At 43.2% G+C, this 106,160-nt stretch carries 90 protein-coding genes; 48 read left to right on the forward strand and 42 right to left on the reverse strand.

The features are described from left to right. Positions 1–40 precede the first annotated feature (40 nt). Positions 41–2,299: an ATP-dependent Clp protease ATP-binding subunit ClpA gene (clpA, locus tag ABUE20_RS14975; RefSeq protein WP_408620758.1), complete on the reverse strand. Its 2,259-nt coding sequence runs from the start codon at positions 2,297–2,299 to the stop codon at positions 41–43. Between the two features lie 61 nt (positions 2,300–2,360). Further along, on the reverse strand, positions 2,361–2,681 hold the full coding sequence (clpS, locus tag ABUE20_RS14980; protein ID WP_408620759.1) for an ATP-dependent Clp protease adapter ClpS: 321 nt from the start codon (positions 2,679–2,681) through the stop codon (positions 2,361–2,363). Between the two features lie 203 nt (positions 2,682–2,884). Here clpS and cspD point away from each other — a divergent pair, with 203 nt between their 5' ends. The 7 genes from cspD to ABUE20_RS15015 all read left to right on the forward strand — a co-directional run bounded on the left by cspD (position 2,885) and on the right by ABUE20_RS15015 (position 9,282). Then, a complete protein-coding gene (gene cspD, locus ABUE20_RS14985; protein WP_408620760.1) occupies positions 2,885–3,100 on the forward strand; it encodes a cold shock domain-containing protein CspD in 216 nt (71 codons plus the stop codon). Positions 3,101–3,273: 173 nt separating this feature from the next. Further along, entirely contained in the window at positions 3,274–3,918 is a 645-nt protein-coding gene (locus ABUE20_RS14990; protein ID WP_408620761.1) for a pseudouridine synthase, read from the forward strand. A gap of 169 nt (positions 3,919–4,087) precedes the next feature. Beyond that, on the forward strand, positions 4,088–5,197 hold the full coding sequence (mnmA, locus tag ABUE20_RS14995; protein WP_408620762.1) for a tRNA 2-thiouridine(34) synthase MnmA: 1,110 nt from the start codon (positions 4,088–4,090) through the stop codon (positions 5,195–5,197). Beyond that, complete coding sequence (gene hflD, locus ABUE20_RS15000; RefSeq protein ID WP_408620763.1) at positions 5,197–5,820, forward strand: high frequency lysogenization protein HflD; 624 nt, start codon at positions 5,197–5,199, stop codon at positions 5,818–5,820. Before mnmA ends, hflD begins: the two co-directional genes overlap by 1 nt. Before the next feature lie 26 nt (positions 5,821–5,846). Continuing rightward, the gene (purB, locus tag ABUE20_RS15005) at positions 5,847–7,214 is read left to right on the forward strand and encodes an adenylosuccinate lyase (RefSeq protein WP_408620764.1); all 1,368 of its coding nucleotides are present in this window, start codon (positions 5,847–5,849) and stop codon (positions 7,212–7,214) included. Between the two features lie 54 nt (positions 7,215–7,268). Beyond that, entirely contained in the window at positions 7,269–8,417 is a 1,149-nt protein-coding gene (locus ABUE20_RS15010; protein ID WP_408620765.1) for a JmjC domain-containing protein, read from the forward strand. 166 nt (positions 8,418–8,583) lie between these two features. Continuing rightward, positions 8,584–9,282, forward strand: a complete 699-nt coding sequence (locus ABUE20_RS15015; RefSeq protein WP_408620766.1) for a DUF2982 domain-containing protein — start codon at positions 8,584–8,586, stop codon at positions 9,280–9,282. Positions 9,283–9,401: 119 nt separating this feature from the next. On the opposite strand, the gene ABUE20_RS15020 is transcribed toward ABUE20_RS15015, so the two are convergent. Next, positions 9,402–12,767, reverse strand: a complete 3,366-nt coding sequence (locus ABUE20_RS15020) for a glycosyl hydrolase (RefSeq protein ID WP_408620767.1) — start codon at positions 12,765–12,767, stop codon at positions 9,402–9,404. An 816-nt stretch (positions 12,768–13,583) separates the two neighbouring features. Between ABUE20_RS15020 and ABUE20_RS15025 the strand changes: the two genes are divergently transcribed. After that, positions 13,584–15,038: a hypothetical protein gene (locus tag ABUE20_RS15025; RefSeq protein WP_408620768.1), complete on the forward strand. Its 1,455-nt coding sequence runs from the start codon at positions 13,584–13,586 to the stop codon at positions 15,036–15,038. A gap of 147 nt (positions 15,039–15,185) precedes the next feature. Here ABUE20_RS15025 and ABUE20_RS15030 read toward each other — a convergent pair whose 3' ends face one another. Further along, the gene (locus ABUE20_RS15030) at positions 15,186–16,328 is read right to left on the reverse strand and encodes an amidohydrolase (RefSeq protein WP_408620769.1); all 1,143 of its coding nucleotides are present in this window, start codon (positions 16,326–16,328) and stop codon (positions 15,186–15,188) included. A gap of 238 nt (positions 16,329–16,566) precedes the next feature. Here ABUE20_RS15030 and otsB point away from each other — a divergent pair, with 238 nt between their 5' ends. The 12 genes from otsB (at position 16,567) to ABUE20_RS15090 (ending at position 32,156) form a co-directional block, all read left to right on the forward strand. After that, the gene (gene otsB, locus ABUE20_RS15035; protein WP_408620770.1) at positions 16,567–17,304 is read left to right on the forward strand and encodes a trehalose-phosphatase; all 738 of its coding nucleotides are present in this window, start codon (positions 16,567–16,569) and stop codon (positions 17,302–17,304) included. Continuing rightward, positions 17,304–19,100, forward strand: a complete 1,797-nt coding sequence (locus tag ABUE20_RS15040) for a glycoside hydrolase family 15 protein (protein ID WP_408620771.1) — start codon at positions 17,304–17,306, stop codon at positions 19,098–19,100. Before otsB ends, ABUE20_RS15040 begins: the two co-directional genes overlap by 1 nt. Further along, on the forward strand, positions 19,097–20,482 hold the full coding sequence (locus ABUE20_RS15045) for an alpha,alpha-trehalose-phosphate synthase (UDP-forming) (RefSeq protein ID WP_408620772.1): 1,386 nt from the start codon (positions 19,097–19,099) through the stop codon (positions 20,480–20,482). Before ABUE20_RS15040 ends, ABUE20_RS15045 begins: the two co-directional genes overlap by 4 nt. Positions 20,483–20,789: 307 nt before the next feature. Then, positions 20,790–22,124: an ethanolamine permease gene (gene eat / locus ABUE20_RS15050; protein ID WP_408620773.1), complete on the forward strand. Its 1,335-nt coding sequence runs from the start codon at positions 20,790–20,792 to the stop codon at positions 22,122–22,124. Positions 22,125–22,174: 50 nt separating this feature from the next. Next, on the forward strand, positions 22,175–23,569 hold the full coding sequence (locus ABUE20_RS15055) for an ethanolamine ammonia-lyase subunit EutB (RefSeq protein WP_408620774.1): 1,395 nt from the start codon (positions 22,175–22,177) through the stop codon (positions 23,567–23,569). After that, entirely contained in the window at positions 23,566–24,375 is an 810-nt protein-coding gene (gene eutC / locus ABUE20_RS15060) for an ethanolamine ammonia-lyase subunit EutC (RefSeq protein ID WP_408620775.1), read from the forward strand. The genes ABUE20_RS15055 and eutC overlap by 4 nt, the downstream gene beginning before the upstream one ends. 321 nt (positions 24,376–24,696) lie before the next feature. After that, entirely contained in the window at positions 24,697–25,458 is a 762-nt protein-coding gene (locus ABUE20_RS15065; RefSeq protein WP_408620776.1) for a methyltransferase domain-containing protein, read from the forward strand. 494 nt (positions 25,459–25,952) lie between these two features. After that, a complete protein-coding gene (locus tag ABUE20_RS15070) occupies positions 25,953–27,533 on the forward strand; it encodes a cytochrome ubiquinol oxidase subunit I (protein WP_408620777.1) in 1,581 nt (526 codons plus the stop codon). Continuing rightward, entirely contained in the window at positions 27,534–28,673 is a 1,140-nt protein-coding gene (gene cydB / locus ABUE20_RS15075; protein WP_408620843.1) for a cytochrome d ubiquinol oxidase subunit II, read from the forward strand. Between the two features lie 12 nt (positions 28,674–28,685). Next, positions 28,686–28,814, forward strand: a complete 129-nt coding sequence (gene cydX / locus ABUE20_RS15080; protein ID WP_408620778.1) for a cytochrome bd-I oxidase subunit CydX — start codon at positions 28,686–28,688, stop codon at positions 28,812–28,814. Further along, the gene (cydD, locus tag ABUE20_RS15085; protein ID WP_408620779.1) at positions 28,777–30,507 is read left to right on the forward strand and encodes a thiol reductant ABC exporter subunit CydD; all 1,731 of its coding nucleotides are present in this window, start codon (positions 28,777–28,779) and stop codon (positions 30,505–30,507) included. Before cydX ends, cydD begins: the two co-directional genes overlap by 38 nt. Next, entirely contained in the window at positions 30,504–32,156 is a 1,653-nt protein-coding gene (locus ABUE20_RS15090) for an amino acid ABC transporter ATP-binding/permease protein (RefSeq protein ID WP_408620780.1), read from the forward strand. The genes cydD and ABUE20_RS15090 overlap by 4 nt, the downstream gene beginning before the upstream one ends. Before the next feature lie 81 nt (positions 32,157–32,237). Here ABUE20_RS15090 and ABUE20_RS15095 read toward each other — a convergent pair whose 3' ends face one another. Then, positions 32,238–34,085 carry a beta-ketoacyl synthase gene (locus ABUE20_RS15095; RefSeq protein WP_408620781.1) on the reverse strand — a complete coding sequence of 616 codons (1,848 nt, stop codon included), beginning with the start codon at positions 34,083–34,085 and terminating at the stop codon, positions 32,238–32,240. A 109-nt stretch (positions 34,086–34,194) separates the two neighbouring features. Between ABUE20_RS15095 and ABUE20_RS15100 the strand changes: the two genes are divergently transcribed. Continuing rightward, positions 34,195–35,172 (forward strand): GlxA family transcriptional regulator, encoded by a 978-nt coding sequence (locus tag ABUE20_RS15100; RefSeq protein WP_408620782.1) that lies wholly within the window; start codon positions 34,195–34,197, stop codon positions 35,170–35,172. A gap of 101 nt (positions 35,173–35,273) precedes the next feature. On the opposite strand, the gene ABUE20_RS15105 is transcribed toward ABUE20_RS15100, so the two are convergent. Next, complete coding sequence (locus ABUE20_RS15105) at positions 35,274–36,701, reverse strand: glycoside hydrolase family 1 protein (RefSeq protein WP_408620783.1); 1,428 nt, start codon at positions 36,699–36,701, stop codon at positions 35,274–35,276. Positions 36,702–36,978: 277 nt separating this feature from the next. On the opposite strand from ABUE20_RS15105, the gene ABUE20_RS15110 reads away from it, so the two are divergent. Further along, a complete protein-coding gene (locus ABUE20_RS15110) occupies positions 36,979–37,344 on the forward strand; it encodes a DnaJ family domain-containing protein (RefSeq protein ID WP_408620784.1) in 366 nt (121 codons plus the stop codon). Here the strand turns inward: ABUE20_RS15110 and ABUE20_RS15115 are convergent. Continuing rightward, positions 37,336–37,887, reverse strand: a complete 552-nt coding sequence (locus ABUE20_RS15115; protein ID WP_408620785.1) for an RBBP9/YdeN family alpha/beta hydrolase — start codon at positions 37,885–37,887, stop codon at positions 37,336–37,338. The two genes, ABUE20_RS15110 and ABUE20_RS15115, sit on opposite strands and share 9 nt — an antisense overlap. 246 nt (positions 37,888–38,133) lie before the next feature. On the opposite strand from ABUE20_RS15115, the gene ABUE20_RS15120 reads away from it, so the two are divergent. After that, entirely contained in the window at positions 38,134–39,006 is an 873-nt protein-coding gene (locus tag ABUE20_RS15120; protein WP_408620786.1) for an EamA family transporter, read from the forward strand. On the opposite strand, the gene ABUE20_RS15125 is transcribed toward ABUE20_RS15120, so the two are convergent. Together ABUE20_RS15125 and ABUE20_RS15130 are read right to left on the reverse strand one after the other, a co-directional pair. Next, the gene (locus ABUE20_RS15125; protein ID WP_408620787.1) at positions 39,003–39,956 is read right to left on the reverse strand and encodes a lactate/malate family dehydrogenase; all 954 of its coding nucleotides are present in this window, start codon (positions 39,954–39,956) and stop codon (positions 39,003–39,005) included. The genes ABUE20_RS15120 and ABUE20_RS15125 overlap by 4 nt on opposite strands. A gap of 202 nt (positions 39,957–40,158) precedes the next feature. Then, on the reverse strand, positions 40,159–40,728 hold the full coding sequence (locus tag ABUE20_RS15130; protein ID WP_408620788.1) for an FKBP-type peptidyl-prolyl cis-trans isomerase: 570 nt from the start codon (positions 40,726–40,728) through the stop codon (positions 40,159–40,161). A 94-nt stretch (positions 40,729–40,822) separates the two neighbouring features. On the opposite strand from ABUE20_RS15130, the gene radD reads away from it, so the two are divergent. Then, a complete protein-coding gene (gene radD, locus ABUE20_RS15135) occupies positions 40,823–42,553 on the forward strand; it encodes a DNA repair helicase RadD (protein WP_408620789.1) in 1,731 nt (576 codons plus the stop codon). 33 nt (positions 42,554–42,586) lie between these two features. Next, entirely contained in the window at positions 42,587–43,162 is a 576-nt protein-coding gene (locus tag ABUE20_RS15140; RefSeq protein WP_408620790.1) for a DNA-J related domain-containing protein, read from the forward strand. On the opposite strand, the gene trpS is transcribed toward ABUE20_RS15140, so the two are convergent. Continuing rightward, the gene (gene trpS, locus ABUE20_RS15145) at positions 43,151–44,146 is read right to left on the reverse strand and encodes a tryptophan--tRNA ligase (RefSeq protein WP_408620791.1); all 996 of its coding nucleotides are present in this window, start codon (positions 44,144–44,146) and stop codon (positions 43,151–43,153) included. The genes ABUE20_RS15140 and trpS overlap by 12 nt on opposite strands. 202 nt (positions 44,147–44,348) lie before the next feature. Then, positions 44,349–45,377 (reverse strand): porin, encoded by a 1,029-nt coding sequence (locus ABUE20_RS15150; RefSeq protein WP_408620792.1) that lies wholly within the window; start codon positions 45,375–45,377, stop codon positions 44,349–44,351. A gap of 375 nt (positions 45,378–45,752) precedes the next feature. Here ABUE20_RS15150 and dinG point away from each other — a divergent pair, with 375 nt between their 5' ends. From dinG to ABUE20_RS15180, 6 genes are all read left to right on the forward strand, one after another. Further along, on the forward strand, positions 45,753–47,777 hold the full coding sequence (dinG, locus tag ABUE20_RS15155) for an ATP-dependent DNA helicase DinG (protein WP_408620844.1): 2,025 nt from the start codon (positions 45,753–45,755) through the stop codon (positions 47,775–47,777). Next, the gene (locus ABUE20_RS15160; RefSeq protein ID WP_408620793.1) at positions 47,770–48,543 is read left to right on the forward strand and encodes a TSUP family transporter; all 774 of its coding nucleotides are present in this window, start codon (positions 47,770–47,772) and stop codon (positions 48,541–48,543) included. The genes dinG and ABUE20_RS15160 overlap by 8 nt, the downstream gene beginning before the upstream one ends. Then, complete coding sequence (gene priC / locus ABUE20_RS15165; protein WP_408620794.1) at positions 48,525–49,121, forward strand: primosomal replication protein PriC; 597 nt, start codon at positions 48,525–48,527, stop codon at positions 49,119–49,121. Before ABUE20_RS15160 ends, priC begins: the two co-directional genes overlap by 19 nt. Before the next feature lie 8 nt (positions 49,122–49,129). Beyond that, positions 49,130–49,855, forward strand: a complete 726-nt coding sequence (locus ABUE20_RS15170) for a YccT family protein (RefSeq protein ID WP_408620795.1) — start codon at positions 49,130–49,132, stop codon at positions 49,853–49,855. A 110-nt stretch (positions 49,856–49,965) separates the two neighbouring features. Then, entirely contained in the window at positions 49,966–50,130 is a 165-nt protein-coding gene (gene rsmS / locus ABUE20_RS15175; RefSeq protein ID WP_408620796.1) for a pleiotropic regulatory protein RsmS, read from the forward strand. Between the two features lie 79 nt (positions 50,131–50,209). Further along, positions 50,210–50,398, forward strand: a complete 189-nt coding sequence (locus ABUE20_RS15180) for a hypothetical protein (RefSeq protein WP_408620797.1) — start codon at positions 50,210–50,212, stop codon at positions 50,396–50,398. A gap of 76 nt (positions 50,399–50,474) precedes the next feature. Here ABUE20_RS15180 and sucD read toward each other — a convergent pair whose 3' ends face one another. The 8 genes from sucD to sdhC form a co-directional block, all read right to left on the reverse strand. After that, the gene (gene sucD / locus ABUE20_RS15185; protein WP_408620798.1) at positions 50,475–51,344 is read right to left on the reverse strand and encodes a succinate--CoA ligase subunit alpha; all 870 of its coding nucleotides are present in this window, start codon (positions 51,342–51,344) and stop codon (positions 50,475–50,477) included. A gap of 4 nt (positions 51,345–51,348) precedes the next feature. Further along, positions 51,349–52,512, reverse strand: a complete 1,164-nt coding sequence (gene sucC, locus ABUE20_RS15190; RefSeq protein WP_408620799.1) for an ADP-forming succinate--CoA ligase subunit beta — start codon at positions 52,510–52,512, stop codon at positions 51,349–51,351. 64 nt (positions 52,513–52,576) lie between these two features. Further along, a complete protein-coding gene (odhB, locus tag ABUE20_RS15195) occupies positions 52,577–53,794 on the reverse strand; it encodes a 2-oxoglutarate dehydrogenase complex dihydrolipoyllysine-residue succinyltransferase (protein ID WP_408620800.1) in 1,218 nt (405 codons plus the stop codon). 28 nt (positions 53,795–53,822) lie between these two features. After that, positions 53,823–56,621 carry a 2-oxoglutarate dehydrogenase E1 component gene (gene sucA / locus ABUE20_RS15200; protein ID WP_408620801.1) on the reverse strand — a complete coding sequence of 933 codons (2,799 nt, stop codon included), beginning with the start codon at positions 56,619–56,621 and terminating at the stop codon, positions 53,823–53,825. 106 nt (positions 56,622–56,727) lie between these two features. Further along, the gene (locus tag ABUE20_RS15205) at positions 56,728–57,447 is read right to left on the reverse strand and encodes a succinate dehydrogenase iron-sulfur subunit (protein WP_408620802.1); all 720 of its coding nucleotides are present in this window, start codon (positions 57,445–57,447) and stop codon (positions 56,728–56,730) included. A gap of 9 nt (positions 57,448–57,456) precedes the next feature. Next, on the reverse strand, positions 57,457–59,169 hold the full coding sequence (gene sdhA / locus ABUE20_RS15210) for a succinate dehydrogenase flavoprotein subunit (protein ID WP_408620845.1): 1,713 nt from the start codon (positions 59,167–59,169) through the stop codon (positions 57,457–57,459). Between the two features lie 59 nt (positions 59,170–59,228). Beyond that, positions 59,229–59,573 carry a succinate dehydrogenase, hydrophobic membrane anchor protein gene (sdhD, locus tag ABUE20_RS15215; RefSeq protein WP_408620803.1) on the reverse strand — a complete coding sequence of 115 codons (345 nt, stop codon included), beginning with the start codon at positions 59,571–59,573 and terminating at the stop codon, positions 59,229–59,231. After that, the gene (gene sdhC / locus ABUE20_RS15220) at positions 59,567–59,962 is read right to left on the reverse strand and encodes a succinate dehydrogenase, cytochrome b556 subunit (protein ID WP_408620804.1); all 396 of its coding nucleotides are present in this window, start codon (positions 59,960–59,962) and stop codon (positions 59,567–59,569) included. The genes sdhD and sdhC overlap by 7 nt, the downstream gene beginning before the upstream one ends. 836 nt (positions 59,963–60,798) lie before the next feature. Between sdhC and ABUE20_RS15225 the strand changes: the two genes are divergently transcribed. Then, complete coding sequence (locus tag ABUE20_RS15225) at positions 60,799–62,085, forward strand: citrate synthase (RefSeq protein ID WP_408620805.1); 1,287 nt, start codon at positions 60,799–60,801, stop codon at positions 62,083–62,085. A 115-nt stretch (positions 62,086–62,200) separates the two neighbouring features. Here the strand turns inward: ABUE20_RS15225 and ABUE20_RS15230 are convergent, their stop codons facing one another. Further along, positions 62,201–63,289, reverse strand: coding sequence for an alpha/beta hydrolase (locus ABUE20_RS15230; protein WP_408620806.1), 1,089 nt, complete (start codon positions 63,287–63,289; stop codon positions 62,201–62,203). Between the two features lie 294 nt (positions 63,290–63,583). Beyond that, positions 63,584–65,704, reverse strand: a complete 2,121-nt coding sequence (locus tag ABUE20_RS15235; protein ID WP_408620807.1) for a TonB-dependent siderophore receptor — start codon at positions 65,702–65,704, stop codon at positions 63,584–63,586. Positions 65,705–65,869: 165 nt separating this feature from the next. Here ABUE20_RS15235 and ABUE20_RS15240 point away from each other — a divergent pair, with 165 nt between their 5' ends. The 6 genes from ABUE20_RS15240 (at position 65,870) to ABUE20_RS15265 (ending at position 71,214) form a co-directional block, all read left to right on the forward strand. Beyond that, entirely contained in the window at positions 65,870–66,724 is an 855-nt protein-coding gene (locus ABUE20_RS15240; RefSeq protein WP_408620808.1) for an ABC transporter substrate-binding protein, read from the forward strand. Continuing rightward, positions 66,721–67,710: a FecCD family ABC transporter permease gene (locus ABUE20_RS15245; protein WP_408620809.1), complete on the forward strand. Its 990-nt coding sequence runs from the start codon at positions 66,721–66,723 to the stop codon at positions 67,708–67,710. Before ABUE20_RS15240 ends, ABUE20_RS15245 begins: the two co-directional genes overlap by 4 nt. Next, complete coding sequence (locus ABUE20_RS15250; RefSeq protein WP_408620810.1) at positions 67,707–68,654, forward strand: iron chelate uptake ABC transporter family permease subunit; 948 nt, start codon at positions 67,707–67,709, stop codon at positions 68,652–68,654. The genes ABUE20_RS15245 and ABUE20_RS15250 overlap by 4 nt, the downstream gene beginning before the upstream one ends. Next, positions 68,647–69,426 carry an ATP-binding cassette domain-containing protein gene (locus tag ABUE20_RS15255; RefSeq protein ID WP_408620811.1) on the forward strand — a complete coding sequence of 260 codons (780 nt, stop codon included), beginning with the start codon at positions 68,647–68,649 and terminating at the stop codon, positions 69,424–69,426. The genes ABUE20_RS15250 and ABUE20_RS15255 overlap by 8 nt, the downstream gene beginning before the upstream one ends. 336 nt (positions 69,427–69,762) lie before the next feature. Then, a complete protein-coding gene (gene focA, locus ABUE20_RS15260) occupies positions 69,763–70,656 on the forward strand; it encodes a formate transporter FocA (protein ID WP_408620812.1) in 894 nt (297 codons plus the stop codon). Between the two features lie 24 nt (positions 70,657–70,680). Then, positions 70,681–71,214 carry a CBS domain-containing protein gene (locus ABUE20_RS15265; RefSeq protein WP_408620813.1) on the forward strand — a complete coding sequence of 178 codons (534 nt, stop codon included), beginning with the start codon at positions 70,681–70,683 and terminating at the stop codon, positions 71,212–71,214. Positions 71,215–71,270: 56 nt separating this feature from the next. Here ABUE20_RS15265 and ruvC read toward each other — a convergent pair whose 3' ends face one another. The 3 genes from ruvC to aspS form a co-directional block, all read right to left on the reverse strand. Then, positions 71,271–71,792, reverse strand: coding sequence for a crossover junction endodeoxyribonuclease RuvC (gene ruvC / locus ABUE20_RS15270; protein WP_408620814.1), 522 nt, complete (start codon positions 71,790–71,792; stop codon positions 71,271–71,273). Then, entirely contained in the window at positions 71,792–72,538 is a 747-nt protein-coding gene (locus tag ABUE20_RS15275) for a YebC/PmpR family DNA-binding transcriptional regulator (protein WP_408620815.1), read from the reverse strand. The genes ruvC and ABUE20_RS15275 overlap by 1 nt, the downstream gene beginning before the upstream one ends. A 162-nt stretch (positions 72,539–72,700) precedes the next feature. Further along, on the reverse strand, positions 72,701–74,467 hold the full coding sequence (gene aspS / locus ABUE20_RS15280; protein WP_408620816.1) for an aspartate--tRNA ligase: 1,767 nt from the start codon (positions 74,465–74,467) through the stop codon (positions 72,701–72,703). A 283-nt stretch (positions 74,468–74,750) separates the two neighbouring features. On the opposite strand from aspS, the gene cmoA reads away from it, so the two are divergent. Continuing rightward, complete coding sequence (gene cmoA / locus ABUE20_RS15285; protein ID WP_408620817.1) at positions 74,751–75,494, forward strand: carboxy-S-adenosyl-L-methionine synthase CmoA; 744 nt, start codon at positions 74,751–74,753, stop codon at positions 75,492–75,494. After that, a complete protein-coding gene (cmoB, locus tag ABUE20_RS15290) occupies positions 75,487–76,473 on the forward strand; it encodes a tRNA 5-methoxyuridine(34)/uridine 5-oxyacetic acid(34) synthase CmoB (RefSeq protein ID WP_408620818.1) in 987 nt (328 codons plus the stop codon). Before cmoA ends, cmoB begins: the two co-directional genes overlap by 8 nt. An 88-nt stretch (positions 76,474–76,561) precedes the next feature. Here the strand turns inward: cmoB and ABUE20_RS15295 are convergent, their stop codons facing one another. From ABUE20_RS15295 to fabB, 11 genes are all read right to left on the reverse strand, one after another. Then, a complete protein-coding gene (locus ABUE20_RS15295; protein WP_408620819.1) occupies positions 76,562–76,771 on the reverse strand; it encodes a cold-shock protein in 210 nt (69 codons plus the stop codon). A 251-nt stretch (positions 76,772–77,022) separates the two neighbouring features. Continuing rightward, on the reverse strand, positions 77,023–77,574 hold the full coding sequence (locus ABUE20_RS15300) for a GNAT family N-acetyltransferase (protein WP_408620820.1): 552 nt from the start codon (positions 77,572–77,574) through the stop codon (positions 77,023–77,025). Between the two features lie 548 nt (positions 77,575–78,122). Further along, positions 78,123–79,646: an amidophosphoribosyltransferase gene (gene purF / locus ABUE20_RS15305; RefSeq protein ID WP_408620821.1), complete on the reverse strand. Its 1,524-nt coding sequence runs from the start codon at positions 79,644–79,646 to the stop codon at positions 78,123–78,125. 28 nt (positions 79,647–79,674) lie between these two features. Then, positions 79,675–80,160 (reverse strand): CvpA family protein, encoded by a 486-nt coding sequence (locus ABUE20_RS15310; protein ID WP_408620822.1) that lies wholly within the window; start codon positions 80,158–80,160, stop codon positions 79,675–79,677. A 226-nt stretch (positions 80,161–80,386) separates the two neighbouring features. Next, positions 80,387–80,917 carry an SPOR domain-containing protein gene (locus tag ABUE20_RS15315; RefSeq protein ID WP_408620823.1) on the reverse strand — a complete coding sequence of 177 codons (531 nt, stop codon included), beginning with the start codon at positions 80,915–80,917 and terminating at the stop codon, positions 80,387–80,389. Positions 80,918–80,921: 4 nt separating this feature from the next. After that, positions 80,922–82,181: a bifunctional tetrahydrofolate synthase/dihydrofolate synthase gene (gene folC, locus ABUE20_RS15320; RefSeq protein WP_408620824.1), complete on the reverse strand. Its 1,260-nt coding sequence runs from the start codon at positions 82,179–82,181 to the stop codon at positions 80,922–80,924. A 3-nt stretch (positions 82,182–82,184) separates the two neighbouring features. Then, on the reverse strand, positions 82,185–83,114 hold the full coding sequence (gene accD, locus ABUE20_RS15325; protein ID WP_408620825.1) for an acetyl-CoA carboxylase, carboxyltransferase subunit beta: 930 nt from the start codon (positions 83,112–83,114) through the stop codon (positions 82,185–82,187). A gap of 88 nt (positions 83,115–83,202) precedes the next feature. Next, positions 83,203–83,988, reverse strand: coding sequence for a tRNA pseudouridine(38-40) synthase TruA (gene truA, locus ABUE20_RS15330; RefSeq protein WP_408620826.1), 786 nt, complete (start codon positions 83,986–83,988; stop codon positions 83,203–83,205). Between the two features lie 96 nt (positions 83,989–84,084). Continuing rightward, positions 84,085–86,709, reverse strand: a complete 2,625-nt coding sequence (locus ABUE20_RS15335; protein ID WP_408620827.1) for a FimV/HubP family polar landmark protein — start codon at positions 86,707–86,709, stop codon at positions 84,085–84,087. A 194-nt stretch (positions 86,710–86,903) separates the two neighbouring features. Beyond that, positions 86,904–87,866, reverse strand: coding sequence for an Asd/ArgC dimerization domain-containing protein (locus tag ABUE20_RS15340; protein WP_408620828.1), 963 nt, complete (start codon positions 87,864–87,866; stop codon positions 86,904–86,906). 257 nt (positions 87,867–88,123) lie between these two features. Beyond that, a complete protein-coding gene (gene fabB, locus ABUE20_RS15345) occupies positions 88,124–89,344 on the reverse strand; it encodes a beta-ketoacyl-ACP synthase I (RefSeq protein WP_408620829.1) in 1,221 nt (406 codons plus the stop codon). A gap of 140 nt (positions 89,345–89,484) precedes the next feature. On the opposite strand from fabB, the gene mnmC reads away from it, so the two are divergent. The 3 genes from mnmC to ABUE20_RS15360 all read left to right on the forward strand — a co-directional run bounded on the left by mnmC (position 89,485) and on the right by ABUE20_RS15360 (position 93,970). Then, on the forward strand, positions 89,485–91,491 hold the full coding sequence (gene mnmC / locus ABUE20_RS15350; RefSeq protein ID WP_408620830.1) for a bifunctional tRNA (5-methylaminomethyl-2-thiouridine)(34)-methyltransferase MnmC2/FAD-dependent 5-carboxymethylaminomethyl-2-thiouridine(34) oxidoreductase MnmC1: 2,007 nt from the start codon (positions 89,485–89,487) through the stop codon (positions 91,489–91,491). 413 nt (positions 91,492–91,904) lie between these two features. Next, on the forward strand, positions 91,905–92,993 hold the full coding sequence (locus ABUE20_RS15355; RefSeq protein ID WP_408620831.1) for a response regulator: 1,089 nt from the start codon (positions 91,905–91,907) through the stop codon (positions 92,991–92,993). Further along, positions 92,990–93,970, forward strand: a complete 981-nt coding sequence (locus ABUE20_RS15360) for a sensor domain-containing diguanylate cyclase (protein ID WP_408620832.1) — start codon at positions 92,990–92,992, stop codon at positions 93,968–93,970. Before ABUE20_RS15355 ends, ABUE20_RS15360 begins: the two co-directional genes overlap by 4 nt. Positions 93,971–94,068: 98 nt before the next feature. Here ABUE20_RS15360 and hpxK read toward each other — a convergent pair whose 3' ends face one another. From hpxK to hpxZ, 6 genes are all read right to left on the reverse strand, one after another. Further along, positions 94,069–95,316, reverse strand: coding sequence for an allantoate amidohydrolase (hpxK, locus tag ABUE20_RS15365; protein WP_408620833.1), 1,248 nt, complete (start codon positions 95,314–95,316; stop codon positions 94,069–94,071). Next, positions 95,306–96,538, reverse strand: coding sequence for a pyridoxal-phosphate-dependent aminotransferase family protein (locus ABUE20_RS15370; protein WP_408620834.1), 1,233 nt, complete (start codon positions 96,536–96,538; stop codon positions 95,306–95,308). Before ABUE20_RS15370 ends, hpxK begins: the two co-directional genes overlap by 11 nt. Before the next feature lie 15 nt (positions 96,539–96,553). Beyond that, complete coding sequence (locus ABUE20_RS15375; protein WP_408620835.1) at positions 96,554–98,149, reverse strand: gamma-glutamyltransferase family protein; 1,596 nt, start codon at positions 98,147–98,149, stop codon at positions 96,554–96,556. Continuing rightward, positions 98,142–99,323 (reverse strand): amidase, encoded by a 1,182-nt coding sequence (locus ABUE20_RS15380; RefSeq protein WP_408620836.1) that lies wholly within the window; start codon positions 99,321–99,323, stop codon positions 98,142–98,144. Before ABUE20_RS15380 ends, ABUE20_RS15375 begins: the two co-directional genes overlap by 8 nt. An 87-nt stretch (positions 99,324–99,410) precedes the next feature. Continuing rightward, entirely contained in the window at positions 99,411–100,256 is an 846-nt protein-coding gene (locus ABUE20_RS15385; RefSeq protein ID WP_408620837.1) for a MurR/RpiR family transcriptional regulator, read from the reverse strand. Between the two features lie 67 nt (positions 100,257–100,323). Then, a complete protein-coding gene (gene hpxZ, locus ABUE20_RS15390) occupies positions 100,324–100,695 on the reverse strand; it encodes an oxalurate catabolism protein HpxZ (RefSeq protein ID WP_408620846.1) in 372 nt (123 codons plus the stop codon). A gap of 232 nt (positions 100,696–100,927) precedes the next feature. Between hpxZ and ABUE20_RS15395 the strand changes: the two genes are divergently transcribed. Genes ABUE20_RS15395 through ABUE20_RS15410 form a run of 4 tightly spaced genes read left to right on the forward strand, consistent with a single transcriptional unit; the run spans position 100,928 to position 103,758 of the window. Further along, positions 100,928–101,713, forward strand: a complete 786-nt coding sequence (locus ABUE20_RS15395) for a transporter substrate-binding domain-containing protein (protein WP_408620847.1) — start codon at positions 100,928–100,930, stop codon at positions 101,711–101,713. Positions 101,714–101,727: 14 nt separating this feature from the next. Continuing rightward, positions 101,728–102,396, forward strand: a complete 669-nt coding sequence (locus ABUE20_RS15400) for an amino acid ABC transporter permease (RefSeq protein WP_408620838.1) — start codon at positions 101,728–101,730, stop codon at positions 102,394–102,396. Further along, positions 102,393–103,043: an amino acid ABC transporter permease gene (locus tag ABUE20_RS15405; RefSeq protein WP_408620839.1), complete on the forward strand. Its 651-nt coding sequence runs from the start codon at positions 102,393–102,395 to the stop codon at positions 103,041–103,043. The genes ABUE20_RS15400 and ABUE20_RS15405 overlap by 4 nt, the downstream gene beginning before the upstream one ends. Beyond that, on the forward strand, positions 103,030–103,758 hold the full coding sequence (locus ABUE20_RS15410; protein ID WP_408620840.1) for an amino acid ABC transporter ATP-binding protein: 729 nt from the start codon (positions 103,030–103,032) through the stop codon (positions 103,756–103,758). Before ABUE20_RS15405 ends, ABUE20_RS15410 begins: the two co-directional genes overlap by 14 nt. Positions 103,759–103,790: 32 nt before the next feature. On the opposite strand, the gene ABUE20_RS15415 is transcribed toward ABUE20_RS15410, so the two are convergent. After that, entirely contained in the window at positions 103,791–104,555 is a 765-nt protein-coding gene (locus ABUE20_RS15415) for a dimethylarginine dimethylaminohydrolase family protein (RefSeq protein ID WP_408620841.1), read from the reverse strand. A 284-nt stretch (positions 104,556–104,839) separates the two neighbouring features. Between ABUE20_RS15415 and ABUE20_RS15420 the strand changes: the two genes are divergently transcribed. Then, complete coding sequence (locus ABUE20_RS15420; RefSeq protein ID WP_408620842.1) at positions 104,840–106,120, forward strand: putative acyl-CoA thioester hydrolase; 1,281 nt, start codon at positions 104,840–104,842, stop codon at positions 106,118–106,120. Positions 106,121–106,160: the final 40 nt, after the last annotated feature.

Raw genomic sequence — 106,160 nt, forward strand, 5'->3', positions numbered from 1 at the left:
CTCAGGCTGGTTTTTTGCTTTATAAGAATGAGTACAACGACTAAAGCTGCTCTTCAGCAACCTTGTTATAAGCAAAAATCAGTTCGTCACCCTCAACACTGACATCAACATGTCCCCCGTGATTTAACTGACCAAACAAAATTTCATTTGCCAGAGGTTTGCGCAGCTGTTCTCGGATCATTCGAGCCATTGGCCGTGCGCCCATCAGCGGATCGTAACCTTTTTTGGCTAACCATTCCCGAGCCTGATTATCGACTTCGAGAGATACACCATTCGCATCCAACTGAGCTTGGAGTTCAACAATAAACTTATCAACAACCCGATCAATGACGTTTTCATCCAATGAATTAAACCAAATGATACTGTCAAGGCGGTTACGGAACTCTGGAGAGAAAATCCGATTAATTTCTTCCATCGCATCATAACTATGATCTTGTTGTTTAAAGCCAATAGTACTGCGCTGGGTCTCTTTCACTCCGGCATTACTGGTCATAACCAAGACCACGTTTCTAAAATCAGCCTGCCGACCGTTATTATCGGTTAAGGTGCCATGATCCATCACCTGCAATAACAGGTTAAAGACATCTTCGTGCGCTTTCTCGATTTCATCCAAAAGAACCACACAATGAGGGTGTTTTAATACGGCATCCGTCAACAATCCCCCTTGATCGTAACCCACATAACCTGGAGGCGCACCGATCAAACGGGATACCGTATGCCGTTCCATATATTCGGACATATCAAAGCGAATCAGCTCGATTCCCATAGCTTTAGCCAATTGCTGAGTTACTTCAGTTTTTCCGACCCCAGTAGGCCCCGCAAATAAAAACGACCCAACTGGTTTTTCCTCAGCCCCTAATCCAGAACGATTTAACCGAATCGCATCCACTAAAGCATCAATGGCTGGATCTTGCCCGAAGACCATCATTTTTAAAGTATCACCTAGTGTTTTAAGGACTTCACGATCAGTAGAAGACACTTTCTGTTCTGGAATGCGCGCTATTTTAGAAACAATAACTTCAATGTCAGTCACACCAATCGTTTTTTTACGCCGGCTAGCAGGAAGCATCCGCATGTTAGCACCAGCCTCATCAATCACATCAATCGCTTTATCAGGTAGATGCCGTTCATTGATATATTTGGCAGCTAATTCAGCAGCAGCTCGAATCGCTTTATTGGTATACCGAACATCATGATGTGCTTCATAGCGGCTTTTCAAGCCCATCAAAATTTTAGTGGTATCATCAACACTCGGTTCAACGATATCGATTTTCTGAAAACGACGCGCTAAAGCCCGATCTTTTTCAAAAATCTGATTGTATTCCTGATAAGTCGTTGATCCCATGCACCGCAACACACCATTACTCAACAATGGTTTGATAAGGTTGGCTGCATCTAACTGGCCACCAGATGCGGCACCGGCTCCGACAATCGTATGGATTTCATCAATAAACAAAATCGCATTATCAGCCTGTTCCAATTGTTTCAGTAATGTTTTAAACCGTTTTTCAAAATCACCTCGATACTTAGTTCCCGCTAGCAAGGAGCCAATATCCAGAGAATAAATGGTAGCCCCTTTAATCACATCAGGCACTTCATCGTGAACAATGCGATAAGCCAATCCTTCAGCAATCGCTGTCTTGCCGACCCCAGCCTCGCCCACTAGCAATGGATTATTTTTTCGGCGACGACACAATACTTGAATGGTTCTAGAAAGTTCACTGTCTCGACCAATCAATGGGTCAATTTTACCATTCAGTACCTGCTGATTTAGATTGGTCGCAAAATTATCCAGTTGTTTTTGATCTTCAGATGCAGTGACTTCACTCTCTTCAGCGCCCATACTATTCGGCAGCTCATCATCCGCTTTACGAACACCATGAGAAATATAATTGACGACATCCAGCCGACTGACATCCGCACGTTTGAGGAAATAAACAGCCTGACTTTCTTGTTCACTAAAAATGGCAACCAATACATTAGCGCCGGTTACTTCATGATTTCCCGATGACTGGACATGAAAAACAGCACGTTGCAAAACACGTTGAAACCCCAATGTGGGTTGGGTTTCACGTTCGCTGTCGTTAGGTGGAATAACAGGTGTAGTTTGCTCAATAAAATTATTAAGCTCTTCTTTTAGCTGGGACAAATTCACTCCACAAGCTTCCAGAGCTTCCCGAGCCGACGCATTGTCGATGAGGGCGCACAATAAATGTTCAACCGTCATGAATTCATGGTTTCTTTGGCGAGCTTCTTTGAACGCCTGATTCAGAGTAACCTCTAGTTCTTTGTTCAACATAGCTGACTCCTGCTAAACGACTCAACATCATTAACATTGACGATGTTGGTAAAAAATATTCTCAGGCCTTTTCCATAGTACAAAGCAATGGCTGCTCATTCTCCTTCGCGTATTGATTCACTTGTACCATTTTTGTTTCTGCCACTTCAGCAGTAAATACACCACAAACACCCTTACCATTATAATGAACAGTTAGCATGACCTGTGTGGCTTTTTCAAGGTCCATATTAAAGAAAAGTTGTAACACCTCAACGACAAATTCCATAGGGGTATAGTCATCATTATTCAGTATGACCCTGTACATTGAAGGCGGTACGACTTCTGTTCCAAGATTTGTTTTGGTTAACTCTTCAAAGTCTAGCCAACCTGATGATTTACTCATAACTCAAATATAGTATTAAAGACTCTCAGCTACCACATTAACCAGTTTATGTCGACAACGCCAGCAGATTTGAAAATTGTCACTTGACTGCTGGAACATTTTTACTAGATTGTAATTTGTCGCCGAAAATCATTACTTAAATGACACAATTTACATAATGATGGTGGCAAATTGGTAAGAACACAAGTATAGGGATATGTCGTATGCCAACCGGAACAGTTAAATGGTTTAATAACGCTAAAGGATTTGGGTTCATTTGCCCAGATCAAGGCGGTGAAGATATTTTTGCACATTACTCAACCATTCAAATGGAAGGGTACCGTACTTTAAAAGCCGGTCAGCACGTTCAATTTGAAATGCAGCAAGGCCCCAAAGGCAATCATGCCGTCAGCATCGTTTTCGATGAAGAGTCTAAATAAGCTGCGCTCAATGTAAGCAAATAGCCAAAGCAGGTCATTGACCTGCTTTTCTTCATTATTATTCGGTGATCTAAAAAATAATCAACGATCGCCCTAATTACCTGTATATCCTTCATCTTCTTTATTGTTAAGGCTTTGCTACAATAAGGACAAATACTTTTACTCTATTTCATATGCCGATTTCGCATCAAAAAGCACTCCCATCGCCCATTCGAGTCGTATTACTCAATAAACCATTTCAGGTTTTATGTCAGTTTAATGATGAACAAGGACGTCAAACGCTGGCTGATTTTATCCATGAGCCAGACATCTATGCCGCAGGAAGATTAGATCGAGATAGTGAAGGACTTCTGTTATTAACCAATCATGGCCCCTTACAACACCGTTTGGCCGAGCCTTCACAAAAAATGCCCAAGACTTACTGGGCTCAAGTCGAAGGCGATATTACGGAGCAAGCGTTACAGCAATTGCAACATGGCGTTCAACTTAAGGATGGCCTAACTCGCCCGGCTAAATCTCAAAAGATAGCGCCTCCCAAACTCTGGGAGCGAAACCCTCCGGTTCGGTTCCGGCAAAATATTCCAACCAGTTGGTTGTCACTCACCATTACCGAAGGTCGTAATCGTCAAGTCCGTCGCATGACGGCTGCCGTAGGATTTCCGACTTTACGCTTAATTCGAGTTCAAATCGGTCCCTGGAAACTGACGTCATTACAACCCGGGGAATCTCGAGACATAAGTGGGGACCCACAAATTGCGACGCTTTTAAAATCACCTAAAAGAAAGTCGTATCGTTCTCCTCGTTCCCCACAACGTTAAAGCTATATAATAAGGGCCGTATTCAGCTTATATCCTCCAGATGAAATTGACATGGCATTCAGAGGGGATTGGATTTACACCCAACTTAGCCATTTAAGCTCAACCGCCCATAGTGATCAGGGGATCAGATTCTGCTAGAATTGCCTCAAATTACAGGTAATGAATAATCATGAACGAAAACAGCAACAAAAAAGTAATCGTCGGCATGTCTGGTGGGGTTGATTCATCAGTCTCAGCTTATCTTCTTCAACAACAAGGCTATCAAGTTGAAGGACTATTCATGAAGAACTGGGAAGAAGATGACGGAACAGAATATTGTTCTGCAGCTGCCGATTTAGCCGATGCTCAAGCTGTTTGCGACAAACTGGGGATTGAATTACATACAGTTAATTTCGCAGCTGAGTATTGGGATAATGTATTCGAACATTTTCTGGAAGAATACAAAGCTGGACGAACTCCCAATCCAGATATCATGTGTAATAAAGAGATTAAATTTAAGGCGTTTCTTGAATTTGCAGCAGAAGAATTAGGGGCCGATTTAATCGCTACCGGACACTATGTCCGCAATACTTTCCAGGATGGACACTGGAAAATGCTGCGAGGTCTAGATCCCAACAAAGATCAAAGCTATTTCCTATACACACTGAGTGAAAAACACATGGCTCAGACGCTGTTTCCAGTAGGCGAACTCGAAAAACCCGATGTTCGAAGAATTGCCGAAGAACAAGGGTTAGTGACAGCGGATAAAAAAGATTCGACCGGGATCTGTTTTATCGGTGAACGTAAATTTACTGAATTTTTACAACAGTATCTTCCAGCACATCCTGGGCCTATCGAAACTTGTGAAGGTGAAATTATCGGAGAACATCAAGGGTTGATGTACCATACGCTGGGTCAACGTAAGGGATTACACATTGGCGGAATGAAAGACGCCAATGAAGAGCCTTGGTATGTCGTTGATAAAGATGTTGAACGTAATGCGCTCATTGTCGGTCAAGGTCATGATCATCCTCGGCTTCGCTCTGAAGCTATGTTAGTGAAGCAGCTTCACTGGGTGGATCGCCAAATAAAGGCCGAGTCATTTCGATGTGTCGTTAAAACCCGATATCGCCAAGCCGATATTCCATGTAGGGTTGTTCCTCAAGATAGCGATACTTTGATCGTTAATTTCGATGAATATCAAATCGCGGTCACCCCGGGACAATCAGCTGTCTTTTATCAAGGAGAAACTTGCTTGGGCGGTGGGATTATTGAAGCTCGCTATAAGGAACAACAGTAATGCCTCATACCATGCAAGAACAAGTTATTGCTTTTGCCGGATTGTGTCAGGCTGCACATCTTGTTCAACAATTTGCCCGGGATGGACAATGCGATAATAATGTATTTATAGTTTCCCTAAAAAGCTTATTACAAACGGATCCTCCAACAACCGAATCGGTATATGGTTCAATAGCTTCATTACGAGTTGGCCTTCAGACCATGCGTCAACAGCTCGGGAACCAAAATGAGCAACGTGATCCTGAAATCACTCGTTATTTAATCGGTTTGATAGCGCTCTCCCGACGACTACTCAAACGAAATGATATGCAATCGATGCTCGGAGAACGATTATCTCAGGTCAAACGGCAACTTACACATTTTGAAATCACTGATGAACAGGTGCAAGCTAACCTGGCATCCATTTATAGTGATATTATTAGTCCTCTTGGAAGCCGTATTCAGGTCACCGGAGAGGCTCGTTTGCTGCAGCAAACCTCTGTCCAGAATAAAGTCAGAGCGACACTCCTTTGTGGGATTCGTGCTGGTGTATTGTGGCAACAGGTAGGAGGCAAACGGTTGCAGCTTATTTTTGCAAGAAATAAGCTACTTTCACATGTTGAAACATGTCTATCACAGCTCTAAGCACTAACAAAAAGCAGGAGAACGCTATGGAACTGTCAGCTCTGACAGCCATTTCCCCCATTGATGGCCGTTATGGTGACAAAACAATTGAGCTTCGTTCGCTATGTAGCGAATTTGGCTTAATAAAATACCGAGTCACTGTAGAGGTCCGCTGGCTACAAAAACTAAGTACGCATCCGAACATCGTTGAAGTTCCAGTATTTAGTGATCATGCAAATCAATTTTTAGAAGATATCATCAGTTCATTTAGTGAACAGGATGCCGCTCGAGTCAAAATGATTGAGCGAACAACCAATCATGATGTAAAAGCGATTGAATATTTTCTTAAAGAAAAAGTGGCTGATCAGCCTGAAATTGCAGCTGTCAGTGAATTTATTCATTTTGCTTGTACTTCTGAAGATATTAATAATCTATCTTATGGGCTCATGCTCAAAGAAGCACGGGATCACGTACTGCTTCCTTATCTGAATCAACTGCATGATGCTATCGTTGAACTGGCACATAAAAATGCAGATATTCCTTTACTCTCCAGAACCCACGGCCAACCCGCATCACCGTCAACCGTCGGGAAAGAAATGGCCAACGTAGCCGCTCGGCTGCGTCGCCAAATCCGTCAGGTGACCCAAGTTGAATTATTAGGGAAAATCAATGGTGCCGTAGGGAACTACAACGCACATTTAAGCGCTTATCCTGACATCGACTGGCATCAATTTTCAGAAGAATTCGTAACAAGCTTGGGGTTGATCTGGAACCCTTATACCACTCAAATTGAACCACACGATTATATTGCTGAACTATATGATGCCGTGGCTCGTTTTAATACCATCATTCTAGATTTCGATCGTGATATTTGGGGCTACATTTGTCTGGGGCACTTTAAGCAAAAAACTATTGCTGGTGAAATTGGCTCGTCAACCATGCCGCATAAAGTCAACCCAATCGATTTCGAGAATTCGGAAGGTAATTTGGGGATTGCCAATGCAATCTTTGGCCATCTCGCTCGCAAACTTCCTCTTTCCCGTTGGCAACGAGACTTAACTGACTCAACGGTATTACGTAATCTAGGGGTTGCATTAGGGTATTCGCTAATCGCCTATCAATCGACTCTCAAAGGGATCCGTAAGTTAGAAGTCAATGTTGCTAATTTGCAGAATGATTTGGATCACAACTGGGAAGTTTTAGCTGAACCTATTCAAACCGTAATGCGGCGTTATGGGATTGAAAAACCCTATGAAAAATTAAAAGAGCTAACTCGGGGTAAACGAGTTGATGCACAGATTATGCAAAACTTTATTGATAGTTTGGAGCTACCGACCGAAGTTAAGGAAGAACTGAAAAAGCTCACGCCTGCAAATTATATTGGACAGGCAACAAAGCTTGCTCAAGATATTTAATCTTATAAGATAGGTAGCTTGAGCTACCTATCTTTTCTAATGATAAATTCATCCATGAAACTTAATTTTGATATTAACCATTTTATGGTCGATCACTGGCAACGTGAACCGATCTTGATCCGCAATGCTATTGATTCATTTGTGGATCCTTTAACCATCGATGAACTAGCTGGGCTTGCAATGGAAGCAGAAGTCCAATCCCGAATGGTCACTATTCGCCAGGGGAATTGGCAATCCCAGGAAGGACCTTTTAGTGATTTTACTGAATTAGAACAGCCACAAAGTACATTACTTGTTCAAGCGACCAATCACTGGAATCCCCAATGTAGCCAATTGGCCGCATTATTTTATTTTATCCCTAACTGGCGTTTTGACGATGTTATGGTGAGCTATGCGACCCCAAATGGGGGTGTAGGGCCTCATATTGATCAATATGGTGTATTTATCATTCAAGGCAATGGTGAACGACACTGGCAAGTTGGAGCAAGACAGCTTCTCCCTGAATGTTCTAATGGCGGGGGACTTCGTCAGTGTGCTCCTTTTACACCTATCATCGATGAAACACTAAAATCAGGTGATATGCTGTATATTCCTCCAGGATGCCCTCATCATGGTACTGCGTTAACCAACTCGATGAGTTTTTCTGTTGGCTTCAGAGCCCCTGATCAATGTGAATTATTCAGCGCTTTCGCCGATTACCTGCTCGATCAGGAACAATCTTATACTCGTTATACTGATCCTGAGCTCAGTGCAGGTCATGCCTGGGGAGAAATTACCCGTCACCAGCAGCAAAAACTAGCCAGTCTTTTTCAAAGCATGGTGAATGATAGTCGCCAAATGCGAGATTTCTTCGGTCGCTATTTTTCTGAAACCCGGCGAGATATTGATATTGTTCCATTAACTGATGATGAACAATTTACATCGATTCAACAATTACAAACCCAATTGGAGCAAGGTTACCAACTTCGACGAGTTGAAGGCTTGAAAGTATTATATCTACAAGGACTCAACGAACTCTTCATTGATGGCGAATCCTATCCTTTTGAAGGGATCCCCAATTTATATCAATGGCTTGCTAATCAGATGGAGCCGGAATCAACCACATTGCAAAAGGCACTTTTAGATACAGCATTTGCAACGCTGCTATTAAATTGGATTAATCAAGGCTATTGGTTCTGGGAAAAACCAAGCTCAGACCAATAATATCAATCCACTCAGTGGTATTTTTCTATCAGTGAGTGGCATTTCATCACCCGCTTATTCTCCGGTCCATTATAGATCCGCTAAATCAGATCTTGCAGCATCGATACTTGAATTTATAATAATTGGGTAACATACTGCTTACATATATTTTTATCGGACCGCTGTCATGGAAACGATCAAATTCCCTTTGGCACATCGTCAGAATGGATCTTTTTTTATTCTGTCCGGTATTATTACAGCCTTAGTAAGCCTTCTATTGCTCTATATATTTGGCACGAAGCTGTTCAGTATCGCCGCTTCGTTCATGATCATTCTGGCCTACATTGGACTGCGCATTGGTTTTTCTAAAATAGTTCAACCTTACTACGGTGTTGTAGTTTGCCACGACCATCTTCAGTTTCACCATAGTTATGGCGGGTGGTCGCTGCAATGGTCCCAAATTCAGCGGATTGGTATTCCATATGTCGGCCGAGGATTTGAACGTCGGGAACTCGGATATATTGGGTTGCGTATCGTCGATTATCAATCCATCCTAGAGACCATCTCTCCTCGATTGTGTGCCCATTTATTAACCGAACAGCGTTCCGCTTTACTCGCAGCCTTGCGAGCTGATTGCTCGAACATAAACAGCGTTAGTGACCAGCTATTAGAAGATGACTATTTTGTCACTCAGGGAAAAACCTATCATGGGTTACTGGCGATGTTCGGTCAGCGAATGGAAAAATTACGCCAACTGACAGGCTATGATTTATTCATTGATCAAGGGGTCATCGACGAACCATGTGAGCAATTTCTTCCACTCATTCGCCAATACTTAGTCACCGGGAAAGCGGCTCTTTTACGTGCCCCAGAGTCAATTGAATGATTATAGGATGTCCCTAATCACACTTGCACAATCAAAATATTGATGCGGATGAAAAACAAAACACCCGATCAATTTTATCGGGCGTTTTTATTTTAACTCACTCTATACTAATAAATTGCCTACATACCTTTGAGGAGCAACTGCACCGGTCCAATCAGCCCTGAAGCACGCAGCGGTGCATCCGCTTTAAAGGTTGGAGCAGAAGTCCACGCTAAAGGTTTTGCCCCTTTTTGTTTATCACCTATCAGACGGTTCACCCAAAGGTTAGCCACTTTCACTTCCAGCTTATTCGCGCCTTGATGAACGAAACGGCTTACATCAACCATTTTTGGTGCATACCAAAGTGTGGCCACTTTTTTACCATTGACAAAGACTTGAGCTACATCCCCTACTTTGCCCAGATCCAACCACAGCGATTTTCCTTTATCTGGTACATTTGCAACATTTAACGTGGTTTGATATGACGTCGTTCCTGAAAAATATTTTACATCCGGGTTCGAGCTCTGCTGCAATGGCTGAAGCTGTTGCATAACTAACGGTTCCGGCAATTTCAAACCCTTCTCAAACGTAACCTGCCAGGGTCCTGTCACTTCTGAATGATGAAGTACTTTGGGAACCGCAACATTCCGATGAGTTACCTGAGTCGGCTGTTTAAATACCACATACAGCGATTGTTCTGGTTTTAGCTGCAGATCAACCTTAGTTTGGCCTGCTTTTTCACTATAACTAACCGCATGAGTCGAACCATCGACCGGATTCCACAGCATCGGCTGATAGCCGGAAACCCGAAAGGTTACCTGCTCTTGCATCGGGGAGCCCGTGCGATTATTCAGATAGTAGATATCACCTTTATCCAGACGACGATGAACGAACAATAACTTGTTCTGCTCAAAAGCATGATTATTCGTATTCACATCATGCGCAATCCCCAGTTTTATCAGTGAATCATCTAAATTATGGGTACTTTGATCAATCACATTGGAAAGCGACCAAATCTCATCCACCAATTGTCCAAATTGTTGGTGATCACCACTCATACTTGGGTTCGCTATAGGTTTCTGCCCTACGATGAGCCCACCTTGATGAGCTAATTTAGCGAGCTGTTTTAAAGTATCCAAGGTCATATATTGACTGGTGCCATAAAGGGCTATCACCCGATAATGCGCCCCTCCGGGGCTGACAAATTCAACACGGTCACCATTTTTGACCGCACTCAACTGTGCCAGCATATCTTTATTCAAAAAGTCATATGCATAATGTTTAGGGAGATCCGTTGGCTCACCCGATGCAAACATCGTGGTCACCGGTGTTTCCTCGCCATAGAATAGCCCGATATCCGCATTATAGTGACCTTGCTGCAGCAGATAGGCATTTCGAGAAATATAATCCACCCACGGACGCGCCATCTCAGCCCAAGTATCATGGCGGTTAAAATATTGTCCAAAAATAAACAGCGATAACCCTGGGAGTTTCGTATCTTCAGGCTGATGCACTGAAGTATGGATGACCGGTCGGTTAACCCCATATGCAAATTCTAAATCAATCACATGCTTCAGATCAGAAGGTGCAAAAGCCCAAGGCGAAAAAGCAGACGTCATTGATTCAGCGGCAACCAGATTCTGTCCATAGAAATGAGCCGTTGAGGCCGCCCCTCGAATATCCCCCAGTAGCCCCGGACGCGGTGCTTTTTTCTGATCATAAGCCCACATCGCCGCCATCGGCACATCGGTATAGTGACGCATGGCAATATCATCCCCTAATACGGGGCGTTGATCTTCGAGAGATTCACCGTAAACTTTAAGGTTAAACTGATGGGCCACTTTGGCAATTGTGCCGTAGTGATTTTCTGCCATCATTTCACCTAATGTCGTTCTAAAATCATAGAGGAACTGATCACTGGCTTTCGCTGAACCAATCAGGACACCGGTCAACGCAGGGAGCCATGGTTTCGCATCATAACCTCGGCGCTTTTTGAATTCCTGCAACATTTTCGGAGTCCAGTTGGAAGCACCAATTTCAACACTGTCAGTCACTAATGTCGTAATACCGTGTTTTCCCATCAACTTATCACCGACGACCGCTTTGTACTTATTCAAATAAGTCGTGATGTATTGCCGCACCGCATTAGCATCATATTTATCCACTTCCAGCCCTGTCGCTTCAGGTGTTGCCGGATGATTGGTTTTCCCAGTCAGTGACCACCCCATATGGATGATCTCCCAGTCGTGCCCTTTAGGGGGAACCCAACGAATAGTTCCATCCGCAGCAACCTTATCGGACAAGTCAACTACCTTCGTCAGTTGAACGCCTTTTTCATGAAACTGATTATTTAAATCGTAATAGTTATGAACGGTCGTAAACCCAGCTTTAGCTTGGAATTCTGAAATTTGTGGCTCCGGAGATAACTCAAATGCTTCAACCGATACACTGCCGGTCATCGCCGGTGGAAATAAATCTAATATTTCAGCGCCTTTAGCCCCACCCAGCAGATCAGCGGAAGAAGCCGGAGATTTAGGGGTGATAATCACCCGAAACTGCTTGGCAGAAACGGCATTAAAGCCAATGGTTGTCGGTGTTGCCATAATTGGGAACATACCCACACGCTGCCATTTACCATCAATTTTCGCCTGCAATTCAGCTGGGTTCAGTCGCTCTGGAGAAAACGGCATCAAGCCATCTTTGATCATCAATCGAGCTGAACGCAACGTTGTGGGTTGCTTGTAAGAAAGATAAAAAATAGCCTGATTATTATCATTAATTGGCACTGACAAAGTGCTCTGTGAAGAATGATCCGTTAGCGCTTTGCTATCCACCACATGGCCTGCAATAAGCACATCGGGTGTGTCGGTAACCGCTGCATATTGAAGTGGAACGGCATAAACGCCAATATCACCCGACACACTAAGAGCCTTGGCTTTTAGCTCATCTTTAGAATAAAGTGCGGCTGCATGAACATTCTGAAAAGGACCGGTAACCGTTGGATAATTCGGTAGTTTTTTAGCGATAGGCGCGCCACCTTTGACCACCATTTTGGACCAGGTGACTTTTTTCATCCCATCTTTGGGTTTAACCCACGGTCCACCGGTTTCACTCCAGCCTGCAGATGAAGCGATCCCGAATTCCATCCCGTAGTGATCGGCCTTTTCAACCGCGTGACGGAATGCTTTTTGCCATCCGGGAGTCATATAAATTAAACGATTAGGTACAATTTGTGGTGTCGGCATACTCGCATCAAAGTTATGCAACCCACCGATCCCCATTCGATGCATCCAAGCTAAATCTTTATCGATGCCATCAATGGTGATGTTGCCATTCATCCAATGCCACCATACTCGAGGTCGGGCTGAATTAGGAGGAGATATAAAATTTCTTTCCAGTACAGTTGTTTCAGCACTCGCATAAGTCGGTTGATAAATTCCGAGCGATACCGAAACAGCCAGCATACAGAATAAAAAGGGGGTTCTTTCTTGCTTGTTATGATTCATTTGCTCTTCCTAATCAATATAGTGACATTCTGAAGCTAACACGATAATCGAGGGCATCCCTTTCATGACTCTGAGTCATTCAAAACTCAGAGATAAAAAAACCCGAAATAATCCAACACGGATTCGTTTTGGATTATTTCGGGTTTTGCCCAATCTAATGGTTACAAGCCCGTTTTATATAATTATTAATATAAATTTAATAAATTTTTAACTTTATAAATTGCAATTAATTATCAGCATCAAATACAACCGAAATACTAAAATTTAATTTATAAAATTAAAATTAAAGATATATCCATATGTGATTTGGATCACAATGAACGTATGTAATCGGGTTCATTTGTGATGTGTATCACAAAAATATAATGTAAATTGTTAATTAACTATATAATTCTGATTTATCAAGGTACTAAGATATATTTAAATTAATGCCCTGAGATTACTATCACACTTTGATTCATTGCTGATTGTAAGAATCATAAAATTTGGTAACACTTAATACAAATCAGCATTAAATACAGTTTGTAAACGCAGGATTGTAACCGTTAATCGGGCAAAACCTGGATTTCCAATAGTTTTTATAACTAGTGGTGATCCAGGTTTTTTTATGCTCAAAATTCGTTGTAATTACATATCAATGCTTACTAACTCAAATAACCAAGTAATCAGGATGATAATACTACGTATATATCAATCTCTATAATCTGGTTCATTTGATAAAGGTAGTAAATTTTGAGCATTATAAATCTAAGTTTTTGAATGGCTTCATTAAATTAATGATGACTCGATAGAGGAATTTTAAAAGGGATATAAAATATGAAAAATATACGACGTAATCATTTAGCAGCATTACTAGGGATATATTTTTGCAGTATAGGGAACTCAGTCGCATCTGATTTTATTACACCTTTTGATCATGTTCCTCGGGATAACTGGTCATATACTGCCATCAATAAACTATCTGAAGATGGGCTGATTGACAAAAGTGAAGTTGAAACGAAAAAGCCCATGGAACGCTATCAAATTGCGGTCTTGGTCGCGAAAGCACTCTCTAAATATGATAATGCTTCAGCGGATGACCAAGCGCAAATCAACAAACTTCTCCGAGAATACAGTGATGATCTAAAAGCCATTGGTGTTCGACGTAAATCTCCGACACCCCAAGATACGGATACTTCTGAGAGCAAAACTCAAATTGCCAGTACAAATAAAGAACAACAGCCAGATAATACCTTGGAAGATACAAATCAGGATATTATTGTCGCATCTACAGATACGTCCAGTAATTTGGCCGATAAACCTAAAGTCTCCCACATTCAAACGGTGGCTTTTACTCAGCAAGATAAAAATAAACTGGAACATCTGCCAAATCTACGCGGTATCATTAAAAACTATTATTACAATCAAAGACGAGGAAATAAAAAAGTTAGCAATTTATATCAAGATGTGCGTTTAAGTCTTTATGGTAATATTAATAAACAGTGGTCATATGATTTCGACTTCCTGTATAAACCTAATGAAAATGAACGACTTGGTGGAGCAACCAACGATTTTAGATCAGTATTAGATACAGCTCCGGGGATGGCCAGTAATGGGGCTTCACTGACAGGAACCAATCTATTTAATACGAATACGACGGCAGTTATTGGTTATCAATGGATTGGTGTTCGCAATGATAACTGGGTTTATAACAATGGCCTCAAAGGGATCAGCTTATTTACCAAAGTTAAAGATGTAAATCTAGGTGCGCAATATGGACCTCTTGACTTAGTTTATAACCATGGATTTAGCCATAAAAATACGGCGGTTGTTCTCTCCGCATTCGGTAATATCAAAAATACCTATGTCGGGGGTATTCATTGGTATATCGATGATAAAACCAATAACTGGATCTATCGGATTAATGAGCTTCAAATTAAACAGCCGCTATGGAGAAACTGGATGCTCAACTTAACTGGGGCCAAATCTAATGATGATACTGAAAATAAACTTTATAGCTTGAAATTAAGTTATGGGGAAATGAATAGTCAAATTCCTGGCTCTTACTATCTCTATACGGATTATCACTACGTTGGAACTTATGCCACGCTCGAACCCGATGGTGATCGCGGGATCTCCAATGGAGTCGGTCTAAAAGGTTTCCGATTCGGTGTACGTTACGCACCATTTAAAGGTGTTCAGGTCCGTAGTTCGATTATGCCTTGGGATAAAGTTATCGCGACAGGTGACAGTGCACGAGTATTTAACATGGCAGTCTATGTTGAACTGTAATTCAGACATTGATATTACAGTTTTATACTCACGTTAAACTACCATCAGCTTTCCACCAAAACCGAGTACTGACAATATTCGGTTTCGGTGAAACATCAAATAATCAATAAGTTATTTGTTTTTCCACATTCCCAATAGCTATCTATTTTATCCACAATAATGGCGCGCAATATGCTCAAACATTTTCGCTGCGGGGACCAAAAGCTCATCTGGATAATCGAAGTCAATATGGTGTAACGGGGGTTGTTGTTCCCCTGAGCCCAATCCAAACATAGCACCGTTAAAATGTTCCGTAAAACATCCAAAATCTTCGCCCCATTTAAATGGCTGGGGACGATGATAAACTTCCTGCCCAAATTGATGACATATTTGTTCTAGTACATCAACCGCTTCAGTATGATTTTCACAGCTACGAAATATGTCAAGCCAGTCATAATGAACCGCTAATTGCTGGTCATGAGCAATCTGTTCAATTTGTTGCTGGAATTTTTTAGCCAACAGATCCATTCGTTCATTGCCCCAACAGCGCAATGTAAAATGCACTTCTCCATCACCAGGCATCGTGCCATAAGCAGTTTCCCCCATATGAACACAAATCGGTGTAATTAATTGAAAATCTGCTTTTTCAGGCTGATTCAAGCTCCATCGTTCAGCCAGCTGCAACAATTGTGCAATAGCATAAGCCGGACAAATTCCCTGTTCGGGCTCAGCGGCATGCGCAATTCGGCCTTTGAATTGAATCGCAATACTTTGAACTGCTGCGGTAAAATGTTGATGCCGTAAAACCACTTGTCCCAGTGGATATCCCGGCAAATTGTGATAAGCGAATGCGGCATCATACTGAACTCCCAGTTGTTTAAGAGCCCGAACCATCATCGGCCCCCCTTGGCCAGTCTCTTCTGCAGGCTGAAACAAGAGATCAACCTGCCCCCGAACCAAGGGAGTTTCGCTTAATTGAATGGCACAACCTAACAACGAGCTACAGTGCCCGTCATGGCCACAGAGATGCGCCACGCCAGCCGTAACACTAGCGTATGACTTTTCAGATGATTCCTGAATCGGTAAAGCATCAATGTCAGCCCTCAGTAAAATATTAGGCCCTTCATGGGAGCCTGAGAAACGGGCCAAAAGACCATTTTGATCTAAAGGGAATAATTGTGGCGGATGACGGAGCTTATTCAGTTTTTCAGTTAATAGTAAAATGGTATTTTTTTCACAGCCGGACAACTCAGCATGATGATGAATTTGATGCCTTATATTAGTTAATTCTAGTTTTAGCGATTGATTCATTATTATTAATGATATTTAATGATTGATATCCTATTATCATATCAATAAGTACAAATTTTTAAACTAATTATTTATCCATTATAGCTATATAAATGATTCATCTACTTAATTGCTCGATGTGAATATCTTACCAGATTAATATATGGATTTCATTAGCATAAACCATAGAAACTTGTTTTATGCTCCTATTCGCGTTATGTTTATAATAATAAAATTAGCGATAGAAGTGATAAAGTAGATGAAATTACCTTCATTAAATTTAGATCAAGCCGCTATATTTTTTGATTTTGACGGGACCTTGGTCGATTTACAACAAACACCGGATATGGTTGTGGTTAACTCTCGTCTTAAGCTAATGCTGACTCAGTTAAATATACAAACTAATCAATCCATTGCTATTATCAGTGGTCGAAGTATTGCATCGCTTGATCAACTATTGGACCTTTCTCAAATAACCCTAAGTGGTAGTCATGGCATGCAATATCGCTATGCCAATCAAACCCAGATCCTACATCACCCTGATGTTATTCCTATACAAGAATCCATTTATAAAGAAGCTAAACTCTTTTGTGAAACTCATAATTTATTATGGGAAGTCAAACCATTATCAATTGCCATTCACTACCGAAACAGACCAGAATTAGAAAACGTTATAGAAAAATTTTTACATAAATTTATTAAGCAAAATAATAAATTTGAAATTCAGGGAGGTAAATATATTCGAGAATTAAAACCAAGAGGAATTTCAAAAGCATCTGCACTAGAATTATTTATGCAGCACCCCCCTTTTAAGTCACTTACCCCTTGGTATTTGGGTGATGATATTACTGATGAAGATGCATTTAATTGGGTGAATCAACATCAAGGCATTTCAATTAAAATTGGAGAAGGAAAGACCCAGGCAAAATATCATATCGACACTCCAGATGATGTTTTGAAATTTTTTCAAACTAACCTAATCAAAGAGGAGTCATAATGATCGGAAATAGTCTCGAATTAGCATTAATAGGTAATTGTACCATTAGTGCTTTAATTAATAAGATGGGGGAAATAGTCTGGTGTTGTATGCCCAGATTTGATAGTGATCCGGTATTTGCTTCACTGCTAAAAACAGGAGATCCCAATACATTAAACGGTACTTATGGTATTGATCTAGATGAGTTTTCTTACAGTGAGCAATACTATCAAAAAAATACAGCCATACTAAATACAACCCTTTATGATCAACATGGTAACGGTGTATTAATCATCGATTTTGCTCCCCGATTCTGGCAATTTGGCCGAACTCACCGCCCAATTACTATTATGCGCAAATTGATCCCTATCGGCTCACCTAAAATTAGGATCCGACTGCGTCCTGCCGATAACGACACCAATGAACCCTATCGCTGCATTGAAGGAAGCAATCATATTAGTTATGTGGGTGCGACTCAGTCGTTACGATTAACCACAGACCTTTCAGTGATCAGCATTCACGATGAAAAATGGTTCATCTTAGATCAGGAACGTTCTCTTATTTTTGGCTCGGATGAAAGTATTGAAGAACCGATTGCTCATCTTACCAACCGCTTTCTTCAGGAAACTGAAACCAACTGGCAAAACTGGGTCCGCAACCTAGCCATTCCTTTTGAGTGGCAGGATGCCGTGATCCGCTCGGCCATCACACTGAAACTCAGCGCATTTGAAGATACCGGGGCCATTGTTGCTGCGATGACCACATCCATTCCCGAAGCACAGGGAACACAACGTAACTGGGATTATCGATTTTGCTGGTTACGTGATAGCTATTTCACCGTACATGCACTCAACCGGCTTGGGATTACTGCCACGATGGAACAATATCTCCAGTATCTGGTGAATCTGGCTGCCAGCTTGGATGATGAATATCTGCAACCCGTGTTTTGTATTAATGGCGATAAACAGATGGATGAACGAATCATTCATAAACTGGACGGTTATCGGGGTATGGGGCCGGTCCGCTTTGGAAATCAGGCTGCCGACCAGATCCAACATGATGTCTATGGCGCAACGGTTTTATCCGCGACTCAGATGTTTTTTGATGAACGCATTCGCCAACCTGGAAACCAGCGGTTATTTCAGCTTTTGGAAGCCGTTGGTGAAAAAGCCGTTCTTTATTATAACCAACCCGATGCAGGGCTCTGGGAGCTCAGAGGCAGCCAACATATTCATACCTTCTCCAGCATCATGTGCTGGGCGGCCGCAGATCGCCTTGCCAAAATTGCTAAAGTCATCCAATTACCCCAACGAGAACAATACTGGCAAAAGCATGCGACAACGATTCGTCAGGCGATCGATGAACATGCCTTTAACTCTGAATTAAATAGTTACACAGCGACTTGGGGCGGAAATACCATGGATGCCAGCCTGTTGCTCGCCTGCTCACTCGGTTATCTCAAAGGAGACGATCCTCGTTTTAAAGGAACGGTCGAAGCGATCGAATACCAGCTGCGTCCTCAGGGTAGTAAATATATCTTCCGTTATATTGTCGAAGATGATTTTGGTGCTCCGGAAAATGCATTCACCATCTGCTCATTTTGGTATATCGAGGCTTTAGCCGCTATTGGTCGAGTTAAAGATGCCCGAGCTCTATTTGAAGATCTACTGGAACGACGGAATCATGTAGGTCTACTCTCGGAAGATATCAACCCGATATCCGGAGAGCTATGGGGGAATTTCCCGCAGACTTACAGCATGGTGGGCATTATCAATTGTGCTCGCATTTTAAGCCAACGCTGGGAGGATGAACTATGAGCCGATTGATTATTGTTTCGAATCGAGTGGCCCGACCCGATGCACTCAATAAAGGATCACAAGGCGGATTGGCGGTTGGTGTTCTGGCCGCTATGGCCGATTCAGGCGGACTATGGTTTGGCTGGAATGGCCGGATTGAAAACCGCCCTGTTTCTGAAATTCGAGAAGAAAGTCGAGGTAATATCAATTTTGTAACCATCGGATTAAGACAAAACGAATACAATAATTTTTATCGGGGTTACGCCAATAGTGTGCTCTGGCCCCTGTTCCATCAACGGCCCGACTTAATGACCTATCGCCATCACTATCGAATGGGTTATCTGGGAGTCAATCGAAAATATGTGGATCATCTGCTTCCTTATTTAAAACCTGACGATACGATCTGGATCCATGATTACCAGCTGATCCCAATGGCTAAAATGTTAAGAGAAGCCGGTGTTTCATCGCCTATCGGATTCTTTTTGCATACTCCGTTCCCTCCCCTTGATTTGCTGCGGGCGCTTCCTGATCACAAAGATGTTCTAACCGAATTACTCAATTATGATCTGGTCGGATTTCATACGCTCACCGATGAAAGAGGATTTCATGAGGCCATTCGCTATAGTATGAAGGGCGATATCTCACCTTCTGGATTAATTGACTGTCAGGGCCATCAATTACAGACCGGTGTTTACCCGATCGGGATCGAAACTGACGATATTCCCGATCTGGTTAAAACTGGGAAACATTCCAAAGAATATCAACAATTAAAACTTGAATTAGGTGATCGTAAACTTCTCATCGGCGTTGATCGGCTCGATTACAGTAAAGGTTTGTTTCATCGGTTTAAATCGTATGAGCAGCTCTTAAAAAACTATTCTGATTTTCACCGTCGAGTGGTCTATATGCAAGTTGCCCCTACATCTCGAGGCGACGTGAAAGCTTACGGGCAACTAGCGCAACAGATTGATCAGGCCGCGGGCCATGTGAATGGAACCTATGCCGATTTTGACTGGACACCGCTGCGTTATCTCAATCGTGGATTTCGCCGCAATACCATTTTAGCTTTATATAACTTAGCCCATATTGGCTTTGTTACCCCACTACGGGATGGGATGAATCTGGTCGCCAAGGAATTTGTGGCAGCTCAAGATCCCGATAATCCAGGAGTGCTCATCTTATCTAAAATGGCAGGGGCTTCAGCAGAACTGAAAAGTGCAATTATCGTCAATCCCTATGATACTGAGGCTGTTGCCAATCATTTAGCCACAGCGATTCAAATGCCGCTGGATGAGCGAAAAGACCGATGGGAACAAATGATGGAAACGCTCAGACGTAATGATATTCAGGCTTGGCAGAGAAACTTTCGTCGGGATTTAGTACCCCGTCCCCATGCCATTTAAGCAGTCCATTCCTAAATTGAATCTCCCAACCTGAGTTTTATGTCAGTGACCCAACGATATTTACAATAACTTACGATAAAACTCAGGTTCATCCTTTGAGTTTATGTATAAAGCATACATTATTATGTCTATATGATTAACCACAGTGCATTTGCACTAAAAAGAGACAAGTATTTTAACATCAATCACTTTTGATGCAGCACCGTCCCCGATAAAACACTATGAAATTCATTCCTTTCCCGTAATTTCCATTTGGCCTGATAAATGCTCTGCTCCTGTCTACAACATGTAAAAAAGGAGTCAACACATGTCAGGTCAACAACTCAAACGATCTTTAGGTCCTTTCATTTTATGGGGACTTGGGGTCGGCTATGTGATTTCAGGGATGTATTTTGGTTGGAACTTGGGTCTTCCGGAAGGGGGTACCTTAGGGCTTGCCATTGCAACACTATTTATTATTGTCATGTATATCTGTTTTACTTTTTGCTATACCGAAATGGCTTGTGCGATCCCTCGCGCTGGAGGTGCATTTACCTATGCCGACCGAGCCTTAGGTCGCAAATGGGGATTCATCGCGGGGATGGCACAAAATATCGAATTCGTTTTTGCTCCGCCGTCAATTGCATTTGCAATCGCAGCCTACCTTAACCACTTTGTTCCCGGAGAACACACCGTGAGCATTGCCATTGTGGCTTATTTACTGTTTACTTTGGTCAATATTGTCGGGGTTCGTTTCGCGGCGATCTTTGAACTTGTCATCACCATTCTGGCAGTTTGTGAACTGCTACTTTTCACAGGTTTAACAATGCCTCATGTGGAATGGCATAATTTAGCCATCAACGCATTTCCACATGGTGTTTCCGGTATCTTCGCGGCGATTCCTTTCGCTATTTGGTTTTTCCTCGCTATTGAAGGGGTGGCCAATGTCGCAGAAGAAACGATTAATCCGCAACGAAACATCCTCATCGGCTTTGGCGCTGCACTTGCAACACTGATCGTTTTATGTCTGCTCGTCTTTGTTTGTGCCATCGGGGTGAACGGTTGGTCAACCGCAGTTTATGCACCAGGTAGTACCGATCCTCAAGATACTCCTTTAGTTTTGGTCTTATCTACCGTACTCGGTGAAGGTTCACCTTTTGTCCATCTACTGGTCGGTATTGGTTTGTTTGGTCTGATTGCTTCATTCCACGGCATTTTATTGGCCGGGGGACGAGCTACTTTTGAATTCGGACGTGTTGGTTATTTTCCAAAAGCCCTTAGCTATGTTCATCCTAAATTAAATACCCCGGTGAATGCATTGGTGGCGAATACCGTAGTTGGGATCTTGGCATTATTGACCAGTCGAACTGGCGAAATTATTACGATGGCCTGTTTTGGTGCGATTACGATGTATGCGCTATCAATGATCGCATTTTTGAAATTACGCCAAAATGAACCTGATTTGGAACGACCCTTTCATATGCCCAAAGGGGTCGCTGCAGCCTGGATCGCATTTGTCATTGCAATAGTGGCACTCGTTGCCATGACTGTATTCAACCTAATAATTGCCGCTATCTACTTTGTTATTTTAATCGGAACATTTTTGATTTTTGCTTGGTCATCTCGATCTCAAAACTCTGAACTGTCTCCTAAACTCGATTAATACTTAAAATGGGAGGTACATGTCCGTACCTCCCTAATGGAATTTCTCATATGGCTTACCATATTGATCTAGGTGCAAGCCGGTATCATTTTTCAGATTTAGCCACGTTAATGGCCAAAGCGACACCACTTCGCAGTGGTGATGTTTTAGCGGGTGTGGCTGCAACCAGTGCCGAAGAGCGTGTCGCGGCTCAGCTATGTCTTGCCGACCTACCTTTAACAACGTTCTTAAATCAGGTACTCATTCCCTATGAAGAAGACGAGATCACCCGCCTCATCATTGATAGCCACGATGCCCAAGCGTTTGCGCCTATCGCCCACCTAACCGTCGGTGATTTTCGAAACTGGCTCTTAAACTATGATACCGATGCCACACGGTTAGCCGCCATTGCACCAGGATTAACCCCTGAAATGGTCGCCGCAGTCAGTAAAATCATGCGGATGCAAGATTTAACATTAGTGGCTAGTAAATGTCAGGTTGTCACTCAATTTAGAAATACCATTGGCCTTAAAGGCCGATTATCGACCCGTTTACAACCTAACCATCCAACCGATGATCCAGCCGGGATCGCCGCCAGCGTACTTGATGGATTACTATATGGAAATGGCGATGCGGTGATCGGAATTAACCCGGCTACCGACAATTATCAAGCTGTAACCGACCTCATGAAAATGCTGGATGAAGTCATTCAACATTATCAAATACCCACGCAATCATGTGTACTCACCCATGTCACCACACATCTGCAAGCCATAGAACGGGGAGCTCCGGTTGATCTCGTCTTCCAATCTATTGCCGGAACAGAAAAAACCAATCAGTCTTTTGGTGTTTCAATGGCAATTTTAGATGAAGCATACGAAGCCGCATTATCATTGCACCGAGGAACCGTCGGCAATAACTGCATGTACTTTGAAACCGGCCAAGGGAGTGCGCTGAGCGCTAACGGGCATCACGGTCTTGATCAACAAACTTGTGAAGTTCGCGCTTATGCACTGGCTCGGCGCTATCATCCTTTGTTGGTGAATACCGTCGTTGGATTTATTGGTCCTGAATATCTGTATAACGGAAAACAAATTATTCGAGCCGGACTAGAAGATCATTTTTGCGGTAAATTACTCGGACTCCCCATGGGAGTTGATATTTGCTATACCAACCATGCTGAAGCGGATCAGGATGATATGGATGTCTTATTAACCCAATTAGGATGTGCTGGCGTCAATTATATTATGGGGATCCCCGGCTCAGATGACATCATGCTCAACTATCAAACAACCTCATTTCACGATGCACTTTATGCCAGATCGTTACTAAATCTTCGCCCTGCGCCTGAATTTGAACAATGGTTAATAGATAATCAAATCATGAATTCAAATAATCAGCTTACAGTACAAGGCCAACTCCCTGAATTATTTGCGCAATTATCTCTGCCTGGAGAGCAACGATGAGTCAAACCAAAGAAATTCTAATTCATGATCGCTGGCAATCCCTGCGTCAGTTAACCGATGCTCGAATCGCATTAGGACATGCTGGATCAAGCTTGCCTACTTCAGCTCTCCTTAATTTTCAACTATGCCATGCTCAGGCTAGGGATGCGGTCCTTCAACCATTGGATTATCAATCACTGCAACAGCAACTAGAAGCGTTACATTCCCCAGTATTTATCTTACACAGTCAAGCTCAGGATCGCAGACAATATTTACAACGACCCGATTTAGGTCGCCGACTGGATTCTCATTCACAACAACAACTTCGTGACTATTTAGCCGGAGCGGATCAGGGTGCTGATTTAGCCATTGTCATCAGTGAAGGTCTATCATCTGCCGCCATCAGTCATCATGCACAGCCTTTTCTAGACTTACTTTTGCCTCAAATCCAACAGCTACAACTCACTCTCGCTCCATTGACAATCGTCCAGCAAGGCCGGGTTGCCGTCGGTGATGATGTGTGCTTTACACTTAAAAGCAAAATGGTTGTCATGCTGATCGGAGAACGCCCCGGGCTCAGTTCTCCCGACAGTATGGGGATCTATTTCACCTACAATGCATATCCGGGAATTACAGATGAAAAACGCAACTGTCTTTCCAATGTTCGGTTAGCCGGTATGAGTTATCAACAAGCCTGTCATCGACTCAGCTATTTAATTCAAGGCGCTTTAAAATTGGGAGAAACCGGAGTACAGCTCAAAGATGAAAGCGAAGCCAGTGATCCCAAAGGGAGTAACTTTCTTCTGCCGACTCAATCGGCTCAATAGCACTATCATTAATAACTTAGGGTTAATCTTCGTAGTTTTGGATAGTGATCTGGAGCTAATATAAACAAGGGCGAAGTATGCCCCATGGGCATTCTCCACCAATAACATCTCTTGCCGCATAAATCAGGTTCAAAAGCTGGCTTATAGGTTCATTACCTATTTTAAGCCGATGATATTCGTTTAATTTTTGTATGGCATTCCCCCAGAACAACTCATTCCACCGCAATCCAATCTGAACAAAATACCACCATAAAAAACCGACTATTCTTAAAGCTCTTGCACCTTCATTTATCCAAGCATATAGTTTTGATTTTATTCATTATGACTGACCAGAATTTCGACCAACTAAGCCATAAATTCAATCGTAATATTTATGGAACAATCAAAGGGAAAATCAGAGCCGCAGTCCTGATGAATGATCTGCGTCAATATACCCCCATCACCACCCAACGGCTTCGCATACTGGATGCTGGTGGTGGATTCGGTTTTATTAGTCAACAGTTGGCAGCTCAGGGACATGAAGTCGTTTTGTGTGATGTATCCAAAACTTTATTGGATCAGGCTCAACATGCTATTGATCATCATCCCTCTCCCCTTCCCATCCAATTACTGCATTGTGCTATTCAGGATCTCCCCAAAGCACTCGGTCAATTTGATCTAATTTTATGTCATGCGGTTTTGGAATGGCTAGAGGACGGATTTGACACGCTTACCCATCTTAAAAGCTTTTTACGACAGAATGGCCGATTATCACTCATGTTCTATAATCAAGAAGCCCAACGATTTCATGCGTTAGTTTGTGGAAATTTCAGCTATATCCGCAATGGCCTCAAGGCTAAAAAGACCGTTCGACTCACACCAAGCCACTCATATTTACTTAAAGAGATACAACAATGGTTTCAACATTGGCAGTTAAACGTCTTACATACCAGCGGTGTCAGAGTGATTAATGATTACTTAAAAGCCGGAGCCCGGGAGCAATTTGATGATAATCAACTCATCGAAATGGAACTGAAGTATGCCGATCACCCTGCTTATATTGAATTAGGTCGCTATATACATATTATCGGCCAGTATAAATAGTTCAAAAATGAAAACAAAATGTTAAATTTTTGAAAAATAAATTAAATAAAAACTTCGCTATTAAAATGTATATCGAAAAGACACTGAATATATAAAAAAGTAATTATTGATATTTTTTAATGAACAGATTAATGAACTTGATCTAAATCAATATAATTTCGTTAAATATCGATTTGAAAATGTTCCTGATATTGGTCTATAAAGTAAAATATAGATACAAAAAAGTAACATTTTAGACCAATGAAATAACTCAATTAAAACAACTATAGTTAACCAGATAACATAATCAAATAATTACTGTAAAATGCGTCTTTAGACTCTTAATCTACATCAAGTAATGGCATAATATTAACGTGAAGTTGGGAAGGTTACGTTAAGGAAGTTAATACTTCTCAAAAACAATCAATGAGTGGCGACCAATGAGGCCAACTGCTCATTAAGGCCCATATTTAGAACTACTTTTACAATTATAATTCGTTATTAAGGAGCAGATAATGATTAACGAAACGGTGATCGAGCTTTCTCGATGGCAGTTCGCCCTCACCGCGCTATATCACTTCCTGTTCGTGCCGTTGACATTGGGGTTAACCTTTTTGTTGGCGATCATGGAAACCACATATGTAATCACAGGTCGTCAGATATACCGCGATATGACGAAATTCTGGGGAAAACTTTTCGGGATTAACTTCGCATTAGGGGTTTCTACCGGGTTAACCATGGAATTTCAGTTTGGTACTAACTGGTCGTATTATTCTCACTACGTTGGCGATATCTTCGGTGCCCCTCTCGCTATCGAAGGTTTAATGGCATTCTTCCTAGAATCGACACTCGTCGGCTTATTCTTCTTCGGTTGGGAACGAATGAGCAAAGTGAAACATTTGGTTGTCACTTGGCTCGTCGCTCTGGGTTCAAACCTTTCTGCACTGTGGATCCTTATCGCAAACGGCTGGATGCAAAACCCAGTAGGTGCTGAATTTAACTACCAAACCATGCGAATGGAATTGACCAGTTTCACCGATCTGTTCCTTAATCCTGTCGCGCAAGTTAAATTTGTTCACACCGTTTCTGCCGGTTATTGTACCGGCGCGATGTTCATTCTGGCTATTTCAGCCTATTACCTGTTAAAACACCGGGATTTAGCTTTTGCTCGCCGATCATTTGCCATCGCGGCTGCCTTTGGTCTGGCTGCAAGCCTAAGTGTCATCGTGCTGGGTGACGAATCCGGGTATGAAATGGGTGACGTACAAAAAACTAAACTAGCGGCTATTGAAGGCGAATGGGAAACATCTCCCGCTCCGGCAGCATGGACTCTCATTGGTTTTCCAAATCAGGAACTTCATGAAACCCAATACTCTATTAAAATTCCGGGTGTATTAGGCCTGATTGCAACTCGTTCAATCGATGAACAAGTGAGTGGTCTACGGGATCTAATGAAATATCATCGTCAGCGGATTATCAATGGTATTTATGCTTACCAGCTTTTAGCTAAATTAAAAGCCGGGACTGCCACTGATGAAGAAAAAGCTAACTTTGATAAAGTCAAAAACGATCTGGGTTATGGCCTACTGGTGAAACCTTTCTCTGAAGATATGTATCATGTAACGCCAGAGGCTATCGATAGAGCGGTTCAAAATAGTATTCCTCAAGTGGCTCCTTTATTCTGGGCATTCCGAATTATGGTCGCTTGTGGTGGGTTGATGTTGCTGATTTTCTTGGCTTCTTTTTATCAAAATGCTCGACGTAAAATTGGTCAGAACCGCCTGTTTCTGAAAATCTGTATGTTCGGACTTCCACTTCCTTGGCTCGCATGTGAAGCTGGCTGGTTTGTCGCCGAATTTGGTCGTCAACCTTGGGCGATTGGTGAAATTCTTCCGACTAGTCTTGCAGCTTCCAGCTTATCTGAAGCGGATATTCTGACAACACTAATTGGTATGATTGCTCTTTACACTATCTTCTTAGTCGCTGAGGCATACCTGATGATCCGTTTTGCCAAACAAGGACCCTCAAGTCTGCATACAGGTCGTTATGCCTTAGAGCAAGAAGTTAAATCAGCAACAGCTAATAAGGAGATTTAACTGATGGATTATCAAGTTCTTAAATTCATCTGGTGGATTTTAATCGGTGTGCTGCTTGTCGGTTTCACAATCACAGATGGTTTCGATATGGGTGTCGGTACGTTACTGCGAGTTTTAGGTAAATCGGATACCGAACGTCGAGTTATGATCAACAGTATTGCCCCCCATTGGGATGGCAACCAAGTATGGCTTGTGACTGCCGGTGGTGCTATTTTCGCAGCATGGCCTATCGTGTATGCGACATCATTCTCTGGCTTCTATCTCGCCATCGTATTAGCGTTGGCTGCATTATGGTTTCGTCCGGTCGGTTTTGACTACCGTTCCAAACTAGAAAACAGCAAATGGCGCAATGCATGGGATTGGGGTATTACATTCGGTTCATTTGTGCCACCTTTAATTTTTGGTGTTGCATTCGGGAACCTACTTCAAGGTGTACCATTCCATTTTGACGAATATATGCGCTCGTTCTATACCGGCTCATTCTTTGCCCTGCTAAATCCTTTCGGGATTTTGGCTGGACTAGTCAGTGTCATGATGGTTGTGACTCAAGGCGCAGCTTGGTTACAGATGAAAACGGATTCAGACTTATTGATCCGGGCCCGTAAATGTACAGTGATTACTGGGATTTTAAGTGCAATACTGTTTGCACTGGCTGGTGTTTGGCTGGCTTATGGCATTGATGGATATACCTTAACCAGTGCCGTTAATGCGAATCAAGATCTCACACCGCTGATGAAGCAGGCCACTGTAACTCCAGGGGCATGGCTAGTTAACTATAGCAAATATCCAATTCTGATTGTGGCGCCAGTACTGGGGATCGGTGGGATGTTAATCGCGGCTCTTGCCTCACTAAAACAAAAAGGCGGACTAGCTTTCCTGTTCTCCTCATTAGGGATTGCCGGTATTATTTTCACAGCGGGTGGTTCGATGTTCCCATTCCTTATGCCTTCAAGCACAAATCCAGCCATGAGCTTGACTGTTTGGGATGCAACTTCAAGTCAACATACGCTACTGATTATGTTTTTTGTGGCTTGTGTCATGGTGCCTATCGTACTGCTCTACACCCTGTGGAATTACTGGGTTATGCGGGGACGGTTAAGTTCGAAACACATTGAAGATAACAGTCATTCACTCTACTAAGGGAGTACAGTTATGTGGTATTTTGCTTGGGTTTTAGGTGTACTTCTAGCATGTGCTTTTGGCGTTATCAATGCAACATGGCTAGAATTCCAAGGTTATGAAGGTGAAGAGGTTGAGCAAGACCAAGGATCAAACCAATAAGTCCAGTAACCTGCTCAAAAACCTGCAAGCGCAGCAACGGCAACAGTTCGTTGCTGCTCTTATTGCAGGGGCGATAATCACGCTTTCGATTATTGCTCAAGCAGCATTATTGGCAACTCTCATTAGCCAGCTTATTCTGGCCCATCAATTTTCATTAAATCTCGTTTATTGGCTCACAGCGACATTACTCATCCGGGCCGCAGCCGGTTATATGAAAGATCGATGCTGTGCGAAAGCTAGTACTGAAATTCGTTCCTCTTTGAGGGCCCGGTTAATCGAGCATTTAGCGAAGCTTGGCCCGGCCAGACAAGTCATCGATATGGATGGCGGACTTTCAACAACTGTTTATGAGCAAGTTGATGCTCTAGATGATTATTTCAGCCGATATCAAATCCAGGCCATGCTCTGTGTATTTATTCCATTGGCAATTTTAATCACTGCCGCCTGTGTCTCTTGGTTTGCGTTTGCTGTCTTTATTCTCACAGCCCCCATGGTCATCTACTTTATGATCTTGGTCGGCCAAAAAGCAGCGGATGCCAATCGTCGCCAATTTGCCGTACTCGCGGTTCTATCGAATCAATTTGTGGATTTAACGCGGGGATTATTTCAGTTACGTCTCTTAAGCCGTGAAAAATCAGCGGAACAACGACTTCGCTATAGTGCAGAAGCCTATCAATCCACGACGATGAAGGTATTGCGGCTCGCTTTTTTATCGACCGCTACGCTCGAATTATTTGCTTCTGTATCCATTGCTATTGTAGCGCTGATACTGGGTTTGGGTCTCATCCAACAGGTCCCCGGATATAAAGGTGAAATCTTTTTAAATCTACATGATGCACTGTTTATGTTACTGCTCGCTCCAGAGTTCTATCTCCCATTGCGGCAACTGGGCGCTGATTATCATGCCAAACAAAAAGCAATCGCTGCGGCAGATAGTATTTTGAATATACTATCGGTTGAACTCGTCGAACCCAATGCACAGACGGAACAGACTGTCGACGCAGCAACACAACCTATTTGTTTTAAAGAAATCGACTGGCAAATTGATCAGCGCTATTTATTACAAGGCATCAATCTGACTATTCAACCCGGAGAACGCGTGTGGCTCAGCGGCGAATCAGGGGCTGGTAAATCAAGTTTATTGAATTTACTCCTCGGTTTTACTCAAGATTATCAGGGGGAACTGTTCATTGGCTCGGTCTCACTGCGTCACGTTAATTTAGATCATTGGCGTAAACAGTTAGCCTGGCTACCTCAAACGCCTGAATGGGTCAGTGGAACACTAGCTCAAAATCTAATCCTTGGTTTGGGATCCGTCACCGATATTCAGGTTGCCCACGCACTAGTTCAAGCTGAAGCCAAAGCCTTCGTTCAGGCTTTGCCATTGGGTCTGGATACACCTATTTCTGAATTAGGTAGCGGCTTATCCGGTGGACAATTGCAGCGTCTCTCAATTGCTCGGGCCATTCTCACCGATGCCCCGGTCTGGCTATTAGATGAACCCTGTGCACACCTTGATCCGGAAACGACTGCGGCAATTTATGCCACATTAGAGAAAGTAACTCGAGGGAAAACGACCTTGCTTATCAGCCATGATACTCATCCAATCAGTTGGTGTGACCGTTCATTGCAAATGCAACTGGGACAACTTCACCGAGCAAACATGGTAACGGAACAAGAGATCAGTGCATGAAGTATAATCATAAACTAACCATTCGCACTTTAACGCATACCGAAAGCGGCATGTTATGGCTTGCTTTATTGCTTGGACTCATCGCGAGCCTGTCGGCAGTCTTTTTATTGGCTGTATCAGGCTGGTTTATCACTGCGGCAGGCTTAGCTGGAGTCGCAGGCGCTATCCTTAGTTTTAACTATTTTACCCCCGGAGCTATTATCCGGCTGATGGCTATTTTAAGAACCAGTGGACGTTATTTTGAACAGCTGACTGCACATCATCATCTTCTCAGTTTGCTCAAAGAATTACGGCTCTGGGTTTGGAATCAGCTATCTCGTCACGCCCTTCCCCAATCCTTAAAAATTGGGGATCTCCTGCAACGAATCGTTAGTGATGTTGATCTCTTAAATCGATGGCCGCTTCAAGTTTGGATGCCCCGAATCTATGCCTGGGTTGCCTGTATTGTTTATCTCATTGTGATCCAAATATTTGTTCCGGTCGCCTTATTGCCCATGGCATCTGGATTAATCGTCAATTGTGTCGTCCTTCCCTGGCTAAGTTATCGATTAGGGAAAAAACTGATTTGGCAGTTGCAACTAATTGGGATCTACCGGCGTTCGCGTTTCATTAATTTATTTGGCGCACTTATTACGCTATCTATTCGGGGGCGTTGGCAAAACTACGCACAGCGATTGTTTCATTTTGATAAGCGGCAATTTAGCATTGAATATCGAATGCAGGTCATCGCAGCGGCCACTCGTCACATGATGTTGGCCATTACAGCCATGACTATTGCCAGTAGTTGTATCTTGGCTGCACCTCAATTAGAGGCGGGAACAGTCAACGGCTCCGTATTTGCCGGATTATTATTTGCTCTATTGGGCTTAAACGAAGTATTGAGCCCGTTAGCTATGAGTTTTATCGGCACAGCTCAAGCACAGGTTGGCGTGAAACGTTTAAATCAAATGCGTCCCAAGCATCCCATCGAAACCCCCGAACCCAACCGTGAACTTGCGCCCATTCAATCGATCACGCTAGATCAGATAGATGTTCGCAAAACAGGTGCCGTAAATGGGATTACCGATCTCACGGTTGTCTTTGAAAGCGCGAAGCCAGTTTGGCTCAAAGGACCCAGTGGCATTGGGAAAAGTACACTCCTCGATACATTGGCCAATCAATTACAGCCACAGCAGGGACATATCCACTACAATGGAGAGCCCCTCTCACTTGAACAACGATTGCATTATCAATCTAAAATTGGCTATCTTCCCCAACGCCCATATATTTTTAATCAAACTATTGCCGCTAACCTACGGTTGGCGAATGAACAAGCTTCAGAGCAGCAATTACAAGATGTTCTAACAGCGGTAGGTCTTTGGAATTGGGTACAACATCTTCCTCAACAACTAGATACATTGCTAGGAGCACAAGGGAATAATATCTCCGGAGGTCAGGCCAGACGACTGGGTTTAGCTCGAGTTTTACTTCAGGATACAGATGTATTATTGCTGGATGAACCCTTTGAGGGCCTGGATCAACAATCCATTAGCACCGTAAGTACAGCACTCGCAACACACTATACCGCACCAATTTTAGTGATTGCGAGCCATCTTGAAGTCCCATTGTTTAGCGATTATACCGTATTGGAACTTCAAGCTAAGCCCTAAGCCATCATGGTTTGGACCATTGCCAATGCATCGCATCATCAAAAATGCCAGCGATATTTGCTGGCATTTTGATTTAAAACTTTAAATATAATCTTTAAACGGATTTTCTTGCGGCAATGGAATCGCATGTTCAAAACCGCTTAATTTTAGCTGTGTCGGCTCAATAGAAACATCCTTTTCATCCATCACCGCTTCGCCAAATGAATAAAGCATCGTCTCATCACCTTGGGTCGCCTTATCATCAGCAGCGATTACCCGCTGCGCAACGGTCTCATTACGTGCAACATACTCATCTATCGCCTGTTTACCATAACGCTTAGAGAGCATTGCCAGCGTTTTTTGAGGAGACAAAACCAATCCAGAGGCATTATTTCCACCAAATCCTTTGGCATTTAAAATAACCCCCTGACATTTTTCACCCTGAGGCCCGACAAAATGATGATCGGTCAGAATATTCAGATTAGAACAATGAACATCATCCGCAATATGATCGATAGTTTTAATACCCGGAATATATCCATATTTCCAGACGCCTAATGCCGCTATCAATTGATCACCTGCTGCAACTCCCATTGAGTGGCCAACATAAGATTTAATCGCTGTAACAGGCCAACTTTTAATTCCAAAAGTTTTGGCGACTTCATTCAATATATGACTTTCTGTTACACGGTTTTGCGGGGTTCCGGTTCCGTGCGCATGGACATAGGTAGATTGCAACGCCTCATCACCTAAAATAGCTTTTGCTAATGCGGTCGCTTTTGCCATGGTCACATAATTTCCGACACCCGGCGCAGAAATAGATTTTTTATTAGCATCGGCATTTACAAAGACATCAGCAACTGAGCCATAGATATTAGCGCCTAGCTGTAATGCTAATTGATCATCCATTAAAATAACAAACTGTGCAGATTCTCCCATAATGAAACCGGCATTATCCGAAAAGGGTCGACATGCCCGACGGTTATCCGGTTGATCCGTACCGTCAAGATTACACAGCTTATGATCTTCGGCTAAAGCGCCCATGACCCGGTAACCTTCCATCAACTCCGCGACAATTGGAGCCTCAGCATTACCCACAATCACAACCCGTGCCAGGCCCTGTTGGATATCATTAATTCCTTGCCGCAAGTTATATAGAAACGTTGCGCAAGCCCCCATATTGGTCCCGGTATTACCAATAGAGCTTAATACATAGCTATTAATAAAATCAGCAGGCATTTGAGCAAATGACATAGCCATCATTTTTGAACTCACCCGACCACTAGTCAGCGGCGCCGCCATCATCCCGGCCATGGAGGATTCATCTATCTGCCCCATTGAACTCCCGGCATAAACACTCACTTGATCGGGTGTAATGGCACTTAAGACATGACTCCATTCCAGACCTAACGAATTCATCATATCGGAAGCCCCATAAACACTCAGTTTCAATCCCCGGGGGTGAAAGCGAGCGTTGTAGAGTTTACCGGGATCAAATCCATGTGGAATATTGGCACCACTGCTAACCGGGAAGGAAACCGACTGAGGTAATAACGCATCCAGAGCACCATGAACCGTCACAATAACCTTGCTACCCTTCTCTTCAAGATGCCAATTATCCGGGATCTGATTAGGTAATTTACTCTTACGCAAGGTAAAACTGATCCGATCATTTTCAGAACTTAATGAGGCTTGAGATTGATATAGCAAATGATCAGGGTCAAAACTATCGATCCGACGAACTAAAGTTCCTTGACGGATAGACTCGATAACCTCAGCATCAATAGACTCGGCTTCAAGCCCCATTCGATGGGCGAGATCCTGCCAAGTGGATTGCATCTCATGTTCACTTAAAACATCTGCAATCATCCGTTTATAACTGTGGAATCCCGAACTACGACCTGCCGCATTCACTCCACCAAATCCAACGATAACCGGTAACTTTGTCATTCTACTACCTAAACCAATCTGTTATGACACTATGATTACCAATTTATGATAGTCTGTAATCTGGTATTTATGCCAAAATATATTAAAAATAGGCCAATATGGATTTTTTATGAATGTTTCATTCGCCATTTACCCTCGCGCACTAGTCACCGGGATCTCATTAGCAACAGAAATGCTTTCAAGTGCGGCTAGCTTACGGGAACGTTCGCTACAAAAATCAGATCCACTAACCATCCAGCTCGTCGCTGTATCACTGCAACCCCAAAGACTGACTGGCGGACTCGTTCTCCAACCCAATACCACTTTTGAAGATCATTCCTCCACTCAGGTCATTATACTGCCTCCCATGTGGGGAAATCCTATCGCCACCTTAAACAAGACCCCCATGCTCATACCATGGATCCTTGAACATTATCGCAACGGTTGTCAGATTATTGCGACGGGTACCGGGGCCATCTGGTTAGCTGAAGCCGGATTATTAGATGGTCAGGTAGCCACAACTCACTGGTACTATTATGAGAAATTTGCTGAGCGCTATCCTCGAGTAAAACTCAACCGCAAAGCCTCCATCACATCTGCAGATGGCATATACTGTACCCGGAGTATTAACTCTCAAGCGGAGATGATCCTCTATCTAATTACTGAATTCTTTGGTCAACGCATTGCAAGTATTATTGAAACTCAATATGGGCACGAGGTTTCTAAAACATCGTCTCAACCTTTTTATGAAATTGGAGGACAACTCCAGTTTGATGAGTCGATTGCTCTAGCACAAGATTGGATGAAACGGCATTTATCCGATGCCATTACGGCACAAATCATTGCGGATCAGTGCTCTCTCCCCTTAAGAACCTTTAATCGAAAATTTAAAGAGCAGGTTGGCCAAACGCCGCATCAATATCTACAGCAAATACGGATTAATGCCGCACAGCAGCTGTTACGAGATTTCAGCATGTCCATTCAGGATGTTGCGGAACAGGTGGGATATAAAGATAGCTATCATTTTGCGACTCGTTTTAAACAAATCTGCCATTTTACACCTAGTGAATACCGGAAAATGGTGCAGGCTAAAATCTATAATGCTTAATCCCTCAAAGTTATGCTCAGGATCCCATCTATTCATTTAGATAAAAAAAGAGTGAACCACAGGGTTCACTCTTTAAATTTATTGCTACACATTGAGGACACTTAATCGCCTGATTCAACCAAATCCGCACCGTTGGTACGAATCAAATTTTGATACCAGAAAAAGCTTTGCTTACGAATACGCCGAAGATCTTTTAAATCCGATTCATCACGATTCACGTAAATGAAACCATATCGTTTAGCACATCCCTGATGAGTACTCACCAGATCAATGGCTGACCAAGGGCAATATCCAAAAACTTCCACTCCATCAGTAATAGCTAACTGCATCTGCTCGATATGGGCTTTCAAATATGCAATTCGATAAGGATCCTGCACGGTATCGTCAGCTTCTAATTTATCAAATGCCCCAAGGCCATTTTCGGTGACAATTAATGGCAACTGATAGCGATCATAGATTTGACGCAAAGTACTGCGAAAACCAACCGGATCAATTTCCCAACCAAACTCATTTTTTTCAAGATTAGGATTTGATGTTCCCCGGTACACTCCTGATTCACCCACCACAATCTGTTGATCTCCGGTGGAGTTACGTGCATCTTCACCAGAAACACTCGCCTGAACCGTTGCTGAAGAATAATAGTTAAACGCGACAAAATCCGGATTCGCATGTTTCAGAATCGTCATATCACCCGGTTCAATCACTGGCGTACAATCCAGCTCTTGCATAAAATTCCAGGCAATTGTGTTGTAACGTCCATAAACAGCCATATCTAAATAAAGCCAATTTCGAATGGCCGCAAAGTTATCTGCTGCAATAATATCCTCTGGTTTACTCGTTGCCGGATAAACAGACACAATATTTGGCGCTGGACCTATTTTCGCATTGGGTAATAATTCATGACACAGGATCATTGCTTTTGCCTGAGCCACCAACATATGATGATTTTGTTGATAAATTGATTTGTAGGGATTGTGGGTATCAACACTATTGGTTGTTCCTAGTGCATCTCCATGCAAAATCATCATATTCTGTTCATTGATCGTCAGCCAATAACGAACTCTGTCACCAAATGCCTGAAAAATAACGCGTGCATAACGCTCAAAGGCATCAATAGTGTCCCGGTTATACCATCCCCCCTTCAGCGCTAAAGCATGGGGGAGATCAAAGTGATACATCGTGACAATAGGTTCTATATTATGGGCAATTAATGCATCAATTAAACGATTATAAAAAGCAATCCCTTTTTCGTTTATCTCTCCATCACCATCCGGAATAATTCGTGTCCAGGCAATCGAAAAACGATAAGCTTTTAGGCCCAGCTCGGCAAACAGAGCAACATCCTCGTCAACATGATGATAGTGATCACTGGTTACTTTAAAGTCGGCCGTATTCGGAACTCGGGTCCCCATATCAATTACGGAAGGGCCTTTACCATCCTCATTCCATGCGCCTTCAACTTGGTAAGCCGAAGTGGATCCTCCCCAAAAAAAACCGGGTGGAAAATGTTTCAGTGAACGATGATGCATATATACTCCTATGAATAATTGGAATGCTTGTAACCGGTTTCATTTTACATGGATACTATCGATTATAAAATACGTTCATTGTGATTTAGATCACATTATATTGCCCCATGATCCATGGCTATTTTCACACACGTTACTGAATCAATAAGTTAGAGGCTTACTCATTTCATTGAATATCCATTCGGGGCTGAATTAAAACAGGATTTTCTAGCATAACTTGCAAGCCCCAAAAGAAAGACGTAACTTAACAATAAAGAGCCTAAACCAACAAACAACGATGTCCCTAATCGATCAATTAGCTGAAAAAGCCATCACCCAAGCGATCCAAAAAGGTCAGCTCGATGCACTTCCCGGGCATGGAAAACCTTTAAAACTAGATGATGACTCGCAGGTCCCGGAATCACTTAGAATCGCTTATCGTATTCTTAAAAACGCGGGATATCTTCCTCCGGAACTAGAAGATCGTCAGTTGGCCCTTCAGTTTTGTGATCTACTTCAGGCAGCCACCAGCCAGCCACAATCAGCACAGCAGACCCTAGAAGTAGAACAAACATATCAAAAATTAAAAACCTTAGAGCTTCGCATGCGCATTCAAGGCATCGATACCCGATTTATTCACCACTATCTAAATCAATTAAAGTAACAATGGCCGAAGCAACTGCCACAGGATAGGTAATTGAGTTATGCCATGACGAGCAACAAAATGCCCTGCGTGGGGAATTTCTACTCTTTTCATATCGAGTTGCTGAGCTAAATTTAAGCTCAAAGAAGGAGGAACCACCGGATCATTATCTGAATAAATCATCACTCTGGTTTCAGCTTGCTGCAGCAATTGAGCACACGGTAATAACGTATTTACAAATTCATCCAATTCAGGAAATTGTTTTAATGGTTCGCAAAATCCTGCCACTAAGAATAGTCCTCTAATCCGCTGCTGAGTATGAGCTAAATACCGCAACAATGTGATGCATCCTAAACTATGACCAATCAAAATAGTTGATGGTTTTATCTGAATAGTAGCTTCCAGAGTCTTAAGCCACGGCTCCAAGCTAGGCGTATCGGGAGCTGGCATCTGAATTCGATGAAATACAACGGATGGGAGCATTTGGCACTGTTGTTCCAACCAAGGGAACCAATGCGAATCCGGGGTTGCTGTATAACCATGTACGACATAGATATGCTGCAAAATAGCCTCTACGATGAAGAATCATTACATATTATAGAAATAGTTAATCCATTGAATTTTATTACTTTTGTAGCCAAATTAACAAGGCAAACCTAGAGTCTTATTCAAAATATGTTTAATTTGGGCAAAATCCAACCCTGAAAGATCAACCAGCCTTGAGCGTTAATCTCATAAATAAGTTTCTCACTGAATAGAGATAGCGTACGCTGTACCCCATCGTATTTTTACTCAATCCTGATCTATTCTATGCTTTTACTGATTATCGTTACGATCCTCTGGGCTTTCTCATTTAGTTTAATTGGCGTTTATCTGGCAGGCCAAGTTGATGCGTGGTTCTCAGTCTTAATCCGTTTGCTCCTCGCCGCCCTGGTTTTTGCACCATTTATTCGGTTAAAAATGATAAATATTAAACTAGCAATCCAGCTCATATTTGTCGGCATGGTTCAACTTGGGTTAATGTATGGATTTTATTACCGCTCGTTTTTATACATCACGGTTCCTGAAATACTATTATTTACCGTCTTAACGCCCGTCTATATTACTTTGATCAATGATCTGCTAGAGCGAAATTTTAATGCCCGATTTCTCACGAGTGCCCTGTTGGCTACCGCGGGAGCCGTTACCATGCGCTACCAGCAGATTAATGAACAATTTATCATTGGCTTCTTACTCGTTCAGGCATCCAACCTCTGTTTTGCTATTGGCCAAGTGAGTTATAAACGGATCATTGCTCGACAAACCCAAGATATTTCTCAACTAGCTATTTTCGGTTGGTTCTATATCGGTGCCGCCTTAGTCGCCATTGTGGGTTACACTATCTGGGGCAATCATGCCATGCGCCCCCAAACATCAACTCAATGGCTGATCCTCATTTATCTTGGAATGATTGCATCAGGGTTAGGGTATTTTCTCTGGAACAAAGGAGCGACCCAAGTCAATATTGGAACGTTAGCTATCGCCAACAATTTGCTGGTTCCGGCAGGAATTGCCGTGAATCTAATCATCTGGAATCATAACGCACCAATACTACGTTTAGCCTCGGGAGCTATCATTATGATTGCGGCACTGTACATCAATGAAAAATGGCCTCATCAAGCCACTTTATCAAGAAATCCTTAACAATTTAAATTTAACTTAATTGCTACCGATTCAATGATAATTCGCATTTTATTCGCAATGGATTGTAATGTTGCCAAATCATCTGCCACTAATGGTTGTTCTAAGATTTTCTCAACACCATAGCGACTCACAACCGTGGGAAGACTCAACACAACCCCGTGTAATCCATAATAGCCATCGACCATCACACCAACCGGTAAAACCGAGCGTTCATTGACAGTAATAGCCTGAATAATTCGAAAAACACTAGCAGCAACACCATGAGTGGTATTATGTTTACGACGAAAAATTTCATATCCAGCCTGACGCACATCATTCAATAACATATCGGGTTGAATGCTCGCTAACTGGTTTTGTTGGCAATAAGAATCGATACTTTGGCCTGCAACGCTTACCAGATTCCACGGCATCAAACAATGACTCCCATGTTCACCCAAGATGTAGCCAAATATATTCTTAGGGTCAATCCCCACCCGGTCACCAATTAATTTCATCAACCGTGCGGTATCCACAACACAACCACTACTGATCACCTGATGAGACTCAAACGAAGTATTCTTAATAATGGCATACGCAACTAAATCACACGGATTAGATACCACGATCAAAATAGTATGAGGTGCAAATGTTTCCACCTGTCGAGCAATGTCAACACCAATCTGACTATTCACTTCAGCCAAATCCAGACGAGACTGACCTTCTTTTATTTGTGCCCCGGCGGTAATCACAACGATATCCGCATTCACTAATAGCTGATAATCACTCCCAGCTGTTAAATGAGTATTTTTAGTAAATGTTAACGCACTGGTATGTCCGAAATCTAAAAGTTCACCTTCGGCTCGCTCCTGATTCGTATCCAGTAACACTAATTCACTACAGTTTCCCAGTGCCAATATATAGTTGCAAATACTGACACCGACCGCGCCAGCTCCGATAATTCCGATCTTCATCGTCGATCTCTCAAAAATATATCACTGATGATTATAGATAGGTCATTCCCTGTTTTTATTCAAATAAAGTACAGGCCATTTAAGTTAACAAAATCACGGTCCTTCATTGGGAACAATTCAAAAAACGGATCTCTGCCATGATCAAACAACTATAAAAAATCCAGGACCGAGCCTGGATTCTTATCACATCAGGGCTGAAGACTTAGTGACCACAACCACAGCCATCGTGGTCACAATCATCGTGTCCACCACCGCCACAACATTCACCACCATGACCACCACAGCACTCACCATCATGATGATGATGTCCACCTTGACCATGAACATGCCCATGAGCCAATTCTTCTTCGGTTGCATCCCGAACATCTTCAACACTCACGCTGAAAAACAGATCCATACCGGCCAAAGGATGATTCCCATCAACCACGACTTCTTCATCATTCACTTCTAAAACCATAACTGTTTGTTCACCGGCATCTGTAGAAGCCCGGAACTGCATACCCGGTTGAACCTCGATCCCTTCAAACATGGATTTAGGCACCGCTTGGGTTAAATTATCATCGCGCTGGCCATAGGCTTCATCAGCCACAACTTCTAATTCAAACTGATCGCCAGCGGCTTTTCCCATTAACGCATTTTCCAAACCAGGGACCAAAAAGCCATGTCCAGCGATATATGACAGCGGTTCTTTCCCAATCGAGCTGTCTAGTTCAGTACCCTGAGATGATACCGTATAATGAATCGAAGCCACTTTATTCTGTTCAATTTTCATAATTAATCCATGTCCGGAACATAAAGTGTCGAGTGTAGCGTTATCTGCTGGTTATCGCTAGAATGATACGCAAATTCTTGGATCAATTTTTAATTTGTTTCAATTAAGAGATTATCAACAACAAGCTGTCCATGCTGTGATTCAGCATTTTAGACATTCAGATGAATCTGCCCTTATTGTTTTACCAACAGGAGCTGGGAAAAGTCTGGTGATTGCTGAACTAGCGCGATTAGCCCACTACCCCGTCTTGGTCCTAGCCCATGTGAGTGAACTCGTCGAACAAAACGCCAGCAAATATCAGGCATTAGGGCAATCATGCTCAATCTACGCTGCGGGACTAAAAAGCAAAAATACTGATTTTCCCATCTGTTTTGGCAGTATTCAATCCGTTGCCAATAATCTGAACGATTTTAGCCAATATTTTTCATTGGTTATTATTGATGAGTGTCACCGAGTCAATGCCCAAAAAGATACTCAATATCAGCGTCTCCTAACTCATCTGAAACAATTTAATCCCCACCTAAAAGTACTGGGTTTAACCGCGACACCCTATCGTTTAAATCAAGGATGGTGTTATGAATATGATTACCGAGGTTTTGTACGCCCTGTCAAAGAGGCTGCTTTTAAGCACTGTATCTATGAATTACCGCTCAGAGTGTTAATTACCCGGCATTATTTAACACCCCCACGTCTCATTGATGCAGCTATTGCTGAATATAAATTTGATGATTGCCAAAATAATCGCGGGATCTTTGAGCCTGAAAGGATGAATCATCTATTACAAGCATCACAGCGAGTAACACAATCCATCATTCAGCAAATCGTGGATTTATCACTGCAGCGACAGGGAATTATGATTTTTGCCGCAACCGTTGAACATGCTCAGGAGATTATGGGGTATCTTGCCAACGAATCTGCAGGTCTGGTGATTGCCGAAACACCATCACCAGAAAGAGCCCGTATTATTCAGCAATTTAAAAACAGAACCATTAAATTTCTGGTTAACGTATCCGTACTCACAACCGGATTTGATGCCCCTCATGTCGATTTTATCGCCATTCTTCGCCCCACCGAATCCGTCAGTCTCTTTCAACAGATTATTGGTCGAGGGCTCCGTCTATCCGAAGGGAAACAAGAATGTCTAGTTATCGACTACGCGGGAAATGGTTTCGACATCTATCAACCCGAAATAGGTAGCCCAAAGCCAGACTCGGATAGTGTTCTGGTTCAAATCAAATGTCCTGAATGTGGCTTTGAAAACAACTTTTGGGGACATATATCTGCTGAAGGTGAAGTACTAGAACATTTTGGACGACGCTGCCAGGGAATTATCGAAATACAGCATCAGATCCAACAATGTCATTATCGTTTTCGTTATAAACAATGTCCGCAATGTTTGACCGAAAATGATATTGCTGCTCGGATCTGCCAACATTGTAAATACCGGTTAATCGATCCGGATGATTTGCTAAAAAAAGCATTAAATTTAAAAGATGCCAAGATTATTCGCTGTAGTGGTATGTCTTTTTCAAAACAAAATAATATATTAATCATCTGCTACTACGATGAAGATGGCATGGAGCTTAAAGAAAAATTCAATTTTTCTAAATCAGATTCCATGCAAAAATTTATAGCTCTTTTTGGTAAACGACAATGGCAAACACCCATCGAAATAACCCATATCGATCAGGTTTTAAATTACCAACATCAATTTAGACATCCCGATTTTGTGATTGCCCGAAAAAGTAAAAATCATTATTGGAATATTCAAGAACGGATCTTTGATTATCAAGGACGATATCGACTCGCAAATCAGCTACACTAAGTACACCATTCACTAATAAGATTGATAAGTCATATGGCCTATGATTTCAGTAATCCACTCAATAGCGATATTCTATTTATGCTGGTGGATACAACTATTTCACTTCGGGAATATGACCTCATTACACACCTGAATAAACATCTTTTTTTTAACTCAATAGATGTACCATCTAACGAGCTTCGGTTATTTAGACGACACTTTGCGGTAATGAATAGTTTATATCAACTTAGAGCACTACTTTATCCTTATGGGTTTAATCTCTTTATTTCATCTTTAGCAATCAAATTAGAGCCTATAAAGCCGAATCAATCCATCAGCCAAGCGTTAGACATTCATGATCCTCTAGCCGATTATTATCTGGATTGGCAACACTTCAACCAAACGAATGAAGATGATGTTCTTCAATTACTTACTCAATTTTGGCGAAGTTTTAACCGCCATGAATACGCAATGAAAGCACTTCAAACACTCTCACTATCTGAAGGCGCAACTCAAGATGAAATTACCAGGCAATATCGAAAACTTGCGCTTCAATATCACCCGGATCGAGGTGGCGATAAGGAACAATTTCAACAAATATGCGATGCCTATCAGAAATTAAAGGCGTAACCCATAAGCATCTTTTACCGCATTCACGACTTCATTAGTTTCAATACGGGCGCGTTCAGTACCCGCTTTCAAAATATTAAGCATATACTGACGATCAGCCATCAATTTTTCACGTCGTTCCCGAATAGGTCGGATCAACTCCTGAAGGACTTCTTCCAGAATCGATTTAATTTTGGTATCGCCTAAACCACCGGCACGATACTGAGCTTTTAAATCACCGACGAATGCTTCATCAGGATGAAACGCATCAAGATAAGTAAAGACAACATTTCCTTCTACCTGACCTGGATCGGCTACTCGGAGATGATTAGGGTCGGTATACATGGCGCGCACAGCTTTACGAATATCATCTTCACCACTACCTAACATAATGGTATTGCCTAAAGATTTAGACATTTTAGATTTGCCATCAACAGATGGTAAACGAGAAACTTTAGATAAAATGGGCTTACATTCAACCAGTAGTTCTTTGCCAGCCAGACGATTTAATTTACGTACGATTTCATTTGTCTGTTCCAACATCGGTAACTGATCATCCCCGACAGGGACCAAATCTGCACGAAAAGCTGTAATATCCGCTGCCTGGCTAATCGGATAGGTAAAGAAACCAGCCGGAATGGAATCACCAAATTCTTTTGATGCAATCTCAGATTTAACCGTAGGATTACGTTCTAGACGGGCTACCGTGACTAAATTAGCATAAAACATGGTTAATTCAGCTAAGGCAGGTAAAGCAGATTGCTGACAAATAGTCGTTTTCTCAGGATCAATCCCTACGGCGAGATAATCAGCTAAAACCTCAATAATATTTTTTGAAACTTTCTCTAAATGAGTTCCGTTATCAGTGAGAGCCTGCATGTCTGCAATCAAAATCGTCTGCGGATACTGTTCCTGCAAACGAATACGCTGTTGCAGCGAACCGACAAAATGCCCTAAATGTAGTGCACCTGTAGGGCGATCACCGGTTAAAATTTTTGAACTCATCATTACTCCTGACAGATCAATGTCTTTCAGGACGGAAGACAAGGATTGCCCGTCCTTAAAGACGGTAAAGATTCTTTAATACATATTGTTACATATTAAAATTGACGAACCTAACTGAAACGAAAGGTATCGGCGTTATCATCACAAAAAAGGGCTGGAAAATCCAGCCCTAGCAAATCATATAAAATGACGACAACAATAATTAGAAGTCGTATTCCATACCAACAGAGAAGGCGTTTTCTGCAACGTCACCGCTGTATGCAGCAGTTTGGTTATGGGTATTCTGGCCTTCGGAATTTTGCCATTCGAACCAACCAAATGCAGCTGGGTTGAAGTGATATTCAACACCGGCCAAGAATGCACGGCTAGCGTAACCATCAACAGAACTATCGTGCTGCATGCTATAACCAGTATACAAACGAGTTGCATCTAAAGTATAAGCAGCTACAACATCATAAGTTTTCAGTGTGATGTTACCTTGTTCAGCTTGGTCATAGAAACCAGCTAAGTACAAATCGTTCCAAGTCCAATCCAGACCAAGACCCCAATCGTTTTTGTTACCTGCTTGAGCTTTACTATAGGCTGTAGTATCTACACCATTCAAGTTCTGATGAGAGTAGACAGCATGTACGTTCAGACCTGCTCCGGCATCGACACTTACACCAGCACTATAAGCGCCTGATGTATCAGTACCACCGATAGTTGCTTTATTATTTTGGTCATTGAACTGATAGTTCAATTCCATAGAAACTGGACCGAAAGTATTCGCATAGCTCACCTGGCTTGATTCACGATCAACACCATATAAACCGTTATCAGAGTTCATACCGAACTCGTTGAAAATATCGGTCAATACCAACAAATGAGTATAGTTTGCTGGATAGAACTGACCTAAAGTCACGCTACCGGCTTCGTTAAAATCAAAACCAAGATAAACATAACGGCTATGGAAATGGTCATCAGGATCGGTGTCACCGCCAGTCTGACCAGAAACTTCCCATTCAGCTTTAAAGAATGCTGACATATCATCGTTTACTTTGCTGGTACCTTTAAAACCAAAACGAGGTTTACCAATCATGGTAGTATTGGAATTATTATCAGCATCAACAGTCATGTAAACACGACCATACATATCCAGACTTTTAGAGTCAGTTTTATAGATATTCGCAGCATTCGCAGCAGAAGCGGCCAGCAAAGCTGGAACAGCTAGAGCTAAAAGAGTTTTTTTCATTGTCCTGTGCCTTTATAAGTAATTAAACACATAATCCTTAGTATTCGCAGTCTGACAGTTAAATTAACTATCGCAATTGAGCGTACCACTGGATTTTTAATTTCGCAATAAAAAATTGAACTTTTTACAAAAGCTGTAACCATTCGATTTTTCAAGTTTTTTTGTATTAATATCAAAGGATTCAAAAAGAAGTACGATCTAAAAAACCGCTCTCTTCCTATTAGAAAAACAGAAGAAAACTTCATTATATTGGATATAACGAGGAGATTGGGTATGTCCCAAAGAATGACAACAAAATATTCCAGTTTATAAAGTTGTACTAATCAGACATAATTAAGATGTTTGAGAAACAGTATGAGTATTTATAGCGGAATAATGTTAACTTCGCAACACAAAGAACTAATAAAAAAAGGATATCAATGTTTAAAGTCTCAGAATCCTTCTTTTAAACCACGAAAATCCCAAAATGAACTAGTGGCTAGTATCGCTAAATGTATTGCGGGTGATATTGATGACAACAACCGAATTTTGTTAGTTGAATCTGGTACTGGAACCGGAAAGTCACTGGCTTATCTCTTATCAGGAATTCCATTGGCGTTGCGATTAAAAAAGAAATTAATTATTTCAACCGCAACGATTGCTCTGCAGCAACAATTATTAAAGCAGGAACTTCCTAAAATACATCGTGCGTATGAAGGCAACTTCAAATTCACCTTGGCTAAAGGGCGGCAAAGATACTGCTGCCAACATAAACTTAAGCGATTAACGCTCCATCCAGATCAACACCAAGATAGCCTACAAATTGCCAGCCTGTGGCAGGCGCTCAAGCATAATCAATGGGAAGGTGATCGAGAAAGCTGGCCGGAGGATATTCCCGATCGAATCTGGACGCAAATTCAAAGTGATGGATTTTCCTGTAATCCTCAACAAACACGCCATCGCCATTGCCCTTTTGCCAAAGCCCGGCAAGTAATGCAAAAATCTCAGGTTATTATCGTCAATCACAGTCTATTGTTAGCCGATTTAGATCATGGTGGAGGTGTCATTCTCCCCGAACCAGAAGAATGCATTTATATTATCGATGAGGCGCATCTATTACCGGAAATCACTCGCAATGCGAGCTTATGCAAAATCGAGTTGAAATATCTGCAAGCTCAACTTCAAGAACTTAAGCACTTTATTGCCACCGTTAATCAAAAAATAACAACCGGTGGATTCATCAGTACCCGATTGCAGTGTCTGGATAGCATCGCTGATTTAGACCATCTTTCTCGGCGACTACATGATTACGCAGCTCAACAATCCGAGCATTTTATTGATGGCATCCTGCGTTTTGCATTTAAACAAGTTCCCAAATATATCACCGATTTAGCAGCTAACTATCAGCCATCAACACAAAAATTGTATAATGCATTAGAACAACTCGCCGGTCAGATACAAGAAACGGCCGATGAGGGAAAACTAGCCGCCGCCATTGCTGAAACTTGGCTAACCCAAACAGGACAGTTTCAGCACATCGTTGAACAGCTATTAAATACCTTATACTTTTACACCCAGGCCATTGAAGGCTCATCCAATGCTTACTGGATAGAAGGATCAGAAAAACAGCCCTCCCTTTGTGCCTCACCTATTTTTGTCGGACCTAAATTAAAAGCTATTTTCTGGGAACGTGCGTTTTCAGCTATTTTGGTCTCAGCCACTTTATCAGCTCTGGGGAAATTTGATTATTTTATTCATGAAGCTGGATTATTTAATCTACTCAGCCGCTCACAACAATTAAAAAATGCCTCCCCATTTAACTATCATCAAGTCTCTTTGCGACTCACCCGACAACTCGTTCCTCCGGAAGATCCGGATTTTAGCGCTCAAGTCGCTCGCTATATTATTCAAAACCGCTCTGCGTCAATGGCGATGATGGTACTGTGTACTTCTTACCGTCTGGTCGATGAGTTATGTCAACAACTTGAAAAACAAAAGGACATATCTTTGTTTGTGCAAGGCCATCAGCCAACGGCGGCCTTACTTGCCAGTTATCGAGAATCTATCGATAAACAATGCCCTTCAGTTCTTATTGCAACGACAGGATTTGGGGAAGGAATTGACCTCCCGGGCCACTATCTAACTCACTTAGTCATTCCTAGACTTCCATTTGCAGTCCCCTCAGATCCGGTGATTCAAACCCATAACGAATTATTGGAGCAAAAAGGATTAAATGGTTTTACACAACTAACGCTTCCTTATGCCAGTCGTAAACTAATTCAATATTGTGGTCGTCTAATGAGAAAAGATACAGACTCAGGTATTATCGCTATTCTTGATCAACGAATGCTAACGCGCCGCTATGGGCAGCAGTTATTGAATTCTTTACCCGATTATAAAATAGAATATATAGATGATTGAATTTTCACCCCATATTCTGGCACTCATTGTTGTCGTCGGAGTCGCCGCAGGTTTTATTGATGCCATTGTAGGCGGTGGAGGATTACTAACCATTCCGGCCCTACTCGGTATTGGACTCCCCCCCCATTTAGCACTAGGGACAAATAAACTCGCGGCCAGTTTCGGCTCGCTTACCGCTGCATTTACATTTTATAAAAAGAATTTACTAAACCCTAAGTTATGGTGGGTTTGTTTCCTAATGACAGGAATTGGCGCTGTTCTAGGCAGTGTAACTGTACATCTCATCGATAAACAATGGCTTGAAAAAGTATTACCGGTGATCATTCTCATGATTGCTATCTATTCAATTTGTCAGCCTTATCTACATAAACATACGCATTCGACCCTTTCCCTCTCAACGCGAACATTTTCAATTAAACAACTCTGCCAGGGATTAATACTGGGTTTTTACGACGGGTTCGCGGGCCCGGGAACTGGAGCATTCTGGATGGCGTCATCGATGTTTTTATATCGATTAAAAATTATGTTTTGTGCAGCTCTATCCAAGGCTATGAATTTCACCAGTAATTTTATTTCACTTATCATGTTTATCTATCTGGGGCATGTAAACTGGATTATAGGATTAACCTTAGGCATCAGTATTACCATTGGTGCGATTATCGGAGTGTATTCAGCCATTCATTTTGGCGAACACTTTATACGGCCGATGTTTATTACTATTGTGATCGTTATTGCAGGGAAATTAGCATGGCAAGCTTGGATTTAAATCAGTTTCAAACATTGCAAGAGCAATTCAAGCGCCTCAGTGTCATCGCAGAACAACGAGATCATGACGGTGAATACAATGCTTATCAGCTTCTGGGAAAAGATGATGAACGATTTCGTTGCCTCAGTGCTCACTTTACCGATTATGTAAAAGAGTTACTGACCGATTTGGAACATCTGAAACGTTTAGCAACCAAAACTGACGACCATGATTTACTCCGACTTTATGCAGACCGACTATGCGGTAAATATATGATGCTGCAAAAATGTCTGGAACGACTCAGACCAACCGAAACCAAAAAGCAACATGTTATTTTTTGGCAAAAACAGTTAAAAAAAGTTATTAATAATGGGGATCTGGGCGAACTTTATGATAAATTAGCCCAACAAAAACAGTTTGAACAACGGTTGTCCGAGCAGATCGATCAATTAATTATCGATTTAAAACGCTCTGAACATATAGCGGCAAGTGCGGCGCTACAAGAGCAGATTCTCGAATTAAAACAACGTCAGGGACGCTGCCAAAAAGCAACTTGGCAGTTAGAACAAAAAATTAATCACTTAAGATCGCGCTTCTAGGAGTTTTTATGCGCTTAAATAATAAAGCTATCTTGCTTGGCTCTTTGCTCATGGGGGCAACAACGGCTTTACCGGCTATGGCCGCTTCATTTAAGGTTCCATCAAACTATGAAATTATGTATGTCGACCTTGAGGATACTTCAGCCATAGGCGGGAGCTATAAAGCCGATGTAAATAAAGGACATCATCAGTTTGTCGTAAGATTCAACCAGTTTATTCATCATAAAGATGACGGTGTCCGTTATACATCAGAGCCCATCATCATTGATCTTAAAGTTGCAAGCGATGATGAACAAATACAACTTAAAGCGCCTATCTTTTATAATGCATCGCAAGCCAAACAATATGCTCAGGCTCCAGAGTTTTCAATTGTTGACCAGAACAACAATAAAGTTGAATTCCACCAACGCACACTTCCATTCAAAAAAGGATTCCAGTTAACTCGTGATATTCCAAAAGAAATCCGACTCCTTGAAGGGAAAGTTGCCGACGGATATGACGCACCACTGCCACCACCAAAATCAATCGATACATCGAACGAATACCAAATGTTGAAGTTCTGGTATAACAAATCAGATGATGCCACTCGTAAAGCAACTCGGATTTGGATGATTGATTCGACTCAAGAACCTGCAGATGCTGATAAAAATCAAGCGTTTACTATGATTAAATTCTGGTTCAAAAAAGCTGATGCCGCTCAGCGTAAAGCGTTTCAGGTCTGGTTATTGCAGTAATCTTTGTGATAATCCCCCTAGCTTCAATCTTAAGGTAACCGGATTTGTTCTGGTTACCTTGTCATTACTTGTGTTATTATTATCTAGCAAGTTTTTTGAACAAAAAAATCATGTCTCTCAATAACGCATCTCCTGAAATTCAGCTGGCAGTTGATCTCATTCAATTACTGGAAGAGAATAAAATCGATCCAGAGCTGGTTCTGAAAGCATTAGAAATCGTTAAGACCGACTATCAAAAGAAGCTTGCAAATCGGCCAAAATTTGACCAGTCTTAATGTAATGCAAAAACTATTTCATTATGATTAATGAAATTCGTCTTTTGAACCACCTTCCTATTTTATGAGGTCAGAAACAATGGATAACCAGATCAAGAGTGAGGAGAATTCTGCAAAAGCAACGGTAGTACTGCAGGTTATTAATACAGATGCCCCTTATGCAACAATTAGCGAACTCGCAGAAATTTACGACATTGAGGCCAATGTTGTAGAACAGCGCCTAAAAGCTCACTGGTCTTTAGAAGCCGCCTTAACGACTCATAGCTAGTTTGTTCATTGTATGAATACAGCAAAAAGCCCTCTAACGAGGGCTTTTTGCAACTCATGAGACTCAATGAATCAGATTAATCCATCACTTCGTGTAAAGCCTGCCCTATCTGAGCTAGACTCCGAACTGTTTTCACGCCAGCATTCTCTAATGCAGCATATTTTTCAGCAGCCGTACCTTTTCCGCCCGCAATAATGGCACCAGCATGTCCCATTCGTTTCCCTGCTGGAGCGGTAACCCCTGCAATATAAGAAACAACAGGCTTAGTGACGTATTCTTTGATAAATGCAGCCGCTTCTTCTTCGGCAGAGCCCCCAATCTCACCAATCATCACAATGGCTTCTGTCTGAGGATCATCTTCAAAAAGTTTCAACATATCAATAAAATTAGAACCAGGGATAGGATCCCCTCCAATGCCAACACACCCGGACTGACCAAATCCTTCATCGGTCGTTTGTTTGACCGCTTCATAAGTCAAGGTTCCTGAACGGGAAATAATACCGACTTTCCCGGGTAAATGAATATGGCCGGGCATAATCCCGATTTTACATTCTCCGGGAGTGATGATGCCTGGGCAATTCGGGCCAATCATCCGTACGCCAGTCTGCTCTAATTTAACCTTAATCTGCAGCATATCTAAGGTAGGGATACCTTCGGTAATGCAAACAATCAATTCTAGATCTGCATCAATCGCTTCTAAAATGGCATCCTTACAGAACGGTGCTGGAACATAAATGACGGTAGCCGTAGCCCCAGTAGCTTGAACCGCTTCTTTAACCGTATTAAATACAGGAAGCCCTAAATGAGTTGAACCACCTTTTCCCGGAGATACCCCCCCTACTAATTGCGTCCCATACTCAAGAGCCTGCTCCGAATGAAAAGTCCCCTGTCCTCCGGTAAATCCCTGGCAGATTACTTTCGTGTCTTTATTGATTAAAATGCTCATTGATTTACGCCTCTGCCGCTTTTACTACTTGCTCTGCTGCATCAACCAGACTCGTTGCAGCAATGATATTCAGATTTGATTGGGCTAGCTTTTGCGCACCGATATCTGCATTATTTCCTTCGAGTCGAACCACAACAGGAACATGAACACCAACCTCAGCCACCGCACCAATAATGCCATCGGCAATCAAATCACAGCGAACAATGCCACCAAAAATATTAACCAAAACTGCTTTTACATTTTCATCGGACAAAATGATTTTAAAAGCTTCCATCACCCGTTCTTTGGTAGCTCCGCCTCCCACATCAAGAAAGTTTGCCGGCGAACCGCCATATAATTTCACAATATCCATGGTTCCCATCGCCAATCCGGCACCATTGACCATACAACCGATATTGCCATCCAATGCGACATAATTCAGTTCAAACTGTGCGGCCTGAGCTTCCCGCTCATCTTCTTGGGTCATATCCTGCATCGCCTTGAGTTTAGGTTGGCGATAAAGCGCATTACTATCAATATTTACTTTGCCATCGAGGCATAACAATGTGTTCTGATTAGTGATAACCAGCGGATTAATTTCCAGTAATGAAAAATCATAGGCCGTAAACATCGTCGCCAATCCCATAAACAGCTTCACAAACTGTTTCTGTTGCTGACTATCTAAAGCTAATTTAAAAGCAAGCTCTCTAGCCTGAAATGGTTGGGGACCAACTAATGGGTCAATTGCAACGGTATGGATCAACTCGGGTGACTGCTCTGCCACTTTTTCAATTTCCATCCCGCCCTCGGTCGAAGCCATAAAAACAACCCGCCGAGATGAACGATCAATAACCGCACCTAAATACAGTTCTGATTGAATATCACTCGCTTCTTCAATTAAAATCTGATTAACAGGTTGTCCCTGCGCATCCGTTTGATAAGTAACCAATCGGCTTCCCAGCCACTGCTTGGCAAAACTTTCAATCTCAGCTTTAGATTGTGTCAGTTTTACGCCACCCGCCTTACCTCGTCCACCCGCATGAACCTGGCATTTTACCACCCAGCGGGAACCCCCTAATTTATCTGCACACTCGACCGCTTCCTGAGGAGTCTGTGCTACATACCCATTTGGAACGGGTAAACCATACTCTCGAAAAATTTGCTTCGCCTGATATTCATGAAGATTCATGCGTAAATTCCATCATCTAATTAAAATTTCGATCCTTTTGTCGCTCACCGATAGTCACACATCTTTATACATCTAGCAGTAAGCGTGCAGGATCTTCTAATAATTCTTTTACTGTTACTAAAAATCGCACGGATTCTTGGCCATCCACCTGCCGGTGGTCATAGGATAATGCCAAATACATCATCGGTAATATTTCAACCTTCCCATCGACAGCCATTGGGCGATCCTGAATTTTGTGCATCCCTAAAATAGCGCTTTGAGGGGGATTAATGATAGGTGTCGACATTAAAGAACCAAAAACACCACCATTAGTAATCGTAAAATTTCCCCCCATCATTTCATCGACTGTTAATTTTCCATCACGCCCTTTAATAGCCAGTTCTTTAATCTGTTTTTCAATGTCCGCCAGACTCATGCAATCACAGTCTCTCAATACTGGCGTCACTAACCCTCTCGGGGTTGATACGGCAATACTGACATCAAAATAGTTATGATACACGATGTCATCGCCATCAATGGAAGCATTGACATCAGGGAACCGTTTTAAAGCTTCCACAACGGCTTTGACATAAAACGACATAAACCCCAAACGGATCCCATGACGTTCTTCAAAAGAGTCTTTATATTTCTTACGTAACGACATAATAGGCTGCATGTTGACTTCATTAAATGTCGTTAACATCGCCGTCGTATTTTTAGCTTCCAATAACCGTTCGGCGACACGTTTGCGCAACCGAGTCATTGGAACCCTTTTTTCAGAGCGAGCCGATGCCGCCACCGGAAAATCTTGCTCGATTACAGCCGCAGTCGGTTGAGATGGTGCTGTTTTTTCAGCTTGTTTTGCTCGGAGCAGCAGATAAGCTTCAATATCTTCTTTGATAATTCGACCGTTCTTACCTGATCCCGAAATCTGCTCGGCGACTAAATCATTCTCAGCCAGCAATCGTCTGACCGCCGGACTCAAACCATCAGAGACCCCGGCAGATTCATCCGAAGTGGCAGCTGGAGAAGGCTGAGTCGTTTTGGTTTCTTCTCCAACTTCGACATCAGTCAACAATATACCAATCACCTGTTGTCCCAGAACCGTGCTTCCTTCTTCTTCAAGAATATCCTTCAAAATACCACTTTCTAATGCCGGAACTTCCAGAACTACTTTATCGGTTTCAATATCAACAATGACCTCATCCCTTTCTACTTTATCGCCAGGACTCTTATGCCATGTGGCAACGGTTGCATCGGCAACTGACTCAGGAAGATCAGGTACTTTAATTTCAATGGTCATTTAACAAATTCCTTTATAATCAATTTAGTTATTTAACTGTTAAAGCATCATCAACCAAAGCGCGCTGCTGCTTAAGATGCAAGGACATATAGCCTACAGCAGGCGAAGCCGACGCATCACGCCCGGCATAGCGTAATTGAGCCCCTTGAGGTATGACTGCATTAAAATGATGCTGATTACAATACCATGCCCCTTGGTTTTGAGGTTCTTCCTGACACCAAACAAAATTCTTAACATGTTGATATTTATTAAATAAATTCGTTATATCATCAAATGGGAACGGATATAACTGTTCAATACGAATAATTGCAACATTGTTTCTTTCTGTTTTACGCCGCTCTTCCAACAGATCAAAATAAACTTTACCAGCACACATCACGACCTGTTCAACTTGTTCCGGCACAATCTCATCAATTTCATCCAGAACATTATAAAAATGACCACCTGCAAGCTCTTCCAATGAGGAGATCGCTAAAGGATGGCGCAGTAACGACTTAGGCGACATCACCACTAATGGTCTTCGAATTTTGCGAATATGCTGCCGACGCAACATATGATAAACCTGAGCAGGCGTCGATGGGACACAGACCTGCATATTTTGTTCAGCACACAACTGTAAGAATCGCTCTAAACGAGCCGAAGAATGTTCAGGTCCCTGACCTTCATAACCATGGGGCAGTAATAAAACTAAACCACACATTCTTCCCCATTTCTGCTCACCAGAAGACAAAAATTGATCAATAACAACCTGAGCTCCATTCGCGAAATCGCCAAACTGAGCTTCCCATAACACCAATGTTTCAGGTTCTGCGGTCGAATAACCATATTCAAATGCGAGCACTGCGGCTTCAGATAATACCGAGTCATACAGATACAAAGGCCCTTGCCCATCCCGAATATTTTTTAAAGGGAAATAGGTTGAACCATCATCTTGATTATGTAATACGGCATGCCGATGGAAAAATGTCCCTCGTCCGGAATCTTGTCCAGTTAACCGTACGCCGTATCCCATATCGAGTAAACTGGCATACGCTAAATTTTCGGCAAATCCCCAATCAACCGGTTTATCGCCCTTCGCCATCAATTTACGATCATCATAAATTTTCCGGACCCTTGGATGAAGGCGATGCGATTCAGGATATACCGTCATGGCCTGAGCGAGTTGCTTCACTTTATCCAGCTCTAGACGAGTGTCGTATTCAATGTCCCAAGAATGATTTAAATAAGGCTGCCAATTGACATAATGGCCGGTCATGGGGCGCCATTCGTCAACGACACACTCACCTTTATCCAATTGATCTCGATATTCATTCGTTAATGCAATCACATCTTCATCATTGATCACATGTTCCTGCACTAATTGATCCGCATAAACTTTTCGAGGCGTAGGATGACGTTTGATCTTCTGATACATCAAAGGCTGTGTGGCATTAGGTTCATCGGCTTCATTATGACCATGCCGACGATAACAAACGAGTTCAATGACAACATCCCGATTGAAGGTATTTCGAAAATCTAACGCGACTTGAGTGACAAATGTAACGGCTTGGGGATCATCTCCATTCACATGGAAAATAGGTGCCTGAACCATTTTGGCGATATCGGTACAATACTGGGTCGAACGTGAATCTCTGGGGTTAGAAGTGGTAAATCCAATCTGATTATTAATGACAATACGAACCGTTCCCCCAACCGAATATCCCCGAGTCTGAGACATATTAAACGTCTCTTGAACGACCCCTTGTCCGGCAATCGCAGAATCACCATGAATCGTCACGGGCAGACAATTTCCACCCCGACGATCCTGCCGAGCTCGAACCGACCCCATAATCACCGGATTCACAATTTCCAGATGAGAAGGATTAAATGCCAGAGAGAGATGGACATTTCCTCCAGGAGTCGCAAAATCAGAGCTAAATCCCTGATGATATTTCACGTCTCCGGTTCCCCAAGAGCCATCGTGCTTTCCGGCGAATTCATCAAATAATTCTGCAGACGTTTTCCCCAGAACGTTCACTAAAACATTTAAACGTCCGCGATGCGCCATCCCGATCACGACTTCTTTAATATCTGCAAGACCGCTGGCCCGAATCAATTCCTTCAACATAACGATGAGGCTATCCCCACCTTCTAAAGAAAATCGTTTCGCTCCGGGGAATTTTGCACCAAGATACTTTTCCAAACCTTCAGCCGCAGTCAGACTTTTAAGTAATCTTATTTTATCCTCGGCGCTATAAGTACCATGACCTTCAACGGATTCTAAATGCGCCTGGATCCAGCGCTTCTCCTCCGTGTCGGTAATATGCATATATTCGGCCCCAATCGAGCCACAATAGGTTTTCTGCAATGAATGATACAGCTCATCCAATGGCATCGTTTCCCGACCAATCGCATAGGAACCAACATTGAAGGACTGTTCGAAATCAGAACTTTCAAGTTGATGAAACGCAGGATCCAGATCGGGAACCCGAGGCTGTTTCCACAATTCCAGCGGATCGAGCTGAGCATGTTGATGCCCTCGGAAACGAAATGCATTAATAAGCTGAAGTACTTTGACTTGTTTGGAGCCACTGAGAGGATCTTGTGCAGGAGAACTAAACCGGGAGGAATCTTTAGCCAGACGCTTGAAATATTCTTTTAATGGCGACAGCGGAACTTCATCAGGTTCCCCCAAAGACCGGGGGAGTCCGTTAAAAACTGCGACCCAATCTTCGGGGACAGACTCCGGATCATCAAGAAAAGCTTCGTAAAGATCTTCCACATAGGAGATATTGGCACCGTACAAATGGGAAGAATCAAGCCAATCCTTCATTATGCCGTTTTGCATTAATCATTTCCCTTACGTTTTATCTTATGAGCGTATTGTACTGAATCATCTAAAAATAATCTTTCCCTGATTGAAAGACTATTCGGGTTTTTGGATATAAAAACCTTTAAATTGCTTGTTTAAGCAACATCGATTTAATTTTACCAATCGCACGAGTTGGATTGAGTCCTTTAGGACAGACGCTGACACAATTCATAATACTATGACAACGGAACACACTAAACGCATCATCCAAATTACTTAACCGAGTTTGGGTCGCCGTGTCTCGGCTATCAATTAACCATCGATACGAAGCGAGTAACCCCGCAGGCCCAATAAATTTATCGGGATTCCACCAAAATGAAGGACACGATGTCGAGCAACAGGCACAGAGAATGCACTCATATAATCCATCTAACGCTGCACGTTGCTCAGGTGATTGCAAATGCTCCCGGGCTGGAGGCACCGTATCATGCTCACCATGCTGTAAGAAAGGCTGGATCCGCTGATAATTTTCATAAAATTGAGAAAGATCAACAATCAGATCCCGAACAACGGGAAGACCGGGTAAAGGCCGAATGATAATCTGACCTTTACTGAGAAGATCCGATAATGGAGTAATACAAGCTAGTCCATTTTTACCGTTGATATTCATCCCATCAGAACCACAAACCCCTTCTCGGCATGAACGTCGAAAAACTAATGTCGGATCTTGTTCTTTTAACAGCAATAATGCATCCAAGACCATCATGTCGGAGCCTTCAGCAATATCTAACAAGTAGTCCTGCATGTGCGGCTTATGATCAACCTCAGGATTATAGCGATAAATTGAAAATTTAACGTTCATCGTAACACCTTAATAACTCCGGATTTTAGGCGGAAATGCTTCACGTAAATGGGGTGCCATATTGACAGCCCTCCGACTCATCTGCTCCGTTTCCGGATTAAAAATAGAGTGACATAACCAATTCTGATCATCCCGGTCCGGATAATCAAAACGACTGTGAGCCCCTCTACTTTCTGTTCGATAATTCGCAGCACTTGCAGTGGCATAGGCGGTTGCCATTAAATTATCCAACTCCAAGCACTCAACCCTTTGTGTATTAAATTCTCTAGATTTATCATCTAACCGAGCATAAGACAGACGTTCTCTTAGCTCTTTCAACTCAGCTAATCCTTCCGCCATTGCGGCACCTTCACGGAATACCGAAAAATGCATTTGCATACAATGCTGGAGTGCTTTTCGAAGCTCAAACGGGCTCTCACCATTGGCTGATGAGTTTTCCCAACGATTATATCGGGCCATTGCTTGATCAATATCATCGGCGGCAGCTGGAGATACAGAGGAGGTTTCCGCCAAATAAGTGCCAAGGAATTTCCCAGCAGAACGACCAAAAACGACCAAATCCAGCAACGAATTGCCCCCTAATCGATTGGCGCCATGCACAGATACACAGGCAATTTCCCCAACAGCAAACAACCCATTCACTATCTGATCCTGACCTTGAGCATCTTGACGAAGTGCCTGGCCATGAATATTGGTTGGAATTCCCCCCATTTGATAATGACAGGTAGGAATAACTGGGATCGGTTCCTTCACAGGGTCGATATGGGCAAAGGTTCGCGATAACTCACAAATGCCAGGTAATCTTGATTCAAGGACATCCTGACCTAAATGATCTAGTTTAAGCTTCAGATGAACGCCCCACGGGCCTTCGCATCCTCGTCCTTCTCGGATCTCTGTCATCATTGAGCGAGCCACTACATCTCGACTGGCTAAATCTTTCGCATTCGGAGCATATCGCTCCATAAACCGTTCACCGTCTTTATTTAGAAGATAACCCCCTTCGCCACGACAACCTTCGGTGACCAGTACACCCGCACCCGCAATTCCGGTGGGATGAAACTGCCACATTTCCATATCTTGTACCGGAACATTGGCCCGAATGGCCATACCGATCCCATCCCCCGTGTTAATATGGGCATTGGTTGTGGATGCAAAAATACGCCCAGCACCACCAGTTGCGAGCACCGTAGCTCTCGCTTTAAAATAGACCAACTCACCCGTTTCAATGCAAATTGCAGTAACACCGACGACATCTCCGGATTGATTTTTCACTAAATCCAAAGCGTACCATTCGGAAAAGATCATGGTCTTATTTTTCACGTTTTGCTGATAAAGAGTATGTAACAATGCGTGGCCTGTCCGGTCAGCCGCTGCGGCTGTCCTTGCGGCTTGCTCACCACCAAATTCTTTAGACTGTCCACCAAATGGCCGCTGGTAAATTTTCCCGTCATCCAACCGCGAGAAAGGTAGTCCCATATGTTCTAATTCAATAACAGCATCAGGGCCCGTATGGCACATATACTCGATGGCATCTTGGTCACCGATATAATCAGACCCCTTGACTGTGTCATACATATGCCACTGCCAGTTATCCGGATGAACATTTCCCAAAGCAACGGTAATCCCCCCCTGAGCAGAAACAGTATGAGAACGGGTTGGAAAAACTTTGGAAATTAACGCACAACTATTACCTTGACTGGAAATCTGCAGTGCAGCTCTCATACCGGCTCCGCCGGCACCTACAACGACTGCATCGAATTCTCGAATTGCAATACTCAACTCTACTCTCCCCACAAAATAGCAATACCGGCAGCGACATAAAAAATAGCGATAAAGTTCACAACCCATAAGCAGGTTAAACGCAGTAGCGTATGATGGACATAATCACTCAACACCTGCCATAACCCAATCCATGCATGGATTAATACAGCCACTAAAGCCATTAACGTGAATGCTTTAGTCGTCACAGTTGCAAAGAAATCTCGCCAGACCAAATAGGTCACATCATGACTCATAAAAAAGATGAGCAAGTACAGCACATATAAAAAAATAACCGCCGCCGAAAACCGGACTAATAAAAAATCATGGATCCCGCTTCGTCCCAGAGTTGCCGCATTTTTTACCATACCAATCCCCCAACCATAATGGCGCATACAATCACGATGACAAATCCAATCCGGCTGGAAATTGCAGCTGGGATCAGCTCTTCCCAATATCCCAAATCCATAATCATATGGCGAATACCAAACACAACATGGTAAATAAATACGGATAGAATCAACCACAGGCAAAATTTAACTACAAATGAATCAAGCCATTGCTGTACGGCCATAAAACCATCAGCAGAACTCAATGACCGAGCCAAAAGGCTCAATAAAACGGCCAAAGCAAAAAACGTAATCACACCAGAAACTCGGTGTAATATTGACGCTATTGCGGTAACCGGGAATCGCATGGTTTGTAAATCAAGATTAACGGGTCTGTTTGTCTTATTCACGATATTACCTACTTTCATCCCTGGACTGGAAGAAACGATGATTCGTTCTTAACGACATCATTATTCAGGAAAATAATTTGTTTTAAAAATGTTAAATTTCAATGGAGTTAACTAGCTCACATTATCTATTTTGATACTAGTTTAATTCGCTTATATTGCAATAAGAGGCTGTTTAAAACGAATTTTAGTATAGATAGTGGGGCTATTAATTACAATTAACATATATGTAATATTTTGTTTTTTTAAAATATGTGCTCCGCTTCACAGGAATCATTGATTCTCAACAAATAGCATGCGATAACTGCTTATCTCTTGCTATTGTGATCTTCTGAAATTTCAAATTAATGTCAGATTGACGATCTCTACGCGGGTAATGAGCGATGAGATTTGTTGCACATAAATAAAATTCTCGCTCGAGACTAACGTGCGTTCATGATGAAATTTTGCGCAAGTTAATACACCTTGTGATACCGGGCCAACGAAGCAGATAGAGAACCAAACACATTTAATTCCTTTCTGGATCATATCTGCGCTCATTTATTATAGTGATGAAGTATTCATAACGCTGACGCCCGTATAAAACAAAGCAGATATTAACGCTTATAGGTGCTATTTTTAGCCTTAAACATTATTAAGACCATTAAACAATATAGAGAGGGAGAACAAGAGGAATATTTATAAAGGCGCCGATTTAAAGGATTCATATTTTAAAGTCGGCTATCAATTAGCAAAAATATAATTAGTTATCTAATCATTTTAATGCGGTTGGTTTGACAACCTTGACTATCAGGGTAATACTAACTTTGCTTGTTACAATATTAATAACTATTTATGTAAAGCAAGGGAGACACGTCATGGCTGATAAAGTGGCCATTTTACAATTGCCTGGCCAGGAGCCTATTGAACTTCCTATCATTTCAGGAACAGCAGGTAATGACGTCATTGACGTCCGTGAATTAGGATCGAAAGGATATTTTACCTTTGATCCTGGTTTTTTGTCGACAGCATCATGTGAGTCGCAGATCACCTATATCGACGGTGAAAAAGGTATTCTGCTTCACCGAGGTTACCCTATTGATCAGCTTGCCGAACAGGCTGAATATCTGGAAGTATGCTATCTATTACTATTTGGGGAACGTCCAACTGAACAACAATTTGTTCAGTTTAAACAAACCGTGACTCGCCACACGATGGTCCATGAACAACTTATTCACTTCTTTCAGGGATTTCGTCGTGATTCACATCCTATGGCGATTATGGTTGGTGTCGTCGGTGCTTTATCCGCGTTCTATCACGATTCTCTCGATGTCACCAATGAACGACACCGGGAAATCGCTGCCTATCGATTACTATCAAAAATGCCAACCTTAGCAGCTATGAGCTATAAGTATTCGATTGGCCAACCATTTGTATACCCACGCAATGACTTAAGCTATGCGGGTAATTTTCTAAACATGATGTTTTCAGTTCCAACTGAAGAGTACGTGATCAACCCCGTAGTTGAAAAAGCGATGGATCGGATCCTAACCTTACATGCCGATCACGAACAAAATGCATCCACCTCAACCGTACGCTTAGCGGGCTCCTCAACATCCAACCCATTTGCCTGCATCGCTGCAGGGATTGCTTGTCTATGGGGGCCAGCTCATGGCGGAGCCAATGAGGCCTGCCTCACCATGTTAGAAGAAATCGGAACTGTTGACCGCATTCCTGAATTCATTGCCAAAGCCAAAGATAAAAATGATCCGTTCCGGCTCATGGGATTTGGCCATCGCGTCTATAAACATTATGATCCGAGAGCGAAGGTCATGCGTCAGACTTGTCATGACGTATTAGAAGAGCTACAAATCGATGATCCGCTTCTGGATGTTGCAATGGAGCTAGAACGGATCGCAGCGACTGACGAATACTTTATCAGTAAAAAACTCTACCCTAATGTCGACTTCTATTCAGGGATCGTCATGAGAGCTATGGGCATTCCCGTCAGTATGTTCACTGTTATTTTTGCAATGTCTAGAACGGTCGGTTGGATTGCCCACTGGATTGAGATGTTACAAGCTCCAGGACAGCGTATCGGTCGCCCCCGTCAGCTATATACGGGAGAAGAGATGCGGGATTACCCGAAAACACCTCGAGAATAATCTTTAGTCTTATATAATAGACATTCCTAAGCCGAGTCATTTGATACTCGGCTTTTTAAACTATTTCGATTAAATATTGCTCTGAGCTTGCTGGATTCTGCCTATCCACTGCATTTTATTTCAAATGATTATCAAAAAATTTAGCTTGACGGCTCAATGCCGTTTTCCCTTCTTTTGAGGTATAGGTGTAAGTATAAAATATATGCGGCATCCCTTCATAAAGATCTAAAATCGCTTCATGCCCTCCTTGACGAATAGCTTGATACAAACGCACCGAATCGCTTAAAAATAGTTCCCGAGTTCCCCCCTGAATTAAAGTGGGGGGAAATGGTTTATTAAAATCACCATACACTGGAGAGGCATAAGGATTCTTTTTCGCATCATGCGCATAAATATCGGCTGCGGCATTTAATATTCCAACCTTTAACACTGGATCGAAATATTTGAGCGTTAGATAAGAATCACCCACATCGGAGAGATCGGCCCAAGGAGAACCTACAAATAGTGCCCCCGGGATAGGGATTCTCTGATCACGCATTTTAAGAATTGATCCAGCAGCTAAACCACCGCCTGCCGAATCACCAAACATTCCCATCGATTCTGGCTGGCGCCCCAATTTTATCAAGGCATTCCATACTGAAATAACTTGATCCGTTGCCGTCTGGTAGGTTCCATGGGGTGCCAATGTATAATCAATAGCAACAACTTGAAGACCACTCTCCCGGGCTAATAAAGATGAGATTCCCACAGTTGAATGGGCTGACTGCACAACATATCCGCCCCCATGTACATAAACCAATAAACGAGTACTAGATTTATAATTCTTCGGATAAATACGTAATACGGGGACACCACCTAACATGTCTTCTTTGAACGTCACCCCAAATGAGCGGGCCATCGCTTCCTGATGAGCCGTCTGGGATTGTTCAAAAAACTTTGCCAGAGCATCCCACTCAGCCGTATTCTTCGGAATTTGGCCTTTAGGTCGATGAAGTGCCGCATAAAACACGGGAAGCAAATCAGCTTTCGCTTGTCGGGACAAGGTATTAGACATCACGCCACACATCGGGTTAACAGCGGCGGATACCGAAACAGCGGGACACCAGCCCAATCCCAGCACCAATAAATGAACAACAAGCCAAATTGAATATTGTGTCATCCCGTTACGATAGAAATAACGAATACACCCTGACACAGAGCTCATTATAAATTCCTTTCTTCCATTGAATACAACAATCCATTAAAACAAAACAGCCACCACATGAAATCGATGACCCAAATATGATATATGTTTTTACATCTCAAAAAGAAAGCTATGGATCATGCTACCCACAATATCAATAAAAAAACATAGGATGCCCCATCCAACTTGATATAAAAATACTCTAAAAGAAAGCCAGTCCGCTAAGCAGACTGGCTTGAACCTTTATCAAAGATACTTTGCTCGCTATTTATTCATGAGCTCATGTTAAAAATAGGTCTATCGACATCTGAAAGATTAAAAATCATATGTGAATCGAGCCTGTAAATAACGAGGCTCACCGATATAAATAGCATTGGCATTTTTCGCCGCCCGATAATAATACTGATCCAACACATTTTTGATACTGACATCAAATGCCGCATGATCCGTTAATCGATAACGCGAGGTCAAATCCACAGTCGTGTAACCGGGAAGCACTAAGTCATTATCGGTCGAACCATACGAATGAGTTTGAGCTGTGACGATCGACCCTACCTGCCAGTTAGAATTGAGCTGATAATAGCCTTGCAGTGTAAGTCGCTGACGCGGTGCATTAATAAATTCATTCCCTTCATCACTTGACGCAGGATTATCCTGATCACCTTCCACGACTTTGGTTTTCAGCCAAGTATAGCTCACGATTAATGTCGAATTTAATGAAGGCTGCGCGTGAACAGAAAGTTCGGCCCCCTGACTTCGAATTTTACCAAGAGCCGCATTATCTCCCCGACTATTAGCCACAACTACATTCTGTTTTTCGATATGGAACAGCGTCAAATCACCGCTCCAAGCTGCATGAGGCGTATAATGAATGCCGGTTTCATACTGAGTTCCTTGTTCTGGATCGAATGGTTTTCCGTTTGCATCCAGACTATCTACTCCGCTGGTTTCATAAGAGCGAGAATACCCTCCATGCCAACGCCACTGTGGCGTCAGTAAATAGCTAACACCTAATGTAGGGGTCCAATACTGCTCGGTTGCTTTTTCATGACTTCCCGGTACATAGGTGCCATTCGAACGAGTATAGGAAACATAAGTCGCATCCCGTTGTTGCCAGTCAAAGCGCCCCCCTAACTGCACATACAATTTTGAGGTTAACCCAATGATATCTTGAGCATAAGCGCTGTATGTATCATAGGTATAAATACGATGGGTTCCCGGGCCGTTAGAAATCGTGCTCGTATCAATATGCGTAAATACGGGGTTATGAACACTGACGGTTAATGCGCTATCATTTCCGCCCCAATTAATCCGGTTAAAATCATTGCGTGTATGCGCATAGCCACCACCCACGGTTAAATCATGAGAAATAGAGCCCGTAAAAAACTCACCGGTCACATAGGTATCTAACTGATGATTTAGCTGATGATTGGCAATATGTTGATAACGACGAAAGACCGAATCGGAGGTAACTCTTCCAACCGAAAAACTCGCACGTTCATCCCGATGCCAAACACTTCGCCAGCGAGAGGTGAGTTCCCACCCCTCAGATAGATGCCTTAAATACGTCAATGTGGTCGAAACGCCTTGATCCGTCGCGTCGTTTTGTCCGCCGTAATAGTTAGTCGTAGCAGAATCGACTTGTCCGATATCGCTACCAGGAGCGACCAATCCGGATAAGTCATTGTACTTGTATCGGGTCATCTCCATCTGTAAAGTCAAAGATTGTTGGTTATCAGGAAGCCAAGTCAGCATGGGCGCTAAATAATAGCCATGCTTATCCCTGTCATCTTCAAAACCACTTTGTCCCCGATAATCGGCGATAAAGCGATAGAGCCAATTTTGCTGTTCATCCACAGCTCCGGTACTATCAACTGCAAAACTACGTGTTCCAAAATTCTGATCAGTTTGCGGCGTTAAATAACTTCCGCCTTCAATCTGAACTTCAGTATGGCGGATTTTCTGGGGTTTTTTAGTCACCAAATTAATGGTGCCCCCCACTTCCTGACTTCCAAATAACATGGATCCCACGCCTTTAAGCACATCAACACGCTCGACGGCAATCATTGGGATCTGATTATCTTTTAATGCCCAGGCATTAAGCCCGTCCATTTTTACGTTATCCCGGGTCAATGCGAATCCACGGGAAACATAGCTATAACTATTATTTCCGGAAGACTGGATCCCCGGAAGTAGTGAAATGGCATCAGATAATTCCTGAGGCTGACTCAATTGGATCTGCTCAGGTGTAACCTGATCCACCGTTATACTTTGTTCATCACTCGCCGCAGCGGTTTTAGTGGTACTTTGAGTTGACTGCCCTGTCACCTCGACTGTTTGATATTCAACTTTGGAATTATCAGCAGCATACACGATCGGACTCACTGAGGCAGACGTTAAGAGCGCTAGGAGTGAAAACCGAAATGGCGGGGTCATAAATATCATCCTTTTTATTGAAAATGATTCGCATTCTAATAATCACTCATAAAATGGCAAGCTTTTACAATTAAAAACAATTATGTAAATATTAATGATATTTATTTTTATTTACTTAGATCTGAATACAGGTAAAATGACGCGTTTTAGATAAATCAAGTCATAATGCAAAAAACTTGTTTTTTATTGTGGGCAACTCTGTTTTTTTTGCTCCCTATTCATAGTTATGGAAGCTCACCACGTGTTGTGGCTCTGGAATTCTCATTCGCTGAAGATTTACTCGCTATCGGAATCGTTCCGGTTGGAATCGCTGATGATGGTCGGCCTTCGCAGCTATATCCTGCGTTACAAACTTTAAAATGGACTTCGGTTGGTAGTCGAGCCCAACCCGACCTAGAGCAGATTGCTGCATTACATCCAACACTTATCATTGCTGATCCCAGCCGACATCAATTGATTGAAGATCAATTAAAGCATATCGCGCCGGTATTAATGCTCCCTTCACGGCGTGCAAGTTATTCTGAAAATATGCAAGCGGCTCAATCAATAGCCGATGCTCTTGGCTTGACTTTGGCGATGAAACGCCGCCTTCAGCAACACCAAAACTATCTCGCGCATCTGGCGATACAACTCAACAAGAATCAGCATGCCTCCGTCTTATTTCTTATCTCTCGAGGACCCCACCTCTTCGCTCATGCCCGAGACTCGTATATAGGAGGGTTGTTAAAGGCTCTCACTCTGGAGCCGGCAGACACTGGCTTTAGTGATAGCCAACCCAGTCGGCAAATAAATATCGAGCAACTGCTCGCCATTGACCCTAAATTCATTTTACTGGGTCAGTATGGACATCATGTCCTATCAAAACAATGGCGACATGACCCTCTATGGAACATACTTTCTGCCGTCCAACAGCATCATGTGTATCCCGTTAACGGTCATATATGGGTGAAAGGCCGCGGAATATTAAGCGCCGAATGGATCGCACAACAAATCGCTAATCAAATCGGGGCGGCATCATGACAACCCGCTTTATAGTGCTACTCACGATATTAATGGGGTTTATTCTCTGTGCCGGATGGTTATCCCTCACGCAGTTATCTACTTTAGCACTAAATACCCATACAGCCCTTAAAGTGCTTTCAGGAAATACGCCGCATACAGCAATCGGATTAGTGATGACTGAGTTAAGATTACCCCGTTTTATCGGAGCTCTATTATGTGGTGCCGCGTTAGCTGGTGCAGGCCTGATTATGCAGGCCATCACGGCCAATCCGATCGCATCCCCCAGTATTTTTGGCATTACATCCGGCGCTAATTTAGGATTCGTACTTGCAGTACTGAACCCACTCTGGCCAGCCTGGCTCCCCGAACAAATCGCAGCGATTATTCTAGCTGCTTTATGCTGGTTCATTGTTATGCGCCTTGGAAACGTTCACAAAAATACGGGCAGCATGATCCAACTGGTCTTGGTTGGAGCCGCTATTTCTACTTTTTGTGCGGCTATCACGAAAACGCTATTAATTTTTTTTGAGTCAACCAGCCATAGTCTACTCAGTCAGATGGCGGGTAATCTGGCAGGTTTACGCTGGCCTGATATTATTCCGCTCATGGCAATCCTTGTTCCGCTGCTTATTCTCACTCAATGCATCTGTAACAAGCTCAATTTAATCCGATTAGGCCATCAACAAGCCCAAAATATTGGGTTAAATACGAACCGTTGGTTACTCATTTTTAGCAGCATTGTCTTAGTCTCAGTGTCCACGGTGATTAGTTATTGCGGACAATTTGCATTTGTCGGACTCGTCGTTCCCCATATCAGCCGACTATTTATCGGCCATGATCACCGAGTTTCATTCCCTATAACATGCCTACTGGGAGCAACGTTAATTGCTTGGTCTGATGTACTAGGTCGGGCCAGCAATTTCCCGGCAGAAACCCCTGCAGGAGCTGTGATTGCACTCATTGGAGCACCAATTTTTCTCTATCTGGTCCGCCGCAAATCATGAAATTTACCACTCAACTTTTTGTACTTATTTTAGCGCTATTATTTTTTATCTATTTGAGTACTCAACTTGGAATCGCACCTTCAGGTGGCCTATGGGACTGGAACTATGTCATTAGTCATCGACTGGTCCGAGCATTAATCGCCGCGTTCATCGGGGCGATGCTCGCTTGTGCCGGGGCACTCACTCAAAGTGTGATCCGCAATCCGCTAGCCTCTCCAGATATTCTGGGGATCAGTCACGGGGCATCACTAGCTGCGGTCATGACTTTGTCATTGTTTCCGAATTTAGCGATGCATTATCTTCCCTTTATTTGCTTTGGTGGCGCAATGATGGCCTCCGTCATCTTAAAACTAACGATAGGCAAACGCTTTTCATCACCGATGCTGATTGCCGTCACGGGGATTGCATTATCGGCCTGGTTTGCCTCTATTAATGATTACCTTCTGGTCAGCCATTCTCAAACGACCTCAACGGTACTCCTTTGGCTCGCAGGAAGTCTCTGGGGGAAAAACTGGCTCCAATTCAGCTGGCTATTTCCTTGGATCAGCATTCTGATTGTCAGTTTACTACTTGCCCAACCGCTCAATTTACTCTTATTAGGATCACAGCAAGCTCAATTAATCGGAACCCGTCCCCAGCGCATTCAAGTCATTGCGCTTATTTTGGCTATGTTACTCACCGCCGTAAGTGTTGCACTCTGTGGTCCTATTGGATTCGTAGGTTTAATCGCGCCACATCTAGCTCGGTTACTCACCGGAAGCCGTCATCAACAATTATTACCTATCGCCATGAGCTATGGCGCATTAATACTGGTGCTTGCGGATCTTATCGGGCGAACACTACTTCGCCCCGTTGAAATTCCGGTCGGGCTAGTAATCGCCCTACTAGGAGCCCCATATTTTATTTTTTTACTCCTCAGACAAAAGGCCTCTCTTCATGCTTGAAACACATCAGCTCAGTGCTGGGTATCTTCCAACATCCCCTATTGTTCGTGACATAAATCTGACTTTCCAACCCGGAAAAATCTATGCGCTTGTTGGGCCCAATGGATGCGGAAAATCCACATTATTAAAAACAATCGCATTACTCAACTCACCATTAACCGGTAACATTTTTTATAAAACCAAGCCCTTATCGCAATTACCCTCGAAGCAAAAAGCCCAAATTATAGCCATGCTTTGTCAACGGAACCCTCAACCAGAAGGAATGACGATTCAACAATTAGTCGAATTCGGACGCCATGCTTATACCGGTTTTTGGGGGCGTTTATCGCAACAAGATTATCAATACATTGATCGGATGATAGAGCTATGCCAGTTGCATGACATTCGTCATCACTACTTAACCGATTTGTCCGGTGGGCAAAATCAACGTGGATGGCTAGCCATGACGCTCGCACAAGATAGTCGTTATATACTGCTGGATGAACCAACTACTTATCTGGATTTACATCATCAGGTTGAACTCATGGAATTGCTGCAATATTTAAAAGCATCCGGAAAAACTCCCATTTGCGTCTTACATGATTTAAATCAAGCCTGTCGTTATTGCGATGAAATTATCGTGTTATCTCAGGGACAAATTTATGCTCAAGGAACCCCCTCACACATCATGACCGCCAACATGCTCAGCGATGTCTTTTGGGTTAACGCTCATATCAGTCCAGCCCCAATCTCTCAAACTCCCATGATGACGGTACTCAATAACCAGACCTAATCTCCCACGATAGCTTGCGCCAATAATTCACCGAGTCATTCTTGTCACGGTGAATCAAAGCAACAACATTTACTCTATTTTTGACGCTGTATCCTTTAAATAGGTACGACTAATCGTCCTCATAAACACTTTTCTATTCCTTCATATCCATTTGTTTTCGTCAAAAATGACTGTTTACATCAACAAAAAAGACGATTTTCGTCATTTATTGATTCCCATTTACCCTTTATTAGCGCAGAATACCTGCGCCTCGGGTTCTCCGAGAGTTCAAAAAAGTAATCATTAAGCTGTTCGCTCATCGAATTAGCTCGTATTTAAAAGAAGGAATACTGAGTTATGAGTTCAATCTCTGAGGCTCAATCGGTCATTTCACCTGCCGAAATGACTAACCGTGCCAAAAATTATGGATATAAGAAAGTTATAAAATCATCTAGCCAATCATTCATGCTAGCCATTGCTGCAGGAATGTTTATCGCTTTAGCTTTCGTATTTTATGTCACTGTTACGACAGGAAGTACAGGCCCTTGGGGACTGGTTCATTTAGTCGGTGGACTGGTCTTTAGTATGGGATTAATTCTAGTTGTTCTTTGTGGAACGGAGCTTTTTACAAGCACAGTATTATCACTGATCTCCCGAGCCAATAACGAAGTATCAACCGGAGCGATGCTTCGCTGTTGGATCCGGGTTTATTTCGGAAATATGGTTGGTTCTTTATTTATTGTATTATTGATCATGGGTGCGGGTGTTTATGCAGCCGATCATGGCTTATGGGGTTTAAATGTTCTACATTTAGCGGAACATAAAATTCATCATACATTTTTACAAGCATTTACGCTGGGCATTATGTGTAACATGATGGTCTGCTTAGGCGTTTGGTTAACATTTTGCAGTGATAATCCCCTCACAAAAGCGATTCTGATGATACTTCCTGTTGCGATGTTCGTTGCTTCCGGATTCGAACACTGCGTAGCCAATATGTTTATGATCCCTATGGGCATTGCGATTCATTATTTCGCGGATGCCAGTTTCTGGAACGCGATCGGGATGGCTCCATCTGATTTTTCAGACCTCACTATCCATAACTTCATTATTAATAACTTGATCCCCGTGACATTAGGCAATATCGTTGGTGGCGCAGTCATCATCGGTCTGGGATTTTGGAGTATTTTTCGTCCAAGTATACAAGCTCATAGCTCTCAGGGATCTAAAGTTGTAGAATCAGGCCACTAAGGACACTACTTGTGGAGGAATGTTATGCTACGTACCATTCAGACATTATCTGTTCGAGATCTGATGAACGATACCCCATTGTTGCTTCAGCCCTCAATGGGACTTCACCGAGCACTAGGATTGTTGCTTGATCATCAGGTCATTGCCGCTCCGGTCGTCTCAGAAGGAAATATCTTAGTCGGCTTTGTATCGGAACAGGATATTTTAAGAGAATTATGGGCAAATGATTTTGATTTTGATATCGAACGCTGTATTGGTGACATTATGCGCGATGATATCGTTTCGGTCACACCCCAAGATACAATTGATAGCTTAGCGGCTTATATGGTTTTTGATCCGAATAAATTATTTGAAGAAAAAACTAAAGCACCTGAGCGTATTCCAGGCAATTTCAGTGATGATCTAGCACGAGCTCAAGTATGTCGCCCTAAATTATACCCGGTTGTGGATAACGGTATCGTTTTAGGTACGATTGATCGACACCAGCTCTTAAAAGCGTTGCACCATCTGGCCAAACGCAGTCGGATGGAACAATCTTTTGAAAGTCACAACGAATAATATTTTCCACCCTATGTGTCGTACGTTAAATGCCGCTATTCAAGCGGCATTTTATTTTAACGAAGCCGGCGCCTCACCGTTTTACGAGCCATACCGGACATATTGATTAGACTCTGACGAGTATGTGCATGACATAACGATACAGCTAAGGCATCCGCGGCATCTGCCTGAGGGGTCGCATTCAATTTCAACATATTCACAACCATTTGTTGGACCTGTGTTTTTTCAGCGCCACCAGTTCCCACAACAGCTTGTTTAATTTGTCTTGCCGAATATTCAAAAACCGGCAATCCCATATTTACCGCAGCAACAATCGCGGCTCCTCTGGCTTGCCCTAGTTTTAATGCAGAATCTGCATTTCGAGCCATAAAAACCTGCTCAATTGCAAATTCTTCCGGAGAGTACTGGGTAATCACTTCACTAATTCCCTGATAAATTGTCTTTAAGCGCGCGGGCAACGCCTCATCCTGCATGCGGATACAACCACTCCCCAGATATTCGGCTTTACCGTGCTGAAAACGAATCACACCAAATCCGGTTAACCGAGAGCCAGGATCAATTCCCAAAAAGACTGACATTAATCCAGTGTTTCCATAATTTCATCACTAATATCCGCGTTGTGATAAACTTCCTGAACATCATCATCGTCCTCAAGCATATCGATTAAACGCATGAGTTTGGGGGCAGTGGCCGCATCAAGCTCTGCGGATGTCGATGGAACCATCGTTACCTCGGCATTTACAGCTTCAAATCCAGCGCGATCTAATGCATCTTTAACATGCCCAAACTCATCGGGAGTGGTATACACGTCAATACTCCCATCATCATTAACGATAATATCTTCAGCACCCGCTTCTAACGCGGCTTCCATCACCACATCTTCATCAAGACCCGGTTCATAATTAATCACACCTTTTTTATCAAAAAGATACGCCACTGAACCATCGGTTCCCAAATTACCACCACTTTTTGAAAAGGCATGTCGAACACTCCCGGCTGTTCGATTACGATTATCGGTCATACATTCAACCATCACCGCCGTTCCGCCCGGTCCATACCCTTCATAGGTAATCGTTTCTAACTCTTGACCATCCAGTTCTCCAGCACCTCGTTTTATGGCACGATCCACTGTGTCTCGCGTCATATTATTCGACAGCGCCTTATCAATAGCCGCGCGAAGTCTCGGGTTACTATCGGCATCCGAACCCCCTTCCCGAGCTGAAACAGTCAATTCCCGAATCAACTTAGTAAAAATCTTCCCACGTTTGGCATCTTGTGCAGCTTTACGGTGTTTAATATTGGCCCATTTACTGTGACCTGCCATAACGGATCTCCATTTTTGTTTAATTGACTTACTTTATTTATGCAATGCATTAAGCATAAGCCTAATCACAGACGATGGGCGTGATTCACGCCCATCTTTAAGATAACGTCGAAATAGCGATTGCTCTAATCCAACATTAGCAAGGAAAGCGAATAATAAGATTTATTCGTCATTTTTGACTTTAATAGCTAACCCTAACTCTTCAAGAGCTTCAGGATTCGCTGGACTCGGAGCATCGGTCAACGGGCATCCAGCCGTTGTGGTTTTAGGAAATGCCATAACATCACGAATCGATGATGCACCTGTCATCAACATCACTAACCGATCCAAACCGAAAGCCAAACCGGCATGTGGTGGCGCACCAAATTCTAATGCCCGTAACAGGAATCCAAATTTATCTTGCGCTTCTTCTTGGCTAATTCCTAATGCGTCAAAAGCCGCGGACTGCATAGGTTGCTCATGAATACGAACAGACCCTCCCCCGACTTCAACACCATTAAGCACCATATCATAAGCATTCGACAAAACGTCTTCTGGAGCTGCTCGCAATTGTTCCGGAGTAACACCTGGAACTGGTGCGGTAAATGGATGATGCATAGCGTATAAACGACCATCAGCTTCTTCAAACATGGGGAAATCAACAACCCACAGCGGTTTCCAGCCCGATTCGACTAATCCTAAATCTTCCCCGACTTTCAACCGCAAAGCACCGATCGCATCACTGACCACTCCGTATGAATCAGCACCAAATAACAGAATATCACCGTCTTTAGCTTGGGCTCGTTCCAATAATGCATCAATAATGTCTGCATTCAGGAATTTAGCAATCGGAGACTGAATACCTTCTAAACCGGCATCCGCGTGATTGACCTTCATCCATGCCAGCCCTTTGGCACCATAAGCACCAATGTATTTACCATATTCGTCAATCTGTTTGCGTGACAATGAAGCCCCACCAGGGACACATAACATAGCGACTCGCCCTTTCGGATCATGAGCAGGACCAGAAAACACTTTAAATTCTACATCTTTCACCAGATCAGCAACATCAATCAACTGCATTGGATTACGTAAATCAGGTTTATCACTGCCGTATAACCGCATGGCTTCATGCCAGGTCATCACTGGAAATGCGCCTAAATCAACCGCTAACAGTTCTTTAAACAGGTTAGTAATCAACGCTTCAGTAATTTGACGCACTTCATCACTGCTCAAAAATGAAGTTTCAATATCGATCTGCGTAAATTCTGGCTGGCGATCAGCTCGCAGATCTTCATCACGAAAACATTTCACAATCTGATAGTAGCGATCCATACCAGCAACCATCAATAATTGCTTAAAGATCTGAGGTGATTGAGGCAGAGCAAAAAATTTACCACGGTTGGTCCGGCTCGGAACCAAATAATCACGAGCACCTTCCGGCGTGGCTTTAGTCAACATGGGCGTTTCAATATCCAGAAAACCGTGACTATCCATAAACCGCCGAATAAAACTGGTTACTTTCGAACGGAACACCAGACGCTGAGTCATTTCAGGGCGACGTAAATCCAAATAACGATATTTTAAACGCAGCTCTTCACTGTTTTCCTGATTACTATCCAATGGCAATGGTGCAGAACGATTTAAAATCGAAAGTTCGATCCCCAAAACTTCAATCGCCCCAGTGACCATATCTGCATTGACTTGCCCTTCAGGACGTGGCCGTACTTTCCCTTTGATCTGGACGCAGTATTCGTTACGCAATGCATTTGCGGTTGCAAATGTATCTTCGCGGTCGGGATCAAACACTACCTGAACGATGCCTTCTCGATCTCGTAAATCAATGAAGATAACGCCGCCTAAATCGCGTCGTCGATTAACCCAACCGACCAGAGTAATTTCCTGGCCTTCGTATTCAGATGTGACTTGTCCACAGTACACAGTGCGCATAACGCCTTCCCGTTGCAGATATAAAACAGTAAATGTGAGATCCTATAACCTATACAATGCTCTATTCAAAAATGATCTCACAAGCCGAAAGGGGCATTATAAAGGATTTTACTCAAAAAACAGCATCGCCAAAGGTGAAAACTAGTAATCCTCCCAAGCAATACTCCTGATATCACCATACCTCGTGGCTCTCCTGACTTAACAGGACAAGACATCTTTCATAAAGCGCGTTAAAATGCGCCGGCAAAAATAATGCAAATCAGCCGTAAATTGGATCCTTTCAATGCACCATCCAGATAACATCTATGCCCAGCCGATTGATGAGATCGGAGAGTTTCGTTTTGATGAACAAGTTGCTGAAGTATTTCCTGATATGATCCAGCGCTCAGTTCCAGGTTATACAACAATCCTGAACGTCATTGGGAAACTCACGCAACGCTACCATCAAGCCAATTCTCGTTTATATGATTTAGGCTGTTCATTAGGGGCGGCCACATTAGCGATGCGCCGGAATATACAACTCAGCGGTTGTGAAATCATCGGGATCGATAACTCTCAGGCAATGATTGAACGCTGCCAGAATCATCTGAATGCATTCCGCTCAGATACTCCGGTGCACCTGCAATGTGGCGATATTCAAGATATTGCAATTGAACGGGCCAGTATCGTCGTACTCAACTTTACACTGCAATTCATCGCGCCTACATTGCGAGCTGCGCTAATTCAACGGATCTACGATGGTTTATTACCGGGGGGAATCCTGATCTTAAGTGAAAAAATTCATTTTGAAGATGCGCCGATTAATCAGTTAATGATTGACCTACATCTCGACTTTAAGCGTTCCAATGGTTATAGCGAACTTGAAATTAGCCAGAAACGAACCGCGATTGAAAACGTACTACGTACAGATTCAGAAGCATTACATCTAGAACGCTTTAAAAACGCGGGTTTTAGTCACGCTCAAAAATGGTATCAATGCTTTAACTTCACCTCATTTGTGGCCATAAAAGGAGATAGCCATGATTGAGTTCGGTCAGTTCTATGCACAAATCGCACAAAGTTCACTTTCACGTTGGCTCAATGTACTACCCGCTCAGCTCGAAATTTGGCGAAGCCAGGAAGCTCACGGTCTTTTACCAAGCTGGGAACGGGTTCTGGATAAACTCACGATCCCCGAATCGGTGACGCCTGCCTTGACGGATAGCGTGACCATTCCAGCTCCTGAAACACTCAGTCAGGGTGAAAAGCGAAAAGTCGAAAATCTATTGCGCAGTTATCATCCGTGGCGTAAAGGTCCTTATAATATCTATGATTTTCAAATTGATACTGAATGGCGTAGCGATTGGAAATGGGAACGATTAATCTCCCATATTAGCCCGCTAAAACACCGGAAAGTTCTGGATGTTGGCTGTGGGAATGGCTACCACATGTGGCGAATGCTGGGAGCAGACGCAGAATTTGTCGTCGGTATTGATCCTTCATCCCTATTTTTGGTTCAGTTTGAAGCTATTCGCAAACTTGCCGGTAATCCTCGTAATATCAATTTACTGCCTTTGGGCATAGAACAACTGCCTGCATTAGAAGCTTTCGACAGTGTTTTCTCTATGGGCGTTTTATACCATCGCCGCTCCCCTATCGATCATCTATTTCAGCTTAAAGATCAATTAGTGGAAGGTGGTGAGTTGATTCTTGAGACCTTAATTGTTGAAGGAAATGTGGATACTGTGTTGGTTCCACCAGAACGGTACGCCAAGATGAATAATGTTTGGTCTTTACCGAGTGTCCCGGCTCTTTGCCGCTGGCTTGAAAAATGTGGGTTTGTAAACGTACGTTGTGTGGATGTCAGTACAACTTCAGTTGCAGAACAGCGTAAAACCGAATGGATGACGAATGAATCGTTAGCTGAATTTCTGGATCCCAATGATCCTACTCAAACCATTGAAGGACATCCAGCACCTTGCAGAGCGGTTATCATCGCCAATAAACCATTTACCAATCCCATTTGAAATATTGAGTCATTAATATTTTAATGACTCATAAAAAAGGCCGCACAGTGACTGTGCGGCCTTTCAAAATCTGGGTTGCTAATCTGAATTACAGAGCAACGATGTTTTCAGCCTGTGGGCCTTTTTTACCCTGGGTGATAACGAACTCAACACGCTGACCTTCAGCTAATGTTTTGAAACCATCACCAACGATAGCGCTGAAATGAGCGAATACATCTGGACCGTTAGCTTGTTCGATGAAACCGAAACCTTTTGCTTCGTTAAACCATTTAACAGTACCAGTAACTGTATTAGACATAATAAATCCTACTTAAAAAATATTTCCAGGTGTTTGGAGACATTCCAAACACACTCTTAGCATGAATCAGTGAACCAAATTACTTACAACTACAGGACGAGGTCTTTTGAGGTACTTCGAAATGGTGGGTATAAATAACTTAACTTTCAAGCTAAGAAAAGTGTAGCGGATTAGCGTTGAGAAAGCAATAACTATTCGGCTAAGAATACACCTAAAAAACGTCGAATGAATCACAAAACAAATACTGATCATCACCATTTTTTTTCATATGCCAATAACCGCTCTTCCCGACCATCCCCTAAGATATCCCATCCACAAAATCCATCCAATATCTGATATCCACAGCGCTGAGCCACCCGACGACTCGGCCCATTACTGGCTGCAACTCGAATTTGAATCTGGTCGATACTCAACAAATGATGTGCATATTCACTCAGTAGATTCACCGCTTCCGTGATATAGCCACATCCTAGCGCATCATGGCTCAGCCAATATCCTAAACTAAATGGAACATTTTCACCTTTAATGAGCGAAATAGTCCCCAAAAACTGAGATGAATCTTGCGGAAACAGAATATAGCGCAATTCGTCATGAAAGTGTTCAAACTGGGATGCCGCCTCTCGCTGACTATGAATAACTTCTGACAGAGAGTAAAGATTCGTAATCCACGGCAAATAATACGTTAATCTTGCACCATCACGACAAACTGCTTCATGAATAAGCGGGGCAAATTGTTCTGACGTAGCGCGTAATTCAATGCGCCCATGAGATAAACGCCGTGCAATCAGCGTTTGATTTAGCATAACCACGTTCTTCTCTTCTTTTCCTTATGTTTTTGTGAATCATTCACCTCTATAAAACCGACCCATTGCACACATAATAGGATCGGAATATCAATCTTTGATGAACAGATGATATTCTTAATAGTGGTTCAAAAAATATTTCCCCACAAATACCAATAACAAAAACGTTAAGTAAAGCTTATCAAATTTATCTCAGCGGTATATAGCATTCGCACAGGGTCTTTTCCACGATTCTATTGTGCAATGAAGGGTTCCCCAAATAATGCCCATTTCAATAATAGGCCCATCACACATCAAAAACTCAATGAATAACCATACCGTTCAACCGATCCCCCACTCCGCATAAAAGAAGATTCAGGGATACCATTGCTCATCTTATACCCAACTTAGATTATTTAATCCACATGGCATTACACACTACCATAACTAACTTTAAACAATAAACCCCGAATAAAATCGGGGTTTATGTTTGCATCCAGTGACACGCAATACCAGCAATGACACTTCAATGGAGTCCAGTTCACAATATTAAAGAACAGCAGTCACAACTAACGTTCTTCATTATAGATTTCCAGACTGGCCACTTCTTCTTGTGCAGCAACTGCCTTACTATCGTTATTACGCAACTGTTCCAAATAATCTAAATACCGCTGATCGATATCATGGGTGACATATTGCCCTGTAAACACCGAGGTCTCAAATTCACGGATATCCGGATTACTTTCACGGCAAGCATCAACCAGATCATCAATTGACTGATAAATTAATCCATCAGCTCCAATTAATTTACAAATCTCATCAACTTCTCGACCATGCCCGATTAACTCATTAGCAGATGGCATATCAATACCATAGACATTCGGGAAGCGAATCTCAGGAGATGCTGAAGCAAAGTATACTTTTTTAGCGCCAGCTTCGCGGGCCATTTCAATGATCTGTTCAGAAGTGGTTCCCCGTACGATAGAATCATCGACCAGTAACACATTTTTCCCGCGGAACTCTACATCAATCGCATTAAGTTTCCGACGCACCGATTTACGCCGCTGAGTTTGCCCGGGCATAATGAAGGTCCGACCGATATAACGGTTTTTGACAAATCCCTGCCGATAAGGCAATCCTAGCTTCAACGCAATTTGCAGTGCAATATCACAAGAAGTTTCAGGGATTGGAATTACAACATCGATATCCAAATCATCCCATTCTCTCTGGATCTTTTCACCCAGTTTGGTTCCCATATTAACGCGGGCACCATAAACAGAGATCTTATCGATAGTCGAATCAGGCCGAGCAAAATAAACATATTCAAAAATACATGGGTGATATCCTGGATTTTCTGCACATTGAGCCGTAAATAACTGGCCGTCATCTGTGACAAAAATAGCTTCTCCGGGAGCAACATCACGAACAAACTCAAAGCCAATAGCATCTAATGCTACACTTTCTGATGCAACCATATACTCAGATTGGCCGTTATCCGCGATTCTTTTACCTAAAACTAATGGACGAATACCGTTTGGATCACGAAAAGCCAGCATGCCATGTCCAATCACCAAAGCGACAACGGCATAAGCCCCCCGGGTTTGTTGGTTCACTCGGCGAATGGCCGCAAAAAAATGTTCGGCCTGCAATTCATCGGCATGATCTAACTCATTATCAATTTCATAAGCCAATAAATTTAATAACACTTCTGAATCAGAAGTTGTATTAACATGTCGACGCGCTTTACTAAGCATTTTATCATTTAACTCTTGGGCATTAGTTAAATTACCATTGTGAGCTAACGTAATGCCATAAGGCGAGTTGACATAAAAAGGTTGTGCTTCCGCAGCACTGGAACTTCCTGCGGTTGGATAACGAACATGACCAATCCCGATGTTACCTTGCAAACGCTGCATATGACGTAACTCAAATACATCACGTACAAGCCCATTGGCTTTGCGTTGTTTAAATTTTCCATCAGTGATAGTCACAATCCCTGCTGCATCTTGACCTCGATGTTGCAAAACGGTCAGAGCGTCATAAATACTCTGGTTAACCGGGGTTGTTCCAACGATTCCGACAATACCACACATGAGCGGGCTTCCTTCTTTCTTTCGAGAATTAATGGGGGGTTAAAAAACTCGAAGAGTCTTTTAGAAACTCAAAAAACCATTGAACTATCGCCGTAAATTCGGGAACTAACTTTGAATGCTGCCACCAAGTTGTATCGACAAAAGCCGTAAAAGACAACACAAAAAGCATTGCCGCTACGACAAATACACCTCGAACACCACCGAAGCAAATACCTAACACCCGATCCGTACCCGATAGTCCAGTACTTGTTACTAAACGTGACAGAATATAGTTGCAGAGAGCTCCAATAATCAATGTCACAATAAACAGACAAAATATAGCCGCACCACTACGATAATAGGGATTTTCAATGAGAGTAAAATAGGCAGCAAGATCACTATAAAAATGACTGGCGACAAAAAACGCCGCAATCCAACTGAGTAAAGAAATAGCTTCTTTGACAAAACCTCGCACTAAACTAATCAGTGCCGATAGTGCGATAATGCCAATAATGGCGTAATCCATCCAGTTCATAGGGGTGCTTATGAAGAAAAATGCAACGCATATTAACAGAAAATTACGGCCAATGCGCTGCGTTTTTGGCCGTAATTCCAATTGAGTATGGGCTCAAATCAAGCCTTCTGAACTTGGCAGTACTTTTTGCTTAAATCGTTAGGCAACACAAACTACTCTGCGTTCAAAATGCATTAAATTTGAACAAAATTCACCCCTGAAAGAGCAATAGTTCAAATAACAATGTTTATTGATCTAACGGCTCAAATCGCCGAATTAGCCCTTTTAAGCCGGTTAATTTTTGTAATTGATTTAACTGTTTTTCCAGAGAATCCTTTGAAACTTCGGGCCCGATAAAAATACGATTCAATTCCCCATCGACAGGAATTCGGGGATAACTATGGGCCTGAAACCCAGCTTTTTGTAATTTATCAATTAACTGATTCGTTCCTTCTGAACTTTTTAGGGTAGCCAATTGAATAATCCAAGCTGAATCACTAAATGAACTAACGGGAGAAGATGGCTTCACATCTGGCTGAGTCACCGCTGTCGAATTAGTCGAAGCAACTGGAGCAGCAGGTGCAGCAGGTGCAGCAGAAGATTGACTCAAATCGATCATTAACGGTTTTTCATCTGCCGGCTCCGGAGCAAAAGGGATAGAATTGAACTGCTCTTTAACCGGCTCTTTTTTGCCATCAAATAAATCTGGTAAAATAATGACTAATAAAGCCACCACAACAATCGTACCAATAATCCGGTGTTTAAGCGGTGATAACAACTGATTACCCCCCTCGATAGGCTAAAATTGCCGCTACAGTGACAAAAGATCCAAAAACAACCACGCGATCCGCGGCTTGTGCCGTAGCCATCGCCTGCTCGTAAGCCTGCTGAATGGACTGACACCGTGTCATTGCAGCATTTTCCAGAGCTGTGGCTAATTTATCACCATTATCGCCTCGTTCACCACCCAAACCAGCGATAAACCAGTGATCAAAGCAAGGAATCAGTGAATTTACCGAATGTTGATTGTCCTTATCAGCCAACATGCCACACACTGCGATGGTGTGCGCTACTTTTGGCAAACGCGTCAATTGCTTAGCCAGATACTCTGCCGACTGAGGATTATGAGCCACATCAATAAAAACTTCCGGAGAATGTTGCAAAAGCTGCATCCGTCCTGCTAGTTGCCACTGACCGATCACCTGCTGAACCAATGTTTCTGGCAAAGAGATATCCAAATGCTCTAGTGCAGCTAACGCAGCAACGGCATTATCCACTGGAAGATGTGGGATTGGTAACTGTCGGTAAGTCACATGCGCCCCTTGATAACTCCAGCATTGATTCATTTCATCAAATAATGCGTGAACCTGATGTCCATTCGCCAATAGTTGACAACTTAATTGGTTAGCCGCTTCAATCACACTGCTGACAATTTCAGGATCGCCGGTGACCGCTCGTCCATGACGCCGAAAAATACCGGCTTTTTCTCGCCCAATCTGCATCACATCAGAACCAAGATAACTCTCATGATCCAAGGCTATAGTTGTAACAACGGCGACATCCGCATCAATGATATTCGTGGCATCAAGACGTCCCCCTAAACCCACCTCTAAAACGACATAATCCGGTGAGCTTTGACGAAACAACCAAAGCGCAACTAACGTCCCAACTTCAAAATAAGTCAGGCTAATATCCCCACGAGCTTCTTCAATAGCAGCAAAGGCATCACAAAAAGCCTGTTTTGGAGGAAGTTGATCATTGATCCGAACTCTCTCCCGATAATCAGAAATATGGGGGGAACTATAGACGCCAACCTGATATCCCTTCGCCAACAACAACTGTTCAATCAAACGACATGTCGAACCTTTACCATTGGTACCCGCGACCGTAATCACCGGCATCACCAACGAAGTTAACCCCATTTTTCGAGCAACAGCCCCCACTCGTTCTAAACCCAGATCGATGGTTGTCTGATGCTGATGTTCGAAATAACAAAGCCAGTCTTCCAGAGACCGGCTTTTAGTCATCATTGAATCTGTCATGAATTAATCAGCTTTATAATCACTATCAAATTCCATAGAAACAGCGGAAGCCGCTATCTCAACATTTTCATTGATTTCATTGACCGGAAACTGATTTAGAAGTTTTCCAATAATTGATGCCAGTCGATCTCGCATCTCTCGCCGATCAACAATCATGTCTATAGCACCGTGTTCAAGCAAAAATTCGCTACGCTGGAAACCTTCAGGTAATTTTTCCCGAACCGTTTGTTCGATAACCCGAGGACCGGCAAAACCAATTAATGCTTTAGGCTCTCCGATGTTAATATCACCCAACATAGCTAAAGAGGCTGATACACCGCCCATTGTGGGATCCGTTAAAACAGAAATATATGGCAATCCAGCTTCGCGCAATTTAGCCAAAGCGGCACTTGTTTTAGCCATTTGCATCAATGAAAACAGCGCTTCCTGCATTCGTGCGCCACCACTGGCAGAGAAACAAATCAGCGCTCGTTTTTCTGCAATGCAAGTTTCCACCGCTTTCACAAATCGGGCCCCGACCACAGAAGCCATAGAACCGCCCATAAATGAAAACTCAAAAGCACAAGAAACAACAGGCAGACCTTTTAGATGTCCTTTAAGTACAATCAAGGCATCTTTTTCACCGGTACTTTTTTGCGCAGCTAATAACCGATCTTTATATTTTTTAGAGTCTCTAAATCGTAAAATATCTTTCGGCTCTAAATTTTGTCCTAGTTCTTCGAAACCTTTATCGAGTAAACGTTCCAGCCGTTGTCTACCACCAATTCGATTATGATGATCGCATTTTGGGCAAACAAACAAATTACGCTCTAGTTCAGCTCGATATAGAATCTGATCACATGCTGAACATTTGGTCCAAACCCCTTCGGGAATATTCCGACGTCGTGAGGAGACGCTTTTACTTTTAGGAAGAATTTTCTCTAGCCAGCTCATCGGAATCCTTTAATTTTCAGTATTAATACTTTTTAAAATACACGTTTCGTTAACAAAAGTGAATTGCCATACTCTGGTACAATTCATCTTAAACCTGATAGAACAATGGTCCCGGCTCTACAACTGGGATCTCATAACGCTGCGGATAATCCACCGACACCAGATATAATCCTTGCGCTTTTGCTGTTGCAGCCGCTTTAGTTCTATCTTTAAGCGCTAATAATTCCGAAATCCATGTCGGAGGGCGATCCCCTTGCCCTACTTCAATCAACGACCCAGCAATATTACGGACCATATGATGTAAAAAAGCATTAGCTTTAATATCAATGACCACAAAATCACCTTGTCGAGTCACCATAACATGATGCACATTTCGAAATGGACTACGACTCTGACACTGTACTGCTCTAAACGATGAAAAATCCTGTTCACCCAACAAGTACTGCGCAGCCTCATGCATCCGTTTTTCATCTAAGTGCTGATGATAATGACTCACACCGTGATTTAATATAGCGCCACGATAGGGTGCATTATAAATGATATATCGGTAACGCCTCGCCTTTGCCGAAAACCGGGCATGAAAATCATCGGCTACAGATTTGGCCCACCTAACAGCAATATCCTTTGGCAAATTGGCATTCATTCCAAGTGTCCAAGCCGACATACTCCGCCCAGAATGAGTATCAAAATGAATGACCTGTCCCGTCGCATGAACACCTGCGTCTGTTCGCCCAGCACAAAAAACATCAACCGGATGATCAGCAATTTTACTTAAGGCTTGTTCAACACATTCCTGAACAGAATTAACTTCGCGCTGCCGTTGCCAACCATAATACGCGGCACCATCGTACTCTATACCTAATGCAATGCGCATACTACTCCTACCCTTTAAACCGCGGGCAATGATAAAAAAAGCGATGAGCTTTGTCACCGCCTTTTTGCTATATATTGAGATTTATTGATAAAAATATTAATTTAATTGTTCTAATAATTTTTCTGCCTCTTGCCGAATTTTATCCGGTTGAGAACCCGATAGTAATTCCCTAAGTATATCCCGAGCCCCTTCAGAATCATCAATTTCAATATAGGCTCTAGCTAAATCTAATTTTGAGGCCCCTTCTCCATCGGCATCAACGTCAACCATTTCATCGGGACTTTGATTTAATACATTGCTATATTCACCGAGTCCAACATCTAACTGAGGTTCCTGATACGGGTTAACCTCCGAAGCATCCTGATCAGCATCATTCATCAATTTTTCAATATCAACAAATTCCCGCTCATTTAACGCTTCTCGATCAGGGAGTTCCGGAAGCTCGCCATCATGACTTTCATTAAATGCCGCATCCGAAAACCCTGAGAAAATATCTTCAACGATATCATTTTCAGGATCGGTAGAGATAGACGCTGTATCCAACGATGGTTCTACATCCCTAAGTTGTTCAGCCAGACGATCAATCTCTGATTCAGGATCATCGCTAGCCTCTTCAATACCCGGGCCAACTTCCGATTCCTCAGCGAGGACTTCTTCAATACGGTCATCAGATGCAACAGTAGAAGATTCATCTTCCTGAGCTGACAGATATTCCTGCTCAAACTTAGCCAAAGAGATAGGTTCTTCAATCTCAGGTAATGGCGGCTCTTCAGGTTCATCCTCAATAGCAACATCTACAGAATTTTCTACAACATCAGATACGTCAGTTTCATCCAGCTCTTGCTGCTCAATGATGTCATCAATATCATCCAGTAATTCTTCTTCAGATAACCCTAGTGGCGCATCATCTTCCGTTGTTACATCAAATTGAGGTTCACCTAAATCAAATGTTGGTTCTCTTCGAAAAACATCCGGATTCTCTAAATCAAGATCGATATCAGATTCAGTGGAGCGAAGGGACTCCATCTCCTGATCCATCTGCTCTGCTAATTGCTCTTGTAGCACATCGGGATCATCAGATGGTTCACTCTCTACACGATTAGCATCAACCGCTCCATCAGCCTCTTCAAGCTGTGCATCTAAACGTAAATCATCATCCGGAACAGTACGGTCCGTCGCCGAAGGCTCTGCATCCGCGATACCTTCAATATCCGCAACCAGATCATCAGTAGATAAATCTTCTGGTTCTGGTTCTGGTTCTGGTTCTGGTTCTGGTTCTGGTTCTGGTTCTGGTTCTGGTTCTGGTTCTGGTTCTGAAAGATGCTGCGGTTGTTCCTCAAAATCAGGCAATGGTTCATCTAAATTAATTGATAATTCCGGCTCAAGTGGCGGAACTTCGGCCATTGGTTCTTCTGGCAACAATTCTTCATCCGTGTCAAATTCAGTACCCATTTCAGGTTCTTCATCATCTTCCTGACTGATCAACAAATCATCATCGGCATCCAGCCCATAATCATTGTCAGGGATCTCGGAAAAATCATCATCGGCCGCAGTCTCAGATGATTTAGTTAATTCAGAATTTTCCGGATCTTCAAATTCGGCCAAAGCGCTGACAGCTTCATCATCAAATGTAACTTCGCTATCGTCACCAAAAGCCGCTTCTGAAGCATCGACGGCTACAGATACTTCGGGTTCTTCAGCTCCTGAAGAATCATGCTCAATTGGATTTAGCGTTTTAAAATCTTCATCTAAACTGGATTGATTAATATCATCCGTGAAAAGGTGCGAAAATTGATCATCATCGTCATCATCTAATGCTAAAGGATCATCATCCAACTCTGCATCATGCTCGGTCTTTTTTGAACGAATTCGAAGCAACCAGACCAACACCAATAATATCAATAATACCGGGATAGATGCCGCTAAGGCGATATTCAAAGGCGAGGACAGCAGTTGATCTAACCATGAATTCTGTTGGGGCTGAGTGGTCGCCGGATTAATAATATCCAGAATTTGCTGCTGTGTTTGTCGAGTCTGACTCAGTTCATCCCGAATACTTTCCAGCTGATTGGTCAAGTCGGCAATTCGCAATTTCAAACGATGATTGACTTCTGACATTCCAATCATCTGTTCCCCGGTTTGATCCAACTGCTTGCGAAGCACATCCAACTCTTTATTTTTCATCGCTTGCAGTTCATCAATACGTTTTTCTAATGCGGCGATCCTGGCATTGTTATCTGATGAATTAGATGATGTGGCAACCGTCACATGGCTGCTTGTCGCCGGGGCGGCACTCGTTGATGTAGGATTTTGACTATTGCTCCCATTTCGAATTTCACCTAACACTAACTGCTGAGCCCGAAGAACTGGAATGGCTTGGATCTGTTCAAGGGTTGGCAGCGTCAGATAAGCACCGTTAACCAGATTATTCATATCTTTATCAACGAATGCTTGAGGGTTTGCCTGAAAAATAGCGACCATCGTCTGATAAACAGTAACGGAAGTGTTCGGACGGTGACGATTAGCGATACGCCATAGCGTATCGCTTCTGGAAATGGGTCCATATTGCCGGGATACAATTTCCCCCTGATTATTCACGACATCCTCAGGCCCGACCATTTGAATATACTCCGGATCAGCCGGAGCCGCATACAGACAGTTCGAAAAACTAATTAGTCCCCAGAAAATAAGATAAGTTAGCCGCGAACAAAATCGCTTCATAATAATTCCTTGTTCTCACCAAGCTTTGACAACAGACAACTTCCCTGCCCCTTGTATTCATCGAAAAAACGAGCCATAGGGATCATCTCATTCCAGTTTATAGAACTTCCTATCGTCCCCATATTAGTCGATACCTACTTGTCTTAATAATATTCGGCCATAAATATAAAAACTTAAACTATCTCCGCTATTGATTAAAAACTACTAATTAATTGAATAAGTTGGAGCAAATAAGGTACCTTACAAGCTCTTAGAACATCCGCTTGTATACAGCATTTTAATTCGGTATCGCGATTCGGGCTTTGTCTGATTTGACTCACAGAAATCCGAGGATGCTGATTCAAATCAGTCACCAGCGTAACGGGGTGTTCCAATTCCACATCGACTGATTCCATCTCACCGGCAATATCAATAAAATCAGCTATCGATAAATAACCAGTGCTTTCAATAGAGACTAATGCCATTTCACCATAAAATACCGGCACGGAAACACTGTGCGCACTAATCAGTGGCGTGCTTTCAGCAAAAATCAAAGGTAATTGTTGTTCCACCTGTTCAGCAACTGATGTTGCGGCGGGCGATTGAGCTAACAAATTAAAAGCGATCTGTCTGGAATAGACTTCCGGCTCTACAGGTAATCCATTTAACAAACGAGCCGTTTGCCCTGCCAGCTCATCAATCCCTAACTGCCCCTCTGTTGAAACCGACAATAAGGCACTGACATGAACCGCAGAGATTCCTATCTCGGCATCAATTCGTTTCAGCAAATCCCGAAGCATTAAGACTGTTGCACAAGGTAATTGATAAACGCCCTGAGCCCCCATCCATTCGCTATCACTTAACGAAAGGGAAGAAACAGCGCCAATGACTTCAGAATCAGTCGCATTTAAAAGCACCCCCCCTGCGGCTATAATATCGTCCGCATAAGTGGCCACTAATTCCGCTGAACACCCAACAATGACCTGACAGTCAGACCAACTCACACCCTCTGGAGATTCGATATCAAAGGAGCGCTCTGCAATAGTTAACTGATTTTCCGCATCATCCTGAAGCGTATCGAGAGCTAACACCAAATCAGCTAATGTTGAATTTTTCACTAATTGTTCAATCAATGATTTGCCCAATAACGATGATGCACCTAATACTGCTATTGCCATTGCTTTCTCTCTTATCTAATCCTGACTGTTATTGCTAATATGCATGCCAGAGTAGCTGCATTCGAAATGCTTAAGTATCACCAATATCGCACACTCTGGGCATTGAAGATAATATTTCAGTCAATCAAATTTTTGTATCATAAAACTACCCGAATATTCCGGATAGGTAATCTGTAACAGATTCATAAATAAAGCAAATAATAAAAAGGCTACTCGTTACTGAGTAGCCTATCCATCAAGAATGCCTCATACACGACCTAGTCAGTGTAACGACGAAATACCAACGTTGCATTCGTGCCACCAAAACCAAAACTGTTCGACATAACCTGATTCAGTTCCGCACTTTGTGCTTTATTCGCCACGATGTTTAGCCCTTGAGCCTGTTCATCAAGTTCATCGATATTAATCGAGGGAGATACAAAACCATTCTCGAGCATCAGTAGCGAATAAATGGCTTCATGAACACCGGCAGCCCCTAATGCATGGCCTGTTTGGGATTTAGTCGCACTAATTCTAGGCATATTTTCATCGGTAAACACCTCACGAATCGCCTGCAATTCCTTAACATCACCAACCAGAGTCGAGGTCCCATGCGTATTCAGATAATCAATTGGAGCCGTGAGTCCCGCCATAGCCTGCTTCATACAACGGACAGCGCCTTCACCGGATGGAGCAACCATATCGTAGCCATCTGATGTCGCACCATAACCGACAATCTCTGCATAGATTTTCGCACCACGAGCTAAGGCATGTTCTAATTCTTCAACGACAACAATTCCACCGCCGCCCGAGATAACGAACCCATCTCGATTCGCATCATAGGTTCGGGATGCTTTCTCAGGACAGTCATTATACTTCGTCGATAGAGCTCCCATTGCGTCGAATTCCATCGCTAGAGTCCAGTGCAACTCTTCACCGCCACCAGCAAACACGATATCTTGTTTACCGAGCTGGATTTGCTCTAGGGCATTTCCGATACAATGTGATGAGGTTGCACAAGCTGAACTCATCGAATAATTCACACCACGAATTTTAAATGGGGTTGCTAGGCAGGCTGAAGTCGTACTAGACATGGTCCGGGTAACCATATAAGGTCCCACCCGCTTCACACCTTTATTGCGAAGAATATCTGCAGCTTCTACCTGGTTTTTAGAAGAAGCCCCCCCCGATCCGACTATCAATCCGGTACGATCAGATGAGACTAACGATTCCGGCAATCCAGCATCCTCAATCGCCTGCTGCATCGCTAAATAAGAGTATGCCGCAGCATCTCCCATAAACCGAAATACTTTACGATTTATGTGCTCTGCCGGATCAATATCCAGGCTTCCCCAGACGTTACTACGTAAATTCATCTCTTCGAATTGCTCAGAATGAGTAATTCCTGACCGACCAGTTTTTAATGACTCGAGTACTTCTTCTTTATTGTTACCGATACTGGATATAATACCCACTCCGGTGATTACGGCTCTTTTCATCAGACGATCTCAATCGTTTATTACAAATATAGACACCAACAGTAATAGAATTAACTATTACCCTCGTGTTTTGTTTGGAAGATTACAGGTGAATACCGATAATTTCCAGTCAAAAGCTAGCATGAACTAAGAGGTGTTCCTTGGTAAATTCTATTCACCCAGCAGAAATCTCGTGGAACGAGCAAGGTCTGCCAGTCGCTAATCAATTTGATGACGTTTATTTTTCCAATGATGATGGCCTGGCTGAAACGCGTTACGTATTTCTTAATAAAAATGGTCTTCCTCAGCGTTGGGCGTCTGAGTCATTCACTGACTTCGTCATCGCTGAATCCGGCTTTGGCAGTGGTCTCAACTTTCTGGCTACTTGGCAAATGTTCAACCACATGCCACAAGATCAACGTCCGCAACATCTCCATTTTATCAGCTTTGAAAAATACCCTTTACATAAACAGGACCTGATCAGAACACTTGATCACTGGCCTGAACTTCACACATACGCCAAACAACTTCACCAAAAATATCCTGACATAATAACACAAGGATGTCAGCGAATAATTTTCGAAGAAGGTGAGCTAACTCTCGATTTATGGTTTGGAGACATCCATGAATCACTACAAAATATGGCTCAAACGGAAACCGGATTAGTAGATTGCTGGTTTTTAGACGGATTTGCCCCCAGTAAAAACCCGGAGATGTGGACTCAAGAACTCTTCGATCTCATGGCGAAGTTCAGTAAAAACAATGCAACATTAGCGACCTTTACCGCGGCAGGTTTTGTCAGACGAGGCTTAATTCAGGCTGGTTTTAATATTCAAAAAGCCCCAGGCTTTGGTCACAAACGAGAAATGTTACAAGGCCGAATTGAAATACCGTCCATCCAATCCACTGCAGCCCCTTGGTTTTACCGGCCCACCCCAAAATCTGATTCAGATGTTGTAATCATCGGCGCCGGATTAGCCGGAGCCAGTCTTAGCTATGCACTGAGCCTAAGAAAAATCAAACATACCATTTACGAACAAGCGGAACAATCAGCAAGCGCAGCATCGGGCAATCGCCAGGGCGCTATCTATCCGTTATTACAATCAACTCAATCACCTATCAACGACTTTTTTTGCAATGCTTTTAACTTTAATCGACGAACACTGGCCCATCTGCTCGATCAAGGTTACGCCATTCGCCATCAATGGTGTGGGGTATTACAGCTGGGGTATGATGAAAAATCAGCTCACAAGCTCAATAAACTTGAGCAAGTTCATTGGCCAGAAGCACTACTTCAACACGTAGACAGTCAGCAAGCCAGTGATATTTTAGGACAACCGGTTGAACATTCAGGTATTTTTTACCCCAATGCCGGCTGGGCCAATCCGCAAGATTTAGTCAATGCCTTGTTAACCCAATCACTTAACAGTGGCTATGCCACGGTTCATTATCAAAGCCAATTGCAGGATTGGCTCTCCGAAGATGGACAGGTAAAATTGACGATTAACGGACAACCACATGACTGCCAACAGTTAATACTGGCCAATGGTCATCAAGTGATAGATTTTTCACTCACGAGCGTTTATCCGATCACGCCAGTTCGAGGACAAGTCACCCATATACAAACAACCGCACAGACCGCCGCATTAAAAACGGTGCTCTGCTATGATGGTTACCTCACACCAGCCTGTCAACAAACCCATTGTATCGGCGCTACATACCAACGAAATCAGTTGTCTAGAGAGCTATCAGCTCAAGATACTCGGCAAAATCTTGAAGCCTTAGCGCATTGCATTCAACAGCCCTGGACCCACGATCTTCAGGTGGATCCATCCATTGGGCGAGCCGCTATCCGAGCAACCCTCAGAGATCACCTTCCCATGATGGGACCTCTGGTCCATATTCCATCATTGATACACCAATTTGCTCATATTCCACAGCCTGAATTAAAAGCGAACCTCCATCAAGTTCCTTTGGTTAAAGGGGTTTATCTATTAGCTGGATTAGGCGCGAGAGGTGTCTGTAGCGCCCCATTATTGGGCGAAATCATGGCGAGTGAAATTGCTGGAACTCCCTACCCGATCTCACAATCAACACTAGATGCCCTGCACCCAGGACGTTTCTGGATCCGACGGCTATGCCGCAATCAACCGATCACCCCGTTCTGAGCGGTCGCCGCGCCGAAACTCGTCCCGGCGACACCAACAATACTGCTTATGAAAACATGTAATCTATCAATAAAAACAGGCTATCACGCATCGCGTGGCCTGTTTTTCCCTAACCGTTAACCATTATTCTATGGCAAGGGCCTATATCGCCGTCTATGATTGAGTTTAGGAAACAACTTTATGACATAATTTACGGTATAACTTAGGCTGTTTATTTTTCATCGTTGAGTTTTGCTCAAACCAGACACACGTTGAACACAGTGTGACTTATAGAGCTTAATGAGCAACGCGAACAGAGCACCACAAAGTTTGGAATGCGTTTAAATGATGTCACCTACTTTATCAGCAATTTAGCCAGAGTCTGACGGTAGGATATATGGCAAAGTACGGTCATAACCAGAAAACGGAGTATCATGACTTTACCAATCTTAATATGTGATGATTCGAAATTTGCCCAAAAGCAGATAGTCCGGGCACTTCCTGAGCATTGGGATGTCTCGATTAGTTTTGCAAATGATGGTATTGAAGGACTTGAAAAAATCCGAGCGCAACAGGGCGAATTGGTTTTTCTTGACCTTAATATGCCTAATCTGGATGGTTATGGCGTACTAGAAGCCGTCCAAAAAGAAGATCTGCCCGCTTTAATCATTGTTGTATCCGGTGATATTCAACCCCAAGCCCATGCCAGAGTCACCCAATTAGGGGCATTGGATTTCATCAAAAAACCAACCAATAAAACCATTATTTTTGATATTCTTCGCCGCTATGGGATCTTAACGGATGAAGAATATACGGCCGTCAAGCCCACAGACACAGAGCAAACTAAAACGGCGAAAACAACAACTGCCGCTCCAGAAACATCGACGAACATTACCCCATCGAGACCGAATGATGATGTCATTGATTACCGCGATCAGTATCAAGAAATTGCCAACGTTGCGATGGGACGAGCCGCAGATCTCCTTGCTCGAATGTTAGGCGCTTTCGTGGTGCTACCTATTCCTAATGTAAATATTTTGGCTGTCAGTGAACTTAATATGGCCTTAACGGCTGTGGCTGATGATGAATCGCTTTCTGCCGTATGTCAGGGCTATATCGGTGCCGGTATTTGTGGCGAAGCGCTGCTCCTGTTCCATGACTCAAGTTTTGAAGATTTAGCTCAGCTCATGCGCTATGAAGGCGATCTAGATGATGCCGGACAACTGGAAGTTTTAATGGATGTCGCCAATATTCTCATCGGCGCTTGCCTGAAAGGAATTGCCGATCAATTAGACATGAATTTTTCTCAGGGTCACCCCGTCGTTCTCGGCCAACATACTAATATCACAGAACTGATCGAGAGTAGTACCAAACGTTGGCGTAAAAAAACTTTGGCGATTGAAATTAATTACACCATTGAAAAACGAAATATTCAGTGTGACTTGCTACTGCTATTTACGGAAGATTCGCTACCCACCATGAACAATAAACTGATCTACCTCATGGAGGAAAGCGAGCTATGAGCCAAATTCAAGTCGATTTAAACGATTTTCACTGGATGTTAGAAATGATCCAGAATATTGATGTCGGATTGGTCGTTTTAGATAAACAATACCGCATTCAAACCTGGAATACCTTCATGGAAGCTCATAGTAATTTACGACCAGATCAAACTCAGGGCAAAAACATCTTTGAATTATTTCCAATGCTGCCGGAAACCTGGCTAAGAAACAAAGTTGATTCAGTATTCATGTTGAATAACCGGTCATTTACTACCTGGGAACAACGTCCTCAGGTTTTCAAATTCCGGAATTACCGCCCAATTACGGGCATGGTTGAATACATGTATCAGAATATGACCATCATTCCCTTAAAATCCCTGACCGGTGAAGTCACCCATGTCAGTTTGATCATCTATGATGTCACCGATGTTGCAGTAAACAAACTCCAGCTGGAACGAGCCAACAAACAACTTTCTGAAATTAGTCGAACCGATGGACTGACGCAACTCAATAACCGTCGTTACTGGGAAGAACGGGCTGAGCAAGAATATAACCGGAATATTCGCACCAAACATCCCTGCTCTATGGTGATGTTCGACATTGACCACTTTAAACGCATTAATGACAACTATGGACATTTGGCGGGGGATGATGTCATCCGTCAAACGGCCGCCACATTAAAATCGACCATGCGTAACACCGATATATCAGGGCGTTATGGGGGCGAAGAATTTGTGGTGATCTTAGTCGATACAGCTCCGGAGAACGCATTTGTATTTTGTGAACGGCTTCGTAAAAACATTGAGTCACTCAATATCAAATGGGAGAGCGAAACCATAAAATACACGATTAGTCTGGGTGTTTGCGAGTTATATGATTGCTTCCCAAATTATCAATCATGGTTAGAACAAGCCGATCAAGCACTTTATCAAAGTAAAGAAACCGGACGCAACAAAACAACCATTATGCAGTATGACAATATCAAAATCGTTGATTAACAATTGGTTACAAAAATAGCCGTATAAATTTATACGGCTATTTTTTTAATCATGTACAACAGACAAGGAACCGTTGTTATCGTTATCCTTCAGATAACCTAAACGTACTGTGAGCGAAGTTGTATAATCGTTTCAACAAGAACCTCAAACGCCACACCTAAATCACTACTTTGAACCGCTTCATCCGGATGATGACTAATGCCTCTATCACAACGCACAAATAGCATCCCAACCGGACACAGATCAGCAATGGCCATCGCATCATGACCGGCACCACTGGGCAAACTCACAACCTGCCCCTGTATTTTTTCACTTGCTAAACGAAGAAACTGTTGCAATTGCTCATCACAAGGCGTTGCTGCACTTTCATAGAAACAATCAGTTTTCAATTGGATCTGGCGCCGAGTGGCAATTTGGCTGGTCTGATGAATAATGAGATCCAAACTGTGATCCCGAACTTCATCATCACTCGCCCGAATATCCACGCTAAACAAAACATCCCCAGGAATGACATTAATCGCTCCGGGATGGCACTCAATCTGACCAACTGTCGCCACAACATTTTGCTCAGTGGCAATCCGCTCAATGGCAAGGATCATTTCACTGGCCGCCACTAATGCATCCTGTCGCAACGACATCGGCACGGTACCCGCATGCCCGGCCATGCCCTGCAACGAAAAGTGTAGTCGCTTGGCCCCATTAATCGCCGTCACCACACCAACGGCTAATTCATTCGCTTCCAGTATCGGCCCTTGCTCAATATGAACTTCGAGGTAACCAATAAAATCATCTCGATTTCGTTGAGCACGCTCAATGTGTTCCGGATCTAAACCAAACTGCCGCAATGCCTGTTCAATTGAGATACCATCAGCATCGGTAGTTGCAAGCCATTTTGAGGGCCACCCTTGGGCCAGCCCTCGGCTTCCCAATAGCGTACTTCCAAATCGAGTACCTTCCTCATCGGCAAATCCGACGACTTCAATCGCAAATGGGAATCGAAGCCCCTGCTCATGAAAATAGCCCACTAATTCAATCGCGGTTACCACACCCAAGATCCCATCATAACGGCCCGCATTACGGACCGTATCTAAATGAGATCCCAGCAATAATGCAGGGGCATTTTCATGAAGGCCTTCATAACGACCACAGATATTTCCCACAGCATCCTGCCACACGACCATTCCAGCCGCCTGCATCCATTCACCCGCTTGCCGATTGGCAAGCTTATGCTCCTTTGACAGGTAGACTCGAGTCACCGCCGGCTGATCTTGTGAAATAGCCGCCAGCTCCTGACAACGTTGATACAATCGCTGGCCTACAGCTTCACGCGTCCAGCTATTTTTCATAGCTATCCCAGGCAGCCTGCAATGCAGCGCCCTGAACCGTTGCAAACCCTAATCGATTTAGCACAGCTTCCAACGCGGTCAAGGTTGTTAACACGGTATCTTTACGGGCATTGTACCCCATAACCCCAACCCGCCAGATTTTACCTTGCAAGGGGCCAAAAGAGGTTCCAATCTCAATACCGAAGTCATTCAGTAATAATTTGCGAACCTGTTCGCCTTCAACACCCTGCGGGATCACAACCCCAGTCACATTACTCATCTTATGTTCAAGATCACCGAACAGTTCCAGTCCCATCGCCTGCAATCCGTTCACCATCGCCTGACCATGTAGCTGATGTCGAGCAATACACGCTTCAACGCCTTCCTGAACAATGATCCGAGCACATTCTCGGGCCCCAAATAACATGCTGGTTGCTTCAGTATGATGATTCAGCCGTTCGGGCCCCCAGTAATCCATAATCATACCCAAGTCAAAATAGTTTGAATAAATCAGCTCTTCTTCACCATCTTGATGCTGAGCATTTTTAATCCCCAGTTCTACATGTCGACGTTGCCGGATATGGTCTGCAAATGCAGGACTGATGGTCACTGGAGAACTACCAGATGGGCCACCCAGGCATTTTTGTAACCCGGCAGTCACTGCATCTAGATGCCACTGATCCGCTAACATGGGATTTCCCCCGAATGAAGCGGTTGCATCGGTATAAAACAACACACCATAACGCTGACAAATTTCGCCCAACTCGGCTAAGGGCTGTAACATCGTGGTTGATGTGTCACCTTGTACCGTGAGTAGTGCCCGAGGCCGAATCCGTTTAATCGCATCTTCGACAACGTTTGGATCGAATACTTCACCCCAAGGCACTTCAATGGTATGCACTTTCGCCCGGCAGCGTTGGGCAATTTCACATAACAGATGCCCAAATCGGCCAAAAACAGGAACTAATACGTCATCGCCCGGGCGGATCATAGACACTAACGCCGCTTCGATTCCAGCTCGTGAGGTTCCATCCACTAGCATGGTCCACTGGTTTTCGGTAACAAATAACTGGCGATATAACGCCATTGTCTGGTTCATATACTCAGTCATCACCGGATCATACTGACCCACGAGCTGACTTGACATAGCCCGTAATACGCGCGGATCAGCATTAATTGGCCCCGGCCCCATCAATAGTCGAGTCGGAGGATTAATCTGATCATAATCATTGATATCAAACATAATAATTCCTTACATCTAAATGAAATCGGAGAACACGCAAGCCTTACCATCACTACGTGGATCGCTGGCTGCGGCTAAAATTTTCTGTTGTTTCAAGACGATGGCACCGGCATGTCCCATTAATTCATTACAGGCGGGAACGTGCCTGATCACATGTCCGAGAGACTGTAACTGCTGACAAGTGGTATCAGCGATATCCTGTTCTAATTTCAGGTCATGGGCACTTTCGCCCCAGGTCCGCCCCAGGAGCCAACGCGGAGCTGCAATCGCTTTATCCAAAGGTTGCTGTTGATAGAGATAGCGCCATAAAATAGCCGCCTGAGTTTGAGGCTGACCTTCGCCACCCATCGTCCCGTAAACCATGTTGCGCCCGTCATTAAGGCTGGCAAATGCCGGATTCAGCGTGTGAAAAGGCTGACAGTTAGGACGCAGCTGATTTTTAGCGCCGGGTTCAAGTGAAAAGCTAACGCCCCGGTTGTTCCAAATCACGCCCAATTCAGGGAGTACAACCCCAGAGCCAAATTCCCAATACAGGCTTTGGATATAACTCACCATCCGCCCTTCAGAATCACAACATCCCATCCAGACCGTATCACCTTTGTGAGCCAACTGAGGCCAAGCGAGTGCCTGCCGGGGATCAATACGAGAGGACAACTGATGGATCATTGATGCCGACAGATAGGGATCAATCGCCTCATCATTGTAACGTGGATCGCAAACCAATCGATCCCGGATCATAAAGGCTTGCTTCGTGGCTTCAATAATACAGTGGAGCTGCTCGGCTTCGCTCATCTTAGCGATTGACCGACCTTGGAACTGCTCATCCATAATCGCCGCGATTAATAATGAGGCAATCCCCTGTGTCGGCAGCGGTAAATTATAAAAAGTCCCTTGAGAGGTCTGTACTGACAGTGGTTCGACCCACTCCGCATGGTAACCGGCCAGATCATCGGTATTGAGCAAAGCATCCGCTCGCTTAAATCCATCAGCGATTACTTGCGCGGTTTGACCCCGATAAAAATCATCGAGCCCTACTTTCGCCAAATGTAAAAACAGATCCGATAACGCCGGATTATAAAGACGCTGCCCGGTTTTCAATGTTGTACCATCCGGCAGAAAATACTCGGCGAATCCCGGTTGTTCATGTAATGCCGATGCAGTCAATTCACTGGCATTTTGCAAACTTTGCGTTACCGTAATCCCATCTTTGGCTAACTGAGCCGCTGGTGTTAACAACGTTTGTAAATCGATAGGCGCTTGCCAATTAGAACTGTATTGCAGCGCCTTTTGCCAACCCTCGACCACACCAGCACTATCGACACACGCCAATGGTCCTCGAGAAGGAATCGCTGAAAATCCTTGATGCTGAAACCATTCTAACGTCGCCTGCCCCGCACTTCGTCCGGAGGCATTGATCGCCACTGGTTTTTTCCCGGGTTCATGGATCAACCAAAAGCCATCGCCCCCAAGTCCGGACATATGCGGATACAAGACACTGATCGAGGCCGCGGCCGCAACCATTGCCTCAATAGCTGTTCCACCTTGCTTTAAAACCGACAAGCCAATTTCACTGGCCGTTGCATGCGGTGCAGTAAAAGCGCAATCAGTCATGACCAATCTCCTCAAATAACCGGGCCAGAGCCAATAACTGCATGTCGCTATCACGTGGACCAATCAGTGACACCCCAAATGGGATACCATCTAAGTTCAGTAAAGGCATTTGCACTTGAGGGCATCCAGACAAACCAGCCATTGCCGTCATTCCCATCAGCCGCACCCGAAAATCAGCCAGTTCTGAGGAACTAGTTTTTCGTAACGGTGCCACATCCGGAGCCGTTGGGATCAGTAAAAATTGGTTCGGTAACAACATTGCTGAGAGTCGTTGGATCCACTGTAAGCGCTGCTGCTCTGCGCTGCCCTGGTCAGAAGCGGTTAGTGATTCAGCCCAACTTAAACGCTGATCAATGTCAGGAGCCAAAGCCTGAGGATAACGATGGTGCCATTCCTGATGAATGGCGGCGGCTTGTCGCCCCTGTAAGACCTGAAAAACCGGAGCTAGCGCATCAATATCTTGCGCCGCAATAGACCAATGTTGCAGATCACATTGTTTTTGTAACTGCTGCTGAAATTGTTGCCATCCTTGGAATAAAGGCTCGGATAAACGCTCAAATAATGCATCAACCATGATGAATTGAAAATCATGGAAATCGCAGGATTGCACGTCCATTCCATATAAGAAAGCCCCAACTCGCTCTAAGGTCCTCGCATCACGACACATCCAACCGGGCGTGTCAAAACGAGGTGCCAACGGAATGATACCACTGGTCGATAGTCGTCCATGCGTGGGACGGATACCAACTAGGCCGTTATACATCGATGGGATCCGAATGGATCCCCCGGTATCAGTTCCTAATCCAATATCCGCATCATTGCAAGCAACGGCCACGGCCGAACCACTAGATGACCCGCCCGGAAGACGATCGGGTGTAATAGGATTTATCGGTGTACCAAAATGAGCATTACATCCATTCAGGCTATATGCGATTTCATCAGTCTGGACACGTCCCACGCAACGGCTGCCACTGTCAAAAAGCTGGGCTAGAACTGAAGCGGTTAACGCGGCAGGCGCATGACTCTGATACCAGGTCGGATTACCGGCACCGGTGGCAAATCCTGCAACGTCATATAGATCTTTATAAACAAACCGCAACCCCGTTAAAGGCCCGTGGGAATTAACAGGCCCCTGATGGGGACCATGCTTACAATATACCGATGAATCATTCATGACCGGAAACCAAAGTTCTACATCGCTTCATTAAACAACTTTAGTTTCTTAAAGTAAATAATAAGGAATATAAATTCCAAATTTAGGCTAAGTTCCTAATGGGGGTTCCAATTCGTCAAAATTATCATATAACTGATCAATCAGCTGGATACGCGGCTGTTGTTCCTGAGTCTGACACAGGTTACAGAGTAAACTCACCATTGCCATCGCACTGGCATATGATGCAAATCCCCCCGGGCTCAACTGATAACAAGGTAATGTCCAATTAGCATGGGTTGCCAATTCAACGCCCGATGGATCCGTAATCAACAATAATGAGGCCGGCGTTTTTGCCAAATACTGCACCAACGGCTTCACTAGCTTCGGACGTCGTCGCAATGCAACAACAATAACTAAATCCTGCTCTTCTAACCCCACCAACTCCTCGGACAACGTTTGACCACTATGAGGGAGTAACCAGACATTGGATCGCAACTGCAATAATTGTTCTCGCCAGTGTAATGCGATTGGATAACTATTGCGTAATCCGATCAGTAAAACCCGTTTAGCTCGCATTATCGATGAAGTAATATCTTCTAAGGGCTGTCCCTGCAACCCCACCAATGTCTGTTGCCAATTACGGCTTTCCTGTTGTTGATGAGCATTCAGTTGTTCATCCAGATTATGCTCGCAGAGCTGTTCCAACTGCGGCGAACCCGAAGCTCTGTTGCGGCGTAAATCTTCCCGAACCTGATAAAACCCATCGTATCCCAACCGTTTAAAAAAACGGCTAACCACGGGTTTGGAGACCTGAGCTAAACGTGCCATATCGGCACTAGAGTAAATGGCCAGTTCCGACTCATACGTCAGTAAAAATTCGGCAAGCTGCCGTTCTTTCGGGCTTAACTGCGCTAGATGTTGCGTAATACGCTCACTCAATGCTGAACCCGTCATAATCCGTTCCTTTTCGGTAGTAAGTTGCCATGATAACGACAGATGAATCGCCCCTTAATTCTGCCTATCAAGCTATATTAGAGACATGAGCAGATACAATCTGCCACCCTTGTTGGGTCCGAAGCCAGGTCTGGCTTTGACGACCTAACGACTGGTGAGGCCGTTTAAAAATCACATGCGCGGTGGCCAATGAATCACCAAATGTGGTAATGGCAACTTTAACGACTTCCCGTTCCAATCCTTTAGGCGAACGTTGTCGCCGAAATTCAGCAATCGCCTGATAACCAAACAAATTCTCACGAGCCCCCAAACGAACAGTTTCAGCACTATTCCAGAAAAACCGATCCAAAGCAGCCACATCATTGTGAACGAGTGCTTGTTCATAATCCAGAACCGCTTGGGTCACTTCCTGCACTACAGCAGGTTCATTGACTTTCATTTCTAATGTCTGTGACATATTAACACCCCAAAATTAAGCATTTGCACCAAAATGGAACACCACACCTTTTTTTCTGTATCCCTTCAGGCCTTAAAACCACGCCAACAAGCCAAGGCGAAGTAACGCCATATGTGGTCCAAATTTTGCTTTGCCAAAGAAACAATAATTACAAACAACCCATATATATAAAACTTTAGTTTCAAAAACAAATCAGGAGTCAATGATGCAGGTTATAAGAAAACTATGCAATGTAGTTATATTCACAGTGGCCTTTCTGGGCTTAAGTCTACCGAGTTATGCTAACCAACTAGATGATATTGTCCAACGTGGAACCCTGAGAGTGGCTGTTCCTCAAGATTTTCCACCTTTTGGATCAGTGGGGACTGACATGCAACCCCACGGATATGATATCGATATGGCCGCTTATCTAGCCAAACAATTACATGTGAAACTCAAACTTGTCCCTGTAACCAGTGCAAACCGCATTCCTTATTTAACAACCGATAAAGTCGACTTAGTGATATCGTCTTTAGGTAAAAATGCTAAACGAGCTAAAGTCATTGATTTCAGCCGACCTTATGCGCCGTTTTTCTTAGGGGTCTTTGGCCTGAAATCGATTGATGTTCATCAACCGGCGGATCTCGCAGGGAAAACAGTCGGTGTGACACGCGGTGCCATCGAAGATATGCAACTGAGCAAAATTGCACCTCAAAATGCCACCATTAAACGCTTTGAAGATAACAACACCACATTATCTGCTTATCTCTCTGGGCAGGTGGATATGATTGCAACCGGAAATCTGGTCATCGCGGCTATTGCACATCGTAATTCCGATCGAATTCCAAGCACTAAATTCACTTTGAAAAATTCACCATGCTATATTGGCCTTCGCCAAAATGAGCCTGAACTTAAAGCTAAAATAGATCAACTCATTCAAGTGGCATTAGGGAATGGAACGCTGACCAAAATGTCACAAAAATGGCTTAAAGCACCATTACCAGCCAACTTTGGCGCATAAGGATTGTGCAACAGATGCATTATCATCTTAATTTCTCAGGGCTGCTGCCATACTGGCAGCAGCTCGCTTCAGGATTATGGCTGACAATTGAGTTAACGATATTGGCCACCATTGGGGGAATTGTTCTGGGGACCTTAACGGCAGGAGCCCGAACTCATCGACAGTTATCCTTTCGTTTTATCTCAGGGATCTACGTTGAGATCATCCGTAATACCCCATTTATCGTGCAGCTGTTCTTCATCTTCTTCGGATTATCCAGCTTAGGTATCAAACTTACTGCTTGGGAAGCCGGTCTACTAGCAATGGTCATCAATCTGGGGGCCTATAGTGCCGAAATTATTCGAGCCGGTATTACCGCTACGCCCAAAGGCCAATGGGAAGCAGGCCAAACTTTGGGGCTATCCAGAATTCAGGTGTTCTGGCGCATTGTGATCCCCCCTGCCTTTATGCGCATTTACACACCGCTTATTGGTCAGTGTATTATCGTCATGCTGGGATCATCCGTCATCTCCCAGATTTCAGTGGAAGAACTTACCTTTGCAGCGAACTTCATTCAATCCAGAACATTCTTAAGTTTCGAAGTTTATCTGGTTTCAACCGCTTTATATCTTCTGCTTTCAGTAATCATGCGCCAACTATTAACTCGGGGCGCTAAAAAATTGTTTCGGGGGGCCGTACTATGATGCAATTCAGTAATTGGGATATATTGCATAATTTATTGCTTTCCGCCCGCTGGACATTATTGCTATCGTTGATTGCATTCTGTGGCGGTGGCATTGTTGCGTTTATTCTTACTTTCTTTAGCCTTTCTCGACGACCTATTTTGGTTCAACTGGTCCGGATTTATGTCGAAATATTTCAGGGAACCCCTCTGCTGATGCAGTTATTCTTGACATTTTTCGGCTTATCACTCATCGGGATTGATGTGAATGCCTGGACGGCTGCCAGTCTGTCTCTGATTCTATTTAGTAGCGCCTTTTTAACCGATATCTGGCGAGGTTGTATTGAATCACTCCCGAAAGGCCAATGGGAAGCCTCTCGTTGTCTGGGGATCAATTTCATACAGACCATGCGCCATGTGATTTTACCTCAGGCTCTTCGTTTAGCTATTGCACCTACCGTTGGTTTTTCGGTTCAGATTGTCAAAGGGACAGCATTGACGTCAATCATTGGTTTCGTTGAACTGACGAAAGCAGGAACCATGCTGAATAACGCAACCTTTCAGCCATCCAAAGTTTTCCTCATGGTGGCTGTGATCTATTTTGTTATCTGTTATCCACTCTCACTTATCAGCCAGTATCTGGAGAAAAAACTACATGTCGCTCGTTAGTATTGAACAAGTCCATAAATATTATGGCGATCACCATGTACTCAAAGGGATCGATCTCAAAGTAGACGCCGGCGAAGTGATCTCAATTATTGGCCGGAGTGGTTCAGGGAAAAGCACTTTATTACGCTGTATCAATGGTCTTGAGAAATTTGATCAGGGTGCCATCATCGTAGATAAACAAGCTGTCGATGATAATGAAAAACATCTGCTGGAACTGAGCCGTAGTGTCGGCATGATCTTTCAGAATTTCAATTTATTTCCGCATCTGACGGTAGCTGAGAACATCATGTTAGCTCCGAAACTGGTGCTTAAATTATCGCCCCAGCAAGCCCGAGAAGAAGCGGAAGCCGTGCTTAAAAAGGTCGGGTTAGCCGATAAAGCCGATCAATTTCCGGGAAATCTTTCCGGCGGTCAACAACAGCGGGTCGCAATTGCTCGATCATTAGCCATCAAGCCTAAAGCTTTACTTTGCGATGAAATCACATCCGCTTTAGATCCGGAGTTAGTTGGTGAAGTACTCCATGTACTGGAACAACTCAAAGAAGAAGGGATGACGCTGATTCTAGTCACTCATGAAATGAACTTTGCTCGAGATGTCGGTGACAGATTGGTGTTTATGCATCAGGGAAAAGTTTGGGAAAGCGGTCCGGCAAAAGAAGTTTTCGCAGCCCCCAAAACCAAAGAACTACAGAGTTTTATATCTGCAGTTCTTTAATTCATCACCTGAAGCAGGCTCCGTTCAATCCATTATCGCCGATAACGGACGGACATGCAGGTAAGCCCTGCTTCAGCTTTCACAAACTCACTAATATCAACCGAATCGACCGCGTAACCTTTCGCTTTAACCCGTTCGATCGTCTGAGGATATAAACGGTTCATACAAACCGTTCCGTTAATGAGCATAATATTGGCACCGAAAGGTTCGGACTCTGGCACCGTGATCAACTGATACCCTTGAAAAGGCAGAACATCCACCCAGCTTGAGTTAATCAATAAGGTATGTTCATCCAATGCCGTCACGCCTGTTTTTAGATGCAAACATCCTAGAACATCAACAGCTACAACCTGATAGCCAAACGGCTGCAGGATCTCAGTTAACCGATCAATCCCCGCCTGGTTGGTACGCGATGAGCGCCCTACAAACACTTTTTTACCAATTTGCAGAACGTCACCGCCTTCAATCTCGGCTGGGAGATCAATAGATTCAACGGTTCGAAACTTAGAAAAATACTCAGCCATTGCGGCTCGTTCCGGGCGTCTTGATTCAACGCCCATAGAAGTTAAAACAGCTACTTCATCAAACACGATAATCGGATCTTCAACAAAGACACTATCCGCTAAATCGGCATTGCTATTGATCGTATCGACATTCGCACCACAGCGCTTCAGCATCTGGCAATAAGCCTGATGCTGAGACAGTGCTTTCGGATAATCAATCGATTCGCTTTCAAGATAAGTCAGTTCACAATCTTGCAAATGTACCGAAGGCACATGCGTTAATACCTCAATCATTAACACTCCTTGAATAATATTCCTATACCAGAGGCTGCCCAGCAAATTGCACGCAAATTAAACAAATTCTGGCTCATATTCGATGTGACTCACTGATGCAACAAACCCTGACATTGCTACACATTTTATTTTAAAGACACACCTTAGCGGGTTTCACTACGAATCACCACAGACAAAAATAAAACATTATTTTAATTATATTTGATATATCTATCATTTTTATCTATCCACTCTGTTTAAGCTCACTGCACTGCTGATATCACCATGAAAGAGTGCTTTAATCTATGAAACATCTTATCCGCACATCACTAGCCACTTCACTATTACTCACTCTATATAGTGTTGTAGCCCAAGCTCAAACGGCTTTTACCGCACCGGGAACAATTGACAGCCCGATATTAAGTGATACCGAGGCTGCGACCTTTACAATGGCCAACTACTTTAAATTCATTGGCAATACACATACCCCTGAATTCATTCCATGGATACCCAAACCTATCCAAACCAAACCCGTGGATATAACGGTAGCTCCTGCTTCCAATTCTCATGTTCAATTTCACGATATTCAGCAAGCGATCAATGCAGCCATACAACTGCATCCCGATTCAGCAACACCCGTAACCATCCGATTACAACCGGGTGAATATACCGGAACCGTTTATATTCCAGAGGATGCCCCACCCATCACACTCTATGGGACAGGGGTGAAACCGACAGCCGTCAAGATCACGCAAACGATTGATTCAATGTTTACGCCTGAACAGTATCGAAATACGGTCAATCCCAATAACCGATACCAATCGGGAGATCCGGCTTGGGAGATGTATCAAACTTGTGCCACCAAAACCGGTACCCATGTCGACACCACCTGCTCCGCAGTGGTGTGGTCACAAAGCCCGAAATTTCAGCTCAAAAACCTGACCATTATTAACTCGATGATCGATCAGGCCGATGCCAGTACTCATCAAGCCGTAGCCCTTCGAACTGATGGTGATCAAGTTCAACTTGAACACGTTCGACTCATTGGCCGTCAGGATACTTTCTTCGTCAATTCAAGTAATCGGCAAAATCAATATGTCACCGATCACTATAGCCGGGCCTACATTAAAGATAGTTATATCGAAGGTGATGTTGACTATGTCTTCGGGCGGGCCAGTGCGGTATTTGATCATGTAACATTCCATAGTGTTTCCAGCCGGGAATCTAACTCAACCTATATTTTTGCACCTGATACCCCTAACTGGGTCGATTACGGTTTTTTAGTCATTCACAGTAAACTCACCTGTGATAATGGATTTGACGACCCAACCCATATTAAACTCGGCCGAGCTTGGGATCAGGGAGCCAGCAGTACCGGTTATCTTCCGGGAACAACATCCAATGGACAACTGGTGATACGGGATAGCCTCATTGAGAACTGTTTTGATCTTGATGCCCCTTGGGGAAATGCAGCCACGACATCGCGTCCGTTTAGCGGAAACATCAATCCACAGCGTAATCTAAACGATGTCCACTTTAACCGGTTATGGTTGTTTCACAACACAATCATGCAAACTCACTGGTAAGCGAATGCCCCTTAATTCCCTAATAAAAAAACCGGCCAAA

Source organism: Celerinatantimonas marina, assembly GCF_046054165.1.
Lineage (GTDB): Bacteria > Pseudomonadota > Gammaproteobacteria > Enterobacterales > Celerinatantimonadaceae > Celerinatantimonas.

What these genes read in the sequence shown, in the direction of transcription:
- clpA (WP_408620758.1), bottom strand. Translation starts at nt 2,299, where the DNA reads ATGTTGAACAAAGAACTAGAGGTTACTCTGAATCAGGCGTTCAAAGAA.
- clpS (WP_408620759.1), bottom strand. Translation starts at nt 2,681, where the DNA reads ATGAGTAAATCATCAGGTTGGCTAGACTTTGAAGAGTTAACCAAAACA.
- cspD (WP_408620760.1), top strand. Translation starts at nt 2,885, where the DNA reads ATGCCAACCGGAACAGTTAAATGGTTTAATAACGCTAAAGGATTTGGG.
- ABUE20_RS14990 (WP_408620761.1), top strand. Translation starts at nt 3,274, where the DNA reads ATGCCGATTTCGCATCAAAAAGCACTCCCATCGCCCATTCGAGTCGTA.
- mnmA (WP_408620762.1), top strand. Translation starts at nt 4,088, where the DNA reads ATGAACGAAAACAGCAACAAAAAAGTAATCGTCGGCATGTCTGGTGGG.
- hflD (WP_408620763.1), top strand. Translation starts at nt 5,197, where the DNA reads ATGCCTCATACCATGCAAGAACAAGTTATTGCTTTTGCCGGATTGTGT.
- purB (WP_408620764.1), top strand. Translation starts at nt 5,847, where the DNA reads ATGGAACTGTCAGCTCTGACAGCCATTTCCCCCATTGATGGCCGTTAT.
- ABUE20_RS15010 (WP_408620765.1), top strand. Translation starts at nt 7,269, where the DNA reads ATGAAACTTAATTTTGATATTAACCATTTTATGGTCGATCACTGGCAA.
- ABUE20_RS15015 (WP_408620766.1), top strand. Translation starts at nt 8,584, where the DNA reads ATGGAAACGATCAAATTCCCTTTGGCACATCGTCAGAATGGATCTTTT.
- ABUE20_RS15020 (WP_408620767.1), bottom strand. Translation starts at nt 12,767, where the DNA reads ATGAATCATAACAAGCAAGAAAGAACCCCCTTTTTATTCTGTATGCTG.
- ABUE20_RS15025 (WP_408620768.1), top strand. Translation starts at nt 13,584, where the DNA reads ATGAAAAATATACGACGTAATCATTTAGCAGCATTACTAGGGATATAT.
- ABUE20_RS15030 (WP_408620769.1), bottom strand. Translation starts at nt 16,328, where the DNA reads ATGAATCAATCGCTAAAACTAGAATTAACTAATATAAGGCATCAAATT.
- otsB (WP_408620770.1), top strand. Translation starts at nt 16,567, where the DNA reads ATGAAATTACCTTCATTAAATTTAGATCAAGCCGCTATATTTTTTGAT.
- ABUE20_RS15040 (WP_408620771.1), top strand. Translation starts at nt 17,304, where the DNA reads ATGATCGGAAATAGTCTCGAATTAGCATTAATAGGTAATTGTACCATT.
- ABUE20_RS15045 (WP_408620772.1), top strand. Translation starts at nt 19,097, where the DNA reads ATGAGCCGATTGATTATTGTTTCGAATCGAGTGGCCCGACCCGATGCA.
- eat (WP_408620773.1), top strand. Translation starts at nt 20,790, where the DNA reads ATGTCAGGTCAACAACTCAAACGATCTTTAGGTCCTTTCATTTTATGG.
- ABUE20_RS15055 (WP_408620774.1), top strand. Translation starts at nt 22,175, where the DNA reads ATGGCTTACCATATTGATCTAGGTGCAAGCCGGTATCATTTTTCAGAT.
- eutC (WP_408620775.1), top strand. Translation starts at nt 23,566, where the DNA reads ATGAGTCAAACCAAAGAAATTCTAATTCATGATCGCTGGCAATCCCTG.
- ABUE20_RS15065 (WP_408620776.1), top strand. Translation starts at nt 24,697, where the DNA reads ATGACTGACCAGAATTTCGACCAACTAAGCCATAAATTCAATCGTAAT.
- ABUE20_RS15070 (WP_408620777.1), top strand. Translation starts at nt 25,953, where the DNA reads ATGATTAACGAAACGGTGATCGAGCTTTCTCGATGGCAGTTCGCCCTC.
- cydX (WP_408620778.1), top strand. Translation starts at nt 28,686, where the DNA reads ATGTGGTATTTTGCTTGGGTTTTAGGTGTACTTCTAGCATGTGCTTTT.
- ABUE20_RS15090 (WP_408620780.1), top strand. Translation starts at nt 30,504, where the DNA reads ATGAAGTATAATCATAAACTAACCATTCGCACTTTAACGCATACCGAA.
- ABUE20_RS15095 (WP_408620781.1), bottom strand. Translation starts at nt 34,085, where the DNA reads ATGACAAAGTTACCGGTTATCGTTGGATTTGGTGGAGTGAATGCGGCA.
- ABUE20_RS15100 (WP_408620782.1), top strand. Translation starts at nt 34,195, where the DNA reads ATGAATGTTTCATTCGCCATTTACCCTCGCGCACTAGTCACCGGGATC.
- ABUE20_RS15105 (WP_408620783.1), bottom strand. Translation starts at nt 36,701, where the DNA reads ATGCATCATCGTTCACTGAAACATTTTCCACCCGGTTTTTTTTGGGGA.
- ABUE20_RS15110 (WP_408620784.1), top strand. Translation starts at nt 36,979, where the DNA reads ATGTCCCTAATCGATCAATTAGCTGAAAAAGCCATCACCCAAGCGATC.
- ABUE20_RS15120 (WP_408620786.1), top strand. Translation starts at nt 38,134, where the DNA reads ATGCTTTTACTGATTATCGTTACGATCCTCTGGGCTTTCTCATTTAGT.
- ABUE20_RS15125 (WP_408620787.1), bottom strand. Translation starts at nt 39,956, where the DNA reads ATGAAGATCGGAATTATCGGAGCTGGCGCGGTCGGTGTCAGTATTTGC.
- ABUE20_RS15130 (WP_408620788.1), bottom strand. Translation starts at nt 40,728, where the DNA reads ATGAAAATTGAACAGAATAAAGTGGCTTCGATTCATTATACGGTATCA.
- ABUE20_RS15140 (WP_408620790.1), top strand. Translation starts at nt 42,587, where the DNA reads ATGGCCTATGATTTCAGTAATCCACTCAATAGCGATATTCTATTTATG.
- trpS (WP_408620791.1), bottom strand. Translation starts at nt 44,146, where the DNA reads ATGAGTTCAAAAATTTTAACCGGTGATCGCCCTACAGGTGCACTACAT.
- ABUE20_RS15150 (WP_408620792.1), bottom strand. Translation starts at nt 45,377, where the DNA reads ATGAAAAAAACTCTTTTAGCTCTAGCTGTTCCAGCTTTGCTGGCCGCT.
- dinG (WP_408620844.1), top strand. Translation starts at nt 45,753, where the DNA reads ATGTTAACTTCGCAACACAAAGAACTAATAAAAAAAGGATATCAATGT.
- ABUE20_RS15160 (WP_408620793.1), top strand. Translation starts at nt 47,770, where the DNA reads ATGATTGAATTTTCACCCCATATTCTGGCACTCATTGTTGTCGTCGGA.
- priC (WP_408620794.1), top strand. Translation starts at nt 48,525, where the DNA reads ATGGCAAGCTTGGATTTAAATCAGTTTCAAACATTGCAAGAGCAATTC.
- ABUE20_RS15170 (WP_408620795.1), top strand. Translation starts at nt 49,130, where the DNA reads ATGCGCTTAAATAATAAAGCTATCTTGCTTGGCTCTTTGCTCATGGGG.
- rsmS (WP_408620796.1), top strand. Translation starts at nt 49,966, where the DNA reads ATGTCTCTCAATAACGCATCTCCTGAAATTCAGCTGGCAGTTGATCTC.
- ABUE20_RS15180 (WP_408620797.1), top strand. Translation starts at nt 50,210, where the DNA reads ATGGATAACCAGATCAAGAGTGAGGAGAATTCTGCAAAAGCAACGGTA.
- sucD (WP_408620798.1), bottom strand. Translation starts at nt 51,344, where the DNA reads ATGAGCATTTTAATCAATAAAGACACGAAAGTAATCTGCCAGGGATTT.
- sucC (WP_408620799.1), bottom strand. Translation starts at nt 52,512, where the DNA reads ATGAATCTTCATGAATATCAGGCGAAGCAAATTTTTCGAGAGTATGGT.
- odhB (WP_408620800.1), bottom strand. Translation starts at nt 53,794, where the DNA reads ATGACCATTGAAATTAAAGTACCTGATCTTCCTGAGTCAGTTGCCGAT.
- sucA (WP_408620801.1), bottom strand. Translation starts at nt 56,621, where the DNA reads ATGCAAAACGGCATAATGAAGGATTGGCTTGATTCTTCCCATTTGTAC.
- ABUE20_RS15205 (WP_408620802.1), bottom strand. Translation starts at nt 57,447, where the DNA reads ATGAACGTTAAATTTTCAATTTATCGCTATAATCCTGAGGTTGATCAT.
- sdhA (WP_408620845.1), bottom strand. Translation starts at nt 59,169, where the DNA reads ATGAGAGCTGCACTGCAGATTTCCAGTCAAGGTAATAGTTGTGCGTTA.
- sdhD (WP_408620803.1), bottom strand. Translation starts at nt 59,573, where the DNA reads ATGGTAAAAAATGCGGCAACTCTGGGACGAAGCGGGATCCATGATTTT.
- sdhC (WP_408620804.1), bottom strand. Translation starts at nt 59,962, where the DNA reads ATGAAAGTAGGTAATATCGTGAATAAGACAAACAGACCCGTTAATCTT.
- ABUE20_RS15225 (WP_408620805.1), top strand. Translation starts at nt 60,799, where the DNA reads ATGGCTGATAAAGTGGCCATTTTACAATTGCCTGGCCAGGAGCCTATT.
- ABUE20_RS15230 (WP_408620806.1), bottom strand. Translation starts at nt 63,289, where the DNA reads ATGAGCTCTGTGTCAGGGTGTATTCGTTATTTCTATCGTAACGGGATG.
- ABUE20_RS15235 (WP_408620807.1), bottom strand. Translation starts at nt 65,704, where the DNA reads ATGACCCCGCCATTTCGGTTTTCACTCCTAGCGCTCTTAACGTCTGCC.
- ABUE20_RS15240 (WP_408620808.1), top strand. Translation starts at nt 65,870, where the DNA reads ATGCAAAAAACTTGTTTTTTATTGTGGGCAACTCTGTTTTTTTTGCTC.
- ABUE20_RS15245 (WP_408620809.1), top strand. Translation starts at nt 66,721, where the DNA reads ATGACAACCCGCTTTATAGTGCTACTCACGATATTAATGGGGTTTATT.
- ABUE20_RS15250 (WP_408620810.1), top strand. Translation starts at nt 67,707, where the DNA reads ATGAAATTTACCACTCAACTTTTTGTACTTATTTTAGCGCTATTATTT.
- ABUE20_RS15255 (WP_408620811.1), top strand. Translation starts at nt 68,647, where the DNA reads ATGCTTGAAACACATCAGCTCAGTGCTGGGTATCTTCCAACATCCCCT.
- focA (WP_408620812.1), top strand. Translation starts at nt 69,763, where the DNA reads ATGAGTTCAATCTCTGAGGCTCAATCGGTCATTTCACCTGCCGAAATG.
- ABUE20_RS15265 (WP_408620813.1), top strand. Translation starts at nt 70,681, where the DNA reads ATGCTACGTACCATTCAGACATTATCTGTTCGAGATCTGATGAACGAT.
- ruvC (WP_408620814.1), bottom strand. Translation starts at nt 71,792, where the DNA reads ATGTCAGTCTTTTTGGGAATTGATCCTGGCTCTCGGTTAACCGGATTT.
- ABUE20_RS15275 (WP_408620815.1), bottom strand. Translation starts at nt 72,538, where the DNA reads ATGGCAGGTCACAGTAAATGGGCCAATATTAAACACCGTAAAGCTGCA.
- aspS (WP_408620816.1), bottom strand. Translation starts at nt 74,467, where the DNA reads ATGCGCACTGTGTACTGTGGACAAGTCACATCTGAATACGAAGGCCAG.
- cmoA (WP_408620817.1), top strand. Translation starts at nt 74,751, where the DNA reads ATGCACCATCCAGATAACATCTATGCCCAGCCGATTGATGAGATCGGA.
- cmoB (WP_408620818.1), top strand. Translation starts at nt 75,487, where the DNA reads ATGATTGAGTTCGGTCAGTTCTATGCACAAATCGCACAAAGTTCACTT.
- ABUE20_RS15295 (WP_408620819.1), bottom strand. Translation starts at nt 76,771, where the DNA reads ATGTCTAATACAGTTACTGGTACTGTTAAATGGTTTAACGAAGCAAAA.
- ABUE20_RS15300 (WP_408620820.1), bottom strand. Translation starts at nt 77,574, where the DNA reads ATGCTAAATCAAACGCTGATTGCACGGCGTTTATCTCATGGGCGCATT.
- purF (WP_408620821.1), bottom strand. Translation starts at nt 79,646, where the DNA reads ATGTGTGGTATTGTCGGAATCGTTGGAACAACCCCGGTTAACCAGAGT.
- ABUE20_RS15310 (WP_408620822.1), bottom strand. Translation starts at nt 80,160, where the DNA reads ATGAACTGGATGGATTACGCCATTATTGGCATTATCGCACTATCGGCA.
- folC (WP_408620824.1), bottom strand. Translation starts at nt 82,181, where the DNA reads ATGACAGATTCAATGATGACTAAAAGCCGGTCTCTGGAAGACTGGCTT.
- accD (WP_408620825.1), bottom strand. Translation starts at nt 83,114, where the DNA reads ATGAGCTGGCTAGAGAAAATTCTTCCTAAAAGTAAAAGCGTCTCCTCA.
- truA (WP_408620826.1), bottom strand. Translation starts at nt 83,988, where the DNA reads ATGCGCATTGCATTAGGTATAGAGTACGATGGTGCCGCGTATTATGGT.
- ABUE20_RS15335 (WP_408620827.1), bottom strand. Translation starts at nt 86,709, where the DNA reads ATGAAGCGATTTTGTTCGCGGCTAACTTATCTTATTTTCTGGGGACTA.
- ABUE20_RS15340 (WP_408620828.1), bottom strand. Translation starts at nt 87,866, where the DNA reads ATGGCAATAGCAGTATTAGGTGCATCATCGTTATTGGGCAAATCATTG.
- fabB (WP_408620829.1), bottom strand. Translation starts at nt 89,344, where the DNA reads ATGAAAAGAGCCGTAATCACCGGAGTGGGTATTATATCCAGTATCGGT.
- ABUE20_RS15355 (WP_408620831.1), top strand. Translation starts at nt 91,905, where the DNA reads ATGACTTTACCAATCTTAATATGTGATGATTCGAAATTTGCCCAAAAG.
- ABUE20_RS15360 (WP_408620832.1), top strand. Translation starts at nt 92,990, where the DNA reads ATGAGCCAAATTCAAGTCGATTTAAACGATTTTCACTGGATGTTAGAA.
- hpxK (WP_408620833.1), bottom strand. Translation starts at nt 95,316, where the DNA reads ATGAAAAATAGCTGGACGCGTGAAGCTGTAGGCCAGCGATTGTATCAA.
- ABUE20_RS15370 (WP_408620834.1), bottom strand. Translation starts at nt 96,538, where the DNA reads ATGTTTGATATCAATGATTATGATCAGATTAATCCTCCGACTCGACTA.
- ABUE20_RS15375 (WP_408620835.1), bottom strand. Translation starts at nt 98,149, where the DNA reads ATGACTGATTGCGCTTTTACTGCACCGCATGCAACGGCCAGTGAAATT.
- ABUE20_RS15380 (WP_408620836.1), bottom strand. Translation starts at nt 99,323, where the DNA reads ATGAATGATTCATCGGTATATTGTAAGCATGGTCCCCATCAGGGGCCT.
- ABUE20_RS15385 (WP_408620837.1), bottom strand. Translation starts at nt 100,256, where the DNA reads ATGACGGGTTCAGCATTGAGTGAGCGTATTACGCAACATCTAGCGCAG.
- hpxZ (WP_408620846.1), bottom strand. Translation starts at nt 100,695, where the DNA reads ATGAAAGTCAATGAACCTGCTGTAGTGCAGGAAGTGACCCAAGCGGTT.
- ABUE20_RS15400 (WP_408620838.1), top strand. Translation starts at nt 101,728, where the DNA reads ATGCATTATCATCTTAATTTCTCAGGGCTGCTGCCATACTGGCAGCAG.
- ABUE20_RS15405 (WP_408620839.1), top strand. Translation starts at nt 102,393, where the DNA reads ATGATGCAATTCAGTAATTGGGATATATTGCATAATTTATTGCTTTCC.
- ABUE20_RS15410 (WP_408620840.1), top strand. Translation starts at nt 103,030, where the DNA reads ATGTCGCTCGTTAGTATTGAACAAGTCCATAAATATTATGGCGATCAC.
- ABUE20_RS15415 (WP_408620841.1), bottom strand. Translation starts at nt 104,555, where the DNA reads ATGATTGAGGTATTAACGCATGTGCCTTCGGTACATTTGCAAGATTGT.
- ABUE20_RS15420 (WP_408620842.1), top strand. Translation starts at nt 104,840, where the DNA reads ATGAAACATCTTATCCGCACATCACTAGCCACTTCACTATTACTCACT.